This window comes from Sphingomonas sp. ERG5 (genome assembly GCF_000803065.1).
GTDB lineage: Bacteria > Pseudomonadota > Alphaproteobacteria > Sphingomonadales > Sphingomonadaceae > Sphingomonas.
In genome coordinates, this window is the sequence record NZ_JSXI01000029.1 from 226,852 (window position 1) to 338,313 (window position 111,462).

At 64.7% G+C, this 111,462-nt stretch carries 118 protein-coding genes (1 of these 118 only partly in view); 65 read left to right on the forward strand and 53 right to left on the reverse strand.

The features are described 5' to 3' along the window. Positions 1-1,865: the 5' portion of a beta-glucosidase gene (locus OO12_RS12780; protein ID WP_034159186.1), read on the reverse strand. 406 nt of this gene lie to the left of the window's left edge; 1,865 of the gene's 2,271 nt are visible here — the first part of the coding sequence; the start codon lies at positions 1,863-1,865; its stop codon lies off the left edge, out of view. A 136-nt stretch (positions 1,866-2,001) separates the two neighbouring features. Continuing rightward, entirely contained in the window at positions 2,002-4,461 is a 2,460-nt protein-coding gene (locus OO12_RS12785; protein ID WP_034159045.1) for a TonB-dependent receptor, read from the reverse strand. Between the two features lie 170 nt (positions 4,462-4,631). Between OO12_RS12785 and OO12_RS12790 the strand changes: the two genes are divergently transcribed. The 4 genes from OO12_RS12790 to OO12_RS12805 all read left to right on the forward strand — a co-directional run bounded on the left by OO12_RS12790 (position 4,632) and on the right by OO12_RS12805 (position 9,656). Then, positions 4,632-5,882 carry an MFS transporter gene (locus OO12_RS12790; RefSeq protein WP_034159187.1) on the forward strand — a complete coding sequence of 417 codons (1,251 nt, stop codon included), beginning with the start codon at positions 4,632-4,634 and terminating at the stop codon, positions 5,880-5,882. Beyond that, a complete protein-coding gene (locus OO12_RS12795; protein ID WP_034159046.1) occupies positions 5,879-6,907 on the forward strand; it encodes a LacI family DNA-binding transcriptional regulator in 1,029 nt (342 codons plus the stop codon). Before OO12_RS12790 ends, OO12_RS12795 begins: the two co-directional genes overlap by 4 nt. Before the next feature lie 170 nt (positions 6,908-7,077). After that, complete coding sequence (locus OO12_RS12800) at positions 7,078-8,121, forward strand: CDP-alcohol phosphatidyltransferase family protein (RefSeq protein WP_152616403.1); 1,044 nt, start codon at positions 7,078-7,080, stop codon at positions 8,119-8,121. Positions 8,122-8,123: 2 nt separating this feature from the next. Next, entirely contained in the window at positions 8,124-9,656 is a 1,533-nt protein-coding gene (locus OO12_RS12805) for an oligosaccharide flippase family protein (RefSeq protein WP_152616404.1), read from the forward strand. Positions 9,657-9,682: 26 nt separating this feature from the next. Here OO12_RS12805 and OO12_RS12810 read toward each other — a convergent pair whose 3' ends face one another. Then, positions 9,683-10,501 (reverse strand): hypothetical protein, encoded by an 819-nt coding sequence (locus tag OO12_RS12810; protein WP_152616405.1) that lies wholly within the window; start codon positions 10,499-10,501, stop codon positions 9,683-9,685. Continuing rightward, complete coding sequence (locus OO12_RS12815) at positions 10,498-10,944, reverse strand: abscisic acid-deficient protein Aba4 family protein (protein WP_034159049.1); 447 nt, start codon at positions 10,942-10,944, stop codon at positions 10,498-10,500. Before OO12_RS12815 ends, OO12_RS12810 begins: the two co-directional genes overlap by 4 nt. A 109-nt stretch (positions 10,945-11,053) precedes the next feature. Between OO12_RS12815 and OO12_RS12820 the strand changes: the two genes are divergently transcribed. Next, positions 11,054-11,653, forward strand: coding sequence for a TetR/AcrR family transcriptional regulator (locus OO12_RS12820; RefSeq protein ID WP_052215826.1), 600 nt, complete (start codon positions 11,054-11,056; stop codon positions 11,651-11,653). A 90-nt stretch (positions 11,654-11,743) separates the two neighbouring features. On the opposite strand, the gene OO12_RS12825 is transcribed toward OO12_RS12820, so the two are convergent. Continuing rightward, positions 11,744-12,487 carry a helix-turn-helix domain-containing protein gene (locus tag OO12_RS12825; protein ID WP_200887455.1) on the reverse strand — a complete coding sequence of 248 codons (744 nt, stop codon included), beginning with the start codon at positions 12,485-12,487 and terminating at the stop codon, positions 11,744-11,746. A 218-nt stretch (positions 12,488-12,705) separates the two neighbouring features. On the opposite strand from OO12_RS12825, the gene OO12_RS12830 reads away from it, so the two are divergent. Both OO12_RS12830 and OO12_RS12835 read left to right on the forward strand, forming a co-directional pair. After that, positions 12,706-13,401, forward strand: coding sequence for an O-methyltransferase (locus OO12_RS12830; protein ID WP_034159051.1), 696 nt, complete (start codon positions 12,706-12,708; stop codon positions 13,399-13,401). Further along, entirely contained in the window at positions 13,401-14,144 is a 744-nt protein-coding gene (locus OO12_RS12835) for a siderophore-interacting protein (RefSeq protein WP_200887456.1), read from the forward strand. The genes OO12_RS12830 and OO12_RS12835 overlap by 1 nt, the downstream gene beginning before the upstream one ends. A 37-nt stretch (positions 14,145-14,181) precedes the next feature. On the opposite strand, the gene OO12_RS12840 is transcribed toward OO12_RS12835, so the two are convergent. Further along, entirely contained in the window at positions 14,182-15,309 is a 1,128-nt protein-coding gene (locus tag OO12_RS12840) for an FAD-dependent oxidoreductase (protein WP_034159052.1), read from the reverse strand. Between the two features lie 85 nt (positions 15,310-15,394). Here OO12_RS12840 and OO12_RS12845 point away from each other — a divergent pair, with 85 nt between their 5' ends. Together OO12_RS12845 and OO12_RS12850 are read left to right on the forward strand one after the other, a co-directional pair. Continuing rightward, positions 15,395-15,817 carry a MarR family winged helix-turn-helix transcriptional regulator gene (locus OO12_RS12845; RefSeq protein WP_034159191.1) on the forward strand — a complete coding sequence of 141 codons (423 nt, stop codon included), beginning with the start codon at positions 15,395-15,397 and terminating at the stop codon, positions 15,815-15,817. Further along, positions 15,814-16,266, forward strand: a complete 453-nt coding sequence (locus OO12_RS12850) for a GNAT family N-acetyltransferase (RefSeq protein ID WP_052215828.1) — start codon at positions 15,814-15,816, stop codon at positions 16,264-16,266. Before OO12_RS12845 ends, OO12_RS12850 begins: the two co-directional genes overlap by 4 nt. Before the next feature lie 5 nt (positions 16,267-16,271). On the opposite strand, the gene OO12_RS12855 is transcribed toward OO12_RS12850, so the two are convergent. After that, entirely contained in the window at positions 16,272-17,177 is a 906-nt protein-coding gene (locus OO12_RS12855; RefSeq protein WP_034159053.1) for a LysR family transcriptional regulator, read from the reverse strand. Positions 17,178-17,293: 116 nt separating this feature from the next. Here OO12_RS12855 and OO12_RS12860 point away from each other — a divergent pair, with 116 nt between their 5' ends. Next, the gene (locus OO12_RS12860) at positions 17,294-18,559 is read left to right on the forward strand and encodes an SGNH/GDSL hydrolase family protein (protein WP_052215829.1); all 1,266 of its coding nucleotides are present in this window, start codon (positions 17,294-17,296) and stop codon (positions 18,557-18,559) included. 4 nt (positions 18,560-18,563) lie between these two features. Here OO12_RS12860 and OO12_RS12865 read toward each other — a convergent pair whose 3' ends face one another. Continuing rightward, the gene (locus OO12_RS12865; RefSeq protein WP_034159054.1) at positions 18,564-18,962 is read right to left on the reverse strand and encodes a MerR family transcriptional regulator; all 399 of its coding nucleotides are present in this window, start codon (positions 18,960-18,962) and stop codon (positions 18,564-18,566) included. Positions 18,963-19,033: 71 nt separating this feature from the next. Here OO12_RS12865 and OO12_RS12870 point away from each other — a divergent pair, with 71 nt between their 5' ends. The 7 genes from OO12_RS12870 to OO12_RS12900 all read left to right on the forward strand — a co-directional run bounded on the left by OO12_RS12870 (position 19,034) and on the right by OO12_RS12900 (position 27,088). Further along, positions 19,034-19,696: a cation transporter gene (locus OO12_RS12870; protein ID WP_034159055.1), complete on the forward strand. Its 663-nt coding sequence runs from the start codon at positions 19,034-19,036 to the stop codon at positions 19,694-19,696. 4 nt (positions 19,697-19,700) lie between these two features. Further along, positions 19,701-20,036: a hypothetical protein gene (locus OO12_RS26905; RefSeq protein WP_052215830.1), complete on the forward strand. Its 336-nt coding sequence runs from the start codon at positions 19,701-19,703 to the stop codon at positions 20,034-20,036. Positions 20,037-20,106: 70 nt separating this feature from the next. Next, complete coding sequence (locus OO12_RS12880; protein ID WP_034159056.1) at positions 20,107-21,396, forward strand: TolC family protein; 1,290 nt, start codon at positions 20,107-20,109, stop codon at positions 21,394-21,396. Next, positions 21,393-22,556 (forward strand): efflux RND transporter periplasmic adaptor subunit, encoded by a 1,164-nt coding sequence (locus tag OO12_RS12885; RefSeq protein ID WP_034159057.1) that lies wholly within the window; start codon positions 21,393-21,395, stop codon positions 22,554-22,556. Before OO12_RS12880 ends, OO12_RS12885 begins: the two co-directional genes overlap by 4 nt. A gap of 3 nt (positions 22,557-22,559) precedes the next feature. Next, positions 22,560-25,799 (forward strand): efflux RND transporter permease subunit, encoded by a 3,240-nt coding sequence (locus OO12_RS12890; protein ID WP_152616406.1) that lies wholly within the window; start codon positions 22,560-22,562, stop codon positions 25,797-25,799. Between the two features lie 14 nt (positions 25,800-25,813). Continuing rightward, on the forward strand, positions 25,814-26,158 hold the full coding sequence (locus tag OO12_RS12895) for a DUF190 domain-containing protein (protein ID WP_034159196.1): 345 nt from the start codon (positions 25,814-25,816) through the stop codon (positions 26,156-26,158). Between the two features lie 15 nt (positions 26,159-26,173). Next, positions 26,174-27,088 carry a cation diffusion facilitator family transporter gene (locus OO12_RS12900; RefSeq protein WP_034159058.1) on the forward strand — a complete coding sequence of 305 codons (915 nt, stop codon included), beginning with the start codon at positions 26,174-26,176 and terminating at the stop codon, positions 27,086-27,088. 280 nt (positions 27,089-27,368) lie between these two features. Here the strand turns inward: OO12_RS12900 and OO12_RS28575 are convergent, their stop codons facing one another. Then, positions 27,369-27,557 (reverse strand): hypothetical protein, encoded by a 189-nt coding sequence (locus OO12_RS28575; protein WP_160296800.1) that lies wholly within the window; start codon positions 27,555-27,557, stop codon positions 27,369-27,371. Between the two features lie 318 nt (positions 27,558-27,875). Between OO12_RS28575 and OO12_RS12905 the strand changes: the two genes are divergently transcribed. Then, positions 27,876-28,967, forward strand: coding sequence for a sensor histidine kinase (locus tag OO12_RS12905; protein WP_034159059.1), 1,092 nt, complete (start codon positions 27,876-27,878; stop codon positions 28,965-28,967). Between the two features lie 110 nt (positions 28,968-29,077). Here OO12_RS12905 and OO12_RS12910 read toward each other — a convergent pair whose 3' ends face one another. Together OO12_RS12910 and OO12_RS12915 are read right to left on the reverse strand one after the other, a co-directional pair. Then, positions 29,078-30,076: an inorganic phosphate transporter gene (locus OO12_RS12910; RefSeq protein ID WP_034159060.1), complete on the reverse strand. Its 999-nt coding sequence runs from the start codon at positions 30,074-30,076 to the stop codon at positions 29,078-29,080. A gap of 144 nt (positions 30,077-30,220) precedes the next feature. Beyond that, entirely contained in the window at positions 30,221-31,339 is a 1,119-nt protein-coding gene (locus OO12_RS12915) for a DUF47 family protein (protein WP_034159197.1), read from the reverse strand. A gap of 171 nt (positions 31,340-31,510) precedes the next feature. On the opposite strand from OO12_RS12915, the gene OO12_RS12920 reads away from it, so the two are divergent. Next, positions 31,511-32,908, forward strand: a complete 1,398-nt coding sequence (locus OO12_RS12920) for an L-serine ammonia-lyase (protein WP_034159061.1) — start codon at positions 31,511-31,513, stop codon at positions 32,906-32,908. A gap of 170 nt (positions 32,909-33,078) precedes the next feature. Here OO12_RS12920 and OO12_RS12925 read toward each other — a convergent pair whose 3' ends face one another. Then, a complete protein-coding gene (locus tag OO12_RS12925; RefSeq protein WP_034159062.1) occupies positions 33,079-33,543 on the reverse strand; it encodes an SRPBCC family protein in 465 nt (154 codons plus the stop codon). A 122-nt stretch (positions 33,544-33,665) separates the two neighbouring features. Further along, the gene (locus OO12_RS12930) at positions 33,666-34,475 is read right to left on the reverse strand and encodes a class I SAM-dependent methyltransferase (protein ID WP_034159063.1); all 810 of its coding nucleotides are present in this window, start codon (positions 34,473-34,475) and stop codon (positions 33,666-33,668) included. Positions 34,476-34,578: 103 nt separating this feature from the next. On the opposite strand from OO12_RS12930, the gene OO12_RS12935 reads away from it, so the two are divergent. After that, complete coding sequence (locus OO12_RS12935) at positions 34,579-35,025, forward strand: Rrf2 family transcriptional regulator (RefSeq protein WP_082006511.1); 447 nt, start codon at positions 34,579-34,581, stop codon at positions 35,023-35,025. A 202-nt stretch (positions 35,026-35,227) separates the two neighbouring features. Here the strand turns inward: OO12_RS12935 and OO12_RS12940 are convergent, their stop codons facing one another. Further along, positions 35,228-35,647 carry a MerR family DNA-binding protein gene (locus tag OO12_RS12940; RefSeq protein ID WP_034159065.1) on the reverse strand — a complete coding sequence of 140 codons (420 nt, stop codon included), beginning with the start codon at positions 35,645-35,647 and terminating at the stop codon, positions 35,228-35,230. A 68-nt stretch (positions 35,648-35,715) separates the two neighbouring features. Between OO12_RS12940 and OO12_RS12945 the strand changes: the two genes are divergently transcribed. Beyond that, complete coding sequence (locus tag OO12_RS12945; RefSeq protein ID WP_034159066.1) at positions 35,716-36,492, forward strand: MauE/DoxX family redox-associated membrane protein; 777 nt, start codon at positions 35,716-35,718, stop codon at positions 36,490-36,492. 82 nt (positions 36,493-36,574) lie between these two features. Here the strand turns inward: OO12_RS12945 and OO12_RS12950 are convergent, their stop codons facing one another. Continuing rightward, entirely contained in the window at positions 36,575-37,366 is a 792-nt protein-coding gene (locus OO12_RS12950; protein WP_034159067.1) for an SDR family NAD(P)-dependent oxidoreductase, read from the reverse strand. A 224-nt stretch (positions 37,367-37,590) separates the two neighbouring features. On the opposite strand from OO12_RS12950, the gene bla reads away from it, so the two are divergent. Further along, positions 37,591-38,514 (forward strand): subclass B3 metallo-beta-lactamase, encoded by a 924-nt coding sequence (gene bla / locus OO12_RS12955; protein ID WP_235364776.1) that lies wholly within the window; start codon positions 37,591-37,593, stop codon positions 38,512-38,514. A gap of 75 nt (positions 38,515-38,589) precedes the next feature. Here bla and OO12_RS12960 read toward each other — a convergent pair whose 3' ends face one another. After that, positions 38,590-38,919 carry a DMT family transporter gene (locus OO12_RS12960; RefSeq protein ID WP_034159069.1) on the reverse strand — a complete coding sequence of 110 codons (330 nt, stop codon included), beginning with the start codon at positions 38,917-38,919 and terminating at the stop codon, positions 38,590-38,592. A 4-nt stretch (positions 38,920-38,923) separates the two neighbouring features. After that, on the reverse strand, positions 38,924-39,550 hold the full coding sequence (gstA, locus tag OO12_RS12965) for a glutathione transferase GstA (protein WP_034159070.1): 627 nt from the start codon (positions 39,548-39,550) through the stop codon (positions 38,924-38,926). A 131-nt stretch (positions 39,551-39,681) separates the two neighbouring features. Here gstA and OO12_RS12970 point away from each other — a divergent pair, with 131 nt between their 5' ends. The 5 genes from OO12_RS12970 to OO12_RS12990 all read left to right on the forward strand — a co-directional run bounded on the left by OO12_RS12970 (position 39,682) and on the right by OO12_RS12990 (position 45,492). Then, positions 39,682-40,587: a LysR family transcriptional regulator gene (locus OO12_RS12970; RefSeq protein ID WP_034159071.1), complete on the forward strand. Its 906-nt coding sequence runs from the start codon at positions 39,682-39,684 to the stop codon at positions 40,585-40,587. A gap of 208 nt (positions 40,588-40,795) precedes the next feature. Next, positions 40,796-41,764: a ferritin-like domain-containing protein gene (locus tag OO12_RS12975; RefSeq protein ID WP_034159072.1), complete on the forward strand. Its 969-nt coding sequence runs from the start codon at positions 40,796-40,798 to the stop codon at positions 41,762-41,764. 53 nt (positions 41,765-41,817) lie between these two features. Next, positions 41,818-42,822 carry a ferritin-like domain-containing protein gene (locus tag OO12_RS12980; RefSeq protein ID WP_034159073.1) on the forward strand — a complete coding sequence of 335 codons (1,005 nt, stop codon included), beginning with the start codon at positions 41,818-41,820 and terminating at the stop codon, positions 42,820-42,822. Between the two features lie 490 nt (positions 42,823-43,312). Next, positions 43,313-45,148, forward strand: a complete 1,836-nt coding sequence (locus tag OO12_RS12985; RefSeq protein ID WP_052215832.1) for an ABC transporter ATP-binding protein — start codon at positions 43,313-43,315, stop codon at positions 45,146-45,148. A gap of 56 nt (positions 45,149-45,204) precedes the next feature. Continuing rightward, positions 45,205-45,492 carry a hypothetical protein gene (locus tag OO12_RS12990; protein ID WP_034159074.1) on the forward strand — a complete coding sequence of 96 codons (288 nt, stop codon included), beginning with the start codon at positions 45,205-45,207 and terminating at the stop codon, positions 45,490-45,492. Here OO12_RS12990 and OO12_RS12995 read toward each other — a convergent pair. Next, positions 45,489-46,979, reverse strand: coding sequence for an FAD-dependent oxidoreductase (locus OO12_RS12995; protein WP_034159075.1), 1,491 nt, complete (start codon positions 46,977-46,979; stop codon positions 45,489-45,491). The two genes, OO12_RS12990 and OO12_RS12995, sit on opposite strands and share 4 nt — an antisense overlap. 131 nt (positions 46,980-47,110) lie before the next feature. On the opposite strand from OO12_RS12995, the gene OO12_RS13000 reads away from it, so the two are divergent. Continuing rightward, on the forward strand, positions 47,111-47,521 hold the full coding sequence (locus tag OO12_RS13000) for a MarR family winged helix-turn-helix transcriptional regulator (protein WP_235364777.1): 411 nt from the start codon (positions 47,111-47,113) through the stop codon (positions 47,519-47,521). 33 nt (positions 47,522-47,554) lie between these two features. Here OO12_RS13000 and OO12_RS13005 read toward each other — a convergent pair whose 3' ends face one another. The 3 genes from OO12_RS13005 to OO12_RS13015 form a co-directional block, all read right to left on the reverse strand. Continuing rightward, the gene (locus OO12_RS13005) at positions 47,555-48,103 is read right to left on the reverse strand and encodes a hypothetical protein (protein WP_152616408.1); all 549 of its coding nucleotides are present in this window, start codon (positions 48,101-48,103) and stop codon (positions 47,555-47,557) included. Between the two features lie 147 nt (positions 48,104-48,250). After that, a complete protein-coding gene (locus OO12_RS13010; RefSeq protein WP_034159078.1) occupies positions 48,251-49,471 on the reverse strand; it encodes an NAD(P)/FAD-dependent oxidoreductase in 1,221 nt (406 codons plus the stop codon). 139 nt (positions 49,472-49,610) lie between these two features. Continuing rightward, the gene (locus OO12_RS13015) at positions 49,611-50,168 is read right to left on the reverse strand and encodes a hypothetical protein (RefSeq protein ID WP_034159079.1); all 558 of its coding nucleotides are present in this window, start codon (positions 50,166-50,168) and stop codon (positions 49,611-49,613) included. A gap of 153 nt (positions 50,169-50,321) precedes the next feature. Here OO12_RS13015 and OO12_RS13020 point away from each other — a divergent pair, with 153 nt between their 5' ends. The 4 genes from OO12_RS13020 (at position 50,322) to OO12_RS13035 (ending at position 53,067) form a co-directional block, all read left to right on the forward strand. Continuing rightward, positions 50,322-50,714, forward strand: coding sequence for a hypothetical protein (locus OO12_RS13020; protein WP_160296801.1), 393 nt, complete (start codon positions 50,322-50,324; stop codon positions 50,712-50,714). Next, the gene (locus tag OO12_RS13025; protein WP_052215833.1) at positions 50,711-51,172 is read left to right on the forward strand and encodes a hypothetical protein; all 462 of its coding nucleotides are present in this window, start codon (positions 50,711-50,713) and stop codon (positions 51,170-51,172) included. Before OO12_RS13020 ends, OO12_RS13025 begins: the two co-directional genes overlap by 4 nt. 90 nt (positions 51,173-51,262) lie before the next feature. Next, complete coding sequence (locus tag OO12_RS13030) at positions 51,263-51,541, forward strand: hypothetical protein (RefSeq protein WP_052215834.1); 279 nt, start codon at positions 51,263-51,265, stop codon at positions 51,539-51,541. Beyond that, the gene (locus OO12_RS13035) at positions 51,538-53,067 is read left to right on the forward strand and encodes a terminase (RefSeq protein WP_034159081.1); all 1,530 of its coding nucleotides are present in this window, start codon (positions 51,538-51,540) and stop codon (positions 53,065-53,067) included. Before OO12_RS13030 ends, OO12_RS13035 begins: the two co-directional genes overlap by 4 nt. 57 nt (positions 53,068-53,124) lie before the next feature. On the opposite strand, the gene OO12_RS13040 is transcribed toward OO12_RS13035, so the two are convergent. After that, positions 53,125-53,556 carry a YbaY family lipoprotein gene (locus OO12_RS13040; RefSeq protein WP_034159082.1) on the reverse strand — a complete coding sequence of 144 codons (432 nt, stop codon included), beginning with the start codon at positions 53,554-53,556 and terminating at the stop codon, positions 53,125-53,127. 214 nt (positions 53,557-53,770) lie between these two features. Here OO12_RS13040 and OO12_RS13045 point away from each other — a divergent pair, with 214 nt between their 5' ends. Then, entirely contained in the window at positions 53,771-54,112 is a 342-nt protein-coding gene (locus OO12_RS13045) for a hypothetical protein (RefSeq protein WP_034159083.1), read from the forward strand. Positions 54,113-54,703: 591 nt separating this feature from the next. On the opposite strand, the gene OO12_RS26910 is transcribed toward OO12_RS13045, so the two are convergent. Continuing rightward, a complete protein-coding gene (locus OO12_RS26910; RefSeq protein WP_052215835.1) occupies positions 54,704-56,770 on the reverse strand; it encodes a prolyl oligopeptidase family serine peptidase in 2,067 nt (688 codons plus the stop codon). Positions 56,771-57,194: 424 nt separating this feature from the next. On the opposite strand from OO12_RS26910, the gene OO12_RS13055 reads away from it, so the two are divergent. Both OO12_RS13055 and OO12_RS13060 read left to right on the forward strand, forming a co-directional pair. Next, a complete protein-coding gene (locus OO12_RS13055; protein ID WP_152616410.1) occupies positions 57,195-58,370 on the forward strand; it encodes a hypothetical protein in 1,176 nt (391 codons plus the stop codon). A 116-nt stretch (positions 58,371-58,486) separates the two neighbouring features. After that, positions 58,487-59,347, forward strand: a complete 861-nt coding sequence (locus tag OO12_RS13060) for a hypothetical protein (protein WP_152616411.1) — start codon at positions 58,487-58,489, stop codon at positions 59,345-59,347. Between the two features lie 71 nt (positions 59,348-59,418). Here the strand turns inward: OO12_RS13060 and OO12_RS13065 are convergent, their stop codons facing one another. The 3 genes from OO12_RS13065 to OO12_RS13075 all read right to left on the reverse strand — a co-directional run bounded on the left by OO12_RS13065 (position 59,419) and on the right by OO12_RS13075 (position 62,292). Further along, positions 59,419-60,957: a PH domain-containing protein gene (locus tag OO12_RS13065; protein WP_160296802.1), complete on the reverse strand. Its 1,539-nt coding sequence runs from the start codon at positions 60,955-60,957 to the stop codon at positions 59,419-59,421. Further along, positions 60,954-61,430: a PH domain-containing protein gene (locus OO12_RS13070; protein WP_034159087.1), complete on the reverse strand. Its 477-nt coding sequence runs from the start codon at positions 61,428-61,430 to the stop codon at positions 60,954-60,956. The genes OO12_RS13065 and OO12_RS13070 overlap by 4 nt, the downstream gene beginning before the upstream one ends. 235 nt (positions 61,431-61,665) lie before the next feature. Beyond that, positions 61,666-62,292, reverse strand: coding sequence for a glutathione S-transferase family protein (locus OO12_RS13075; protein WP_034159202.1), 627 nt, complete (start codon positions 62,290-62,292; stop codon positions 61,666-61,668). Between the two features lie 105 nt (positions 62,293-62,397). On the opposite strand from OO12_RS13075, the gene OO12_RS13080 reads away from it, so the two are divergent. The 3 genes from OO12_RS13080 to OO12_RS13090 all read left to right on the forward strand — a co-directional run bounded on the left by OO12_RS13080 (position 62,398) and on the right by OO12_RS13090 (position 64,901). Next, positions 62,398-63,120 carry a helix-turn-helix transcriptional regulator gene (locus tag OO12_RS13080; RefSeq protein WP_034159088.1) on the forward strand — a complete coding sequence of 241 codons (723 nt, stop codon included), beginning with the start codon at positions 62,398-62,400 and terminating at the stop codon, positions 63,118-63,120. A 270-nt stretch (positions 63,121-63,390) separates the two neighbouring features. Next, complete coding sequence (locus tag OO12_RS13085) at positions 63,391-64,164, forward strand: SDR family NAD(P)-dependent oxidoreductase (protein ID WP_034159089.1); 774 nt, start codon at positions 63,391-63,393, stop codon at positions 64,162-64,164. 35 nt (positions 64,165-64,199) lie between these two features. Then, complete coding sequence (locus OO12_RS13090) at positions 64,200-64,901, forward strand: aspartate/glutamate racemase family protein (RefSeq protein ID WP_034159090.1); 702 nt, start codon at positions 64,200-64,202, stop codon at positions 64,899-64,901. 254 nt (positions 64,902-65,155) lie between these two features. On the opposite strand, the gene OO12_RS13095 is transcribed toward OO12_RS13090, so the two are convergent. Then, positions 65,156-66,586 (reverse strand): aminotransferase-like domain-containing protein, encoded by a 1,431-nt coding sequence (locus tag OO12_RS13095; protein ID WP_034159091.1) that lies wholly within the window; start codon positions 66,584-66,586, stop codon positions 65,156-65,158. A gap of 116 nt (positions 66,587-66,702) precedes the next feature. On the opposite strand from OO12_RS13095, the gene OO12_RS13100 reads away from it, so the two are divergent. Together OO12_RS13100 and OO12_RS13105 are read left to right on the forward strand one after the other, a co-directional pair. Continuing rightward, entirely contained in the window at positions 66,703-67,563 is an 861-nt protein-coding gene (locus OO12_RS13100) for a DMT family transporter (RefSeq protein WP_034159092.1), read from the forward strand. A gap of 57 nt (positions 67,564-67,620) precedes the next feature. After that, complete coding sequence (locus OO12_RS13105) at positions 67,621-68,796, forward strand: glycosyltransferase (RefSeq protein ID WP_034159093.1); 1,176 nt, start codon at positions 67,621-67,623, stop codon at positions 68,794-68,796. On the opposite strand, the gene OO12_RS13110 is transcribed toward OO12_RS13105, so the two are convergent. Further along, positions 68,788-69,531, reverse strand: coding sequence for an FMN-dependent NADH-azoreductase (locus OO12_RS13110; protein ID WP_052215837.1), 744 nt, complete (start codon positions 69,529-69,531; stop codon positions 68,788-68,790). The two genes, OO12_RS13105 and OO12_RS13110, sit on opposite strands and share 9 nt — an antisense overlap. An 84-nt stretch (positions 69,532-69,615) precedes the next feature. Here OO12_RS13110 and OO12_RS13115 point away from each other — a divergent pair, with 84 nt between their 5' ends. Further along, complete coding sequence (locus tag OO12_RS13115) at positions 69,616-70,527, forward strand: LysR substrate-binding domain-containing protein (protein WP_052215838.1); 912 nt, start codon at positions 69,616-69,618, stop codon at positions 70,525-70,527. Between the two features lie 22 nt (positions 70,528-70,549). Here the strand turns inward: OO12_RS13115 and OO12_RS26915 are convergent, their stop codons facing one another. Beyond that, positions 70,550-70,924, reverse strand: coding sequence for a hypothetical protein (locus tag OO12_RS26915; RefSeq protein ID WP_052215839.1), 375 nt, complete (start codon positions 70,922-70,924; stop codon positions 70,550-70,552). 74 nt (positions 70,925-70,998) lie between these two features. Beyond that, positions 70,999-71,235: a hypothetical protein gene (locus OO12_RS28580; RefSeq protein WP_160296803.1), complete on the reverse strand. Its 237-nt coding sequence runs from the start codon at positions 71,233-71,235 to the stop codon at positions 70,999-71,001. A gap of 407 nt (positions 71,236-71,642) precedes the next feature. Here OO12_RS28580 and OO12_RS13125 point away from each other — a divergent pair, with 407 nt between their 5' ends. From OO12_RS13125 to OO12_RS13135, 3 genes are all read left to right on the forward strand, one after another. Further along, positions 71,643-72,263, forward strand: coding sequence for a hypothetical protein (locus tag OO12_RS13125; RefSeq protein ID WP_152616412.1), 621 nt, complete (start codon positions 71,643-71,645; stop codon positions 72,261-72,263). Between the two features lie 254 nt (positions 72,264-72,517). Continuing rightward, complete coding sequence (locus tag OO12_RS26920; protein ID WP_052215840.1) at positions 72,518-73,369, forward strand: hypothetical protein; 852 nt, start codon at positions 72,518-72,520, stop codon at positions 73,367-73,369. Positions 73,370-73,371: 2 nt separating this feature from the next. Continuing rightward, positions 73,372-73,842 carry a tetratricopeptide repeat protein gene (locus tag OO12_RS13135; protein ID WP_034159095.1) on the forward strand — a complete coding sequence of 157 codons (471 nt, stop codon included), beginning with the start codon at positions 73,372-73,374 and terminating at the stop codon, positions 73,840-73,842. Between the two features lie 55 nt (positions 73,843-73,897). Here OO12_RS13135 and OO12_RS13140 read toward each other — a convergent pair whose 3' ends face one another. Together OO12_RS13140 and OO12_RS13145 are read right to left on the reverse strand one after the other, a co-directional pair. Further along, the gene (locus OO12_RS13140) at positions 73,898-74,725 is read right to left on the reverse strand and encodes a TorF family putative porin (protein WP_082006514.1); all 828 of its coding nucleotides are present in this window, start codon (positions 74,723-74,725) and stop codon (positions 73,898-73,900) included. A 236-nt stretch (positions 74,726-74,961) separates the two neighbouring features. Continuing rightward, entirely contained in the window at positions 74,962-75,444 is a 483-nt protein-coding gene (locus OO12_RS13145; protein ID WP_200887457.1) for a VOC family protein, read from the reverse strand. A gap of 43 nt (positions 75,445-75,487) precedes the next feature. Here OO12_RS13145 and OO12_RS13150 point away from each other — a divergent pair, with 43 nt between their 5' ends. Together OO12_RS13150 and OO12_RS13155 are read left to right on the forward strand one after the other, a co-directional pair. Next, positions 75,488-75,907, forward strand: coding sequence for a PaaI family thioesterase (locus OO12_RS13150; protein WP_034159096.1), 420 nt, complete (start codon positions 75,488-75,490; stop codon positions 75,905-75,907). A 200-nt stretch (positions 75,908-76,107) separates the two neighbouring features. After that, positions 76,108-76,695 (forward strand): LysE family translocator, encoded by a 588-nt coding sequence (locus OO12_RS13155; protein WP_052215869.1) that lies wholly within the window; start codon positions 76,108-76,110, stop codon positions 76,693-76,695. A gap of 94 nt (positions 76,696-76,789) precedes the next feature. Here OO12_RS13155 and OO12_RS13160 read toward each other — a convergent pair whose 3' ends face one another. From OO12_RS13160 to OO12_RS13175, 4 genes are read right to left on the reverse strand one after another with little or no spacing between them, the layout of a single operon-like run. After that, on the reverse strand, positions 76,790-78,277 hold the full coding sequence (locus OO12_RS13160) for a SulP family inorganic anion transporter (protein ID WP_034159097.1): 1,488 nt from the start codon (positions 78,275-78,277) through the stop codon (positions 76,790-76,792). Between the two features lie 44 nt (positions 78,278-78,321). Then, positions 78,322-79,023 (reverse strand): carbonic anhydrase, encoded by a 702-nt coding sequence (locus OO12_RS13165; RefSeq protein ID WP_034159098.1) that lies wholly within the window; start codon positions 79,021-79,023, stop codon positions 78,322-78,324. Positions 79,024-79,066: 43 nt separating this feature from the next. Next, a complete protein-coding gene (locus tag OO12_RS13170) occupies positions 79,067-80,461 on the reverse strand; it encodes an ATP-binding protein (RefSeq protein ID WP_082006516.1) in 1,395 nt (464 codons plus the stop codon). Next, positions 80,458-81,204 (reverse strand): response regulator transcription factor, encoded by a 747-nt coding sequence (locus OO12_RS13175; protein ID WP_052215842.1) that lies wholly within the window; start codon positions 81,202-81,204, stop codon positions 80,458-80,460. Before OO12_RS13175 ends, OO12_RS13170 begins: the two co-directional genes overlap by 4 nt. Positions 81,205-81,362: 158 nt before the next feature. On the opposite strand from OO12_RS13175, the gene OO12_RS13180 reads away from it, so the two are divergent. Beyond that, positions 81,363-81,614, forward strand: a complete 252-nt coding sequence (locus OO12_RS13180) for a hypothetical protein (RefSeq protein ID WP_034159099.1) — start codon at positions 81,363-81,365, stop codon at positions 81,612-81,614. Between the two features lie 159 nt (positions 81,615-81,773). On the opposite strand, the gene OO12_RS13185 is transcribed toward OO12_RS13180, so the two are convergent. The 3 genes from OO12_RS13185 to OO12_RS13195 all read right to left on the reverse strand — a co-directional run bounded on the left by OO12_RS13185 (position 81,774) and on the right by OO12_RS13195 (position 86,347). After that, positions 81,774-82,649: a hypothetical protein gene (locus tag OO12_RS13185; RefSeq protein ID WP_034159100.1), complete on the reverse strand. Its 876-nt coding sequence runs from the start codon at positions 82,647-82,649 to the stop codon at positions 81,774-81,776. A 32-nt stretch (positions 82,650-82,681) separates the two neighbouring features. Continuing rightward, complete coding sequence (locus OO12_RS13190) at positions 82,682-84,421, reverse strand: lipase family protein (protein ID WP_034159101.1); 1,740 nt, start codon at positions 84,419-84,421, stop codon at positions 82,682-82,684. A gap of 465 nt (positions 84,422-84,886) precedes the next feature. Next, entirely contained in the window at positions 84,887-86,347 is a 1,461-nt protein-coding gene (locus OO12_RS13195) for a serine hydrolase domain-containing protein (RefSeq protein ID WP_052215843.1), read from the reverse strand. 85 nt (positions 86,348-86,432) lie between these two features. On the opposite strand from OO12_RS13195, the gene OO12_RS13200 reads away from it, so the two are divergent. Then, entirely contained in the window at positions 86,433-86,939 is a 507-nt protein-coding gene (locus OO12_RS13200) for a MarR family winged helix-turn-helix transcriptional regulator (protein ID WP_034159213.1), read from the forward strand. Between the two features lie 7 nt (positions 86,940-86,946). Here the strand turns inward: OO12_RS13200 and OO12_RS13205 are convergent, their stop codons facing one another. Then, positions 86,947-87,324 carry a DUF2809 domain-containing protein gene (locus OO12_RS13205; RefSeq protein WP_034159102.1) on the reverse strand — a complete coding sequence of 126 codons (378 nt, stop codon included), beginning with the start codon at positions 87,322-87,324 and terminating at the stop codon, positions 86,947-86,949. Between the two features lie 71 nt (positions 87,325-87,395). Between OO12_RS13205 and OO12_RS13210 the strand changes: the two genes are divergently transcribed. Further along, the gene (locus tag OO12_RS13210) at positions 87,396-87,917 is read left to right on the forward strand and encodes a GNAT family N-acetyltransferase (RefSeq protein ID WP_200887459.1); all 522 of its coding nucleotides are present in this window, start codon (positions 87,396-87,398) and stop codon (positions 87,915-87,917) included. Between the two features lie 8 nt (positions 87,918-87,925). Here the strand turns inward: OO12_RS13210 and OO12_RS13215 are convergent, their stop codons facing one another. The 3 genes from OO12_RS13215 to OO12_RS13225 form a co-directional block, all read right to left on the reverse strand. Beyond that, positions 87,926-88,756, reverse strand: coding sequence for a hypothetical protein (locus OO12_RS13215; RefSeq protein WP_052215844.1), 831 nt, complete (start codon positions 88,754-88,756; stop codon positions 87,926-87,928). A gap of 90 nt (positions 88,757-88,846) precedes the next feature. After that, complete coding sequence (locus tag OO12_RS13220; protein ID WP_034159104.1) at positions 88,847-89,827, reverse strand: hypothetical protein; 981 nt, start codon at positions 89,825-89,827, stop codon at positions 88,847-88,849. A gap of 78 nt (positions 89,828-89,905) precedes the next feature. Continuing rightward, positions 89,906-90,268 carry a hypothetical protein gene (locus OO12_RS13225; RefSeq protein WP_034159105.1) on the reverse strand — a complete coding sequence of 121 codons (363 nt, stop codon included), beginning with the start codon at positions 90,266-90,268 and terminating at the stop codon, positions 89,906-89,908. A 187-nt stretch (positions 90,269-90,455) separates the two neighbouring features. Between OO12_RS13225 and OO12_RS13230 the strand changes: the two genes are divergently transcribed. Next, positions 90,456-91,322, forward strand: coding sequence for an alpha/beta fold hydrolase (locus OO12_RS13230; protein ID WP_235364778.1), 867 nt, complete (start codon positions 90,456-90,458; stop codon positions 91,320-91,322). Positions 91,323-91,377: 55 nt separating this feature from the next. Here the strand turns inward: OO12_RS13230 and OO12_RS13235 are convergent, their stop codons facing one another. Beyond that, the gene (locus tag OO12_RS13235; RefSeq protein ID WP_152616414.1) at positions 91,378-92,079 is read right to left on the reverse strand and encodes an HPP family protein; all 702 of its coding nucleotides are present in this window, start codon (positions 92,077-92,079) and stop codon (positions 91,378-91,380) included. A gap of 171 nt (positions 92,080-92,250) precedes the next feature. Between OO12_RS13235 and OO12_RS13240 the strand changes: the two genes are divergently transcribed. Continuing rightward, positions 92,251-93,219 carry an alpha/beta fold hydrolase gene (locus OO12_RS13240; RefSeq protein WP_052215845.1) on the forward strand — a complete coding sequence of 323 codons (969 nt, stop codon included), beginning with the start codon at positions 92,251-92,253 and terminating at the stop codon, positions 93,217-93,219. Positions 93,220-93,225: 6 nt separating this feature from the next. On the opposite strand, the gene tam is transcribed toward OO12_RS13240, so the two are convergent. The 6 genes from tam to OO12_RS29290 all read right to left on the reverse strand — a co-directional run bounded on the left by tam (position 93,226) and on the right by OO12_RS29290 (position 99,666). Continuing rightward, positions 93,226-94,005 carry a trans-aconitate 2-methyltransferase gene (tam, locus tag OO12_RS13245; RefSeq protein WP_034159106.1) on the reverse strand — a complete coding sequence of 260 codons (780 nt, stop codon included), beginning with the start codon at positions 94,003-94,005 and terminating at the stop codon, positions 93,226-93,228. 33 nt (positions 94,006-94,038) lie between these two features. Next, positions 94,039-95,445, reverse strand: coding sequence for a hypothetical protein (locus OO12_RS26925; protein ID WP_052215846.1), 1,407 nt, complete (start codon positions 95,443-95,445; stop codon positions 94,039-94,041). A 427-nt stretch (positions 95,446-95,872) separates the two neighbouring features. Beyond that, a complete protein-coding gene (locus OO12_RS13255; protein WP_034159107.1) occupies positions 95,873-98,230 on the reverse strand; it encodes a TonB-dependent receptor in 2,358 nt (785 codons plus the stop codon). A 201-nt stretch (positions 98,231-98,431) separates the two neighbouring features. After that, complete coding sequence (locus OO12_RS13260) at positions 98,432-99,145, reverse strand: FadR/GntR family transcriptional regulator (protein ID WP_034159219.1); 714 nt, start codon at positions 99,143-99,145, stop codon at positions 98,432-98,434. Between the two features lie 72 nt (positions 99,146-99,217). Beyond that, complete coding sequence (locus OO12_RS13265; protein WP_034159108.1) at positions 99,218-99,535, reverse strand: AMP-binding enzyme; 318 nt, start codon at positions 99,533-99,535, stop codon at positions 99,218-99,220. Next, entirely contained in the window at positions 99,532-99,666 is a 135-nt protein-coding gene (locus tag OO12_RS29290; protein WP_268747921.1) for a hypothetical protein, read from the reverse strand. The genes OO12_RS13265 and OO12_RS29290 overlap by 4 nt, the downstream gene beginning before the upstream one ends. Positions 99,667-99,757: 91 nt before the next feature. On the opposite strand from OO12_RS29290, the gene OO12_RS13270 reads away from it, so the two are divergent. Next, complete coding sequence (locus tag OO12_RS13270) at positions 99,758-100,162, forward strand: DUF2147 domain-containing protein (protein WP_235364779.1); 405 nt, start codon at positions 99,758-99,760, stop codon at positions 100,160-100,162. 70 nt (positions 100,163-100,232) lie between these two features. Continuing rightward, complete coding sequence (locus OO12_RS13275; RefSeq protein ID WP_160296804.1) at positions 100,233-100,448, forward strand: hypothetical protein; 216 nt, start codon at positions 100,233-100,235, stop codon at positions 100,446-100,448. A gap of 16 nt (positions 100,449-100,464) precedes the next feature. Here OO12_RS13275 and OO12_RS13280 read toward each other — a convergent pair whose 3' ends face one another. After that, the gene (locus tag OO12_RS13280) at positions 100,465-100,842 is read right to left on the reverse strand and encodes a nuclear transport factor 2 family protein (RefSeq protein ID WP_034159110.1); all 378 of its coding nucleotides are present in this window, start codon (positions 100,840-100,842) and stop codon (positions 100,465-100,467) included. Positions 100,843-100,899: 57 nt separating this feature from the next. Next, the gene (locus OO12_RS13285) at positions 100,900-101,508 is read right to left on the reverse strand and encodes a TetR/AcrR family transcriptional regulator (RefSeq protein WP_052215847.1); all 609 of its coding nucleotides are present in this window, start codon (positions 101,506-101,508) and stop codon (positions 100,900-100,902) included. 238 nt (positions 101,509-101,746) lie between these two features. Here OO12_RS13285 and OO12_RS13290 point away from each other — a divergent pair, with 238 nt between their 5' ends. Beyond that, positions 101,747-103,153, forward strand: coding sequence for an amino acid permease (locus OO12_RS13290; RefSeq protein ID WP_034159111.1), 1,407 nt, complete (start codon positions 101,747-101,749; stop codon positions 103,151-103,153). 141 nt (positions 103,154-103,294) lie between these two features. Here the strand turns inward: OO12_RS13290 and OO12_RS13295 are convergent, their stop codons facing one another. After that, complete coding sequence (locus OO12_RS13295; protein ID WP_034159112.1) at positions 103,295-103,561, reverse strand: hypothetical protein; 267 nt, start codon at positions 103,559-103,561, stop codon at positions 103,295-103,297. A gap of 202 nt (positions 103,562-103,763) precedes the next feature. Between OO12_RS13295 and OO12_RS28585 the strand changes: the two genes are divergently transcribed. The 11 genes from OO12_RS28585 (at position 103,764) to OO12_RS13350 (ending at position 111,432) form a co-directional block, all read left to right on the forward strand. Beyond that, a complete protein-coding gene (locus OO12_RS28585; protein ID WP_160296805.1) occupies positions 103,764-103,940 on the forward strand; it encodes a hypothetical protein in 177 nt (58 codons plus the stop codon). A 2-nt stretch (positions 103,941-103,942) separates the two neighbouring features. Beyond that, the gene (locus tag OO12_RS13305) at positions 103,943-104,131 is read left to right on the forward strand and encodes a hypothetical protein (RefSeq protein ID WP_034159114.1); all 189 of its coding nucleotides are present in this window, start codon (positions 103,943-103,945) and stop codon (positions 104,129-104,131) included. Beyond that, positions 104,131-105,792 (forward strand): portal protein, encoded by a 1,662-nt coding sequence (locus OO12_RS13310; RefSeq protein WP_034159115.1) that lies wholly within the window; start codon positions 104,131-104,133, stop codon positions 105,790-105,792. Before OO12_RS13305 ends, OO12_RS13310 begins: the two co-directional genes overlap by 1 nt. A 67-nt stretch (positions 105,793-105,859) precedes the next feature. After that, positions 105,860-106,198, forward strand: a complete 339-nt coding sequence (locus tag OO12_RS13315; RefSeq protein ID WP_034159116.1) for a Bbp19 family protein — start codon at positions 105,860-105,862, stop codon at positions 106,196-106,198. Continuing rightward, a complete protein-coding gene (locus OO12_RS13320; protein ID WP_160296806.1) occupies positions 106,155-106,796 on the forward strand; it encodes a hypothetical protein in 642 nt (213 codons plus the stop codon). Before OO12_RS13315 ends, OO12_RS13320 begins: the two co-directional genes overlap by 44 nt. Before the next feature lie 3 nt (positions 106,797-106,799). Further along, positions 106,800-107,822, forward strand: a complete 1,023-nt coding sequence (locus OO12_RS13325; RefSeq protein ID WP_034159117.1) for a major capsid protein — start codon at positions 106,800-106,802, stop codon at positions 107,820-107,822. A gap of 141 nt (positions 107,823-107,963) precedes the next feature. After that, entirely contained in the window at positions 107,964-108,398 is a 435-nt protein-coding gene (locus OO12_RS13330) for a Bbp16 family capsid cement protein (protein WP_034159118.1), read from the forward strand. Between the two features lie 10 nt (positions 108,399-108,408). Next, entirely contained in the window at positions 108,409-108,585 is a 177-nt protein-coding gene (locus OO12_RS28590) for a hypothetical protein (protein WP_235364780.1), read from the forward strand. A 106-nt stretch (positions 108,586-108,691) separates the two neighbouring features. Beyond that, complete coding sequence (locus tag OO12_RS13340; RefSeq protein ID WP_052215849.1) at positions 108,692-109,552, forward strand: helix-turn-helix transcriptional regulator; 861 nt, start codon at positions 108,692-108,694, stop codon at positions 109,550-109,552. Positions 109,553-109,618: 66 nt separating this feature from the next. Further along, a complete protein-coding gene (locus tag OO12_RS13345) occupies positions 109,619-110,833 on the forward strand; it encodes a DUF4331 family protein (protein WP_034159120.1) in 1,215 nt (404 codons plus the stop codon). 32 nt (positions 110,834-110,865) lie between these two features. After that, positions 110,866-111,432, forward strand: coding sequence for a HupE/UreJ family protein (locus tag OO12_RS13350; RefSeq protein ID WP_034159121.1), 567 nt, complete (start codon positions 110,866-110,868; stop codon positions 111,430-111,432). Positions 111,433-111,462: the final 30 nt, after the last annotated feature.

The window sequence follows — 111,462 nt, forward strand, 5'->3', positions numbered from 1 at the left end:
CAGCGATAACCGACATCGCTGCCCTCCTGATACTCGACTGGGAAGGAGACCGGCGCGGCGCCCTTGCCACCGTCCGAATTGGCCGCGGCAACGCGGTCGGCGGCGGTCTTCAGCGTCGACAGGCCAACCGGTTCAGGACGTGGCGCCTGATCGGCCGAGCGCGGGAAGGTGATCGGCAGGCGACCCGAGGGGTTGACCGCACCGAACAGGATGTTGGCGATCGCTTCGCCGCCGCGCTGGCCGGGATACCAAGCCTGGACCACGCCATCGACGCGGTCGATCCATGGCATCAGCACCGGGCCGCCGGTTTCCAGCACCACGACGGTCTTCGCATTCGCGGCGGCGACCGAGGTGATCAGTGCATCCTGATTGTCGGGCAGTGCCAGCGTCTCGGCATCCTGTGCCTCGGTCTGCCACTGCGTGGCGAAGACAATGGCGAGATCAGCCGATTTGGCGGCGGCTGCGGCGGCAACCGGATCGCTGCCGTCGATGAAGGTCACGTCGGCGCCGGGGGCAAGCTTGCGGATCGCGGCAAGCGGGGAGGAAGCGTGATAGGTGACGCGTGCGAACGATGCGGCCGCACCGCTGGTCAGCGGGATCTCGACCGGCGCACCGCCGACCGAGCGGACCTGCGACGATCCGCCGCCCGACAGCACGCCGACATCGGCATGGCCGCCGATCAGCACGATGCGCTTCGCGGTCGCGGAGAGCGGCAACAGCTTCTTCTCATTCTTGAGCAGTACGATGCCGGCTTCCGCTGCGGCCTGCGAAACATTGGCATGAGTCGCGTAATCGATCGGCTGCGCGGTCTCGGGCATTGGATGGTCGAGCAGGCCATTCTCGATCATGCCGGTCAGGATGCGCGTGACCATCTGGTCGAGCCGTGCCTGCGGCACGCTGCCATCGGCTACGGCGGCGGCGAGCGGGGCGGCGAAATAGGGTTGCTTGTCGAGCTCCTTGCCCGATTGCTGGTCGAGCCCGGCAATCGCGGCCTTGACGGTCGAATGCACGCCGCCCCAGTCGGACATGACCCAGCCCTTATAGCCCCAGTCCTTGCGCAATATGTCGGTCAGCAGGACCGCATTCTCGCACGCCCAGTCGCCGTTGACCTTGTTATAGGCGCACATCACGGAGCCGGGCCGGCCACGCTCGATCGCGATCTGGAAGGCGAGCAGATCGCTTTCACGCAGAGCCGACGGGGTGATCCGCGCGTCGAGCAGCATGCGCCCGGTTTCCTGCGAATTGAGTGCGAAATGCTTCACCGTCGAGACGATGTGGTTGCTCTGCACGCCGCGGATCGCTTCGCCCGCCATCTCGCCGGCGAGCAGCGGGTCTTCGCCGAGATATTCGAAATTGCGTCCGTTCCACGGATCGCGCGTCAGATTGACCCCGCCGGAGAGCAGGATGTTGAAGCGCTTGGCGCGCGCTTCCGACCCGATCATCGCACCGCCCCGATAGGCAAATGCCGGGTCGAAGGTCGCGGCGGTGGCAAGGCCGGCGGGAAGCGCGGTCGCGACATCGCCCTTGCGCTGTTCGACCTGGTTGGCGACGCCGAGGCTCGCATCGCTTTCGCGCTGCGTCGGGATGCCGAGCCGGACGATTGGCGGAGTGTGGCCGGCGGAGGGGATCATGTCGGTCGGGGAGCCCGGCTTGCCGGTTGCGTGCGGCGGGAAGAAGCTGAAGACGAGCTGGAGCTTTTCGGCCTGGGTCATCGCCTTGACCAGCTTCGCTGCGCGGGCCTCGGCATTGGTGCCGATGGTCGCTTTGGTGGCGGGCGCACGCTTTACGGTGCGGGCATTGACCATCGTCGGCATCGCTGCCGAAACCAGCATGACGCCGATCACGGCCCGGGTCCTGAAACTCATCATGTCATGTCGCCTTCCACATGCCGACAGCCGGACGCCTCCGAGGTTTCAGGAGAGGCGCCGGCGGTGGTCTTCACGGAAAAAAAGGGCGGGCAAGACCGACAGGGGGGAGGGGAGGTCTTGCCCGCCGGGTCTATCAGAACGACGCCTTGATGCGGGCACCAATGGTACGCGGCGATTGATAGACCGAGAGGAACACGGGGTCGTAGCGCGTCGGGCCGAAGGTGCTGGCGCCGGTGCGGATCTTGCTGTCCTCGACATTCTGCACGAACGCCTCGACGCTGAAGCTGTCGCCCGGTGCGGTGTAGCGGAGCGACAGGTCGCTGCGCGTATAGGCCTTCTGGCTGTCGAAGCCGTCGCCATAGACCACGACCTGGCCAGTGGTCAGCGTGCGCGGTTTGAAGTCGCCGTTGAAATAGGTGAGGTAGCTCTTGGTTTCGTAATGGATCGTGCCGCGCGGCGTGATCCGGCCGCCGTTCGGCAGCACGAAATCATGTTCGTAGCTGGCCGTCGCCGAGAAACGCGGCGCGTGCGGCAGTTCATTGCCCTTCAGGTCGCGCGCGGCGGCAAGGTTGCCGCCATCGTCGAAGCGGCCGTCGATCGCGATCAGCGTGTCGAGCTTCGTCTTCTGCAGGGTGCCGGCGAATTGCAGCCGGTCATGATCGGTCAGATTGGCGTTGAGTTCGGCCTCGAAGCCATAAGCCTTGGCGCCCTTGGCGTTCTGCGTGCCGACCTGACTGCTGATCGTGTTGCCATTGGCGTCGCGGATCGTGACCACCTGATTGACCTGATAGCCGCGGAAATCGGAATAATAGGCCGCGACGTTGAGCGTGACGCGGCGGTCGAACAAGCGGGTTTTCAGGCCGACTTCATAGTTGGTGATCGTCTCCGGGTCAGTGGTCTTGCCGCCGTCCTGGATGTTGCCCGACTTGAAGCCGCTGCTGACGCTCGCATAGCCGAGCATGCCGGGCGCGAGATCGGCATCGACGCGGGCGAGATAGGTGAGCTTGTTCCAGCTACCCTTCACGTCATTGTTCGAGATCGAGAAATTGCCCTGAGGGAACAGCGCGAGCAATTCGTCGGCGGTGGCGTTGGGATAGGCGCCGAAGAAATTGGCGAGGCAGGACGGCGCGCCAACCGCCGGGCAGCCGAACGCGGTGATGTTGCGTCCGCCAATATCGGCCTTCTTGTCATGGGTGTAGCGCAGGCCGCCGGTCAGGCGGATCGCATCGGTTGCATGCCAGGTGACCTGGCCGAAGCCGGCGAGCGAGTCGATGGTGCGCTTGGCCTGGATGAAGCTGCCGACGAATGCGCGGGTGCTGCCGTCGCGATAGCCGTCGCGCTGGTCGACGTCGAAGCGGATGCTGTTGTTCTCATGTGAATAATAGGCGCCAAGAATATAGTCGAAGCGGTTCTCGCCAGTCGATTTCAGCTGCAGTTCGTGGCTGGTGAAATCATAGCGTGAACGCACCGTGCGGTTCTCGCCGAACGCGCCGAGATAAAGCTGGTGGCCGGTCACCGGGTCGAAGCCGCCGGTCGGCGGCAGCGCGCCGGCGTCGGCGTCGGCCTGAGTGCTGCCGCCAAGGCGCGAGAAACCGGCGATATAGCTGATCTGCGCATGATCGCTGATGTCGAGATTCATCGTGCTGCGGACCGCGACCGAATAGCGGTCGGTATCGGGTGCGGTGTCGCTGAGCGTCGAGAACAGCTTGGTGCCGGCGCGGGGCGTTTGCAGCAGCGAGATGACCGGTGCGCCCTTGTCGAGAAACCCTTCCGCGCTGAGGTTCCAGGAGAAGCGGTCGCTTGGCTGCCACAACAGGCTGAGGCGGCCGGACATCTGGTCCTGCGCGTAATATTTCTTGCCAGTGGTGATGAAGGCCGAACGATCGACATTGGGCACATTGGGTGCGGGCTGGAAATCGGCATAGCCGCTATGGCGTTCGGTGACGAAGGCGAAGCGCGCCGCGAGCGTATCGGTGATCGGCACGTTGATCGCGCCGCGCGTGCCAACGCGATTATAATCGCCGACGATCGCTTCGGCATAGCCGCCGAGCTTGTCGAAGGTCGGCTTGGCCGAGATCAGGCCGACCGCGCCGGCGGTCGCGTTGCGGCCGAACAGCGTGCCCTGCGGCCCGCGCGACACTTCGACGCGCTCCATGTCGTACATCAGCACCGAGGCGCCCTGCGCGCGCGGCGAATAGATGCCGTCGATATAGATCGCGACCTCGGGATCGGCGACTTCAGTGAAGGCGGTGTCGTTGCCGATGCCACGCAAGGTGAGCAACACAGCTGACTGATCGCCCTGCTGGTTGAACTGCAGGCTGGGCACGAACCGCGCCAGATCGGTGATATTGTTGACCTGTTGCCGGTCAAGCGTCGCCTGGCTGAAGGCGGAGACAGCAAGTGGCGTCTTTTGCAGGCTGGTCTCGCGCCGTGTGGCGGTGACCAGAATATCGCCTTCAGCCACGGGTGCGGCGGTTGTCGCCGGATCGGCGGCCTGCTCGGCGGGCACCGGCGCGGTCTGGGCGAACGCAGGTGCTGTCACAAGGAACGAAGTGGCGAGCATGGTGCTCGCGGCGAACAGAGACCGTTTCATGAAATCCTCCCACACGACTCACCCTTTTGATCGGGCTTGGCGGCACCCAGAGGCGCGCTCGACATCGATGTCAACAAAAACCGACATCGATGTCAAAGGAGACCGACATCGATGTCAAATTTGTGCCGGACAGTTGCACGATTGCATCGCTCCGGTCATGACAGGCCGTGGTGACCCCAGCATCAGATTCCCCCTCGGACCCCGGAGCACGGACCGGCAAGACACTGTTCGAACTGTCGATCGGGGTGTTCTTCCTGGGCGGCTTCCTGACCTCGATCGTCGGGTTGCTGGTGCCGCGCCTGACCCTGACTCTCGGGCTCGATTATACCCGCGCGCTGCTGGTGCAGTTCGCCTTTCACCTGAGCTATCTGCTGTTCGCCTTTCCGATCGCTATCGCGATCCTGCGCATTGGATATATGCGGTCGATCGTCGTCGGGCTGAGCGTGATGCTGGCGGGATGCCTGGTGCTGATCGCCTCGGCGGAATGGCGCTCGTTCGTGCTGGTGCTGCTCGCGCTGCTGACGCTGTCCACCGGGATCACCTTCCTGCAGATTGCGGCCAATACCGTCGTCACCGTGGTCGGCCCGTCGCGCCGCGCCGCCGCGCGGCTGACGCTGTTGCAGGGCTTCAATTCGCTTGGCACGGTGCTCGGGCCGCTGATCGGCGCGGTGTTCCTGCTCGGGTCGATCGGGATTGGTCGCGCGGGACCGGCGGGTGACGACGCGGTGCCGTTCATCGCCGGCGCAATCCTGCTCGGGTTGCTGGCGATCGCTTTCTACCGGCAGCGCAATTTGCTCGGCAAGGCGGCGTTGACTCCAGCCGGAGCAGTGCTGGGCGACCTGTCCGTCGTGCTGCGCGACCGGCGGTTGCTTGCCGGGGCGGTGGCGATGTTCGCGTATGTCGGGGCGGAAGTCGCGATCGGCACGCTGATCCCAAACTTCCTGATGCTGCCCGAGATCCTGCATTCGCCGCCGCTCGCCGCCGGGCAACTGGTCAGCCTGTATTGGGGCGGGGCGATGATCGGGCGGTTCGCTGGCGCGCTGCTGCTTCGGCGGATCGATGCCGGGCTGTTGCTGGCGGTCGCGGGTATCGGGGCGATGGTGCTGGCCGTGATCGCCAGCCTGGCCGGAGGGGTGACCGGCGCCGTCGCGCTGATCGCGGTCGGGCTGTGCAATTCGATCATGTACCCGACACTCTATGCGCTGGCGCTGCCCGAGGATGAAGCGCAGGCGCCGCTCGCGTCGATGCTGCTATGCATGGCGGTGGTTGGCGGGGCGATCGTGCCGCTGCTGACCGGCGTGCTGGCCGACCGGATCGGGCTGGCGCTGTCGCTGTTGTTGCCCGCATCCTGCTATTTGGTCATTGCCGGGTTCGCGGCGGGGAACCGGAAATCGGCCAATCCTGTGGCGATGGCGGCATGAAGCCGATCACGATCAAGGAAGTCGCGGCGCGTGCGGGCGTGTCGCCCAAGACCGTGTCGCGCGTGATCAACGATGAGGATCATGTCCGTCCGCCGGTGCGCGAGCAGGTGATGCGCGTGGTGCGCGAAATGGGCTATCGCCCCAACAGCTTCGCGCGCAGCCTGTCGAGTTCCAAATCCTATCTGCTCGGGTTGCTGGTCGACGATCCCGCCTCGGGTTATGCCGCCGACGTCCAGCTTGGCGCGCTGCTGCGCAGCCGCGACCTTGGCTATCATCTGGTGATCGAACCACTCGACACCGCGACACCGGACTGGCTCGGGCAGATCGATACGGGGTTGCGCGCGCTTAATCTCGGCGGTGCGATCCTGACACCGCCCTTGTGCGACCGCGCCGACCTCATTGCCGTGCTCGAACGCCACGGGTTGCCGTTCGTGCGCATCTCGCCGAGCAGCGATGATGAACGGTCGGGATCGGTCAGGATGGATGACCGTGCCGCCGCACGCGACATGACGCGGCATTTGATTGGCCTTGGCCACCGCGACATCGCCTGTATCAAGGGCGATCCGGTCCATAGCGCGTCGGGGCTGCGCTATATCGGCTTTCGCGACGCGATGCGCGAGGCCGGGCTGTCGGTGGCGCCGAACCGGACGCTGGAAGGGGATTTCTCGTTCCGCTCGGGGCTTCGGCTCGGCGAGGAGATATTGGCGAGCGACGACCGGCCCAGCGCGATCTTCGCCAGCAATGACGATATGGCGCTGGGCGTATTGGTGACCGCGATCAAGCATGGCATCGTCGTGCCCGACACGCTATCGGTCGCCGGGTTCGACGATGCGCCGGTCGCGCGCGTGTCCTGGCCACAACTGACCACGGTGCGCCAGCCCAAGGTCGAAATGGCGGCCGCGGCGGTCGATATCCTGACTGATCCGACCTATGCCGCGAACCCGGACAAGGGATCGTTCAGCCGCAATCTGCCTTATGAGCTGATCGTCCGATCAAGCACGGCCCCGCCCGCGCGGCATTCATAGCCGTTCCGAAACGTTACCGTCCGGCACAGCTGACACATAGTCGCCTGTCGCTGCCATTTTCCCGCCTCACATTGCCCGAAGTCGATCAGTGTATTGGCGGTGAGTTGTACGGCGCGAATTAGCACTTACCTGTCTCGCACACACGCATTCCGGCAGCAAAAGGGTTGTGGATGAGTAGCAGGGCTGACGCACCGGTCGGAAGCGATGTGCGACTTGTCTTTCCCGGCGCGGCGGCGGCTGAGCGGCGAGTGGGTGGCGTAGCCCTGGTGGCGCATGCGACCGCGCAACTATACCGTCGTGGCGCGCGCCAGATCTGGATCGATTTGCAGGATGGCGGCCGCTTGTCGCCCGTGGCGGCCGACGATGTGCGGCGCGCGGGGGATGATGCGTCGATCCATTTCGTGCTCGATCATGAAGCACGGCGGCTGAAAGCGGCGGAGATCGCGCCGATCACCATCGCCGACGTGGTCGAGGCGACCGGCAAGCCGAGTGACGGGCTGGCCTCGCGTTGGGTCAACCGGCCGGTATCGCGACGCATCTCAGCCCAGCTGCTGCGCATTTCAGGTCTGCGCCCCTGGCACGCGACGGCCGCGGTTGGCCTGGTTGGCGTGGTAATGATCCTCAGCCTGTTGTTCGGCGGCTATGCCGGGCTGGTCGCGGGCGGCCTGCTGTTCCAGACGGCATCCGTGCTCGACGGGGTCGATGGAGAGGTCGCGCGCGCGACTTATCGCAGCAGCGCACGCGGCGCGTTGCTCGACACGAGTGTCGACATGGCGATCAATGTCGGCTTCTTCGTCGCGGTGACGATCAGCCTGACCCAGCTTTACGGGCAGAGCCAGGCGCTGGCCGGTGGTATTGCGATCATGCTGGTCGTGACCGGGCTGAGCCTGATGGCATGGCTTGCGCGGCGGCTCGGCAAGCCGGGTGATCTCAATTTCCTCAAGCGTTTCTATCGGCAGCGCTTTCCAAGGGGGTTTGCCGCGAGCATCACCAGCGCGCTGGTCGCCGTCACCAGTCGTGATCTTTTCGCGCTGATCTTCGCATTGACCATCCTGGCGGGCGGCGGCCGGTTCATCCTGTTCGCGCTGTGCGGCTTTGCGATGCTGTGGTTGTTCCTGGTGCTGTGCGCGGTGCGGCCGATCCTGCGCGGGTCCGCCGGAGCTGAAACGATCGCGGGCGCGCTGGCGGTCGACGACACGACGCGCCTGGCCTGATCTTGGCCCGCGACGACACTCATCCGATCGGGCAATCAGGCGGAACCGCCGACCGGATGATCCTGCGCGGCGCGTTTTCCACTGCGTTTGGCTTCGTCATCCGGCTCGGTGCGCGCTTCCTGTTCCTGTTCATTGCCGGGCGGCTATTCGGCGCCGGCTTGTTCGGCGCGTACAGCATTGCCGTCGCGGTACTCGAGGCCAGCGTTGGGTTGACCGGCCTGTCGTTGAAGAAGACGCTGTTCCAGCTGCTCGACCGCAATGTCGAAGCACGGCGGCTCGAAACGGAGGGCAAGGGGGCGGGCAGGCCCGATTTCCACATCGTGCTCGACGCCGTGCTGCTCGTGGTGCTGGCGAGCGCCTGTGTTGCGGCACTGATCATGGGGGCCACCATTTTGGTCCCGCGCGACGTGGCCGGGTCGGCCGCGACCGCCTTGTTCTGGATCGCGCCGATGATTGCGGGGCAGGCACTGGCCGACGTGTTGTTCGCGGCGACACGCTGGACGCATGTCGTGAAGCATGAGGTGATCGGGCGCAGCATCGTCGAACCCTATTCGCTGCTCACCGGTACGGTCGTCGCCTATGTGCTCGGGTTCGAACATACGGGGCTGATCATCGGCTATTGGGTCGGCAATGTGATGCTCAACGGCTATGCGCTGTATGCGGTGCGGCGTTGTTTCCCGCATTTCGCGCTGCGCAGCTACCGGCCAGGATGGCGCCTGTTTGCGCTGCTGCGCGAGCTGCTGCCCAATACGGGTACCGACGTGATCAACGGCATCTTCACGCGGCTCGATCTTTATCTGGTCGGCATCTTCCTCGGTAATCACTGGGCCGGCATTTACGGCATGGCGCAGCAACTGCGCACGCCGCTGCGCCACGCGCGGCAGAGCTTCGACAGCATGCTGGTGCCGATGGTCGCGCGCACGTTGTCAGTCAGCGGCCAGGCGCGCACTGTCACTGCGCTCGCCACGGCCGCGCGACTGATCCTGTCGGTGCAGACCGCCTTCCTGGTCGCATTCGTCGCGGTTGGCGGACAATTGCTCGAACTGTTCGGGGCGGGGTTCAGCGCAGGCTATACGGCGCTGATCCTGCTCACTGTGGCGGAAGCGGTGCAGGGCACCTTCGGTCTCGGCGATTTTCTGTTCGTCTACCTCCGGCCCAAGACCGGGCTGCTGATCATGGCGGTGAGCTTCATCGTGTGCGCCGCCGCCGCGATCAGCTTCACCCCGCGCTTCGGCGTCGCCGGGGCGGCCGCCGCAGTGCTGCTGGCGACAATGGTGCAGGCAGCGCTGCGGCGGCTGGTGTTACGCGCACAACTCGGCGTGCGTGCGCCGCTTGCGCCATTATGGCCACCGCTGGTGGCGGGTGCCGCCGGGCTGGCGGTTGCGCTGGGAGTTGGAAGCGGGGTGAATAGCGGCTTCGGCTTAGCGACCCTGACCGCGTTCGTCGCGACGGCGGCGGTCTATGGCGGTGTGCTGTTGGCGTCGCTGCGCCTGTCGGGGCAGAAATTGGCGATCAGCGGGTTTGCGGCCGGGTAAGGGGCGCCACCCGAGATGCTCCCGCTTCAGCCGATCAAAGGCCGACCTGCGACTGCCTGAGCGAAAATGGCGAGGGTCGCGAACGTATAGACCAAGGTTCCGGTGGTCAGCACGGTCCAGCGCAACCGCTCACTCAGGCCGCGCGTCAGCAAAGCGAGGAACGGGATTGCCTGCATCGCATGGATACCGAGAAAATGTCCGGGGCGCAGATCGCCGCCGGTTCGGTTCCAGCCGAACAGCGGCAGCTGCCCCGCCGCCGTGCCGACACTATGGCCGGCCTGCGAACTCAAATAGCCGCCAAGGCCGCCGCCGAGCAGGAAGCAAAGCAGCAGGCCGATGACCACCGCGGCGATCAGGTCTCGGCGGGCGCCAGATGCAGGCCGGCGGGCGATCTCCCAGGCAAGCGGTACCGTCGTGCTGATGAACAGCACCGCGAACACGCCCATCGTCGTGTACATCATGGCGTCGAACGGCGTGGCGACATTGAAGTGCGAGCGCTGGCCGTGCGCGGCCTGCCAACTGATCCAGCCGATCTCATAAGCCGAGGCAATGATCAGCAGCCAGACCGTGCCGATCATCAGCGGCGAGCGGCGGCGTTCCGGGCGGACCAGCGCGAAGCACCAGGCGAAGGTCAATGCGAACATCGCGGTCGAGACAAAGAACTTGGCTGGCTTCACCCAGACATCGACTCCGTCGATCTGGCGCGGGTCGATGCCCTGCAAGGCGAGGCTGAGCGGCAACATGGCGAGCAGGGCGAGGCCGTACCAGACCAGCTCCGGCTGCAGCCGGCGGAATATGGTCAGCATGGTCGAGGACCGGACAGGGAAGGGGAGCGCCGCGATCATTGCACCAGCCCGACACGGCGCGCTGCGGCGAAGCGCAGCACCAGGAACAGCAGCAGGCCGACCGGACCGACCATGAAGGTCAGGATCAGGCACGGGATGATCAACAGACGTGGTACGCCGGCGTCGAGTCCTTCGCGCACGATCCAGCAACCGACGAACAGGTCGAATGCGAGATAATGCAGCCAGCCGGCGGTCAGCGCCGCGTTATTGGCGAACAAGGTGCGGACCTGTTCGATCGAGCCGAAGCCGCCGCCACCCCCCGCGGCCATCGCCTGGCCGAACAGCAGCGCATAGGCGAGCCCGGCGAGCAGTGGGAAAGCGATTGCCGCGAAAGTCCAGGCGACGATCCGGGTCTGCACGACGAACAGGCTGAGCAGCAGCCCGAGCCAGCCGAGCATGGCGATCATATTGCCGAGAGAGAATGCCAGATGGGGGTCGATCATTGGTTGTCGCCTTTATCTTTACACCGTAAAGTAGCGGTATGATGATCAATTTTTACACTGTCAAGATTTGGATCAAGGCCAGAGGCAAGAAGCGCATCGAGGCAAGTCGATGACCGCGCGCGGCTATCATCATGGCGATCTGCGCGCGGCGCTGATTACGGCCGCCGTTGCGGTGATCGAGGAGCGCGGCGTCGACGCCTTCAGCTTGCGTGAGACGGCGCGACGCGCGGGGGTGTCGGCGACTGCACCCGCGCATCATTTCGGCGATGCGCGCGGGTTGCTGACCGAGATTGCGACCGAAGCGTTCATTGCGCTGGGCGATGCGCTGGCGGCGGCGGACGCTGCTGCCGGCCCGACCCGGCGGGCGCGGTTGATGGCGCAGGGTCAGGCCTATGTCAGGTTCGCGCTCGCTCATCCCGGGCGTTACCGCTTGATGTGGCGCAAGGCGTTGCTCGACAAGAGCGCGCCCGGTCATGTCGAAGCAGGCGACCGGGCCTTTACGATACTCGACCACGCGGCGCGCGGCGCGGATGCGGTCGGCGATTCGGGGCCCCGCGATCTCGCGCTGGCGCCGTCGATCGCTTGCTGGTCGCTGGTCCATGGCTTTGCCGCGCTCGCACTCGACGGGGCGTTCGCGCCGCAGGGGCAGGAGGCGGAGGGGCTGGAGCCCCTGCTGGAGCGGGCGCTGGGGTATCTCGAGCTGGACTAGGGTCGATGACGGTCGACGATTTGCGGGCTGTGATCGAATAACGGTCAGATAGCAGTCAGCGGCAATCGGCGCGTTGTTCCGTTCATCGCGCTACCGCCTGTTGCCCGGATGCCGCTCGGCCATATAGCGTCCAGGCGATGTGCCCAGCGCTTTCCTGAACATCGTGACGAAACTGGGCATGCTCTCGTAACCAAGGTCGGCGGCAACCTGCTGGATCGTGGCCCCGCCCGCCATCCACTTCACCGCCAGCATGACGCCGAGTTGCTGGCGCCATCGACCGAAGCTCATTCCCGTCTCCCGACCGATCAGCCTGGCGAAGGTCCGTTCGCTCACGCCCACATGGCTGGCCCAGGATTCCATTGTGCCCCGTTCGGCGGGCAAGGCCATCATGCGCTCGACGAGATTGCGCAGGCGTTTATCGACCGGCATCGGCAGATGGAGATTCTCGACCGGCGCGGCCGCGATCTCGTCGAGCAGGACCGTCACCATGCGCGACGCCGGACCCGTTTGCTCGTAAAGCAGCGGTAAGCTCGCCGACCGGATCAGGAGTGCCCGCAGCAGCGGTCCGACCGACAGCGCGCAGCAGATTTTTGGCAGATCGCCTGCCACGTCATGGGCGATGAAGGCGTTATAGCCTTCAAGGCCGGACCCCTTGATAGCGTGCATCGCACCGCCCGGTATCCAGATCGCGCTGCGCGGCGGCACCATCCAGAGACCGCCGTCCACCTCGCAACTCAGCGCGCCCCGTTGCACCAGAATGATCTGGCCCTTTTTATGGGTGTGCGGCTCAAGTTCGACCTGGCCCATCTCCGCCATCACCGCGCCATAGGTCACGATTGGTCGGTCCACGTCGTCAGGGTCAACCCAATCCTGTTCTGCCGGAAATTTGCTGAGCATGGGCATGACGCGATCTCTTTGCCGCATCGCGCCGTTTTGGCAAGATTCGATAACATTCTGTCCAGACTTCGGAATGACGACAAGTGTCGCCTAGCGTAGCTGGGAAGCCGAAGGGTCGGGTGGCCTGCCCGGTCCGGTTCTGGAAAGGACAGAATGTGGATTCGCTGACAGCCGGTCGCATGGCCGGAATTCTGGATGGACTTCATCAGGAGGCCGAGTCGGCCGACCGCCAGTATCGCGAGGAGGTGATGGCCGAAGTTGCGGCCGCCGGAGACTCGCTGGAGGAATTCATCGCCGAGAAGATCGCCGAGGAAAGGGCGGACTATAAATCGACCTATCATGGCCATGCCGATCGGTTCCTCGCGGTTTCGCCCAGCTATGGCCGCTTCCTCTATATGTGCGTCCGCGCGTCAAGAGCGACGCGGATCGTCGAATTCGGGACGTCGATGGGCATTTCGACACTCTATCTGGCGGCCGGACTGATGGACAATGGCGGCGGACAGCTGATTGGAAGCGAACTCGAACCCGGCAAGGTCGCACGCGCCAGAGCCAATGTCGCGGCTGCGGGGCTTTCGGACCTTGTCGACATTCGCGAAGGTGACGCGCTCGAGACGCTGCGGGACATCAGTGGCGAAGTCGATATGCTGCTGCTCGACGGTGCCTTCTCGCTCTATTTGCCGGTTCTCAAACTTGTCGAGCCGCGCCTCAGGACGGGTGCGTTCGTCCTTGCCGAGAATGCCTTCGATCGCGATTATCTCGCCCATGTCCGTGATCCCGCGAACGGCTATCTGTCGCAACCGGTCGCACTCGATGAGGGACGTGGCAATGAACTGGCCGTGGTGACTCGCTGATGACGACGCCCAATGCCCAGCAATCTTCCGCGCGCAGCGAGCCGGGAATGTTGCACAAGACGTTTCGGCGCATGTTCATGCGGCAGGGCGTCGTCTCGGCCTGCGAGGAACTGGGTGGCCGGTTCCGGCTGATCACGCTTGAGGGCCCACAGCTGCGCGGTGTGGCGTGGGTGCCCGGGCAGAAGGTGCAGATCGCGATTGGCGCGACCTTCGCGACGCGAACCTATACCCCGATCGAATGGGACGATTTCGCCGGCCGTACCCGTATCCTCGGCTATGCACATGGCGATGGACCCGGCAGCGCCTGGGTTCGGGATGCCGCAGTCGGAGACTGGTACGACATATTCGGTCCGCGCAGCTCGCTGGATGCCAGGGTGGCGGCCCCGCTTGCGGTGTTCGGGGATGAAACGTCGATCGGCCTCGCTTACGCACTTCAGTCGGATATTCCTGGTCGAACCGTATCCTGCCGCTTCGAGGCCGAGCATATCGACGATGCTGAATTGGCGATCGACCGTCTCGGCCTCGGCCAGGCGACAATAGCTGCCAGGGCGGAGGGCGATGAGCATCTGGTCGCGATGGAAGCCGAGCTGCCCGCTTTCGCAGCGGCGGGCGCCACCTTCGTTCTAAGTGGCAGGGCCCCGGCCATCCAGCGGCTCCGTCAGTCTCTGCGCAAACTCGCCGTTCCCGGCGCTCGCGTGATGACCAAGGCATATTGGGCTCCCGGCAAGTCGGGTCTGGACTGACGGACCGGACCGCGCTTCGGCGCGCTCCTGAACGAGCTCAAGCTGCCGCGACCATCACCTCCCGGAAATGCGCCAGTGCGGCCGCCGGGCCGGTGGGCGAGATCGAGTGGCGCAGCCCTTGCGCCGCACCATCTGCCGCTGGCGCCGCTCGGGCAGCCATGGCTTCTTCGAAGCGCTCGACCGCCGCGTCGTCGCCCTGGATCAGCGCCGCCGCCAGATCGGCGGCATCGGTCATCGCCAGATTGACGCCTTCGCCGCCGAACGGCGACATCAAATGCGCGGCGTCGCCGATCAGCGTCATGCCGGGGCGGTGCGCCCAGCGATGGCCGACCGGCAAGGCGTAGAGTGGACGCACGCCGATCACCGTATCGGCCGACCACACTGCATTGGTCAGCGCGTCACCCCAACCCGTGAGATACTCCAATATCCTGTGGCGGATCGCGTCCGGCGTGGCGTCCTCCAGCGCGGGGGCCCAGGGTTGTTCGGTGCGGAGCGCGAAATAACCGCGGATATGGGCATGGCCGTTGCGTTGCAGGATCAGCCCGCGATTGTCGCCGAGCGCGAACATCTTGCCGCGCCCGGTCAGCGCAGCGACCGCCGGATGGCGACGATCCACATCGTCGAAGCCGAGTTCGACCATCGTCACGCCTTCATAGACGGGTTTCGCGTCGGACAGCAAAGCGCGGACCTTCGACCAGGCGCCGTCCGCCCCGACCACCAGGTCGAAGGACTCGCGTACACCGCCTGCAATCACGTCATGACGTCCGTCATTCCCGGGCTCGATCCGGTCGACGCGTGTACCCCAGCGGATCATCCCGGCGGGCAGCGACTCGATCAGCATGTGGCGTAGTGCGGTGCGGTCGACTTCGGGCCGGTCGCCGTCGCTCTCATCATCGCCGAACAGCAAGGTGCCGCTGCTGTCGTACAGACGAATGCCCTGATCGTCATAGCGCGCGGCGGCGAGAAACTGGCGCTCGAGTCCGGCAAGGCGCAGCGCGCGCTGGCCGGTATCGGCATGCAGGTCGAGCGTGCCGCCCTGCGGCCGGTCATCGGCATGCGTGTCGCGCTCGAACACCGAGACGGTCAGGCCGCCGAGATGGAGCAGCCGCGCAAGCGTCAGTCCGCCTGGTCCGCCGCCGATGATCGCTATCCGATATTGTGACATCAGATCCTGTCCTCTATGATCTACATAGGTCACTATGTATATTAGATAGGTAGCTATGTAAATGGGCGATGATGCATGGAGTCCAATGGCGACGCCCGGTCACCATATCAGCCGCGCGGCGCGGACCATGGCGCGGCTCGGCGATGCGCGGTTGAAGCCGCTGGGCATGAGCACGGGGCAGTTGCCGGTGCTGGTCGCGCTGAAGGACGGCGCGAAACTGTCGCAGCGCGAGCTGGCGCGCTGGGCCAAGGTCGAGCAGCCGACCATGGCGCAAATGTTGACGCGGATGGAGCGCGACGGGCTGATCCAGCGCGAGCCCGACCCGGAGGATGGCCGCAGCAGCCTGATCTCGCTGACCGAGATGGCGAGAGCGCGGCAAGGCGCGGCGCGTCAGGTGCTGGCGGAGGGCAATGCGGCGGCGGTGCGAGGGTTCAGCCCGGATGAAGTCGAGACCTTGTTGTCGCTGCTGAGGCGCGTGATCGACAATATCGATGCGGAGGAAGCATGAGCGGCATTGATTATCGGCGCCACGGCGGCAGCGCGGACGAGGCGATTGCCCTGCTGTTGCCGTTATGCATGATGCTGTTTCCCGGGTTCGATCCGAACTATCTGGCGCTGCGCCTGCCTGGGGTTGCCGGGGCCGATCTCTGGCTTGCGTATCGGGGGGACGAGCTGGTCGGGTTCAAGCTTGGCTATCGGCGCGGCCCACATCTATTCTACAGCTGGCTTGGCGGGGTGCATCCTTCGGCGCGCAGGCTCGGAATCGCCGACGCACTGATGGTGCGGCAGCACGAGGCGGCGACCGCGAGTGGCCATACCCATGTCGAGACGCGGACTCGCGCAGCCAACAATGCGATGATCATGGTCAATTTGCGTCACGGCTTTCAGGTCGTCGGGCTCGAGATCGACGCGCAGGGGATTCCGGTCGTAACGCAGCGCAAGGAGCTGCGCGGCTGAGCCGGTCAGGCAACCCGGCCATGTTCGGCGAGATGATCGAGAAACACCCGCGCTCGCGCCGGTAGCGATTCCGACCGGCCGAGGAACACGGCGTGGAAAGCCTCGGTGTCGCCGGGATTATATTCCTCGAGCAACGGCACCAGCCGGCCCGAAGCGAGATCGTCACCGATGGTGAAGCGGGCAAGGCGTGCGATGCCGAGGCCGGCGAGCGCGAGCCGCCTGATGCCTTCGCCGTCGCTGGCCCGTACCCGCGCGGCGAGAGGCTGCATGGTCTCGCGGCCCTGGTCGAGCAGCGGCCAGCCATTGGTCGCGCGCGAATAGGCAAAACCGAGCCGGTCGTGCCGTTCAAGCTCCGCCGGGGTCTGCGGCGCGCCATGGCGCGCGATCCAGTCGGGCGCGGCGACGATCATCATGCGTGTCTCACCCAGCTTGCGTGCGATCAGGCGGGAGTCGGGCATCGGCCCGGCGCGGACCGCGACATCGGTGCGTTCGGCGAGCAGGTCGATCACCGTGTCGGTCTGCACCACATCCACATCGATATCGGGCCACGCGTCGAGAAAGGCCGGCAGAATCGGTGCGAGGACATGGGTGACATAGGAAGCGCTGCTGCTGATGCGCAATCGTCCCGCCGGGCGACCGCCAGCGCCGGCGACTCGCTCGGCTTCGTCGAGATCTGCGAGAATGCGCAAGGCGCGGTCGTAATAATCCTGCCCTTCCGGGGTCAGCACGAAATGCCGCGTCGAGCGCTGCGCCAGCCGCGCGCCGAGCCGGGTTTCGAGCCGCGCGACAAGCTTGCTCACCGCCGAAGGGGTGAGGCCCGCGGCCTGAGCGGCGGCGGAGAAGCTGCCTTGTTCGACCACGCGGACGAACATTTCCATCTCGCCGGCGCGGTTGATGTCAGAGCGGGGCATTTGTGCTGTCAATTCTCTAATGATGTTCCTTTGCGCCATCTACTTCATGGATGGCGGCGGGTCCATCTGGAGCGGGACAGGGTGCCGTGTCGCGCCTATCGCCGAAGGGATGCCTGATGAATCGTCTATTTGCCGCCCTTGCCGCTTTGGTCCTGGCCGGACCGGGGAACGCCGCCGCGACCGAATGGGTGCCGGCGTGGAGCGCGAGTCCGCAAGCGGTGTGGGGCGAGAGTTTCGTGTTGTCGGCGGGGGTGCCGTCGCTCGCGGATTGCAGCGTACGGCAAGTCGTGCGTATCGGCATTGGCGGCACAAGGGTGCGGATTCGCCTGTCCAATGCGTTCGGGCGTTCGCCGGTACGGATTGACGGTGCGCATCTGGCGCGGTCGGCGGGCGGCGCGGCGATCGTCGCTGCTACTGATCATGAATTAAGTTTTGGCGGGGAAGGCGGCGTGACGATCGCGCCGGGCGCTTCGGTGCTGAGCGATGTGGTGGCAATGCCGGTCGGGGCAGCGGAGGATCTCGCGATCAGCCTGTATTTTAGCGGCGCGGTGCCGGTCGAATCCTTCCATTGGGATGGGCGGCGCAGCGGCTATCTCCTGCGCGGCGAGCATCTTTCGGCCGTGACGTTCACCACGCCCGAACTGACCCCCGAACTGATCAGCGTCAGACTGTTCCTGTCCGATGTGCTGGTCGAAGCGCCGGCTGCGCGCGGCGCGGTGGTGGTGCTTGGCGATTCGATCACTGATGGCGCGGGCGCGACGATGGAGGAGGAGCGACGCTGGCCGGATTATCTCGCTGCGCGCGCCGCATCGCGGGGAATCGCCGTGATCAATGCGGGCATTTCGGGGGCGCGGCTGCTCAGCGATGGGATGGGCGCGAACGCGCTGGCGCGGATCGACCGTGACGTATTCGCCCAGCCGGGCGTGCGGACGGTGATCGTGCTGCTGGGCATCAACGACATTGCCTGGCCGGGGACGCCATTCGCACCGGACGAACCGGCAATGACACTCGAACGGCTGACTGCCGGTTATCGCCAGCTCGTTGCGCACGCGCATGCCAATGGCGTCCGGGTGATTGGCGCGACGTTGACGCCATTCGCGGGCGCGCTGCCCGGCACGCCATTCGCCACAAGCTATTTCAGCGCGGACAAGGACGCGTTGCGGCGGCGAGTGAATGTCTGGATCCGCACCAGCGGAACCTTCGATGCGGTGGTCGACTTCGATCGGCTGCTCAGCGACCCCACCGACCCGGCTGCGCTGCGGCGAGACTATGACTCGGGCGACCGGTTGCATCCTGGCGATGCGGGCAATGCGGCAATGGCCGACGCAATCGACCTGAAGGCGCTGATCGGACCCGACAAGGCTGAGCCACGCCGCCGGTAAGTCTTTATGCCGGTGCGAGTGCCTCGAGGATGCGGCAATCCGCGACACTGCCGCCGCGGCATGAGACGACCATGTTGGCAAGTTCGCCGCGCAGCGCGGTGAGATCGGCGATCTTGCGGTCGATCTCGGACAGATTCGCGGACGCAATCGCATCGATCGTCGCGCAATCGCGGCTGCGATCGTCGGACAGGTCGAGCATGGTGCGGATCTGGTCGATCGAGAAGCCGAGGTCGCGCGCACGCCGGACGAAGCTCAGCCGCATCAGTTCGGCCCGGCCATAGCTGCGGTAATTCGCCGCCGTGCGGGCTGGGCGGGCAAGCAGGCCGACCTTCTCATACCATCGGACCGTTTCGACGCTGGTGCCGGTAGCGCGCGCCAGGTCGCCGATTTTCAGATCGTTCATAAGGCTTGACCCTATAGTTGCTACAGGGTGCATATAATGCGGATCGTCGAGTCGGTCGAGGAGCCGCGATCATGGCCTGTAACAGTTGCGCAACGCAGAAACCGGCCAATGATCCGCGCTGGCGCCGGGTGCTGTGGATCGCGCTGATCGTCAATGCGGCGATGTTCGGAATCGAGCTGGTGGTCGGCGCGACGGCGGAGTCGCGCGCGCTGCAGGCCGATGCGCTCGACTTCTTCGGGGATTCGGCCAGCTATGCGATCAGCCTGGTGGTGGCCGGCATGGCGCTGCGCTGGCGCGCGCGCGCGGCCTTTGCCAAGGGCGCGACGCTGACTGTGCTGGGCGGCTGGGTGCTGGTGACGGCGGGCTGGGCCGCACTGGTCGGGGCATCACCGCAAGCCGTGCCGATGGGTGTGATCGGGGTGATGGCGCTGATTGCCAATGGCGGCGTTGCCGCATTATTGTACCGCTACCGCCAGGGCGATGCGAATATGCGCTCGGTATGGATCTGTTCGCGCAACGACGCGATTGGCAATGTCGCAGTGGTGCTGGCGGCGGGCGGTGTGTTCGGCACCGGTACGATGTGGCCCGACCTGATCGTCGCGACGATCCTGGCCGTGCTGGGACTAAGCGGCGGCGCGCAGATCATCCGCCAGGCGCGGCAGGAACTGCGCGCCGATCGGGCATCCGGCGGATCGATCGCTTCCCATCATGGCGCGATCGCTGCTAGTGAGTGATGTGATGCGCCGGATGCTCCTTCTCCTGACTTCTCTGATGCTCGCGCTGTCGCTTGGGCTGGGGTCGGTGGCGCATGCCTCGGAGCCGATCGGCTGCACGACCACCGGCACTGAAGTGAGTGCCGGGCATAGCGATGGTGATTCCGACCAGGTGCCGGCCGATGGCGATAGCGGCTTTCCGCATCATCATGGCGGCTGCCATGGCCATCATGTCGCGGCACCGGTCGCCGATGCCGATAGCGTCGGCCATGCCCGGGTCGCGTCGATTACGACGCTGGCCGATTTCCGAGGTGGGGTGACGAGCCCGACCGACCCTGCGCTGAGACCGCCACAAGCCTGACGGCCGCCCCCGGCTGTGACGCGTTTTCGCGTCGCGCTGCCGGAGTCTTGTCCGTCAGGAGTGTTTTCAAATGTATCGTTTCATCGCGGCCATGCTGGCTGCCGCGTTCTGTGCGGGTATCGCACAGGCGCAAACCGTGCCGGTATCCGCCGGCGAAACCCGAATGCCGGCCTCCGCCGGCGATCCGCTGACGCTCGAACAGGCGTTGGCGGAGGCCGGGGCGGCGTCGCCCGTGGTCGAAGTGGGAGATGCCGGGGTGCGCGCCGCCGATGCGGGACGCACTGTGGCTGGGCTGCGGCCCAATCCCTCAGTGCAGGTCCAGGCCGAGAATGTCGTCGGCACGGGCAGCTATCATGGCCTGTCGAGTGCCGAGACCACCGCCAGCCTGCAGTTGCCGCTTGAGCTGGGCGGGAAGCGTTCGGCGCGGATTGCGGTGGCGGAATCGCGCTTGACCCGCGCGCAGGTCGCGGCCGCCATGATGCTGGGCGACCTGCGGTTGCGGGTCACTCAGGCCTATATCGCGGCGGTCGCGGCGGAGCGACGGCTGGCCGTGGCGCAGGCGCAGACCGAGATCGCTGACGAGGGCCTGCGTGTCGCGCGCGACCGGGTGCAGGTTGGAGCGACATCGCCGATCGACGAGCAGCGCGCCGATGTGCTGCGGATCAACGCCGCGACCGCGCTTGATCGCGCGCGGCGCTCGGTCACGGTGGCGCGTGACGCGCTGGCGCGGCTGACTGGCCGGCCGGTGACCGGCGCGCTTGATCTGGGGTGGTTCGACCGGGTCGGCGGCTATGGACCGGAGCTTCAGGCGCGCGCCGAAGGGACGCTGGCCTGGGCGGCGGCGAAGGCCGATCTCGCCACCGCCGATGCGCAGGTACGGCTCGCGCGGTCGCAGCGCGTGCCCGACATCACGCTCAGTGCGGGCGCGCGGCGGCTGGCGGCGACCAATGACATGGCGGCGGTGTTCGGCGTGTCGATTCCGATCCCGCTGTTCAACAATGGCCGCGCCGCGCTCGACCAGTCACGGGCCGAGCGTGCCCAGGCCGATGCGCAACGCCGGCTGACCCTGACCGACGCCGAGCAGGCGATCGCCAGCGCCGGGGCCGAGCGCGACAATGAAGCCGCGACCGCCCGAGCGGCGGGCGGGGCGGCGCTTGCCGCCGCGGTCGAAGCGGCGCGGATTGCACGCATTGGCTATGGCCAGGGCAAGTTCGGCCAGCTCGAACTGCTCGAGGCCGAACGCACGCTGGCCGAGACGCGCGGCGCATCGATCGATGCGCTTGCCGCTTACCATGATGCCGAAGCGCGGCTGAAGCGGCTGACCGCTCCCGCGCCCCTTTATTCCGGAGACAATCGATGATCCTTCAGGACAAACGCCTGACCGGCGGCATTGCGGCCGCCATTCTTGTCGCGGCGGCGAGCGGATTTTCCGTCGCGCGCTGCACCAGCGAGGCCGCGAAGCCGGTCGCCCCAAAGGTCAATGCACAGGCCGGTGGCAAGGCGCCGGCAAACGACGCAGTCGAGATGACCGCCGCCGCGATCCGCGAGGCGGGCATCACGACGCAGACGATCGCGGCCGGCGGGCTGGCGGCGGAGATCGTTGCCCATGCCACCGTCACCGCCGCGCCGAATGGCGAGGCGCTGGTCACTGCCCGGGCGAGCGGCGCGGTGACGCGGGTGTTCAAGCGGCTCGGCGACCCGGTACGGGCAGGCGAGGCGCTGGCGATCGTCGAGAGCCGCGAGGCGGCGCAGATCGCCGCCGACGGCACCACAGCCGCAGCCCGGGCAAGGCTCGCGGTGCGGGGCGTGGCGCGGGAACGCTATCTCTACGATCAGAAAGTGTCGGCGCGTGTCGACCTGGAACGGGCCGAGGCGGAGGCCGCGGCAGCCAATGCCGAGGCGCGCCGTGCGCAAGTCGCGGCGGGGGCGGCGAATGTCACGCGTGACGGGCGCGGCGTGATCGTCGCCAGCCCGATCTCCGGCCGGATCACCGCGCAACAGGTCAGCCTGGGCGCGTTCGTGCAGGCGGAGACGCCGTTGTTCCGGGTCGCCGACCCACGCCTGATCCAGATCGAGGCGGCGCTCGGAGCGATCGATGCGCAGCGGATCGCGGCCGGCGATGGAGCGGCGATCGAACTGCCCGACGGCCGCATCGTCGCGGCGCGGGTCCGCGCGGTGACGCCGACGCTGAGTGGCGAGACGCGGGCGGCGACGGCGGTGATCGACGTCACGGACGGGACACTGCAGCCCGGCCAGTCGGTCCGGGTGCGGCTCAAGCCCGCGAATGTTCAGGCGGGCGGTATCGTCGTGCCGGAGAGCGCGGTCCAGTCGCTTGAGGGGCGCGACGTTGTGTTCGTGCGCAGCGCGGCCGGCTTCCGGGCGCGGCCGGTGACCACCGGCCGGCGCAGCGCCGGGCGGATCGAGATCCTGTCCGGCCTCACTGCCGGCCAGACGATCGCGACTGGTGAGGCATTCCTGCTCAAGGCCGAACTGGCCAAGGGCGCAGGCGAGGAGGACTAAGCCATGATCGCGAACCTTATGGCCTTTTCCGTCCGCGCCCGCTGGGCGGTGGTCCTGCTCTTCCTTGTCGTCGCCGGGTTCGGCGCGTGGCAGCTGACGCGATTGCCGATCGACGCGGTGCCCGACATCACCAACAACCAGGTGCAGATCAACACGGTCGAGCGCGGCCTGTCGCCGGTCGAGATCGAGAAGCGCGTCACCTTTCCGATCGAGACGGCGCTGGCCGGCATCCCCGGCCTGGAAACCACCCGCTCGCTGTCGCGCAATGGCTTCAGCCAAGTGTCGGCGATCTTCAGCGACAAGACCAACCTCTATTTTGCGCGCCAGCAGGTCAGTGAGCGGCTGGCCCAGGCCCGCGACACCATTCCCGACGGCGTACAGCCGCAGATCGGGCCGGTCACCACCGGGCTTGGCGAAGTGCTGATGTATTCGGTCGACTTCGCCAACCCTGGCGGCAAGGGGGCGACGATCCGCAATGGCCGACCGGGCTGGCAATCGGACGGCAGCTTCCTCACGCCCGAGGGCGCGCGGCTCACCGACGAGGTCGGCCGGGCGGCCTATCTGCGCACGGTGCAGGACTGGATCATCCGGCCCCAACTCCGCACCGTTCAGGGCGTCGCCGGGATCGATTCGATCGGCGGCTATGCCAAGCAATATGTCGTCGAGCCCGATGCGGTGAAGCTATCCTCCTACGGCATCTCCTATTCCGAACTGGCCAAGGCGCTTGAGGCGGCAAACCTTGCGGTCGGCGCCAATTATTTCAATCGCGGCGGCGAGGCGTTTCTGGTTCGCGCCGATGCCCGAATCCGCGATGTCGACGAGATTGCCGATGCGATCGTAGCGACGCGCGGCGGGGTGCCGGTCGCGGTCAAGGATGTCGCCGCGGTGAAGATCGGCGGCGAGCTGCGCACCGGGGCGGCAAGCCAGAACGGCCATGAAGCGGTGATCGGCACCGCGCTGATGCTGATCGGCGAGAATAGCCGTGTGGTTGCGCGCAGTGTCGGCGAGCGGCTCGACGGCATCGCCAAATCGTTGCCGCCGGGGATCAAGGTGACGACGGTGCTCGACCGGTCGAAGCTGGTCAATGCGACGGTCGCGACAGTGCAGAAGAACCTGGCCGAAGGCGCGATCCTGGTCGCGATCGCGCTGTTCCTGCTGCTCGGCAATGTCCGGGCGGCGATCATCGCGGTGCTCGTCATCCCCTTTTCGTTCCTGATGATGGCGATGGGCATGAATGCCTTTCGCGTGCCCGGCAATCTGATGAGCCTCGGCGCGCTCGATTTCGGCCTGATCGTCGATGGGGCGGTGATTATCATCGAGAATTGCCTGGCGCGGCTTGCGCTTCGCCAGGAGCATGAAGGCCGGCTGCTCGTGCTGAGCGAGCGGCTCGAGGAGACGATGCGGGCGTCGCAGGAGATGATCAAGCCGACCGTGTTCGGCCAGGCGATCATCCTGCTCGCCTTCGCGCCGCTGCTGATGTTCACCGGCGTCGAGGGCAAGACCTTCTCGCCAATGGCGATCACCATCATGCTCGCGCTGGTCGCGGCCTTCATCCTGGCGCTGACTCTCGTCCCGGCGCTGGTCGCCCTGCTGATCCGCGGCAAGGTCTCCGAGAAGGAGGTGTGGATCATTGCCCGGACCAAGGCGCTCTACGCGCCGCTGCTCGATCGCGCCGTGGCGCGGCCCTGGCCGTTCATTGGCGCCGGGATTGCCTTTTTTGCGGCGTCGGCGCTGGTGTTCGGGTCATTGGGGCAGGAGTTCATCCCGCAGCTCGACGAGAAGAATGTCGCGCTGGCCTCGACCCGCGTGCCCTCGGTCAGCCTCGAAAAGTCGCTCGCCATGCAGCGCGAGGTCGAGCGGGTGGTCACCAGCCTGCCCGAAGTGGCGGTGATGTTCTCCAAGACCGGCACCGCCGAAGTGGCGACCGATCCGATGCCACCGAACGTCTCGGACGGCTTCGTGATCCTGAAGCCGCAGTCGGAATGGCCGGCGGGCGTGACCAGCAAGGCCGATGTGCTGAAGCGGATCGAGGAGAAGTCCGGTGCCAAGATCGGCAATGCGTTCGAGGTTAGCCAGCCGATCCAGCTGCGCTTCAACGAGTTGATCGCCGGGGTGCGCGGCGATGTTGCGATCAAGCTGTACGGCGACGATCTCGACAAGATGGGCGCCACGGCCCAGCATATCGTGCGTGTGCTCCAGACCATTCCCGGCGCCGCGGATGTGAAAGCGGAACAGACCAGCGGGTCACCGACGCTCGACGTGAAGTTCGATCGCGCGGCGATCGCGCGCTATGGCCTGACCGTCGCGGAAGTCGCCGACACCGTGGCGGCGGCGATGGCGGGGCGCGACGCGGGACTGTTGTTCGAAGGCGACCGCCGCTTCGAGGTGACGGTGCGCGTGCCGGCGGCGACGCGCGAGAGCATCGATGCGCTGGCTGCACTACCCGTGCTCCTGCCGCAGGAAGCGGGCGAAAGGCGCGGATCGGTGCCGCTATCGCAAGTGGCGCAGTTCCGTTTCAGTGAAGGGCTGAACCAGATCAGCCGCGAGAATGGCAAAAGGCGCGTGGTGATCCAGGCCAATGTGCGCGGCCGCGATGTGGGATCGTTCGTGCTCGACGCCCGGGCCAAGGTGGACGAGGTGGCGTTGCCGGCCGGGTCGTATCTGGAATGGGGCGGCCAGTTCCAGAGCCTCCAGGCCGCGTCGCAACGCCTCGCGATCGTCGTGCCACTGTGCTTCCTGGCGATCTTCGGCCTGCTCTACATGGCGCTGGGCGGGTTCGCCCGGGCGGCCTCGGTATTCCTTGCCGTGCCATTGGGGCTTGCCGGAGGCGTGTTCACGCTGTGGCTTACGGGTATCTCCTTCTCCGTCTCGGCGGCGGTCGGATTCATCTGCCTTGCCGGTGTGGCGGTGCTCAACGGCCTGGTGGTGATGACCGCGATCCGCGAGAAGCTGGAGGCCGGGATCGCACTCGGGCAGGCGATTACCGAGGGCATGTTCGAAAAGGTCCGACCGGTGATCATGACCGGTTTCGTACCGGCGATCGGCTTCGTGCCGATGGCGCTTGCCACCGGCACCGGCGCCGAAGTGCAGAAGCCGCTCGCCATGGTGGTGATCGGCGGGCTGATCGCGGCGACGATCCTGACGCTGCTGGTGCTGCCGGCCATATCGAAGGTGGTGCTGGGCCTGGACGAGCGGGCCGCGCGCCGGGGGGCCCCACACCATGCCGCGACAGCGGCGGCCTGAGAGAGGAGATGATGATGAGCGACCACACAAAACTGCTGCGCATCTACACCGACGAGGCCGCCTATTTCGGCGATCACAAGGTGTTCGAACTGGTCGTATCCCGGGCGCGGGATGCAACGCTGGCCGGCGTCACGGTCCTGGAAGCACTGCTGGGATTTGGCCGGTCGGCGCATGCCCATCGCCGCCATTTCCTTGAAAACGACCGGGCCGTGGTGATCGAGATCGTTGACCGGGACGCGCGACTGCGTGCCTTTGTCGACGATCTGGCCGATATTCCCGGCATCGGATTGATCACCCTGGAGGCGGTCGAAGTGCTGGACGGCAAGACCAGCACCGTCAACGCCCCAGCCGGCGCCTGAGCAAGGAGGAACGACATGCACGATCACGCAGCGGGCGGACATGCCCATGATCACACCGCCGGCGCCAACGCCACCAAGTTGAAATGGGCGCTGGGGCTGACCGCGACCTATCTCGTCGCCGAGGTCATTGGCGGTTTCTACTTCAACAGCCTGGCGTTGTTGTCCGACGCCGCGCACATGATGACCGATGTCGCGGCGCTGATCATCGCGCTGCTGGCGATCAGCTTCGGCCAGAAGCCGGCGGACAGCCGCCGCACCTTCGGCTATCGCCGCTTCGAGATATTGGCGGCGGCGTTCAACGCGGTGCTGCTGTTCGCGATCGCGATCTACGTGCTGGTCGAGGCGATCAGGCGCTTTTCCAACCCCGAACCGGTCCAGTCGACCGGTATGATGATCGTCGCGACGATCGGCCTCCTTGTGAACATCGTGTCGATGCGGTTGCTCATGTCGGGCAAGGACAAGAGCTTCAACATCAAGGGCGCCTATCTTGAGGTGTGGGCGGACATGATCGGCTCGGTCGGCGTCATCGCCGGGGCGATCGCGATCCGCTTCACCGGATGGACCTGGGTCGATCCGATCGTCGCGGTCGGCATCGGGTTATGGGTGTTGCCGCGCACCTGGATCCTGCTGCGCGATACGACCAATGTCCTGCTCGAAGGTGTGCCGAACGGTATCGACCTGAACGAGGTGCGCGTCGCGATCGCCGGGGTGGCCGGGGTCTCCGATGTCCACGACCTGCATATCTGGTCGATGAGCAATGACGACATATCCTGCACCGCGCATGTCACGCTCGGCCAGGGTGCTGCCCCCGACGAGGTGCGGGGCCGGGTGGTCGCCTTGCTCGATCAGCAATTCGAGATCGGCCATGCCACCGTCCAGACCGAAGGGCCGGGTGAGGAATGCGAGGTCGGCGGGCAGGTGCATCCTTAGGGCTGATCCGCTCCGTCCGTTTGCCCTGAGCCTGTCGAAGGGCAGGGTCGCGCATGGGCTTCGACAGGCTCAGCCCGAACTGAGGGTTGCGATACGAGTTGCGGCCACATCGCACCCCTGTCTTCCGCTGTTATTTCGGAATAAAAACCCCACCCCTGTTAAGTTGGATCTGAAGCGCCGATTTTCGACCTGCTTACAGTGTCTTGAGCCTTTTCACCGCTGTTGTCGATAACAGCGGTGAAAAGCGCAACAACAGCGGTGAGCTGACCGCTGTTGTTGCTCAAGCAGCGGGCGCAACCGCTGGTTCTTTTCCAGTCATGTCATAGAGCGGGGCGGTAGGCTGGCATTCCGTCCGCCGCCACGCTGTCATGGCCCGCCGCAAGGTTGAATCGATGGTGCTGATGGCCGATCCGTTGGCCTCCTCGGCGATCATCAGCAAGATGACATTTGATTGAGCCACCGCCGTCATCCTCGCGAAAGCGAGGATCCCGCTTCTTATTCTGAGTGCGGAGCAAGGCAGCGGGATCCCCGCTTTCGCGGGGATGACGAGGTAGAATCTGCTTGAAGTCTCTGACTCTAAAGAATCAGCCTCGCCGCGAAATACGTCCCCACAACGACTGGGGCCGCATCAGGGCCAAGCGCTTACCGATCGCGTTAGGGTGCAGTGCAATAGCGTGGTAGACGGGACCATCACCGACTCCGCCGAGCAGGCTTTGCGTGACAGAGAGATGATCGTGCTCCCGCCTGCCAGTGAGAGACTCGTCGTGCCCCTTACCTGTCCAATGTCATGACCGTCGCGTTGATCGACCCGATCCGTAGCCTGGAAGATGCGCAGATCCTGGCGCAGGCAATCGTCAACACCATCCCCGAGCCGTTCCTGGTGCTTGACGAGGGGTTCCGCGTGCTTTCGGCGAGCCGGTCCTTCTACGATATCTTCCAGGTCGATCCGGTCGATACGCAGGGACGGTTGCTGTTCGCGCTGGGCGACGGGCAATGGAATATCCCGGCGCTGCGCCATCTGCTCGAGACGATCATCCCCGATCAGGCGGAGATGGACAATTTCGAGGTCGAGCACGACTTCCCGACAATCGGTCCGCGCATCATGCTGCTCAACGCGCGCAAGGTGCTGTACGACGACAGCCCGGCGATCACCATCCTGCTCGCCTTTCGCGACATCACCGCGCGGCGCGCGATCGAACGCAATCAGGCTGCCCTCCTTGCGCAGGCCGAGGAGTTGCTGCGCCAGAAACAGATATTGTTCCAGGAAATGCAGCACCGCGTCGCCAACAGCCTGCAGATCATCGCCAGCATCCTGCTGCTCAAGGCGCGCGCCGTGTCGTCGGAGGAAACCCGCTTTCATCTGAATGACGCGCATCAGCGCGTCATGTCGGTCGCGGCGGTCCAGCAATCCCTCCATGCGGCGGACGGCATCGACCAGATCGAGGTCGCGGTCTATCTTGAGAAACTGTCCGCCGGCCTGTCATCGTCAATGGTCGGGGAAAGCCGCCCGATCGCTATTCGCGCGATGTCCGACAGCGGCATGATCGAATCGTCGGTTGCGGTCAGCCTGGGGCTGATCGTCACCGAGCTGGTGATCAACGCGATCAAATATGCCTTTCCCGAAGACAAGGCGGATGCAGCGATCCGGATCAGTTACGAGATCGATGGCACGGATTGGCGGCTGGCGGTGTCCGACAATGGCGTCGGGCTTCCGGAAACGTTCAGCAGCGTTCCCGGCGACCGGGGACTGGGCACATCGATCATCAACGCCCTGACCAAGCAGCTCAATGCGCGGGTCGAAAGGATCAGTGATGCCGGGGGACTGACCATTTCGATCACGCGCGCGACCTTCACGCCGCGGTTAAAGGCGGTGGCCTGAGGGCGCACTCTTTTCATCCCCGTTCGTTTCGAGCGAAGTCCAGAAACAAGCCATAAATACTGCGCGAAGTTTCTCCACTTCGCTCGAAACGAACGGAGGGGAGGATCGTCCTAAACGAACAGCCCCGCCACAAGATACGTCCCCGCGCCCACCAGGGCGGCGGCCGGAAGGGTAACGGTCCAGGCGACGATGATATTCGTCGCGACGTTCCAGCGCACTGCCGACAGCCGCCGCGCCGCGCCGACGCCGACGATTGCGCCGGTGATGGTGTGAGTCGAGGACACCGGGATGCCCCAGAAATTCGCCGCGAACAGCGTGATCGCGCCGCCGGTCTCCGCACAGAAACCCTGGGCCGGGGTCAGCCGGGTGATCTTCGACCCCATGGTGTGGACGATGCGCCAGCCGCCCGACAAGGTGCCGAGTGCCATTGCCGCCTGGCAGGTCAGCACGACCCAGAACGGGATGTGGAACCCGCCGTGCAGCAGCCCTTGCGAATAGAGCAGCACTGCGATGATCCCCATCGTCTTCTGCGCATCATTGCCGCCATGGCCGAGCGAATAGAGCGCGGCCGAGACGAGTTGCAGCTTGCGGAAGCGTTTGTCGACGCCGAGCGGGGTCAGTCTCAGACTCGTCCAGGCAACCAGCAGCACCAGCACCAAAGCGAGCCCCAGCCCGATCGCGGGCGACAGGAAGATCGCGGCGACGGTCTTGATCACGCCGCTCCATACGATCGCGCCAAAGCCGATCTTGGCGATGCCCGCGCCGAGCAATCCGCCGATCAACGCATGGCTGCTGCTCGATGGGATGCCGAGTACCCAGGTGGTGACGTTCCAGAAGATCGCGCCGACCAGAGCGGCGAAGATTACTTGCGGGTCGATCACCTGTGCCTGGACGATGCCGGTGCCGATGGTCTGCGCGACATGCAGCCCGAACACGGCAAAGGCGATGAAGTTGAAGAATGCCGCCCACAGCACGGCATATTGCGGCTTCAATACGCGCGTCGAGACCACGGTGGCGATCGAGTTCGCCGCATCGTGCAGGCCGTTGAGAAAATCGAACAGCAAGGCAATGCCGATCAACCCGATCAGCAAGGGAAGCGAAAGAGTCACGCGGCGATGGCCCGGTTTATTTGAAAATGCGCGAAAGAGCGCATTTTAGCGGTGCCAGCCCGCTCCCCCACCCGGCCTCCCATCCAGGATACGCTGTGGGAGGCCGGGTGGGGGAGCGGGCTGGCACCGCTTTTAAGCAAAGCCCTACGCATGATCGATCACGAGACCCTGGATCTCATTGGCGACATCTTCAAACCGGTCGACGATCTTCTCCAGGCTGGAATAGATTTCGCGCCCGGCGATGAAGGCCATCGGATCGCCGCCATTCTGCGACGCCTTGAACAGGGCCTGCACCCCGGTGTCGTGGATATCGTCGGCATGCCCTTCGAGCTGGATGAGGCGCGAGGTCAATTCGTGGAGCCGCCCGCCATTGCTGGCGACCGAGCGCAGCAGCGGGATCGCTTCGGCGGTCACCCGCGCGGCCTCGACGATGATGCCGGCCATGTCGCGCATCTGCGGCGTGAAGTCAGTCACTTCATAGAGCTGGATTGCCTTGGCAGTGCCGTTCATCTGGTCGATCGCATCGTCCATCACCCCGATCAGGTCAGTGATCGCGCTGCGGTCGAACGGCGTCACGAACACGCGGCGCACATCCTGCAGCACGTCGCGGGTGATGTCGTCGGCCTCATGCTCGCGGCGGATGATCTCCGCCACCTGGTCGGCGATCGAGCCTTCGCCATGGAGCAGCTTGGCCAGCGCATCGGCGCCGGCGACGAGGGTCGCCGCGTGCGCCTCGAACAATTCGAAGAAGCGGCCCTGTTTCGGCATCAGCGACTGGAACCAGCCCAGCATCGGTACTCTCCTTCTTGCGCCGGTACGGACGACGGGCAGCACGCGTTCGGCAAATGATGCCGGAATCGGGGGCTCGCGAAAAGCGGCGATGATTGCCTTAAGTCCGGGCTCGTCTACCGCGGCGGCGGCCTGGTCGAGCGGAAACCAGCGTGTGTCGCGCTGATTCTGTTCGGGCCAGTCGCCGGCCTGCTCGACAAAGGCAAGCGGGAAGACGGTGACGGTCGTGTCGCGCGATCGACCTGCGCGGCGATGCTTGCGATAGATGAAGTCGCCGACCGGGGTCGGACAGGGATATCCCCTGATCCCGGCCTCCTCATAGGCTTCCTGTGCCGCGGCTTCGTGCGATGCCATCCCCTTGATGGGATTGCCCTTGGGAATGACCCAGCGCCGCGTCTCGCGTGAAGTGATCAGCATGATCTGGGCCGCGCCCGATGCGTCGATTCTATAGGGGAGTGCGCCGATCTGCCGAATGGTCCGGGTCCTTGGAGTTGGCCGGCGCGTGCCGGGGGCGCCTCTATGGCCATGTTGACACGGAACGGCAATCGGTGCGGGTGGACGTTGCGGGCGGCGCGCCGGGCTCGTAGAGGGACGAGCCGACAGCCGACGCATGATCGGCGTCGCCGCGGAAGGATTATCGTGACCATGGAATTGACGGCGCCACCGACCGCAACCGCTACAGCGCGGGGGCCGGATCGGCCGATCAGCGTGGCGGACATGTTTACCGTCGGAATCGGACCGTCCAGCTCGCATACCGTCGGGCCGATGCGCGCCGCGCTCGCGTTTGCGCGCGAGGCGGCGGTGTTCGATGTGCAACGCGTGCTGGTCGAAATCTATGGCTCGCTTGCGCTGACCGGCAAGGGCCATGCGACTGACCATGCCCTGATCCTGGGGCTCGCCGGGCATGATCCAGGCACGATCGATCCCGACGCGGTCACCACTGAGGTGGCGCGGATTCGCGGGACCGGGCGCATGGCGCTGGCGGGGACACGCGACATCGGCTTCGATGAAGCGAATGACCTGTTGTTCAAGATGGGCGAATTTCTCCCGCGCCATCCCAATGCGCTGCGGTTCCGCGCGCGCTGCGCCGATGGCGTGGAATTCACTCAGACCTATTATTCGGTCGGCGGCGGGGTGATCGTGCTCGAGGATGCCGCGCCCGCCTTGCTCAACATCACCATTCCCTATGGTTTTGGTTCGGCCGCCGAATTGCTCGCGATCGGGCGGGAACGCGGCATGTCGATTGCCGAGATCGTCATTGCCAATGAAATCGCGTGGCGTTCACCCGAGGAACTCGACGCGTTTCTCGATCATGTTCGCGGGGCGATGGCGGCGTCGATCGATCGCGGCAGCGTGCAGGAGGGCATCTTGCCCGGCGGGCTCAAGGTGAAGCGCCGCGCCGCCGGGGTGCATCAGCGGCTGGTGGCGCAATTGCCGCGCGTCCACCCGTCGATGGTGTTCGATTGGGTCAGTCTGTGGGCGCTGGCGGTGAATGAGGAAAATGCCGCCGGTGGTCGCGTGGTGACCGCGCCGACCAATGGCGCGGCGGGGGTGATCCCGGCGGTGCTGCGCTATTATCAGCGTTTCACCGATGCGCCGACCCAGGCCGGCGAGCGCATCCTGCTGATTACCGCTGCGGCGATCGGCATGCTGTACAAGAAGCGCGCATCGATCTCGGCGGCCGAGATGGGATGTCAGGGGGAGGTCGGTGTGGCTTGTTCGATGGCAGCGGCGGGACTCGCGGCGGCGCTGGGGGGCACCAATGAACAAGTCGAGAATGCCGCCGAGATCGGCATGGAGCATAATCTCGGCCTGACCTGCGACCCGATCGGCGGTCTGGTGCAGATCCCGTGCATCGAACGCAATGCGATGGGCGCGATCAAGGCGATCAACGCCGCGCATCTCGCGCTGCAGGGCGACGGTACGCATGTCGTCTCGCTCGACGCGGTGATCGAGACGATGCGCCAGACCGGCGAGGACATGCGCACCAAGTATAAGGAGACCAGCCTGGGCGGGCTGGCAGTCAATGTGGTGGAGTGTTGAGGGCGCGTAATTCACCCCTCGCCGTTTACCCTGAGCTTGTCTAAGCCCGTCCTGAACGCTTGCCTTGCAGGCAGTCGAAGGGGGCCGTTCTTCTTTCTCTGGCGCGGGGAAAAGAAAGATGGTGCTTCGACAAGCTCAGCATGAACGGATTTGGGGTGGTTTCGGCCCGCCTAAGTTCGCTCTGGTTTTTGGCTGCCAGCGACAGCATCGAATGTCAGCTTCATTGCGCGCAGTCCCTCGCCGATCATCGCGCCGACCTGGTCGCGCGCCGCATCGGGCAGCAGGTCGGCGATCCACACCACGCGGCTGCCGCCATCGCCATCGGCAAAGACCTGGCACGACGCGTTGTAATGAGTGAGCGGCCCGCCCGTCGCGCCCCACACCAGCCGCCGGGTACGATCGTCACGGTCGATGATCGGCTCGATCACTTCCAGGCCATTGCCGAAGCGTACCGCCCTGCTCACCCCGGCCACCGAGGTTGAGGCATCGGCAATCGGATTGCCGTTGCGCTCTAAACTGGTGGCAACGACGAAGCCGGGGACAAGCCGGCTGTGCAACGCACCGACATCGCGGATCGCGTCCCAGGCCCGCTCCGGCGCCAATGCCGTGCTGATTTCGCCGATCACCGATGCCATGAGTGTCTCCCTGTCCGTCCATGCCCGGAACAGGCACGTCGCGAATCGCCGCAATGCGGCGCTTCCGGCCACAGGGCGAGCGGGGTGCCGCCCAGTGGCTGGAATTTCACGCTGATCGTCCCTCAGCGCCGCGCCATGGCAATCAGCGCGGTGGAAGGGATCGGCAATACCGTCGTCGCGCCCTTTTGCGCGGCCATTGCGCGAATATGGTTAAGGGCTTCGGCGCGGCGCTCTGGCGTGAGGTCCGCCCAGAGCGGCTGCATGGCGAAGAGCCGGTCGGCATCGTCGAGCGCATCAAGCCTTAACTCGAAATCATGCGTGTGCCGTTCGATCACTGGCGCAGTGAAGCCGGCGGCGATCAACTCGGCGGCAAAGGCGTCCGGCGTGCGCAATACGGCCATGCCCGCCGGTGGGGCGGGTGGGGTGATATCGGGAAAGAGCGTGCCGCATATCGTGTCGAGCAACAAGTTGGTCGCCGCGCCCGCCGGCGCTTCCCAGGTGGCGACCACTGTCAGGCCGCCGGGGCGTGTCACGCGGGCCATTTCGCGGAGGCCCTGGCGCCAGTCGGGGAACAACACGACGCCGAAGATCGACAGCGTCACGTCGAAACTCGCGTCGGCCAGGTCGAGCGCTTGTCCATCCATCTGCCGCGCTGAGACATTGGGCAGGGCATGCGCCGCGACCCGGGCGACCATGCCGGCGGAAAAGTCGATCGCGACCACTTGAGCGCCGCGGGCGGCGGCGGCCAGTGCGGCGGCGCCCGTGCCAGTCGCAACATCCAGCACAACGCTGGCGGCGGAGATATTCAGACCGGCCAGCGCATCCTCGGCGAACAGGCCGGTAAAGGGCTGAGCCTGTTGTTCGTACAGATCGATCATCGCGTCCCAGCGGGCGGGGTCGGCAAGCAGGGTCTCGAAGCGGTTATCGGTCATGGCGTATCCTCAGTGGCGGAAGTGCGCGAATATCACGCAACATCATAAGTGTCGAATCCGCCACGACACTTGCATCGATGCGGGGAACAGGGGAGATGGATGTGTGAGACAGGACAGCCGCTTATCCCGCATGCTCCATGTGCTGCTGCACATGGCGCGGCACGACGGACCGATGACGTCGGAGACGATCGCGCAGATGCTCGGCACCAATCCGGTGGTGGTGCGCCGGACCATGGCGGGCCTGCGCGAGGCGGGCTATGTCCATTCGGTCAAGGGACATGGCGGCGGCTGGACGCTGGCGAGCGACCTTAGCGACGTATCGTTGCTCGACATTCACCGCGCGGTCGGGGGGCCGAGAATCTTTGCGATCGGCAATGAGAGCGACAATCCGGAATGTGCCGTCGAGCGGGCGGTCAATCATGCGCTGGACGATGCGCTGCGCGAGGCGGAGTCATTGCTGACCGCACGGCTGGCGGCGGTCACCCTGGCCGAGCTGGCGGCGGATTTCGATGCGCTGTGCCGGTCGCGAGGAGCGGGTGTGGCGGGTTAGGGCGGCTTCGGGCTGGGTCCCGGAGTTCACAGAACCGAGCGGCCGAAACCTCCTCCGGCATATATTTTTCTTCTTCCCCGGCGAAGGCCGGGGCCCAGTTAGGAGGCGCCGGTAACAGACGTCTCGCGTGCCGGAACACGCCCTCAACTGGCCCCGGCCTTCGCCGAGGAAGCAAGGAAAAGATTTCTGGGGAACGGTGCGATCAGTGCCGGTCGAACGCCGTGATGATCGGGCAGGGTGCCGGATTGGCATTGGCGGCCGCAGCACCGCATTGCGTCGCAAGCCGGGCGAGCGCCGCGCGTGCCTCCTGCATCTCGGCGATGCGCGCGTCGAGCGCGGCGATGCGTTCCTCCGCCAGGGCGCGTGCCGCGTCATGGTCATGGCGCGCGTCGAGCGCGAGCAATTGCGCGATCTGGTCGAGCGTGAAGCCGGCGCGCTGCCCCGAACGGATGAAGCGCAGCCGGTCGACATGCCCGGCATCATAGCGCCTGATGCCGCCGCCGAGCCCGCCGCCGCCGCTGCGCTCGGGCAAGGCGATCAGGCCGAGGCGCTGATAATAGCGCACTGTTTCGACCCCCACGCCGCCGCTGCGCGCCAGTCCCGATATGGTCAACGGTTTCATGGCTTGACTCCGGACTATGGTACGGACCCCATTTGGGGCGGGTCCGATCATAAACAAGGAAATGCGTGATGCTTGCGCCCCCGAACCCGACCGCGGCCCGGAAAGCCACACTTTACCGCATGGTCATGCCCGATCATGTCTGTCCTTACGGCTTGAAGGCGCGGCATGTGCTGCGCAGCAAGGGCTATGACGTCGAGGATCACTGGCTGACCACGCGCGACGAAATCGATGCGTTCAAGGCGCAGCAGGGCGTGGCGACCACGCCGCAGACCTTTATCGAGGGCCAGCGGGTCGGCGGGTATGACGATCTGCGCCGCTATTTCGGCCTGTATGTGCGTGATCCCAAGGCATTGACCTATACGCCGGTCGTCGCGGTGTTCGCGATCACTGCGCTGATGGCGCTGGCGACCAGTCAGGCGGTTTTCGGCACGCCGCTCACTATGCTCGCCGGACAATGGTTCATCGCCTTCAGCATGTGTGTGCTGGCGATGCTCAAACTGCGCGATCTCGACAGTTTCTCGTCGATGTTCCTTGGCTATGACCTGCTCGCGCGGCGCTGGGTGCCCTATGCGAAACTCTATCCCTTTGCCGAGGGGCTGGCGGGCGTGCTGATGATCGCCGGCACCTTGCGCTGGCTGTCGATCCCGGTCGCACTGTTCATTGGCACCATCGGTGCGGTCTCGGTGTTCAAGGCGATCTATATCGAACGGCGTACGCTGAAATGCGCTTGTGTCGGTGGCGACAGCAATGTGCCGCTGGGGTTCATTTCCCTGACCGAGAATGTGCTGATGGTCGCGATGGCGCTGTGGATGCTCGCCATGCCGACGATGGGGTCAGTGATGTAAGGAGCCCATGACGTGATATCGCCGGCATGATGATGAAGGTAGTTCATGGGAGGAGGCGCCTGGCGCCTCCTCCTTTCGTGCGTCAGGCGATGGTGTTGACCAGCCCGCCTTCGGCACGCAATGCGGCGCCGTTGGTGGCGGAGGCGCGCGGGCTGGCGACATAAGCGACGAGATCGGCGATCTCCTTTGCCTCGATCATGCGCTGGATGATCGACGAAGCGCGCGCGGTGGCGAAGAATTCCGCTTCGATCTCGGCGATCGGCAAGCTCGGGTCGCTCGCCTGGCTGCGCAGGAAATCCTCGATGCCGGCCGAGCGGGTCGGTCCCGGCAGCACGGAATTGACCGTGACGTTGGTGCCGCGCGTGGTCAGCGCCAGGCCGCGTGCGATCGAGAGCTGCGCGGTCTTGGTGGTGCCGTAATGGATCATGTCGGATGGAATGGAGATGGCGGATTCGCTTGAAATGAAGATGATCCGGCCCCAGTTTCGCTCGAGCATGCCGGGTAGATAGCTGCGCGACAGACGCACGCCGCTCATCACGTTGACGTCGAACATCGTCGTCCAGTCGGCGTCGCTGATCTCGCCGAACGCCTTGCTTTCATAGATGCCGAGATTGTTGACCAGGATATCGATCCGGGGAAGCGCGTGCGCGAGCTGCGTGGCGCCCTCGGCGGTGGCGACATCAGCGGCGATGCCGGTGACCGGCGTACCGCCCGACGCCGCGATGTCGGCGATCGCTTCATCGAGCTTCGCCTGGCTGCGGCCGGTGATGGTGACGCGCGCGCCTTCCAGCGAAAGTGCGCGGGCGATTTCCAGCCCGATACCGCCGGTGCCGCCCGTAACGATCGCAGTCTTGTCGGTGAGTTGCAGGTCCATGATGTGCCTCTTTGCTGAACTGAAGGCGAGAATATGGAGAGTGACGGTCGGCGCCGCTATGCGGCGATAATGCGTAGCAGCTGTGCGCCGCATGCATCAATCATGCTCGCATCGCCTACACTCATATGAATCTATTTCATGGCTCTTCCGAGAGAAGATGCTTTGAGGCTCCCGCGTTTTTCGATCAGTCTGGCGGTGGATGATCAAGAGGATGAGTGATGCGGATGACCGGAAAACGAATGATGATCGGTGCGACTCTGGCGGCATTGATGATGGGACAGGCGGGCAGCGGCGTGGCGAACGCGCCGCCCAAGGATGATCCACTGACCCGGCCGATCGCGCCTGGCTATGCCGATCGTTGGACCAAGCCGCTGACGCCGATACGACTCTACGGCAACAGCTATCTGGTCGGTTTTACCGAATTGAATGTCGGACTGATCCGCACTAGCGCCGGGCTGATCCTGATCGATGCCGGCGTGCCGCAGGGCGTCGCGGCGCTTGAGGCGAATATCCGCCGGCTCGGCTTCGACATCCGTCAGGTGAAGTATATTCTCAGCACCGAACCGCATTACGATCATGGTGGCGGCTTTGCCGCCATGGTGCGTGACAGCGGCGCAACGGTGATTGCGGGCAAGGATGGTGCGACCTCGCTGCGCCTCGGTCGCGCATTGCCCGACGATCCGCAGGCGGCGCATCTCGATACTTTCCCGGCAGTGCCGAAAGTGCGGGCTGTCGCCGATGGGGAGACGATCACGCTCGGCGATGTTGTGGTCACCGCGCGTGCGACGCCGGGCCATACTTCGGGCAGCACGAGCTGGACGTGGAAATCGTGCGAGCAAGGCAAGTGCATCGATATGGTGTTTGCGTCGAGCTTGAACCCAGCATCCGCCGATGGTTACCGTTTCACCGATCCGGCGCATGCCGGGATTGTCGCATCGTATCGCCGAAGCTTCGCGACAATGTCGGCGCTGCCCTGCGATCTGCTGATCACCGCGCACCCCGATCAGTCGGGCGGCGATGTGAAGTTCCAGCAACTCAGCGCGGGTGTGAAGCCCAACCCATTCCTCGATTCCGGCGCCTGCCGTGCCTATGCGGCGAAGTTTTCCGCCTTGCTTGACGCGCGGCTGGCAAAAGAGGGCGCGCAATAGGAATGAATTCACCTCTCCCCGTTCCGACTGAGCTTGTCAGGCGGACGGGGAGAAGGGATTGCCCGGTGCGTGGGGTCACGCTGGCGCGAGCTTGAGCAGCGCAATGCCCGCCAGCACGAGCAGGATGCCGCCGAAGCGCCACAGGCTGATGCTTTCACCGAACAGCCAGATGCCGAGCAGTGCCGTCCCGGCCGCGCCGATGCCGGTCCATACCGCATAGGCAGTGCCGACCGGCAGCACCGCCAGCGCGCGACCGAGCAGATAGACGAACGCTGCGAGCAGCAGGAACGAGACCAGGCTCCAGCCGAGCCGGCTATAGCCCGCGGCATATTTCATCGACACTGCCCAGGCGATGTCGAGCAGCCCGGCGGTCACCAGCATGACCCAAGCGATACCCTGGCTCATCGTCTCACGCCGCCAGCTTCATGCCCTCGGCGTTCATCGCTTCGCGCACATGTGGGCGCGCGCCGACCAGGTCGAGAAAATCGCGCAGCTGTGGGAATGGGGTCAGGTCGACTCTGGCGAAAGCCGACCAGCCGATGATGGTGAAGAGATAGGCGTCGGCGGCCGTGAACGTGTCGCCGAGCAGGAATGGGCCCGACGCGGCGAACTGGCGTTCGACATAAGCAAGCCGCTCGGCGATCTTGTCGCGCGCGACTTCCTGTGCCTGCGCGCCATATTCGGGGTGGAACAGCCAGGGGCTGTACATCTTGTGCAATTCGGTCGCGATGAAGTTGAGCCAGGATTGCAAGCGGTAGCGCTCGGGGGTGCCGGCGGGCGGGGCGAGGTCGGCGTCGGGGTTGAGGTCGGCGAGATATTGCACGATCGCCACGCCTTCGGTGAGCAGCGAGCCGTCATCAAGTTCAAGCGCGGGGACATAGCCATTGGCGTGGCGGGCGGTGAAATCGGCGCCGCTCTCAGTGCGGTGCGGGGTCGTACGGATGTCGACGCGCTCCAGGTCAAGCGCGATGCCGGCCTCCAGCGCGACGATGTGCGGCGAGAGCGAGCAAGTGCCGGTGGCGTAATAGAGCTTCATGATCGAATCCTTTCTGTGGGCGAGGGGTCGCCGTCGAACTCGATCTGGGATTTGTGCATTCGCAATGCACGTTGCGATTATGCCAATCACTCTTGCATGACTGCAAGTTACTCCGATGCTATGTCAGTGGCATGAAGGACTGGAATGACCTGAAACTGGTGCTGGCGGTGCAGCGTGCCGGCGGCCTGACCGCAGCGGCGAAACTGCTCGGTATCGATCATTCGACTGCGTTTCGCCGACTCAATGCGATCGAGGCGCGGATCGGCGCGCGCGTGTTCGAGCGGCTGCCGGGCGGCGCGTATCGCGCGACCGTGGCGGGCGAGCGCATGGCTGCCGCCGCCGAGCGGATGGAGGATGAGGCGCTGGCGCTCGACCGCGATATCGCCGGGCGCGATCATCGGTTGACCGGCCGGTTGCGCGTCACATCGTCGGAGACGCTCGCCTATAGTCGGCTCACCCATCATCTCGCCGCGTTCCGGGCGCAGCATCCCGGGATCATGGTCGAACTGGCGATCGACAATCGCGTGCTCAGCCTGTCGCGGCGCGAGGCTGACATCGCGCTGCGCCCGATCCGCCCGAAAGAGGCCGATCTGTGGGGACGCAAGCTCGCCGGGGTGGCGTGGAGCCTGTATGCCGCTCCCGCCTATCTCGCGGACCATGGGCCGGTTGTGGACGGCGCGTTGGCGGAGCAGGCGTTGATCGGGTGGGAGGAAATGGCGGCGGGAATCCTGGCCGCCGAATGGCTCGCGCGCCAGGTGCCGGTCGAGGCGTTCGCCTATCGCACCAACAGCCTGGTCAATCAGCTGGTGGCGGCCAAGGCCGGGATGGGGGTCGCATTGCTGCCCTGCTACCTTGGCGATCGCGATGCCGGGGTGGTTCGCGCGGCAACGACGCCGATCGCCGAACTGGCGGGCGAGTTATGGATCGTCACTCATGCCGATCTGAAGGCGACTGCGCGGGTGCGGGCGTTTTTCGACCTGGTCGGTGACGCGCTGGTCGGCGACCGCGATCTGTTCGAGGGGCGGCGGGCAGGATGATAAATCGCGCCGTGCATCCGTCCCGCCCGTCCGCCCGTACCTGCCCTCCGACAATCGTTCGCGATGGCAGCGCGTCGGCACGCCTGGTTTCGTGGATGGCGGCGCTTCGTCTGCACAAATCACAAATAAATGAATCTTTTCAATAACTTGCAACTAATTTGAATATGGTTAGTTTGCGCTGGACGTGACCCATCAGGGAGGTTCGGCAATGACAATCGACCAGGAACAATTGATCGACGTCCTCGATCGGCGCGTCGAGCGTCGCAATGAGCGGCGTGATTTCTTCAAGGCGGCATTCGGTGCGGCGGCAGTGGCTGGCGCGGGTGTCACGGCACTGTCCTTTGCCGGCAGTGCCGGGGCGCAGGCGGCTCCGACCGATGCCGATGTGCTGAATTTCGCGCTCAACCTCGAATATCTTGAGGCGCAATTCTATCAGGTGGCGGTGTTCGGCACTGGCCTGCCTGCCGGGCAATTGACCGGTACCGGCACGCAAGGCGCGGTGAGCGGCGGGCGTCAGGTGACCTTCACTGATCCGGTGGTCGCGCAATATGCCAAGGAGATCGCACAGGACGAAGTGGCGCATGTCGCGTTCCTGCGCACGCAGCTCGGCACGGCGGCGGTGGCGCAGCCGGCGATCGATATCGGCGTCACCCCGACCAGCGCGTTCAGCAATGCCGCGCGTGCCGCCGGACTGATCGGCGCGGGCGCTGCGTTCGACGTCTATGCCAATGACGAGAATTTCCTGCTCGGCGCGTTCATCTTCGAAGATGTCGGCGTCACCGCCTATAAGGGCGCGGCGCCGCTGCTGACCAACAAGACCTATCTCGAAGCGGCGGCCGGCATTCTGGCGGTCGAGGCCTATCATGCCGGGCTGGTGCGCACCGTGCTCTACGCCAAGGGACTGGCGACGCCGTCGCTGCGCACCTCGGCCGATGCGATTTCGAATGCGCGTGACAGCCTGGATGGGGCGAGCGACCTCGACCAGGGGATCACCGGTACCGGCACTGGTACCGGCACGACATCGAACATCGTGCCGCTCGATCGTGACGGGATCGCGTTCAGCCGGACCACGGGGCAGGTACTCAACATCGTGTACCTGACCAATACTGCGGCGGGCATGGGCGGATTTTTCCCCGCCGGCGTCAACGGCGCGATCAAGACCAGCGCGGCCAACTGAGCCGCCCCATCCGATCATCAGCCAGATCGTCACCCAGTCAGGGGAGATTTCCGATGCACGATACCGACACGCTTCTCCATGTTCTCGAGATATCCGATCGTCGCCGCGCCGAACGCCGCGACTTCATGCGCACTGCGGCAAAAGTTTCGATCGCGGCCGGCGGCTTGTCGCTGCTCGCTGCATGCGGCGACAATAACGACTTGCCCGCCCCAACGCCGACGCCGTCACCCACGCCAAGCCCGACGCCGACACCGGCCCCGAGCGATGCCGATGTGCTGAATTTCGCGCTCAACCTCGAATATCTCGAAGCGCAATTCTATTCCTTCGCTGCGTTCGGCGCAGGGTTGCCCGCGTCGATGCAGACCGGCACCGGTACGCAAGGGGCGGTGACCGGTGGTCGCGCGGTCAATTTCGTCGATCCGGTGGTGCGCGCCTATGCCCGCGAGATCGCTTTTGACGAACTGGCGCACGTCAACTTCCTGCGCACTCAGCTTGGTGCATCGGCGGTCGCGCAGCCGGTGCTCAACATTTCGGGCGATGCGAGCGGGGCGTTCACCGCCGCGGCACGGGCGGCCGGCGTGGTGCCGATGACCGGCACCTTCGATCCCTATGCCAGCGACGAATTCTTCCTGCTCGGCGCATTCATCTTCGAGGATGTCGGAGTGACGGCGTACAAAGGCGCGTCGATATTGCTGACCAACAAGACCTATCTCGAAGCGGCGGCCGGCATCCTTGCGGCAGAGGCCTATCATGCCGGCCTGGTGCGCACCGTGCTCTACGCCAAGGGCGTGTCGACCACCTCATTGCGCACCGCGGCCGGGCAAATCTCCGACGCGCGCGACAGTCTGGATGGACCAGGCGATCTCGACCAGGGCATTCTTGCGACCGACCTGACCATGTCGAACATCGTGCCCACTGACGGCAACGGCATCGCCTTCAGCCGCACCGCCGGTCAGGTGCTCAACATCGTCTATCTCAACAAGGCGGCGACGGTCGGGGGTGGGTTCTTTCCCAACGGCGTCAACGGCACGATCCGGACCAGCGCTGCCAGCGGCTGAGTTCGGCCGGGGACGCGTATTCTCCTGCGTGTCCCCGGAATGCCGCCGGTGTTTCGGTATCAAGTCGAATCGATCGCTTTCCCGGCACGGGCCGGGAGGGCGATTTTCTGGTTCTGGAACGGCAGGGTCCGGGCCGGAATCACCTGCTCGGTTCATGCCGCTTTCTGGCGCAGCACCGCCTTTCTTCACGGACATCGCAAAGAAAAGAGCGGCACTTCGACAAGCCCAGGAAGAAGGGTAGGAAGTGGACTGATGCACCGCGATGTTGCCGGTCGCGCGTTTTGCTGGTAGAGGCGCTGTCGTTCCGGCTTCGAGAATAGGAGGGCCAGTGATGATGACATCGACCATTGCAAGCCTGCCTTTCGCCGCCATGGGCCTCGGCAAACACCGCCATTAGGTCCTGAGGCCGCCCTGATCGGGCGCCTTCTCCGCGACATCTCTCGACATTGCCATAAGGAGCCGGCGTGCCTTCGCGCCGCGTCACGAATCCATGACTCATGTTCGCAACAAGAGCCGCGCCGGCGTGATCGGCGCCGTGCTCGCCTTCACCTTCGCGCATTGGGCGCGACAGCGCGGTCGCGCGCTGTTCATCGGTCTTGCCATCTCGGCGGCGACGGTGACCGAAATCTTCGTGCCGGTCGCTGCCGGCAAACTGGTCGACGCGCTCACCGCCGGGACTCGCGATACGGCGCTATGGCTGTTCGCGGTGATGGCCGCGCTTGGCCTTGCCATGCTCGTGCTGCGCCATTTCGCCTGGATGAATGTGGTGCCGTTCACGCTCCGGCTGATGGGTGACGTCGCCGAGGACGCGTTCGCGCGTGTGCAGCGTTTCTCGTCCGACTGGCATGCCAATGGCTTTGCCGGCTCCACCGTGCGCAAGATTTCGCGCGGCATGTGGGCGCTCGATACGCTCGACGATGTGCTGTTGCTCGCGTTGCTGCCCTGCTTCGTCGTGCTGACCGGCACCATGCTGCTGCTCGGCTGGCACTGGCCGCTGCTCGGGCTGGTAATGGGCGTCGGCGCGGTGGTCTATGTCGTGCTGACTCTGGCCCTTGCGACGCGCTGGGTCGCGCCCGCCGCGTCGCTCTCCAATGGCTGGGATACGCGCATGGGCGGGCTGTTGTCCGACGCGATCGGCGGCAATGCGGTGGTCAAGTCGTTCGGCGCGGAGGCGCGCGAGGAAGCGCGGCTGGCGCGGGTGGTCGCCAAATGGCAGCGCCGCACGACCCGCACCTGGGTGCGCAGCACCTGGTCGGGCTCGTCGCAGATCGGCCTGTTATGGATCGTGCGCACCACATTGGTCGGTAGCGCCCTGTGGCTCTGGTCGCAGGGGCAAGCGACGCCGGGCGACATCACCTATGTGCTGACCAGCTATTTCATCCTGCACGGGTATCTCGTCGATATCGGCCATTATGTGCATCAGCTGCAGCGCGCGGTGAACGAGCTGGAGGAACTGGTCGAGCTGCATGGCGAGCCGCTCGGGATCGAGGATGCGGCGGGCGCCAAGCCGATGAAGATCACGGCGGGCGAGGTGCGTTTCGACCATGTTACCTTCCGTTATGGCGGGCATGAAACGCCGCTGTACGACGATCTGTCGGTGACGATCCGCGCCGGCGAGCGGGTCGGGCTGGTCGGTCATTCGGGCTCGGGCAAGACCAGCTTCGTCAAGCTGATCCAGCGGCTGCACGATGTGACCGAGGGCCGGGTGCTGATCGACGGGCAGGATGTGCGCGACGTGACCCAGCGGTCGCTGCGCGCGCAGATCGCGATCGTGCAGCAGGAGCCGATCCTGTTCCACCGCAGCCTGGCGGAGAATATCGCCTATGCCCGCCCCGATGCGACATTGGCGGAGATCGAGCATGCGGCACAACTCGCCAACGCCGATGCGTTCATCGCCCGGCTGCCGCGCGGCTATGCGACGCTGGTCGGCGAACGCGGCGTCAAGCTGTCGGGCGGCGAGCGGCAGCGCGTGGCGCTGGCGCGCGCGTTCCTGGCTGACGCGCCGATCCTGATCCTCGACGAGGCGACCTCGAGCCTGGATTCGGAATCGGAAAGCCTGATCCAGCAGGCGATGGACCGGCTGATGACCGGGCGCACCGCGATCGTCATCGCCCACCGCCTGTCGACGGTGCGCACGCTCGACCGCATCCTGGTGTTCGACCAGGGACGGGTCGTCGAGGATGGCGATCACGAAGCGCTGCTCGCCAATCCCGCCGGCATTTATCGCCGGCTGTTCGATCGGCAATCGGGCACCATCATCGACGGGGCGGGCGGTGAAGGGTCGGGCGGCGAAGGAACGGATGAGCCGCTGTTCATCGACGCCTGAAGAAATGATCCTCCCTCCGGCCACCCGGGGGGAGGATCATTGTCGCCATTCATGCTATGATCCGGGTGTCGCTCGACAGTCTTTGGAGTCTGGTCATGCGCGGTGCCGGCATCCTGGCGCTTCTGCTCGCCCTTTGGGGGCTGGGCTATGGCTGGTTTGCGCTCGGCTGGGATGCCGGAACCGGCCGCGCCCTTGGCGACCATGTCCTGATCGGCGCGTCCGTGCTGCTGGGCATCATGTCCTCCTGGATCATCGTGCGGCGGCGATCGGGTAAGGCAGTGCCCGTGCTGGCCGGGGTGCTTGCCGCGCTGGTCCTGTTCGTGCTGTTCTTCGCGCGGCCCTAAAGGCCCATAGCCGGGAAATAGGCCTTCAATGCCCCAATTTCCTGCGATGAGACGATCGCGCCGACATAGCCATCGGGGCGGATCAGCACCCAGTTCCCTGCCGCCAGCGCATAGGCGTCGTGCAGATGGCCGGCATCATCGATGATATCGCCGCGCGGGCCGAGGATATGGATGTGCAGGCCTGCCCGTGGCGTCACCAGCGTGCGATCGACCTCATGGCCGATCAGCGTCCAGTGCGTGCCGCGCAGCAGGTCGAATAGTCGTACCGAATGGCCGGCGGCGCCTCGAAGCCACGCATCCGGCGCGCGGTCGCCGGCGAGCAGGCCGGTGTTGCGTGTCGGTCGCTCCAGCGCGAGCGACGCGCCGGGATACCCCAGGTCGAGCTGCTGCACATCGCGCCCGCGCCTGATGTCGCCCCGCTTCGCGGCATCGAGCAGTCTGGTGGAAAGGCCCAGCATGTCCGCCGCGATCGGCCGGCGTTCCTCCTCATAGCTGTCGAGCAGCGCATCGGGCGCGCCCGCGAAGACTGCCGCCAGCTTCCAGCCGAGATTATAGCTGTCCTGGATGCTGGTGTTGAGGCCCTGGCCGCCGGTCGGCGGATGAACATGCGCGGCGTCGCCGGCCAGGAACACACGGCCGACCCGATAGCGATCGGCGAGCCGCGCATTCATGCCATAAGCCGATGCCCAGGAAACCGAATGGACCCGGATGTCGTCGCGGCCGGTGCGGTCCGCGATCATCGTGGACAGCCCGGCCGCGGAAAGGTCGGGGTCGCCCTCAAGCGGGATCGGCGCCTGAATCTGGAACAGGTCGGTGCCGGCGAGCGGACAAATCGCGATCTGCCGTTCCATCGATCCTTCGCCGAAGCGGTGCCACGCGTCCCGGTCCAGGCCGGTCAGTTCGACATCGGCCGCCACCGCGCGGATGCCCAGCGTCTTCCCCGGAAAACCGATGTCGAGCGCATGGCGCACCACGCTGCGCCCACCATCCGTGCCGACCAGATAGCGAACGCGGACCGTTTCTTCACCATCCGGGCCATTCAGCCGCGCGGTCACGCCGGTCTCGCCCTGGTCGAAGCCGCTGAGTTCGCAGCCGAATTCCGGTCGGTGCCCGAGTTCGGCGAGCCGATCGCGCATCACGCCTTCGGTCAGGACCTGCGGTACCAGCAGCGGGGCTTGCCAGGGTTCGGCGGGCGTCGCGTCCTGCGGTTCGAAGATGTGCGAGTCGGCATGGCTGCCATCGGCGCGATACGTGCGTTGCGGTGGATAAGGGCCGCCCGTCGCGACGATCCGGTCGATGATGCCGAGATCTTCGAAAATCTCCTGGGTGCGCGGCTGGATGCCTTTGCCGCGCGAACCCGGAAATGGGGCATCGATCTTGTCGATCAGGCGAAACGGGATGTTCCGACGGGCGAGCTCGATCGCCAGCGTCAGGCCAGCCGCGCCGGCACCGCAGATCAGGATCCCGGTTGCGAATTTCTCTGTCATCAGTGATTCCTTATGTGTATTATGCACATAATTGGAGAGTCGGCATGGTGTCAATAAAAAGCGTGCAAGATACACATATATCTGGCCAGATCCGGATATTGCACGGGGCGCTGATCGATATCGTCAGCGCCATGAACCGCCCGCAGCGTGATGAGGCGATGGTGCGGGAAGCGGGGATCTCGCTTGATCGGGCGCTGTTCCCGCTACTGGTCGGGATCGAACGGCGCGGCCCGATCGGCGTGGTCGATCTCGCCGACCGGGTGGGGCGCGATTACACCACGGTCAGCCGCCAGGTGGCGAAGCTGGAGAGCCTCGGCCTGGTTGCGCGCCAGGCGAGCGCCGCCGATCGCCGCGTCCGCGAGGCAGTGGTGACGCCAAAGGGCAAGATCATGACCGACGCCGTGGACCTGGCGCGCGACCGGATCGGCCGCGCGATCTTCGCGAGCTGGGACGACCGCGATGTCGGGGAGCTGGTTCGGCTGATGCGCAAATTCGCCGATGCGGTGAAGGACGATGATCCCGCGGAGACGGCGGAATCCTGACCTCTGCACTGAAGGATGTGCGCGGCCCGGATCCTACCGATCGGCCTTGACCAGTTCGAGGTCGAACCCGCCTTCCTCCTTTACCGCGCCGCGCAGCTGGGCAAGCAATGCCGCGCGGTCGGTGAAAATGCACGACGCGCCGGTTTGCGGGTCGCTGCTGACATGGCCGCCGCTCCGTTCCACCGCTTTTTGTGCCGCACCCGCGCAGCGCGGGACGGCGATGCGCCAGGTGCTGGCATTTGTGTCGAGCAGCACGAACCCGGCATTGGCGGAGGGTTGGCCGGCGGGGGCCTGTTGCAACTGCACGACGAAACGGCCGGGTCGCGCCGTATCGACCGGCACGATGATCGCGCGCCACGGAATATCGGGACCGGTGATGCTGAAGCTGTTATCGGCTTGCCGCGCGATGGTCAGGATATCGGCACTTTCGGGCGCGGTGCCCGGTTCGACCAGGCGGTAGCGGCCATCGGGGATTGCCGCCACGCCTTCCGAGGCAGCGAACCAGGCAGGCCCGGACCAGCAGCCCGACAGGAGCAATGCGGCGCATGCCATGGCGAGCAGCGCGCATCTCCGCCCGATCAAGGCTGTACCTCGCCGCGCTGGCTGACGGTAGTCGGCATGCTGCGCCACACTGTCATATCGTCGCTTTCCGCTGGATCCTGACCGGGCATGTTGCGCAGGGCGGCGGGAATATCGACCGGTTTGCGGTGCCGGGCGGGTCCGGCGCGATCAGCCGAAGCGGTAGGGGTCGAAACAGAGGGCGTCGGGATCGGGCGTGCCGGCCAGCGCGGCAGCGATCAGTTCGGTGCCGAGCGCGGCAAAGCTGACGCCATTGCCGCCGAACCCGGCGGCAAGCCACAGCCGGTCATGGCCGGCGACCGGGCCGATCGCGGGCAGGCCGTCGGGTGAGGAACCGAATGCCGCTGCCCAGGCGCATTCGACCGGCAGGTCCGCAATGTCGATCATCGCGGCGAGTTTTGCCGCGATCGTCCCGCGCTTTGCGCCGATCAGCGCGTCGCGTTGGCGCGCATCGGCAAAATCCTCATCTTCGCCGCCGGCGATGACCCGGCCATCGGCGGTCGCGCGCGTATAGAGATAGGGCGAGGACGCCTCCCAGATCATTGCATTGTCGCGCCACAAGGGGGCGGTACCCGGGGCCGTGGCGATGGCGTAGCTTGCGCCGACCGTGAAGGCGGGCGGCAGGAACCAGGTCGCGCGCTCATAGCCCGAAGCGATGATCACGTCGCATGCGCGCAATTCGCGGCCATCGGCCAGATGCAGCGTCCGCGCCTCCGTGCCCGGTTCGATCCGCACCACATCGGCGGGGAAACAGGCACGTGCCCCGGCACGGCGCGCGCGATCGAGCAGGCCAAGTGTCAGGCGCACCGGATCGACTTCGAAACAGCCGTCCGAGAGCAACGCACTGCGCGGGGCGATGCCGAAGCGGGCGGCGACATCGTCGGCATCGAGCCAGGCGGAGGGCAGACCGGCTCGACGGCGCGCCTCGCCCTCCGCGTGCAAGGCGGCCTCGTCGAGCAAAGTGCCGGCGAGATAGAGTTCGGGCCGGTCGATCCGCCCGCACGCGATGCCACTCGCATCGATATGATCGGCGAGCCGCCGGATCGTCGCAAAGACCCGCGTCCAGCGCCGGGCCGCCTCGGCCGCACCGATCCGCGCGGCGAGGTGAGTCAGCGGCACATCCGCGCCCCACATCACCAGCGCGGTTGAGGCGGCGGTGCTGCCATGCGCGGGCGGGCGCCGGTCAAGCAGCAGCACCTGGCGTCCTGCCGCACTGAGCCGGTCGGCGAGCATCGCACCCATCACGCCCGCGCCGATAATCGCGACGTCGGTCTCGCCATCGGGCAGGGGATCGGTGATCAGCGTGTTGGTGTCGTCGCCCGTCCAACAGGATCGCCCGCCGCGCAGGTCCCGATATTCGGTCAGTTCCATCGCTCGCTCCCGACGCGAAGGCCAGACGGGCGCGCGTGCTTTCAAAGCGGGACAACGCGTCGCGGTGCAGTCGTGTCCCGCCAAAATGACCATAGTGCCTGGCGATCCGGATCGCTCCCCGGGCTGACCGGCGCAATGCTCAGATGGTCAGGCTCTGCAGGGACGGTGCGTCCTCAGGTCCGTGGACCGCTTCGCAAAACCCCGCCCAGGCCATCGCCACCGTGCCCGCCTGTTCGGCCAGCGCATCGCGGCGATCATGCTTTTCGTCCGACCAGGTCCAGGGTGCGAACCCCTCGGCGATCAGTTGCGCATCGATCCAGGCATCGCGTTGTTCGGTGAGCAATTCCCATAATGACGCCGCTGCCCCGCCATTGGCGCGGACTGTCCACACGGCGCGCGCAGGGCCGCTATAATCATTCTCGTACAGGCCGGTGACCGCACCGACTTCTCCCCGCACACCGTCCAGTCCGGCGGCGGGGTCGCTATGGCAATGCGCGGCGATGCGGGCGTGAAGCGCGTTCAGGTCGCGCAGCATCGCGAACATCGCGGCGATGCGCGGGGTGGTTGCCCAATGCCGCGCCGCGCCCTGAAGGCCAGGCTGCGGATCGGGGCGGGGGGTGGCTTGCGGAATCGGCGCCGCGACGATCGCGGCGGCCCAGGGCTCCTGTCGTGTGAGTAGCTGCAATCGCGCCTCCATAGGAAATTTCCTATACTGTTCTTGCAATGTAGGAAAGGAAATAAGAGAACAAAAGGGGAATATTGGAGTCGACTCGCGATGAATCACACCTTTCTGCAACCACCGGACCATCCCGCGCCTGACAGGCCCGCTCGCACCCGACCTGTGCGCATTATGCCCCTTTCCGGGATCGGTGAATCGACCCGGGCATTGATCCGCCTGTCGCTTGGCGTGCGCGGAGTCGCGGCGACTGCGGCGCTGTTCGAAAGCGCGCCTGGCGGCGCGGTCGATCGCGCGACAGTCGAGGCGATCGCGCGTGCGCAGGACGAGTCCGGCGTACCGCTGAACGCCGAGGAGGAAGCCGGGGTCGAGCAAGCACTGGCGCGGCACAGCGCCGCCGAACTGGCGTGTCGGCAGCTATACGATGCGAGCGAGCGGCTGTTCGCGCGTACTGCATCCCGGGCCGGCGTCTCGGTCGATGCCGCACGGCTGGTGGCGCACTACAGCCCCGCACAATTGCGCCGCATGGCCGGGCTGGAACACCGGGCGCCGGGAGTCAGGTCATGAACGCCCCCCTCACTTTGTGGGAACAGCGCATCTTCGCGACGATCGTCGATGCGGCCGACGCGCAACGGCTCGCGCCGACCGCCGACGAGCTGCAGGCGGCGTGCGGCTGCAATTCGGTCAGTACCACGGTCCACATCGTGCAGCGGCTCGAACGGCGCGGGCTGATCCATGTCGAACGCTATCAGCGCTCCCGCCGCATGTTCATCACCGCAACCGGAAAGGCGACCGCTCCTGTGTGTAACAAGACTCCGCACTGGCGCACTATCCCGCGCCCCAAATCGGCCCCCACGCTCAGTGTGCAGCAGCTGCGCCAGCGCCAGCCCGATCTCGCCGCCGAAATCATCCGTGCCGCGCATCGCGACGGCATGCGGATCGATGATTTCATCGCCGACCTGGTGTGGCGCGGCTGGCAGCAGCGTGAAGCGGCGCGGCAACAGGGCGATGTCGAGCATGGATGAGGGCGGCAATCCACTCGGCCGTCACCCCGGACTTGTTCCGGGGTTGGCGCGGAAATCCGCATTTTCAATGAGGCGCTCATGACCACCAGAATGACCCGTTCCCGCCGTACCACCGCCGATGGCGAGACCGTCGCCGACCTCGCCATCACCCATAGCCGGGCCGCGATCGCCGCGCTTGTCGGGGTGATGACCAATGAAAAAAGCAGCGACGCTTCCAGGGTCTCCGCCGCCAACGCCATTCTCGACCGCGCCTGGGGCCGGGCCGGGCAGAATCTGGACGTGTCGAAAGATGGGGCGGAAGAGGAGGAGGACTTCGCCGCAATCCTGTCCGCCGCCCGCGCCCGGGTCGCGGCGGGGCGCGAATCATGAGTGGGGATCTCGGCACTCTGGCGCTCGAGATCAGCGCCTATCGCCACGATCCGCTCGGCCATGCGCTCTATGTCTATCCCTGGGGGCGCGGCGCCCTGTCCGGCGTTGTCGGGCCGCGCGGCTGGCAGCGCGAGGTGCTGAATACGATCGGCGCGCATCTCGCCGATCCGGCGACGCGGCACGTGCCGTGCCGCATCGCGCGCGCCAGCGGACATGGCATCGGTAAATCGGCACTGATCGCCATGGTGGTCAAATGGGCGCTCGACACCTGTATCGACACGCGCATCATCCTGACCGCCAATACCGAAAGCCAGTTGCTGACCAAGACCGCGCCGGAACTGGCCAAATGGGCCAATCTGGCGCTGACCGCCGACTGGTTCAGGATCACCGCGACCGCGATCGCTTCGATCGTGAAAGGGCATGAACGCTCGTGGCGCGCCGATCTGGTCACCTGGTCGACGAGCAATACCGAGGCGTTCGCCGGGCTGCACAACCAGGGCAAGCGAATCGTGCTGATCTTCGATGAGGCGAGCGGCATCGATGCGAAAGTATGGGAGGTCGCGCTGGGGGCGCTGACCGACGAACAGACCGAGATCATCTTCCTCGCCTTCGGCAACCCGACTCAGGGCAGCGGCACGTTCCGCAGCCTGTTCGGCAAGCTGCGCGAGCTATGGAACACCGCGCAGATCGACAGCCGCGATGTGGAGGGCACCAACAAATCCTATCTCGACGAACTGGTCGCGACCTATGGCCTGGACAGCGACATCGTCCGGGTGCGCGTGCTCGGGCAATTCCCCAGCGCCTCGTCGATGCAGTTCATCGCGCGCGAGACGGTGGCGGCGGCGCGAACGCGCGATCCGGGCCCGATGCTGGGCACCGATCCGGTGATCTTCGGGGTCGATTGCGCGCGCTTTGGCGACGATCATTCGACGCTGGCGATCCGCTGCGGCCGCGACGCGCGCTCGCGCGGCTGGCGGCGCTGGCACCATATGGACAGCATGACCCTGGCCGGCGACATCGCGCTTGAGGCGGCGCGGTGGAAACCCGATGCGATCTTCGTCGATGCCGGCAATATCGGCGCGGCGGTGATCGACCGGTTGCGGCAGCTATTGCCGGATACGCTGGTCAGCGAAGTGTGGTTCGGGTCGACCCGCGTGCGCGAGGCAAGTTGGGGCGCCGGCGGATCCGCGGGCGCACGCATCCGCGTCGCCAACAAGCGCGCCGAGATGTGGACCAATATGCGCCATTGGCTGGAAAGCGGCTGCATCCCCGATCATCAGGGCCTGGAGGATGATCTGACTGGCCCGGAATATGGCTTCGACGCCGGCCAGGCAGTGATGCTGGAAAAGAAGGACCATATGAAAGCGCGCGGCCTTGCGTCGCCGGATGACGGCGATGCGCTGGCCTGCACCTTCGCGGAGCCGGTGCAGCCCCGGGCGGTACCGGGATGGCTGGATCCTTCACGCTATGGGCGCGGGAGAGGGGGGAGCGAGGAAGGGGATCTGTACGCGGATCTGGCGGGGTGAGAAATCAGTTCCCTCATATGCCATCGATCCAACGGCCAGCGGGATTCGCGCGGTCCGCTATCCAGCGACGCGGACGAGGTTCAATTCCACGCTCTTCCCGGGTGAGGGAAGATCGACATGAGTGTCGGTGATCCAGATCAACCGGCCCGAACCGTCCGTGATCCGCGCCGACACCGCATAACGGTTGCGCGGCACGATGCGCGCGGGATCATAGTTCAGCGTGAAGGCAAGCGGCGGTTGTCCGCCGGCGGTGGGTATCTCGACCTTCGCGATCAGCGGCGCCGGGGCATCCATCAGGCTGACATCGCGGATCTCAACCTCCAGACGCGCATCGGCCTGCAGGGCGATGCGTTCCCGGTAAGAGGCGGTGCCGGACAGCGATACGATTTTGGCCGGCATCGTGCCCTCCGCCGCATTGTCCTTCGGTCGTGTCGTCTCGCACGCGGCAAGGCCGGCGAGCAGCGGTAGCAGCAGGAGGGCGTTTTTCATGGTCGGGCTCCAATCATCGAGCGGGCGCCGGGAATCGTCTGCGGCGCGGTGAGGCGCGATCGGCTCGTCATATCCTAATACGCGCTCGGTATCGAGTGGATCCCGCCAGTCGCTCTTCACTGGTGTCATCAAGGCGCTTCACAGCCTCTTGAGCCCGACCCCCAAGAGCGTAAACTCTCCCACAGTCGAACATCGACGGAAGGGAGAGAATGCGATGATCAGGATCATGGCCGGGGCCGTTTTGGCAATGGTGGTGGGCGCCGGCGTGGCGTTACCTGCACAAGCGAAAGGCACCGGCGCCTTCGCTTATTGCACCCTCAAGGATTACGACAAGGAGCAGATCCATTTCTCGTCAATCTATCAGGGGGCGAGCGACAAGGCAGCCGAGGACGCCTATTTCAAATATCTGACCAAGGCGGTGCCCGGCGTCAGCGGATCGGTGATCTGCTGGGCGAGCGCCAGCGCGGCCGACGCCAAGGCGGCGATGGCCGACAAGAAGGACAGCGAAGCGGGCTGGAAGATGGTCGACAATGACTGGAAGCCGGGCGCACCATAAGCGGGTCTCGCCATGTCCTGTGGTGGGTGACGCCTGAGTTGCCGCCTGCCTGCGGATGTGGATTCAACCTGGCGATCGATCGTGAAAGAGTGGCGACGGACGGGAAACCCTCCGGCTTCCCGCCCCCGCTCTTTCGCATCATGAAGATCGAACCATCGTGCGTCGGCACTGGCCCGCGCGGCACGGCGTGGACGTACGCCTCACCCGTAAAATGCTGGACCTTCCGCCGCCGCTGTTCCGGCAAATCCGGCGCGGTTCGGCCCCCCGTTATGGCTCGGGCATATGGCGGGAAAACAGGACGCGCGTGCCGGATCGCCACGCGACGCCGCGCGCTCCGCCATTTCCCGATATTCGCGCAGCGCTCCCCGCAAAATTCCCGCGCGCTCCATCAAAATTCCCGCAGAAATTCCCGCAGATTCCCGCAGCACGCTCAAAAAAGCATCTTCCCGCAGCACTTCCCGCCGCTGCGGGAAATCAAGGATGACAGGGCAGCTATTTTCGCTGCGGCACCATGGTTGGGGAAAGGACAGCCGGAAGCAGGGCGATGTCCAGGTTTCGGATGCGGATCGAGACCGAGGCCTTATCCCCGCCTCACGGCACATCCTTCCGCGCCGCCGCCAGCGGATCCGGTTCCCCGGCGAACGCCGCGCGCAGGAAGCCGAACATGCGGCGGCGCAGATCGATGCCGTGCCACGGCTCCTGGCTGGCCAGCGCGCGGAAATTGCCGCCGGTCTCGCCATGGCCTTCGCGCGGATAGACCACCAGCGCGACCGGCGCGCCGGTCTGCTTCAGCGCGCGATACATTTCGAGTGACTGGCCAAGCGGGTCGGTGACGTCCTTGTCGCCCTGCAGCAGCAGGAACGGCGTCTTCGCATTGCCGGCGGTGGACAAGGGGCTCTGACGCCACGCATCGGCGAAGTTGAGCCAGGGCTTGCCGTAATACCAGCGGTCGTAGAACGTCCCGTCCTCGGTGCCATATTCGCTGAACTGGTTGATCACCGGCGCGCCCGAGACGATCGCCTTGAACCGATCGGTCTTGCCGACGACGAAGCCGGCCATTTCCCCACCATAGCTGTAACCGATCAGCGCCATGCGGCTGGCATCGATCGGATGCGTCTTCAGCACCGCGTCGACCCCGGCCATCACGTCGCGGTAATCGGCGCCGCCCATATCGTTCTTGTTCGCGGCGGTGAATTTTGCGCCATAGCCGGTACTGCCGCGGATATTGGGTTGCAGCACCGCCCAGCCTTCGGCGACCAGCATCTGGACGAGATTGTCATAGCCGTCCTGGAAACGGCTGGCCGGGCCGCCATGAATGCTGACGACCAGCGGCACCTTGGCGCCCGCCGCGGCCTTGGGCAGGTACAGCAGACCCTCGATCGTCAGTCCTTCATTCTGCCAGGTGACGAGCTGCGACGGCACTTTCGGCCAGCGTGCCGGGACCAGCGCGGGAGCGGCAAGCGCGACCGGTTTTGCCTCGAGGGCCGGCAGCAGCATCGCGGTGATCGGCTGGGTCGGCCCGGCGGTGAGGAATGCCCAGCCCTTGTGCTGCGGGTTGGTGACGAGCGAGAAAGCGACGGGCTGATCGGTGCTGATCCAGCTCACCGCGCCGGTCCGCGTCGACAGCCGCGCCAGGCGCGAGCGCGTATGCGTGCCGATTTCCAGGATCAGGTCGCCGTCGGGCATTACCTCATAGCTTGATGGGATCTCGCCATCGAACCCGCGCGTCAGGTTGCGCACCTGCCCGGTGCCGAGGTCCTTGACGATCAGGTCGTTGCAGCGCGGTGGGGCGTCGTCGGCGCACTGGTCGGTATAGACCAGCCGCGTGCGGCCGGGGAGGAAGGCGACACCCTTTGCTGTGCGCGGCACATCGATCGGCGTGGCGGCCAGCGATGCCGGGTCGATCCGCCGCAAACGGGCATCGGGGCCGGTTTCATCCGAATCCGGGTCGGTGGCGACGATCAGGTCGGCGCCGTCGAACGACCAGTCGGCCGAGCTGAACACGCCGTCGACCGGCACCGCGCGCGCCGCGCCGCTTGCGGCATCGACCAGGTAGAGATGCGTGCGATGATCGGGAATGCCATGGGCATAACCATCATCCTTGCGCTCGCGCCGCGCCTTCACCTCAGCCGTTTCGGGGTCATCGGCCCATAGCGCGATGGTTCGGCCATCGGGCGACAGGGTGTAGCCCGAGACGGCCAGCGCATCCTTCATCACCTCGCCGCCCCAGCGCGCGGTCAGGGCCGTGCCGGCCTTGCCGAGCTTGTACTGCTCGGGCTCGCCGCCGGCGGGGGGCAGGCGATAAAGCGAGCGGGTGCCGCCTTGCGTCGCGAGGAACAGGATCGATCCGTCGGGTGCGAAGCTGCCACTGGTTTCGCCGCGCTCGCCGGTGCGGAAGGTCAATTGGCGCGGTACCGCGCCGGGTGCGAGCAGCCACAGATGCGGCAAGCCGCCATTCGCGGTGGTCTCGGTAATGCCGGCGAGCACGCTCCGCCCATCCGGCGCCAGCGCGATCCCGCGCATCGCCCGCACGCCAGTCCGCACTTCCTCATTCATCGGGAAGGGCGGCGGATCGGCGGCGGCGACCGGCCAGGCGGTGGCGCCCGCCAGGATCAACAGCGCACTTGCCCGTGTTATCGCCCGCATCATGATCGCCATCCCCGCACTCCCCACTTTGCGGCGATATCGGACGAATTGGGGGCGCAAGTAAACCGCCGCCAAAGCCTTAAATCACTGTCCGTCCGATTCAACATTTTCGCCGGACGGCTATCGCCCGCCCATGATAGCCTTGCCACGCCATGGGACGAGCCGATCGGCAACGCCCCGCGTGCGTGTCGCGCGACGGGAGACGCTGGTGCACTTGCCATTCGAACACGATATTTCCGCCGATCCGGCGCTTGATTCCGCGCCGATCGAAGAGGCCGCCGGGCCGGTCGATCCTCCAATATCGGCCGTTCCGGACGAGCAGGTCGGCACCCCCACCGTGCCGGGTGTCGATGTCGCCGCCGCGCAGCGTCGCGTCAGAATGCAACTTTACTCGCGGATGATGACCGATCTGGAAGTGCTGACCGGCGGCAAGCGCATGGCGACCGATGCGGAAATCGACGAGGCGCTGGTTCGCGCGGCGCGGGCGCAGGGGTTAATCGTTCCGCGGCGCCCCGACCAGCGATCGGCGGGCGCGATGCCGGACGAGGTCCGGCAGCCTCCGGTTGCGGCAATCTTGCCTATCGGCAGCGGATTGGATTGGGGGCGCTCGCCGTTCCGGCCGGGGGCTGCAATGCCTGACATGCGGGCAAGCCTTCCTGACGATGCGGATGGCATGATGAAGTCCTTCCGCATGGACGACAGCGCGGTCGTCGCGGACCAGACAGCGCCGCCACCGGCGAGCCTTGGCGAGGCCGGCTCTACGCCGGCAGTCGCGCCCCAAGGCAAGCCGGGCAAACCCAAACCGGCGAAGAAGATCAAGGCGGTCTATCCATCAAGCCTGTCCGTGAACATTCCTCTCGCGGAGTTTCTGCAAACAGGTGCTGCCCGATGGGGCGATCTGGAGGCGCCCGAGCCGAGCAAGAGACCCAAGCCGACCGAAGAACAAAAAGCCGCGACCGAAGCGGAAAAGAGGCAACTGGAAACTACATTTCAGGCGCAGCAAGAAGCCTATCGGCGGGAAAAGCAGAACGCGAGGCGGGAGGGCAGGCCGTTGCCGCCAAAGCCGGTCAAGCCCAGGCCGGCCCCCAGCGGCAAAGATCCGGCTACATTCTCCGACGGTGATCTGGAAGAGGTACGCCGTCGGGAGCAGACGAAGCCGAAATCGGTGGCATATGACGCGCCGGATCCCAGAGTTGCCGCGTTCGTCCTGTCGATTGCCGCCGCGACCGCCAACGCCAAGGTGCATGGCACTCAGGACGTTGAAAAGACGATGGTCGTCGGGCCGGATGCGTCGGGCGTCCTTGTCGTCAAATGGATCGCGCTGGTCGGCAGGGCTGGCGGCAGGATGCCGCCAAGCGGGCCGGGCGATACGATGATCCATGTTCATTACGACAATCGCAAGCAGCCCCCGCACGAATCGGATTCCTCCGCCGCGCGAGCCGGGCGGGTGAGCTATGTCATCGGCCGGGATGGCCGCAATGTCTGGGAAGTTCGGCGCGAGGGCGACGCGGTCAAAGTCGGCCTGATCACGGCGAAGGGTTATGGGCCGTTCGAGGACTTCCAGCCGGAACCGGATGACTACACATATTATAATACTCGTCGGTACCCGTAAGATGAACCGATTCATCGTAGAGGCGTCGGCGTCGGGCGACGGCGACATTGGTTCGAGAAATGGTTGATCTGAACAAATGTAGAACATATGCTCGGTAAAACTGACCCGAGGAAGCCATGATCGGATTCGCGCTGCTCGCTAGCCTAGCCCTGATGTCACAGGCCGCGGCGCCGACCGAGCCCGCGAGTGGCGAGACACCGGTCGCCGCGGAGAAAAGCCACGTCGTGCTGCTCAAGGCGAAGATCGTGGCGCTGAGCGATTCCCCCACTCCAAAACCGGAAGACGCGGACGCCGACGAAAAGCCCGACAGCCCTTTCCTCTTCCACGCCAATGCCACGATCGATGTGCAGAAGGTGTTATGGGGCAGCTTCGAGCCGACGAAAACAACCGTCCGGCTGGAAATGATGTATCGGCCGCGCGGCAGTGCGCGAAATATCTATTTGCTCGCCTGGAAAAACGCGGATGGATCGCTGGATCCCACGGAGTGGCATGAGCAGAAAGAAGGGTTTTGCCTCACCGGGAAAGATGCGGAAGTCTACGCCATACCAAAAGAGCATCTGGCACGCCTGGTTGCCGCGGGTGATGTCGCCTGTTCCAGTGACTATGTTCTGCTCAAGGCGAAGATCCTGCAGTATGGCAAGTCTTATATCGATGACAACAAGGTCCTCGATTCGGGTGAGACCGAGATTGCGTGGTATTCGCACATCGTTACCACGATCAAGGTGCAGCAAGTCCTTTGGGGGCATTTCGGCCCCAAGACCACGAAGATCATACTGACGACACATTCGCGACCGAGCCGGCGGGGACTTTACATCTATGTGCTCGCCTCCAAGGATCTGGATGGTTGGCTGGATGTCTCTGATTGGAGCGCGCAGGATAATAAGCTCTGCCTCGATGAGGAGGATGCGGAAACCTACAAAATGCCCAAAAAGGATTTGGCGCGCCTGATTGCTGCGGGACATATCCGGTGCCGGTAAAGGTGATGGTTGGTTTCCGAGGCCTCCGGCTGGCGGCATGCGATGAGCGGCGCGGTTGCGCTTGACCCGAGCTACCGGACGGCCCGCCGCACCTCCATGCACCGGACCAGATCGGCGACCAGTTTGGCCGCGTCCGGTTCGTTCAGATCATGGATGTCCGGGCCATCGAACAGGCTGGCCCCCGCCGTATCGATCAGCACGCTGGCCAGGCCGAGCTGACGCTGGAGCCAGCCGCGGCTCAGCGTGATCGACTGGATGCGCGCGATCGGCACGACCCAGGTCGTGCGCCCGACAACGCCGCGCTGCACCTGCAGCAGGTCGCCATCCAGCGCGTAACGATGATATTTCCGCCGCAGCAACGTAAGGGCCAGCAGCGGCAAAAGCAGCGGCAAGGCGAACAGCGCCTCCACCCGCCACAATGCCGCCGCGGCGATGACCAGAGCGGGCAGGGCGATGCCGCGCAGCAGCGCGCGCCAGACATGCCGGCGCGATACGGGCGCCATGTCAGCCGGATCGACTCGCCTCAACCGCAACGCCTCGAGCAACCAGTCTATCTCTACTGGCCGGGCGAGGGGGGCTAGATCCTGGCGGCCGTCCGTGCCGTCTCCGCTGAGCAACTGTCCGCGCAATCGCTGCCAGCCGAGCCGGCGCCGGACCGGTCCCGTATCGATCGCGGCGAGTTGAACCCGCGGCAGCGCGATCACCGCTTCGCTGCGGGTCAACAGTCCGCGCACCCGGCGCATGCGCCCGGCATCGGCACCATCGCCGGACAGCACGAAGCCATAGTCGCGCATGGCCGTCCGGACCACGCCCGCCACCACGCCGAGCACCAGCACTATTGCCGCACCCATCGTGATGGTCATCGCCCAGGCGCCGATCGAATCCGGGTGGATCATGCCATCGCCGGTGGTGATCACGCGCCACACCATATCCTCGTCGATGCCGAGCGTCGAACGAAGCAGTGGACGGAGAAATTGTAGCGCACCCAGCCCGACCGCGATCCACACCAGCGAGAAGTTGAACAAGCCCGAGAGCAGCACGCGCCCGGTGGTCATCGCGAACAGCACTGACGCGTCCGGGACCGGGGCAGGATCGATCTGTTGTCCGACCTGAGGCGACGTATTTTCCGGCACAGACGCGCTTGCGCGCTGCCGGCGCAACACGGCGCGCAGCCGCTCCGCCTCGGTTATCGAGACGCTGTCGAGCTTGCCTTCGTCCTGTCCTGCGCCGCCGGTCTCCAGCGTCAGCGTGGCCAGCCCGAACAGCCGCTGCAGCGGGCGCTGTTCGATCCCGACATCCGCCATGCGTTCATAGGGAATGGTGCGACGGTTGCGGCTGAGCACACCGCTCTCGATCACGACGGCGTCATCGGTCAGGGCATAGGTGAAGCGCCGCCACGCGATCCAACGCAGCGCCGCCGCGCCCAGGAAAGCGGCGGCGGCAATCGCGAGTACCACCACCAGCTTCATGCTCGACGTCACGGCCAGTATCGCCGGCAGACCGAGCAGCGTCGATGGTGCTCCCCTGATGATGGCGATCAGCATGGTGGCCGGGTGGAGCCGCTTCGGCGTCCCGTCGATCCCCACCTCGTTCAACCCCGCTTCGTTCACCACTTCTCGGCCTTGATATGTGCGCGAATGGTATCGCGCAGGCGTTCGGCGGTCGCGCGCGTCACGCCCGGCAGCGTGACGGTCGCATGTGCGGTGCCCGCGGTATGGAGGACGAGGCGCGCGACGCCGAGCGCGCGTTCCAGCGGCCCCTGTGCCACGTCGATATGCTGGACCCGGGTGAGCGGCACGACGGTATAGGCCGTGGTCCAGACGCCGTATGCGATGTGCAACTCATCCTCTTCCAGCGCCCAGCCCCAGGCCGCCCAGCGCCGCCGCGGCGCGACCAGGAGTGACCAGGCGGCGATCAGCGCAGGGACGAGCATGAAGGGCCAGGCGGGCCAGTCGAGCTCGCTCCGCGCGGCAAGGCCCGCACCCACGCCGCCGGCCGCAAGCGCCAGCGACGGGACAAGTGCCCCGACATGCATGACGATACGCTGGCCGGTTTCGAGCGGAGAGAGGGAGGCATGATTCATCGCGGATCCGCTCTTATTGCAGCGACACGCGAAGGCCGTCGGCCATCGCGGCAGCTGAATGGACTGGCCTGCTCGTCACGGTGTCCAAGGGAGCCGTCAGGGTCAAGTCCGAAGCGCATGAGGTGCGAGGATTGCAGGTGCATTGCGAACACCGCCCGATCGATCGCGCGGAAGAGGGGGTAGGTCCGTAGTCGAAAGGTCAGCGGGGCGTCGCCGCAACGACGCCCCGCGGCCCTTACGCCGCTTGCACGGCGTCGGCGGGCGCGTCCTTGGCGCATGCTGCGGCATGCGCCGGGCGGTCGGCGATGCGCGCGAGATAGGCGTCGAGCGCTGCATTCTCCGGCAGCACTTCGCGACCCCAGCCGATCGTCGCGCCGATCATCACATCGACTGCGGTGAAACGATCGCCCATCAAATACGGACCGGCCGCCAGAGCCTGGTCGATCCGCCGCATCACCGCGACGAGCGAGTCAGCGGTGCGCGGATTCTCCAGCGCGTTGGGGACGAATTTGAGCATCGCGACCAGCGGTTCGAACTCGCTGGCGTTCCAGGCGAGCCAGGCGAGGAAAGCGCCGCGATCGGCGGTGCCGACCGGTGCGCCGATCCCGGCGGCGGGATGGAGATCGGTGAGATGGATGGCGATTGCGATCCCCTCGGTCACCAGCGCGCCGTTATCGACAATCGCCGGCACCTTGCCGTCGGGATGGGCATTGCCCGCTGCGCGCGAACCGGCGCCGCCATCGCCCGGGCCGCCGCCATAAACAATCGGCACGTAACGCGTCTCATAAGGTACACCGAGTTCCTCGATCAGCCACATGGTGCGGCCCGAACGGCTTTGCGGAGCGTGGTAGAATGTCATCATGATCAAATCCTCCATGGCGCCGGCGGGGTGCCGGTGCGGTGAAACTTGACTAGCGACAGGCTGCTGCCACCATGCTGTCAGCATCCTGCCATTATGCGGATTTTCATGAGACGCGCAGACCGCCTTTTCCAGATCATCCAGGTGTTGCGGCGAACCCGCCACCCGATCACCGCCGACGCTATCGCGCTTGAGCTCGAGACGTCGAAGCGCACAATCTATCGCGATATCGCGACACTGATGGGACAGCGTGTGCCGATCCGCGGCGAGGCGGGGGTCGGCTATGTGCTCGATGGCGGGTTCGACATGCCGCCTCTGATGCTGACATCGGACGAGCTGGAGGCGGCAGTGCTTGGTGCGCAATGGGTGCGCACGCAAGGCGACCGCGCGCTGTCCAAGGCGGCCGACGATCTGATCGCCAAGCTCGCCGCGACAGTGCCGGAGGCGCTGCGCTCGCTGCTGCTCGAACCGGTCGTCGGCACGCCGCCGCGCTGGCGCACCGCGCCGCCCGAGAGCGTCGATGTCGGGCAGTTGCGGCTATGGTGCCGGCGCGGCAACAAGCTGGCTCTGGTCTATGCCGATAACGAGGGCCGCGGTTCGACCCGCACGATCTGGCCGTTTCTGGTCGGCTATCGCGACGCGGTGCGGGTAGTGATGGCATGGTGCGAGCTGCGCGAGGATTTCCGCACCTTCCGGCTCGACCGGGTGCAGGAAGCGGTGTTTCTGGAGGAACGCTATCGCGAACGCCCCGCCGTGCTGCGCGCGCGCTGGATGAAGCTTATGAAGGTGCGTTATCAGGAGGTGATGGCCGCGCGGGGTGAGGTGGCTTAGCGCGGTGTTTGGCGGCAGCGCCGACGAGACGAGGGTTCAGCCAGCGCTTGTGAGAACGGGTCGCCTGTCCAGCCCGGAACGTTTCCCGATGAGGGCCGGGACTGTTTCCGCTTGTTTCTTAACAGGATCCCGGCCTGTGCAGAGGAAGCATCCTTTGCAACACACGCAACCATCATTGTACGAATATTCGAACAGCCTGTGCCGATTCGGCCCAGTTATCGCACGACGTCTCGCTGTCTATATCGCCGCTCAGCACTCAGGAGACAGTAGATGACCGACATCCCGACCAATCCATCACGCATCGCCATTGTCACCGGCGGCAGCCGAGGGCTGGGCCGCAGCACCGTGCTCAACCTTGCGAAGCGCGGCATCCAAGTGGTCTTCACCTATCACACCAATCGCGACGACGCGGACAAGGTCGTCGCGATGGCCGGGGAGACAGGTGGGCGCGCCGTCGCGCTGCAGCTCGATACCGGCAATGCCGGCAGTTTCGACGCCTTCGTCACCGCGCTCCGGCCGATATTAGCAAGCCTTGGCACCGACCGCTTCGACTATCTCGTCAACAATGCCGGTATCGCGCACCATAACAGCTTTGCCGAGACGACCGAGGCCGAGCTCGATCATGTCTTCAATGTCAATTTCAAGGGCGTATTCCTGCTGACGCAGAAGCTGTTGCCGTTGATCAACGATGGCGGGCGGATCGTGAATATCTCGACTGGCCTCACTCGTTTCACCACCCCGAACAGCATTCCCTATGCGTCGCTGAAAGGCGCGCTTGAGGTGTTCACTCGCTACCTCGCCAAGGAGCTTGGGCCGCGCGGGATCACCGTCAACACCGTTGCGCCGGGCGCGATCGCCACTGACTTCAGCGGCGGCGTGGTGCGCGACAATCCGGCGATCAACAAGATGGTCGCCGACGTCACCGCGCTCGGCCGTGTCGGCGAGCCCGATGATATCGGGCCAATGATCGCGTCGTTGCTCTCCGATGACAATCGTTGGGTCACCGGCCAACGCATCGAGGTGTCGGGCGGCATGGTTCTCTGATTGCAATCATGCCCTGAGGCTTTACGCCCCAGGGCATGAAGATGATCGGCCTGATCGGCGGCATGAGCTGGGAAAGCTCGGCGGAATATTATCGCCTGCTCAACCAGGGGGTGCGCGACCGGCTTGGCCCAACCGCATCGGCGCGGTGCCTGTTATGGTCGTTTGATTTTGCCGAGATCGAACGGCTGCAGCATGCCGGCGACTGGCCGGCGCTGACCGAACGGATGATCGATGCCGCGCGCCGGCTTGAAGGTGCGGGGGCGGAGCTATTGCTGATCTGCACCAATACGATGCATCTGATGGCGGACGCGGTGCAACAAGCGGTGGCTGTGCCGCTGCTGCACATCGCCGATCCGGCTGCCGAAGAGGTCAAGCGAGCCGGCCTTCGTCGCGTCGGGCTGCTCGGCACCGCTTTCACCATGGAGCAGGATTTTTACACCGGCCGGCTGGCCGCCCGGCACGGGCTTGAGGTGCTGGTGCCCGACGCGGACGACCGCGCGGTCGTACACCGCATCATCTATGACGAACTGATCGCCGGTCTGGTCACGTCGGCGTCGCGGGACGCGTACCGCGCGGTGATCGCGCGACTGGTCGCGCGCGGAGCCGAGGCGATCGTCCTTGGCTGCACCGAGATCATGCTGCTGGTCCGACCGGAGGACAGCGCAGTGCCGTTGTTCGACACCACCACGCTGCATGCCCGTGCCGCCATCTCGCAGGCGCTTGGTGACGGGAGCTAGCATATCTTGGGGCTTGCGCAGCAGCTCTGGTGAGGTGCGACGCGATCGCGCGTCTGTTGTCGACAATAAGAAAGAGCGCGCCGGTACAAGTCCGGCAAGCGATGACATGCCAGGTCCTGTCGAATGATTGAATCGCCCTCAACGACAGGGCCGACGAGATGAGCGATGGGAGATATGTTACACCGGAATGTACCATATCTCAGGTCGCCGCCTCCTGGTGAGTAATTCAGATAATATCGTTATATATAAGATGCTTAATCAGGAATAGCGACAGTGATTCCGCTGCCCGGACGACGTGCGGACAGCGCATCGCGCAGCACGGCGATTACGCGGTCATCGTCCGTCTGTGCGACATTGAAACGGATGAATCCGGCCGCCGATTGCGACACGCTGAAGACATTGCCCGGTGCGATCACCACGCCGCGTTCCAGGCAATGGCGCGCGACATCGGCGGAATCATGCCCATCGGGCAGGCGGCACCAGAGATAGAAGCCGCCGCGCGGCATGATCCACGGCGTGATGCCGAGCGGGGCGAGACGGTCGGTGACGGCCTGGCGCGCATGAGTCAGCCGGCGGCGTAGTTCCTCGACATGCTTGCGATAGCTGCCGCCGGCCAGGATCGCGGCGATGACCTCGGTCGCGACCGGGCTGGGGCCGCCGAAGCTGGTTGCGACCTGCAGATCGACCAGTCCCTCGATCCAGTCGGTGCGGCCGGCGATATAGCCGCAGCGTACCGAGGCGGACAGCGTCTTGGAAAAGCTGCCGATGCGGATCACGCGGTCGAGCCCATCGAGAATGGCGAGGCGTGGCGCGGGCGACGGCTCGAAATCGGCGAAGATATCATCCTCGATGATGGTCACGTCGTGCGCGGTGGCGAGGCCGAGCAAACGGTGCGCGGTCTGCGGCGAGAGGCTCGCGCCGGTCGGATTGTGCAGCGCCGAATTGGTGATGTAGAGCCGTGGCCGTTCCACCGCCAGCGCGGCCTCGAACGCGGCGAGGTCCGGGCCGCTCGGCATGAAGGGCGCGCTGATGAGGCGCACCTGATGCGCGCGAAGCAGCGCCTGGAAATTGAAATAGCACGGATCGTCGACCAGCACAGTGTCGCCGGGTCGCAGCAGGAACCGGCAGATCAGGTCGATCGCCTGGGTGCCCGATCCTGTCAGCATCAACTGGTCGGGCGCTGCCTCCAGCCCCTCCTCGGCGAAGCGTGCCAGCAGCAACCGGCGCAACGCGATGGACCCGCGCGTGCTGCCATAGTTCGACAACAGGGCGCTGTCGGTCCGGGCGAGCGCGCGGAAGGCGCGGCGCAATGCGGCTTGCGGCATCCAGTCCGACGGCAGCCAGCCACACCCCGGCATCAGTACCGACGGATCGGAGTCGAGCGACTGGCGCGACACCCAGAACGGATCCACCGCCGGCTCGCGCCGCGGCTCCATCCCGGCCAGCGTCATGGGCGCCGCCGTGTTGCCCGAGACGTAGAAGCCCGCGCCGCGCCGGGCATGGATCAGGCCCTGCGCGGCGAGCCGGTCATAGGCCTCGACCACGGTCGAGGGCGACACGCGCATCGTCTCGGCGAAGCGGCGCACCGACGGCAGGCGCTCGCCCGCACCAAGTGCGCGGTTGACGATCCGCGCGGTGATCGCCGCCATCAGTTCTTCAGTGCGCGTTGCCGGCGCTTCAGTCATGCCAGACTCCATATTGTACTGGTCGATGGACCCATACAGTTTTGTCGAACTGTACCATAGTGTTCCTGTCGATGTCGCGTGCCTGCGCCTAGCCGGGGCAGCGAAAGCGAGGGATTATGGAACGGACGACGGCAGGTTGGGGCAGCGGGTTTCTGGGCGTGCTCATCTTCAGCGGATCGCTGCCGGCGACGCGTGTCGCCGTCGCCGATCTCTCGCCCCTGTTCCTGACCTCCGCGCGCGCGGTCATCGCGGCGTTGCTTGGTGCGCTTTTTCTCCGCGTGCTGCGCCAGTCATGGCCGGCGCGGAGCGATCTGGTGCCGCTGGCGATCGTCGCGGTTGGTGTCGTGGTCGGCTTTCCGCTGCTTACCGGGCTTGCGCTCCGGCATATCACTGCGGCGCATTCGATCGTGTTCATCGGGTTGCTGCCGCTGGCGACCGCGATCTTCGGTGTGCTGCGCGGGGGCGAGCGGCCGCGGCCGGCCTTCTGGCTGTTCTCGACGATCGGCGCGGCGACCGTCGCGGGCTTCGCTTTGTACCGCAGCGACGGCGGATCGCTGGCCGGTGACCTGCTGATGATCGCGGCGGTCCTGCTCTGCGGCCTTGGTTATGCCGAAGGGGCGACGCTGTCGCGCCGGCTCGGCGGGTGGCAGGTGATCAGCTGGGCGCTGCTCCTTGCGCTCCCGCTGATGGCGCCGATCGCAGTGCTGACCCCGCCAATGAACTGGGCAGGGGTGGGTGTGCCGGCATGGATCGGCCTGGCTTATGTTTCGGTTTTCTCGATGCTGATCGGCTTCATCTTCTGGTATCGCGGACTGGCGCTTGGCGGCATCGCCGGGGTCGGCCAGTTGCAGTTGCTGCAGCCTTTTTTTGGCTTGCTGCTCGCCGGGCTGCTGCTGCATGAACCGGTCGCCTGGACGATGGTCGCCTCGACCGTCATCGTGGTGCTGTGCGTGGCGGGTGCAAAGCGTTTCACCTGACGCGCAAACCACGCCCGGCGTGGGGGAATCGATGCGGAATTCGCCATTGGAGGTCGCATGATCGTGCTGATGTCATCGGTGGGAACGCGCGGAGACGTGCAGCCGGTGGTGGCGTTGGCGCTGGAGATGCAGGCGCTTGGACACGAGGTGCGGCTCTGCGTCCCGCCGAACTTTGTCGACTGGGTCGCCGGGCTCGGATTTACCGCGACACCGGTCGGGATCGAGATGCGCGCGCCGCGGGCGGGGGAGGCGGCGCCCGCCCTGATCCCCGACCTGATAACTGACCAGTTCGAGACGATCGGATCGGCAGCTCAGGGCTGCGACCTGATCGTCGCGGGCGGCGTTCATCAATATGCCGCCCGGTCTGTCGCTGAACTGCATGGCCTTCGCTACGTCGTGGCCGCCTATGCGCCGGTTTCCCTGCCCTCGCCCGACCTCGCGCCGCCGGGGCAGGCGGTGGAGCCGGACGGGGCGGCGGCGACGTTGCGCTTGTGGGACGAAACGAGGCGTGCCTGGAACCTGCGCTCGCTGGAGCGGGTGAACGCGAACCGGGCGCGGCTGGGTCTCGCACGGGTCGATGACGTGATCGACCATATCCTTGGTGACCGGCCCTGGCTCGCTGCCGATGCGACGCTGGCGCCGGCCCCTGCGACGCCAGGCATGCGGGTCGTGCAGACCGGCGCGTGGATCCTGCCCGACTCGCGCCCGCTCGCGCCGGCACTGGAGGCGTTCCTGGATGGCGGCGAAGCGCCGGTCTATATCGGGTTCGGCAGCATGCCCGCCGCACCGGGCACCAGCCGCGTGCTGATCGACGCGGTGCGCGCGGTTGGCCGGCGTGTGATTGTATCGCGGGGCTGGGCGGATCTCGCCCCGATCGACGACGCGCCGGACTGTATCGCGATTGGCGAGGTCAATCAGCAGGCATTGTTCACGCGGGTCGCCGCCGTCGTGCACCATAGCGGCGCCGGCACGACCACCGCCGCCGCGCGTGCGGGCGTGGCGCAAATCGTGGCGCCGATGTTCAGCGACCAGTTCTACTGGGGCCGGCGCGTCCGCGCGCTCGGCATCGGCACGGCGATCGCGGGGCTGAGCCGCGATACGCTGGCGTCCGCGTTGCGTGAGACGCTCGAACCGGGCGTCGCCACCCGCGCGCGCGCCGTCGCCACGACCGTCAGGTCCAATGGCGCAGCGATTGCCGCGCGGCGGCTGGCGGAACTTGGCGAGCTAGGCTGAAACGCGCCGCGATGCGCGGCTGAATCGGTCAGCCGCGAGATTGGCGGCAGTGCCGGAACCCGTCAATCCATCGACCAGCCGGTCCACGTCCGTCTCGGCGGCGGCAATGGATGCGGCGAGGCGGTCGTCGGCGAACTCGTCATATTCGATCGCGACCGTGTCGGTGTCGTGAAGCCCGAGATAGGCGAGCGGCACGGTCAGGCCCGCTTCGACCAGATTCATCGCCGCGAGCCGCTCGCCCGCGTCATAGCCGTAATCGCCGCGCGCGGTCAGGATCACCAGCCTCTTGCCGGCGGGCAGCATCGGCCAATAGGGCGCGCCGGATCGTGCCCGGTCAAAGCCGAAAGTGAGGCCGACCCGCACCACATTGTCGATCCAGGCCTTGAGCGGCGCGGGCACGCCGAAATTATACATCGGTGCGCCGATGACGACCAGGTCGGCGGCGACGAGTTCGGCGGTCAGGCGATCGCTTTCGGCCAGTGCCGCATGTTGTGCCTCTGTGCGCCGCTCGGGCGGGCTGAAGGCGGCGGCGATCCACTCGCCGCTGACCGGGGCCGGGGGCTGCGATCCGACATCGCGATAGGTGATCGCGTCCTGCGGGCGCAGCGCCGACCAGCGATCGATGAACCGCCGGCTCAGCCGTCGCGTGTGCGAGCCATGCCGGTCGCGGCCGGACAGGCCGGCACGCGCGCTGGCGTCGATGTGAAGAATGCGGCGAGAATCGGAAAGCGTCATGTCAAGTCCAGCTCATCTGTTATACGGTACTGGAGGATAGATGGGTTCCAAGGTCAGGTATGACGAACGCGAATTATTCAGCCGATGAGTGAATATGGCTCATCTATCGCACGCCATCGCCGGCTGCCGCCCCTAGCCGCCTTGCGCGCGTTCGAGGCGGCGGCACGGCATGAGAGTTTTCGCAAGGCGGCCGACGAACTGGCGGTCACGCCGACCGCGATCAGCCATCAGATCCGCTTGCTCGAAGCGGTGCTCGGGCTCGCCCTGTTCGTCCGCCAGACCCGGCGCGTCGCGCTCACCGATGCGGGCTTGCGACTCTATCCGACCTTGCGTGACGGCTTCGATGCCTTTGCCCGCACGATTGCCGATCTGCGGCCACCAACCGGGCGCAGCGCGGTGACGTTGAGCGCGACGACCCTGTTCACCGCCCGTGTCCTGCTTCCGGCCCTGGGCGCGTTCCAGGCACTGTATCCCGGCTATGATCTGCGGCTGCATGCCTCGGACGAGGTGGTCGATCTCGGGACGGGCGTGGCGGACATTGCGGTGCGCTATGGGGCGGGGCCCTTTGCCGGGCTGGTCGCGGAACCGTTGCTGGCCGACCGGTTCGGCATCGTGTGCAGTCCGCGGCTTGGCCTGTCCGCGCCGGCCGACCTGCACCACACCCCCTTGCTGCACACCGAATGGAAGCGCCGCGCCGGAGCGCCCGACTGGCGGCAATGGGCGCGGCTTGCCGGCATGGACGATCTCCGCGTCGCGGAAGGGCCGCGCTTCACCGATGACGGCCATGCGCTGCAGGTCGCGATCGCCGGGCATGGCGCGGCGATCGCCAGCCTGGTGCTCGCCCGGGCGGAGATCGATGCCGGGTTGCTGGTCCATCCGTTCGGCCCAGTGATCGACGGTGCGACCTATCATGTCGTCGCGACGCCGGAGGCGCTGGCTGGCGCTGAGATTCAGGCGGTGCGCGACTGGCTGAAAGCGATCGCCGTAGCGGCGTGATGCCTGGGCGATCAGGTGCGCATCACGCGCAACCGCTCGCCAGTCCCAATAGTCCGGTGACCAGGAACAGGCTGGTCGAGGGAAAGCGCCATGGCCTGATGCCGCCTTTCAGCGCCACGGCGATGCTGAGCGCGCTGCACGCTAGGGCGAACACAGCGAGCGCGCAGGTCAGGCCGGGGCCGACATGGCCGAGCGCCGCCGCCGCGAACAATAGCGCCATCGCCGCGATCATCAGCGTGGCCAGGTGCCAGCAATAATAGGACAGCCATTTCGCCGCCGGCGGCAGCGACGTGTCGGCAAGCAGCGGACGCGCGACATGCACGCCGCCGACAAAAGTGTGCGTCGCCCAGGTGACGGCGGCGACCAGGCTCGCGGCCCAAAGGAGGATCTCATGCATCGACGCTTCGCCCCTTTTTCCAACTCCGCCGCGTCATACCCTCTGCCTTTGGTGATCAGCGCGCGATCGGGCCGTCATAGCCGGAACCAACGCCAGTGAAGAACCCGTTTTGCAACGGGCGGCCGATGGCCTTGCAGGATGCCGCTGCGGGATTTGCTGCGCGAAAAGTGTTTTTTCGGCTGGTCTGCGGGATTCTGCGGGAAAAGCTGCGGGAATTTCGGCGGGGCGGCACGGGAATTTCTGCGATAGTCTGCCGCAAGATCGGGAAAAGCGGCGACCTCGCGGCCTGCTCTATCCCCGCCATTGTTCATCGCATCCAGAATTTGGCTAAGGCACCTGCGCAGCGCGCGTGCCGTGCCGCGCGATACCGGTCAGGGGTGCGCTTTCGCCGGAACAGGGATGTCCCTCGGTTTCATGATGAGAAAGAGCGGTCGGGAGGCGCATGGCGTCCAGGTCGCAGTCACGCTGACATGATCCGTAGCGAGGCTGAATCGGTGTCGGTTCTTTTGGGGGGACGGCGATCGGAGCGCTGGCCATTGTCCTCCGCGAGCCCGTCATGCGCGACCGGCTCGCCGGCCGAGGCTCCCGCTGGCCGATTCAAGCTCTCACCCCGCTCGCTACAGCCTCGCATGGCCATGACGGGTCGAGGCGATCGGACACCGTATCCTGTGCATGGCGTGACGGGAGAGACGGTTTGCGCATGCCATACGAAAACCCCTTGGACGAGCCGCCGCCGGACGGAGAGCCCGCTGCCGATATACCGGTCGAGCCGGCTCGGTCGGGTGGCGTCGCGGCAGGGGCGATCGCACCGCCGATCGATGGTGGCGATGCGCCTGTTGCTCCGGGGGACCTTCAGCGCGCCGCAGTAAAGGCGGCGACGGCGGCGTCGGGGCTGGTCGCGGGTGTCGTGTCCGAAGCAATCGCCGATACGGGTGCCGCGCTGCGCCGGGCGAAGATGCAGCTCTACTCGCGCATGATGACTGACCTGTCGGTGCTGACCCAGAACGAACGCCTGCCGACCGATGCCGAAATCGACGAAGCCTTGCAGCGGGCGGCGCGGGCGCAAGGGCTGCCGTTGCGGGCAGCCGGCTCGCCCGACACCGCGAATGAGGCGCGTGGCATGGCTGGTCCGCGTCGCGTCGATGAGCCGTCCGGTGCTGCCATTCCCGACCAGTTCGTCGTTCCGGCGGATCAGTCCCGCCAGACGATTTCCGGCACGGGCACGGTCGAGGATTTCATTCGTGGGAAAGGTGAGCCGGAAAATGGCAATCCGGCGACCCGGCTCAGCAAGGTCAACGCGTACCGGCGACCCGGCTCAGCAAGGTCAACGCGTATCTGAGAGCCGTTACGGCGGAAAATGCCGCCCACGCGGCGATCGAGCAATCGACGCGCAAGTTCGGGCTGGCCGGTGACGCCGGACATGACCTAACCAGCTCGCTGAACAATTCCTACACCAGCGCGAGGGTTGGGTATGACCTTGCCTCGCTCGCGGCGGCGTCGCGATCCTTTGCCGCAGCCAATCCCGATTCTCCTGAATCGGACAAGATATATCTGCTGGACTTCGCCGATGCTCTGGAAAGGGCGTCGATCGCGATGTCGGGCGGGCGATGGATCGACGCGAATTCGAATCCGGACTTCTTCAGCTATGACCGGATCGATTATCCCGACTTCAACACGGCCTATCAGGCGCGCATCCTCAACCAGTCGCGACAGCCGAGCATGTCCGCGCTGACCGCGGAAATGATCGAGGAGCGGCGGAAGATCGAGCTGGACCGGCAGGTCATGGCCAACCGCAATGACGCGCTGCCGAGCTTTGCCGAGCAGACCTATTTTCAGGCACGGGCACAGGGGGCCAGTCTCGATGAACTCGAGCGGCAAATTGCTCGTGGCCAATTTCTGGACGCAGCGACTGCCGCTGCCGGCGCTGCAGCGGCGGCAGGTGGTTCCGGGAGTGGTGGCCTATCTACAGGCCTGCCTCTTGGCAGCAGGCGATCCACAAGTTTTCATCCTGACTATAAACGCAGCTCGCTTTTAGAAGTTGAACCCGCCGTTCGCGATGCGCGTTCGACCTATGTAGGTGGTACTCCCGATAAATTCTCCTCTACAGGTCGAGATGTTGTAAATCGGATGCGTAGCGAGGGACTTATAGTCGGTGATGGGCCATTGCTCAGGGGCAATCCTAACAATCTTAAACTTAGATTGAATAATGGACAATTGGCTACTATCGATTCGACAATAGACATGGCTCACAAAATCGACGTTGTTACTTGGTGGAATGCGGGGTCGCATTACACTGGATCAAAATCGACGCATGTGAGGAAATTCATGCTCGATCCAGAAAATTATATTCTTCAACCTCGTTCCATCAACCGCTCTGAAGGTGCAAAGATACGGCAGATTTACAGGAGGCCGCTCATGCGTGCGGCGGTCAGGAAAAGGAGGTGACGGTGGCGGAAGACAGGCAGGAACTGAACGCTGCGGCTTATGCGCTGATCGTGCATTTGTGCGCTCGGGGCGATCAGCTTGCCAGGGAGGGAGTGTTCGACGAGGCGGTGGATGAGTATAACAAGGCATTGGCGCTGGTTCCTGAACCGAAGGAACATTGGAACGCGACCACATGGATACTCATAGCGATTGGTGACGCCTGTTTCCGTGCCGGCGATGACGAGGCCGCGCTGGAGGCGCTGGAAGATGCCGTGATCTGCCCCGGCGGGCTGGGGAATCCCTTTCTGCACTTGCGCTACGGACAGGTTCTCCTGAACCTTGGGCATGATGATCACGCCGCCGATGAATTGATGCGGGCCTATATGGGCGGCGGGGAGGAAATCTATGCGTCCGAAGGCCCTCGCTATCGGACCTTTCTGAAGACTCGCGCCATCTTGCCTGACCTTGAGGGGGATCGTGCCGAAAGCGATTGAGTGCCCTCACCGGAAGGGGCGCGACGGCGACGAGCCGCACCCCTTCCGTCCGGCGTCAGAACGACGCCGTAACCGAGAAGACCACCTGGCCGCCGGCGATCGGGCCATTGTCCTTGGTCGAACTGAAATTGGGCAGCAGATAGGCCGATTCCGCCTTGCCGATATCGGTGTCGACATACGCGACGCCAAGTGTGAGCGGGCCGACCACCGCATCGACGCCAAGCAACCAGTCGAAATATTTGCCGGTTGGCGCGACGCTGGTACCGTTGGGGCCGAGGCCGGGATTGCCGTCCGAATAGCCGATATGCGCCTTGGCGGTCAGCGGCGTCTTCGGAATGCCGATGGTGGCGTCGCCCCAGAGGTAGAGATTGTCCTCGGACTGGCCGCGGCTGAACGGCGTGTTGGAAAAGTTGCCCAACGCTTCCTGCTTCGGCGCATAGGCCACGCCGGCGAGCAGGCCGACCGGGCCAATCGTGCCGGACACTTTGGCATAGGGTTCGAAGAAGTCGGTCTTGTCCGCGCCGCCAGGATACATGTACCAGGTCACGCCGACATCGAGCGTGCCGCCGCCGACCGGCCGCTTGTACCCGGCGATCAGGTCGAGTTCGAGATTGGCGCCGCCGAACGTGCCCCAACCGGCCAGGTTCGATCCCCAGGCGCCGATATAGAAGCCGGATTCATGCGCCACGGTCACGCCGCCCTGCAGCGCGATCTCCTCGTCCGATTGCGAGACGCCGCGGAAGCGGTAATCGGATACGAGCGCGACCGAACCCGATACGGTGATCGGCTTGGTCGGCTCGGTATCCTGGGCCAAGGCCGGCTGGGCAAGCAGCGCGGCGGACAGCAGTGCGGCTGGGCCGATAAGCGACAGTCTGGTCTTCAATGGAACCTCCCGAATCTCGGTTTAGGTTCCTCCTGCATCCGGATCGCCGGACCGCTCAATCACGAGGGTACGGAAAGGGGCATCGGTCGGCCCGGACGCGACGGATCCTAGCCGGGCTTCATTGCCATTGTTTCACGGCTTTGTAAGGAAAGATTGCCGGCGGGGCGGCGGGTGGCAGGATTTCGCTGACCGTCACCGCATTGAAAACGCGGCAAGCGTAAGCGCTGGGGACCCCGTCAGCCGCCCACCCCGAGATAGGTGGCAATCTGCCAAAGATTTCCCCAGCGGTCGGCAACCGTGGCGCGTCGATCCCCCCATGGCATGTCGCCCGGCAGTTCGATGGCCACGGCGCCCGCGCTAATTGCCGCCTGGAATGTGGCGTCCGTATCGGGGACGTAAAGGTAGAAAAATCCCGGCATGGAGGGCCTGATTCCGCCGCCATCGCTGACCATGATGATCGAGTCTCCTATCCTGAGCTCGGCCGGGCGTTCAGGCACATAGTCGCCCTGCGCGTCGAACACGGCGCGCATAAAATCGACGAGCTCGGCGACATCGGGCGTGATCAGGCGGGGGGTCACCGAATGTCGACCTTCCGGGGTGTAATCGGTCACGCGCTTCCTCCCGACGTTCGACCCAGTGTCCGCTTTCGGCGGCAGATACTCAAGGCTGCCGTTCCACCCATTGCGAACGTCACGATCATCGTTCAAGCCATCGGCCATGCCCCAAGTCCCGCCAGCGCCGCCCTTCCAGCGATCCGTCCGGATGAGCCTGGAAGAGCTCTCCGCCTTTCTCGACACCGCGTTCCCGGCAGTGGCGCGTCCAGCCCTTGGCCAGGTCGTCGGCGTGGCGCTCGACCATGTCCGGATGGAGCTTGACCCCGGTCCGCAGACGCTGCGCCCGGGAAACATCGTCTCCGGCCCGACCTTGATGGGACTGGCCGATGTTGCTGCCTATGCCGTTGTCCTGGCGCATGTCGGGCCGGTCGCGATGGCGGTGACCAACACTCTCAACATCACCTTCCTGCGCCCGTGCCGGGTCGAGCGGGTGGTGGCCGATGCGCGGCTGTTGAGGCTCGGGCGGCGGCTTGCCACCATCGACATCAGGTTGTGGCAGGGATCCGAAGCTCATCTTGTGGCGCAGGCGACGGTCGGATATGTCCTGCCGGAAATTCAGCAGGCTTAGGCCACGCCGCCGGCAGCCCCGGGCGAACGCATAACTGCGCTGCCGTCACGATTCGCCATTGCAGAAGCCTGATCAGCCAGCCGCGATTCCACCGCGGCCGGGCCCGATATGAGCTGTCCGCACCTGATTGCGGTCAGCAATATAAAGATATAAAGATGTCTTTATATCTTTTTTTCGGGGGCGATATGATTGAGACGGTGATGGTGTTCACACTGGCGGCAACGGCACTGCTTGGATCGCCGGGCCCCGGGATTGCGGCGCTCATCGCGGTGGGGCGCTCGCGCGGGGCGATTGGCGGGCTGCGCTATTTCGGCTCGATGCAGCTTGGCCTGGCGCTCGCCGCGGGTTTGAGCGCCGCCGGACTGGTGGCGGTCATCCGGGCCTTTCCGGTCATTCACGCGGCGCTGATGATCGTTTCGGTGGCTTATCTGTTGTGGCTGGCCTGGGCGATCGCATCGGCGCCGCTCAGCGGCAGCATCGGCGACGACGCGCCGAGCGGCGCCTTCACGCTGCCTGGCGGCTTCATGCTCGGGTTCGCGAACCCGAAGGCCTATCTCGCTTTCGCCTCGTTGTTCGGATCGTTCGCGATCCTGACGCCCGCTTATGGATTTGCCGACGGGCTGCTGAAATGGACGCTGTGCGTGGTCGTCATGGCAGTGGTCGATCTGGCATGGCTGCTCGCCGGTGTTGCGCTGGGCCGGTTGACGCTGACGCCGCGCGCCGAGCGGATCATGAATCTCGCAATGGGGGGTGCCATCCTGCTGGCCTGTATCGCCGCATTGGCGTGAGCCGACCGGTTGCGGTGAGCAGGCAAAAAAACCCCCCTCCCGATGGGGTGACCGGGAGGGGGGAAACGCGCGGGCTTCGCCGGGGACAGGGGCGTCAGGCGAGCGCCGCGATGCGGTTGTTGTTGTTGCCGGTCAGTTCGACCGCCGCACCGCCGGCGCGTCGGCGGCTGAGCCATTCGCGGATCATCTCGGCGGTCGTATGGTCGGCGGCCGAGAGGCGGCTCACGTCGAGGCGGATCGGGGTGCCGTGCGGCGCCCGGTCAAGCGAGTCCGACAGACGCGGCAGCGAGACGAAGGTCGCCGCACCGTCAAGTGCGATGCGATAACCGTCAGTGCCGTCCTGCTCCTCATCGATCTTCAGGCGCAAGCGCTTCAGATGCGGAATGAGTTCAAGCATGGAAAGGCCGATGCCGACCAGCACGCCGCTGAGCAGGTCGACCGCAACCACCGTCACGAGCGTCGCCGCCCAGATGCCGGCGGGCAGCAGGCCATAGTCGCGGAACAGGTGGCGGACATGCTGCAGGCTGACCAGCCGCCAGCCGGTCACGACCAGCACCGCGGCAAGCGCGACCATCGGAATCTCGCGCAGCAGCCAGGGCAGCAGCACGATGAACGCGAGGATCCACACGCCGTGCAGGATCGCCGACAAGCGCGTTGCGGCACCGGCCTGGACGTTGGCCGAGCTGCGCACGATCACACCGGTCATCGGCAGCGCACCGGCCGCGCCGCACAACAGATTGCCGATGCCCTGCGCGCGCAGTTCCTTGTTATAGTCGGTGCGCACGCCGTCATGCATGCGGTCGACTGCCGCCGCGGACAGCAGCGTCTCGGCACTGGCGATGAAAGCGATGGCGAGCGCGGCGGTGAGGATCGTCGGATCGATCAGCCGCGCAAGCAGGCCGCTTTCGGGCGGCACGATCGCGCCGAGGATCGATGCGGGGACTTCGACCCGGACGACGCCCAGGCCAAGGCCCGATGCGACCAGAGTCGCGACCAGCACGCCGATCAGCGCGGCAGGCACGAGACGCATCGATTGCGGGCGGAACTTCTCCCACGCGAGCATCACGCCGATGGTCAGCAGGCCGACCGCAAAAGCGGTTTCCGCGCCGGCCCAGTTCATCGACAGGCCAAGCAGGCGTGCGGGCATGGCGGCAAGGTTATCGAGTCCGCTGGGGAGGGGTTTGGCGTCGAACAGCACATGGAACTGCGCCACGACGATCAGCACGCCGATGCCGGCGAGCATGCCATGCACCACGGCGGGCGAGATCGCGCGGAACCAGCCGCCAAGCTTGAAGATGCCCGCCGCGACCTGGATCAGGCCGGCGATGAGCAGGATCGGCCCAAGCGCCGACAGGCCCTGGTCGCGAACGATTTCGAACACGATGACGGCCAGGCCGGCGGCCGGGCCGCTGACCTGGAATGGGGATCCGGCGAGCGCACCAACGACGATACCGCCGATGATGCCGGTGATCAGCCCGCGCTCCGGCGGCACGCCTGAGGCGATCGCAATGCCCATGCACAGCGGCATCGCGACCAGGAACACCACGATCGATGCCGTCAGGTCGCGCGGTAGTCCCGCCATGCTCGGCCAGGACACGCCTGGCCGGGCAACCTTGGCTATATCGCTCATGCGGCTTCCCCGAGCGGGGCGGAAGCGGACTCGGTCGCGCGGCGATCGGCGGCGCGCAGAGCGACCGGCATCGGGTGATCCTCATGGATCGGCACGAAGCGGCCGGTGTCGCCATCCAGGCCAAGCATCAGGCCGTCATGAATGTCGAAGAACCAGCCGTGCAGCGCGATCTGGCCGCTCGCCACAGCGGCGGCGACCGACGGATGCGTGCGCAGATGGGCAAGCTGGATCACGACATTTTCCATGCTCGCGATGCGCACCGCGTCATGGCTTTCAAGATCGCGATACGAGCTGCTGACCACGCTGTGCGCGGCGCTGCTGTGACGCAGCCAGGCCGCGACATTGGGCATGCCGACAAGCATTTCGGGGTTCATCAACGCTTTCATCGCGCCGCAGTCGGAATGACCGCAGACGATGATGTCGCGCACGCCGAGCGCCGCGACGGCATATTCGACCGTCGACGACACGCCGCCATTGGCGGTCGAGAAGGGCGGAACGATGTTGCCGGCGTTGCGGCACACGAACAGATCGCCCGGCTCCGCCTGCATGATATGTTCGGGCGCCACGCGCGAATCCGCGCAGGAGATCATCAGCGCCTTGGGGCTCTGCCCGTCGGTCGCCAGTCTGGCATAAAGTGCACTCTGGTTCGGAAAGACCTGCTTTTCGAAACTGATCACACGGCCGATCAAGTCGTTCACGGTAATACTCCTGAGTCCACCGTGCCGGGGGGCACGGTTCGGATCAGGATATGGCGTCGCTCCTTTGCTGCGGTGCGGCATTTTCGTGACGAAGTGTTTCCGCGTTCGTGTTTTCGCTTGGTTTAACCGAATGCGGCAGGGCGATCCGTGCGCGAAGCCCGCCGGATTGGCGGTTGGCGAGCGTGAATCGTCCGCCAAGCGCATCGACCGTGCGCGTCACGATCGCCAGGCCGAGCCCGAAACCGACCGTGTTGCGCGTCCGGGCATCGTCAAGCCGCACGAACGGTTCGAGCACCCGGGCGAGCGAGATGTCGGGAATGCCCGGGCCGTCATCCTCGATATCGATCGTCACGCCATTATCCGCCCGCAGCAGCACGAGCTCGACCCGCTCGCCATAGCGCAGTGCATTGTCGACGAGATTGCCGATCGCGCGGCGCAGCGCGAGCGGGCGCGTGACCAGGTCAAGATGGTCGGGGCCGCGATAAGCAATCGCGTGTCCGGCATCGCTGCCGGCGTCCACGATCGTTGCGCACAGCACGGCGAGGTCGATCGGCACCGGCCGTTCGGGCTCATCCTCGCCGCCGAGAAAGGCAAGCAGGGAGGCGACCATCGCTTCCATTTCGGCCACATCGCCGGCGACCGCATTACCGATCTCACGGTCGTCGATCATGTCGGCGCGCAACGACAGGCGGGCGAGCGGGGTGCGCAGATCATGGCCGACCGCGGCGAGCGCCTGGGTCCGGTCAGTGATCAGATGGCGGATGCGCGCCTGCATGCGGTTGAACGCCACGGTCACGCGGCGCACCTCGCTTGGCCCCGCTTCGGGCACGATATGGTCGCCCCCGCCGTCGAACCGGTCGGCTGCTTCGGCCAGCCCGTGCAGCGGTGCGAGCATGCGGCGCAACAGCGCGCTGCCCAGGACCATCAGCACCACCGCCGGGATCAGCGCGAGCAGGATGCGGTCGAATGATGAGCTGAGCCGCGCGACCGGCTGCAGCGTGCGAAAATGCAGCCAGCCGCCATCGGGTAATGTCAGCCCGCCGGAAACCATGGCATGATGGCCCGGGGCGACGAGGCGCAACCGCAAGTCGCTCTTGGCCAAAGCCGGTTCCCAGCCGATCACCTGGCGCCGCATCGTGTCGAGCGCGGGCGCGTTGGGCGGCGGTGGGGGAAGCTGGGCCCGCCAGCGCAACTCATAGCGGTCGGTCGATAATTCCGTCGCCAGGGCAGCGCGCTTGTCCGGCGGGGCGTCGGCGATCAGGCGCTTGCAGATGACGAGATGTTCGGCGAGGCGGTGTGCCTCATCCTCGCGCACCGCGAACTGGCTGGCGCGTTCATAGAGCAATGTGCTCGCGCCGAATTCGATCACCATGGCGAGCAGCAGGATGGCGACCACGCGGCCGGCAACGCCGATCGACGGGCGCACGAAGCGCCTCAATGGCGCGTGACCGTCGCGTTGAACATGTAACCGATGCCGCGCACCGTGACGATCGGCGCGGCTTGCTTGCCATGCGACAATTTGCGCCGCAGCCGGCTGATCAGCACATCGACGCTGCGATCCGAACTGTCGCCAAGCCGGGTGCGTGACAATTCGAGCAGGCGCTCGCGCGCGATGATTCGCCCCGCATGGTCGATCAGGCTCATCAGCAGATCGAATTCCGCACCGGTCAGGTCGACCCCGGCGCCGCTCGGCGATTGCAGTTCACGGCGTGAGACATTGACGGTCCAGCCATCGAATTCGATCAGGCCCTGTTCGGGTTTGCCGTGCCGCCGGTCGAGCCCGCCGCGGCGCAACACCGCGCGGACGCGGGCGAGCAGTTCCGCGGTGCCGAACGGCTTGGCCAGATAATCGTCGGCGCCCATTTCCAGGCCGACGACGCGATCGGTCTCGCTGCCCTTGGCGCTGACGAAAATGATCGGCACGTCGCTTTGCTGGCGCAGCGCGCGGCACAGATCGAGGCCGCTGGTCTGCGGCAACATCACGTCGAGCAGCACGAGATCAGCGGGCCCGGCCTCCAGCGCGCGCCACATTTCGGGCGCCGAGGCAGCCGGACGGACATGATAGCCATTCTGCTGCAGCGCGCGCGTGGTCAGGGTGCGCAGCGCGGGATCGTCCTCGACCAGAACGATCGACGGCGCGGAATTACTGGGCTCGATGGGATCGGTCGTGCGGTTGTTCATGACATCGCGCACCTAGGGAGCGCCCTTCGACGGGTCAATGCGAGTGGCCTTTAACAGGAGGCGCGGGAAACATTTTGTCACAGTGGGGCGAATGGCCAGACATGCGGCCTCCCTAGATGGTGCGGCACAACCTATGCCATATTGTCGGAGTTTGTTCCATGCGTCTCCCCCTGATCCTTGCCGCCGCCGCGATTGCGATCGGCGCAACTGCGCCCGCTGCCGCCACCGAGAATCCACGCGGGCCGCTGACCCCCGCGCAGCGCGAAGCGGGCTGCACGATGCGTTTCGACCACACGCCGGCGGGCAAAACCCCGCGGTTGCCGGCGGTGGTGCACTGCCCCGCCAAGGCCGTCGCCGCGCTCGACCAAGCCAAGCGCGCCGAACTGAAGGACGCGGTTCAGCGCGACTGATCCTGATCGGCATGAAGCAAGGCGCGGTGCGAGCCTTCGGGCTCGTGCCGCGTTTTTTGCGCCGCAGGATCTGGCGCAATCGTCCGCCGATGCCGTTGTGGACGCAGCGATTTCTATCGCTGCAACGGTCGCGTGGCGCCCGTCTTTATTCGGGCGTCGTTACTCCGGGGGCGGCGTCGTCAAAGCTCCTGCCTGCGCCGCGCCGGGCTTTTCCGCCTCGGAGTTGCTATAGGTCATGACCATGCTGGTATCTTCTTTGTCGCGCTTGGTTTTTGAACAATCGATGCCGCGCGCTTTCAGCATGGCCAGCAGAACTTTCTTACTTTTCCTGGTCGCCGCGTCGGGGTCTTGCTGCGAATTTACGACATCGTTGCAAATTCCGTCACCAAAATAGTCTGTAGCGAACGGGGATGCTCCTCTATCTAGAAGATATTTGTGCTTAATGAAAGGGCTGAATTTGTAATAATATCCGCCTATCTGGAGAAGCGGTGTTGATCCGTCGAACGATCTTTGTTCAATATCGCCACCGTGATCGAATACAAAGTCGACTTTGCGCTGATCCCAGTCAGAGATAACTTCCGCGATTATGGAGAAGCTTCCATCCCCTTCAAGTTTATTGTAATTTATATCCACGCCGGCGTTATATAGTGCTTCGAGATACTCGACCGGCTCATAAGTGACGAGAAACTTGGCAGCGGACAGCCCGTCACGCGCGCTGTAAATGAACGGGTCGGCGCCCTGTTTGATGAAAGTCGTGATCCCCTGGGGGGATAGGAGGTCAAGGGTGACGAGCCGGAGCAACGGCGTGATGCCGCGATATCCCTCATAATTGATTTTTGCGCGGTCCAGCTTGCACGTGCGCAAATCCCGATCCTGTGTCGTCTGCACACAATCCATGAACGACTTTACATCAGGATCCGGGAACAGGGCGCTTGCCTGAGCAATGCCGGCCTGTGCCTGTGCGGTCGGCTTGGTTTCGCCGAGGCCAGACGCGGACTGTCCATAGGTCGGCGCGGCCGCGATCAGGCCAGCCATGCACGCCAATGAAATCCGGTATCGCCTTCTCATCATCGTTCCCCGGACAAGATACCCTCCCGAATCGGCGGCAGTTGATGATTAAAGGGAAGGCCGGATTTTCCAACCCACATCTGTCGTCCGATGATCGAGTTGGTAAAGGGTATTGGATCGTGAGTTCGGCTGAGAGGATCCTGCCGATGAGATATGTTCAGGACATTCCCCACATTCCGCTTGATGCCATAAAGTGAGGTAAGGCCTGGTGACGGGCCGGCCGCATCGAATGTGATCGTCGTGACTTTTAGCAACGATCCGGCGGCAGCAGTGATTCCGCCGCCGAGCGAATGACCGGTAAAGAACAGTTTATGGCCGGTTATCTGCTTCAATCTGTTCTGTATGTCTCGGGCAAGTTCGATACCTTCCGTATATTGTTTCGGCACCAATTGCGCTTCGCTGATGCGATTTGTGCGCCAGTCTTCACCGGTAATCTTTGAATCGTTGCTGCCGGTCACGGTGAAGATGAAGATTCGTCCGTTGGTCCACAGGCTGGAATTCAATCCATTTTCGGGCTGATTGAAACGAGCGGGTTGTAGCCCGAGCGCCTTGAGTTCTCGATTGCTCATCCTTCTGAAGGCGCCGTAATGCGTCGCGACCGAATTGACGGTGGCGCCCTCATCATAGCTGAGCTCGGTGATGGTCAGCGCGGTGAGCTGAGTCTTTTCCATCTCGGTCAGCGGCGGCTTGTCCACTGGCCTCGCCAACGTGCCGTTCAACTGCGCGTCTATGATCGGATCCAGGTCGCTTTTCGGCGGTGATCTGCGCGTGAGGGCATCGAAGATTGTCCGGCCGAAAGAGACCCCGCCATTGCCGGGAGCAGCGCGTCCATTGCCGTCAAAGCTGATTCTGCCGCGACCATCGCCTGCCGCGAAATCGGCATTTTGAAGCATGGCGCCGCCGGGATAGCGACTCGCCAACCCCATGAGCGACTCCGGTACGCCGGTCGGGCTGACGTCGGTGTTGTCGTCAACTTGGTCACCGTCGAGATAAGCGCTCAGCCGATCGGCCAGGTTTCGTGTATTGCTATGCATGGCGTCGATGTCGGCAAGGGTGCGGGCGGCATTTCTGACCGCCACGATCTGCTCGAAATTGCCCGATCGCGTGATGCCCGCCACCACCTGGTCAAGATCCTGCGCGCTCAGCCCTTGTTCGAGCCAGGTTGCCATCCGCCGATCATGTTCGACCGGCTTTAGCTCTTCAGTGGCGGAATAGGGTGGTGGACCACCGGCATCGGGCCGGGGTGGGATCAGGGTGATCGGCGTCTCGTCATCTTCGTCCAGCGGCGGCTGCCGTTCCAGCCCAGGCGCGGCGCCGCTCATCGGCATGTCGAAAGGCAGATCCGGTGAGGATGCTCCCGCCACCTGATCGGGATGCGCGTGCCGTGCGGCAATGAATGGGGCGTCGCGCCGATTGCCGGACGGCACGGGGAGGCCAAGAGCTCGTGCCGCACGAGTCAGCGCGTCATCGATTTCAGCGTCGGTCGGCATGCGCTTGCCGTCGGTCAGCACCTCCAGATCGGTCATCATTCGCGTATAGAGCTGCATTCTGGTGCGCCGCTGGCCAGCGGCGGCGTCCGGTGCCGCCGGCGACGCCAGGTCATCGGTAGCGCTCGGACTGACGGCGGCGTCGGCGGGATCGGCCCGTCCGATCGTCGTGAGGGCATCGCCGACCGGTGCGGCCTGATCGGTGCGAAGGGGGGATGGATCGGCAACCCTATCTTCGAATATTCTCGACACCCGTGTATCTCCTGTCCTGCCGGTCGAGGGTCATGCCGGACCCCGCCATGTGCATGGCGATGCGAGATGAGGCACAGGCGGAGCGATTTGAATCGAGGTCAAGGGCCGACCCTGAAACATCATTCCTGGGACTGCATGTTCCTGTGCTCGGGAAGTTGTCAGACAAATATTGACATAGGCGCGGGAACATGCATTGCACCAGCGCGGAGTGGCCTTCGTGTCCAGTCTCTGGGGTGGCCAGTCGGGCGATTATGCACCGCGCCATATCGCGCCAAACTCGCGGGACCGAGGCTACCGCCCGCCGTCATGACAATGGGCGGGGTTTTGCTCCGGCGCGCCTGTGATATCCGCACCACAGCGCCATGATCGGGAAACCCCAACCGGAGTCGGTCAGCAGGTCTTTCTCCCGCGGTGGACTGGACGACAAGCAATCGCACGAAACGCTTCACCCGCTGTCGCAGCCGGTCACCTGATCAATGCCGCAAGCTTCGTCTTGATCTCGGCATCGTCGGGTTCCAGCGCGAGATAGCGGCGCCAGGCCCTGATGGCCTCAGCCTTGTTACCCGCCCGGGCGTTGGCGGTGCCGAGCCCAAGAAAGGCATAGGCATCGTCCGGGCTGGCTGTGATGTAGAGGCGGAACACTCCGATCGCCGCATCGACTTGCGACTGCCACAGCAATTTATAACCCGCTTGTTCGAGCACGCCGCTACGCAGTGCGGGGTGAGCGGGATCGCTGGCCAGACGCTTCGCCGCCGCCTCATAACCGCTCGATCGAGCGGTCTCGACCAGCGCTTTGGTATAAGCGAGACTCTCGGTATCAGCCGATGCTCCGACCAGGTCGCGCTTCACAAGAGCGCGCACGTCCCAGAAATTATCGACATCGCCGTTGGTGAGGATGACCGCAACATAGCCGAGATCAGGGAAGATCATCAGCTCGTCGGCGATGCCGATATGGCCCCCGCCATGGCCGATGACGCGATGGCCATTGGCGATTTCCTCGATAAAGCCGTAGCCATAGCGCCTGTCGCCATAGTCGACCTTGCCGCTGGTCATCAGCTCGGTGGTCATCTTGTTCAGTAGTTTGTGACCGAGCAGCGCGGTGCTGAAGCGAAGTAGATCCCTGGCAGTCGTGAAGCTACCTCCCGCAGGGCCGCCCTTAAAGGCATTGACGAAGATGTTGCTGCTGATCCGCCCGGGCCGTACCGCATCGCGGGTATAGCCGATGGCTAGATTTGGCACTGGCTGGTCGAGTTCATAGGCGTCGGTGTCGGTCATGCCCGCGGGCATATAGATATGCTGCCTGACATAATCGAAATAGCTTTGGCCACTGGCTGCTTCGATGATCAGACCGAGTATGATGTAGCCGTTATTGCTGTAGGCGAAGCGAGCGCCGGGTGCGGACGCAAGCGGCTGATCGGCGATCAGGGGGATATAGTCCGACACGGTGACGAAGCGCTCCTTCGCCTTGTCCGCCAGCACTTCCCAGAAATTGCCCATGCCCGAACGATGGGTCAGCAATTGTTCGATCGTGACCTGTTCGCGTACCGCCTGATTGGGAAAGCCAGGGAGATGTTTGCCGACCTTGTCGTTGAGCGAGACCTTGCCGGACTCGACCAGTTGCATGATCGCGACCGCGGTGATCATTTTGCCCATCGACGCCATGTTGAATTTGGTATCGATCCGGTTGGGAATATGGTCGGCGAGATTGGCAAAGCCATAGGCCTGGTCGAAGATCGGCGTGCCATTTTTCGCGATCAGCACCACCCCGCTCAATCCATCCGTTTTCGCCAGCGTGTCGAGGTCCGCGCGCATGAGATCGACCGGGCCGGGCGCGATGTCGGGGGCGGTGTCGGTGGCGCGCGCCGGAGTTGCCGTCATCATCATCGACAGCAGCACGGCAACGAGCAGATGCGGGATGCGGATCATGAAGGGCTCCGTACAGGTGACGCCACCGATAACCGAGGTATAAGTAGGCGCCTATCTATTTACTTAGGCGCCTATGGAATTGTCAATGAGCGAAGAGTGGGATGTCGATGTCGGTGGGGGATCGCGTGCTTATGGCGCGGCGGCGATCGGTGGCCGGCTGAGGAGGTTATCGGAGCGGATCGACCAGGATTGCGCGCGGCTCTATGCCGATCATGGTGTGCGTTTCGAGCAACGCTGGTTCGGCGTCATGAATGAATTGGCGCAGGGGCCGGCATTATCGGTCAGCAAACTCGCGATTCGGCTCGGCATCAGCCAGGCCTCGGTCAGCCAGACGCGCAAATCGCTCGACGAGGCCGGGCTGGTCATGGTCGAGGTGAACCCGGACGATGCGCGCGGTGGCCGACTGACGCTCTCAGTCGCTGGGCGGCAACTTTATCAAGACCTAGCCCCGGTCTGGGTCGCGCTCGAGGCGGTCTCGGTCGAACTCAACCAGGAAGCCGAACGGGCTCTGGTGGCGCTTGACCTGCTGGACCAGGCGTTGAACCGGACCTCGCTTTACGACCGAGTCCGGCGTCGATTGGGTGGAGAGTGAGGCGGCCCTATCGCGTCGCCTGGTCTGTACGCATGGATTCCACCGTCAGCACGACCAGAGCGCCAGCGACATAGGCGATGAAATCCAGCGGATCGAAGCCTGCGCCGAGCAGGAAGCGGGCGGCGACATTTCCACTTAGTCCAAGCGCGCCGATCAGGCCGAAGAGCTGGCCGAACTCGATCGCGATGGCGATGCCCAGCGCAAGCATGGCAGCGGGCGTGATGCGCAGCGGCGTCACCGCGCGAAGCGCCAGGTAGAGCAACGCCACCGCCAGGCTGTCGCCGATATGTGGCCGGATGATGCGGTCATGCACGAACAGCGCGATGGCGATCTCGACCGCGAAGAGGGCGATTGCCGCGAGGGCATAGGGAAGGCGAAATGTCACGTTCGAGCCTTAGGCGGGCGATGTCGAAAAACCATGCAGGTTTCGAGGGATTTCAATCGGGATCTTGACGGTTGGTATTGACGATCCGGCTCGGCATGAGAGAGGGCATGGTGCGCGATATTTCCATCTCTCCGGCGAATGACGCGGCCGATCTGGTCGCAGTCGCCGGGTTGTTCCGCGATTATGCGGCGTCGCTCGACATCGATCTGGCTTACCAGGATTTCGCGGGCGAACTGAGGGGGTTGCCGGGCAATTACGCACCGCCCCATGGCATGCTGCTGCTGGCGCGACGAGCCGTTGGCGAGCCAATCGGATGTGTCGCGCTGCGGCCGATGGCAATGTCTGGCCAGTGCGAGATGAAGCGGCTCTATGTCGCGCCGGCCGGGCGCGGAACGGGGCTGGGCCGTGCGCTAATGGAGGCGCTGATCGTCGAGGCGCGGCGGATCGGCTATGCCGAGATGTGGCTGGATACGCTGCCGACCATGGTTGCGGCGCAGGGGTTATACCGCGCCGCCGGCTTCGAGTTGGTCGAACCCTATTATGACACGCCGGTCGCGGGCACGGTATTCATGCGGCTGGCGCTCGGCGTCTAGCGACGCGCCTATTCCTCCGGCGGCGTGGCGCCGGCGCGGCCCGGGCCGCCAAATCGTCCACCTCCATGATTATCGCCGTGATCGCCACCGTGGCCGCCTCCCCGATCACCCCGGCCAAAGGCGATGTGGGGCAGTTCGCTCTTTTCGATTTTGCCATCGCCATTCTTGTCCAGCAGGGCGAAACGTTGCCGCGCGGCGGTGTCAAATTCCCGGGCGTCGACGCCACGGTTGAAATTGGTGTCGGCGATCGTGACCGGTTCGGGAAAGTCGAAATAGCTGAACCGCGCCGCGCCCTGCTTGCCATAAGTAACGCGCGTCTCGCCGCCACTGGGGGACGCTTCGCTTTCGCCGCCGCCGCCACCGCCGCGCATCCCGCCACCGCCGCCACGATGGCCGCCACCGCCACCGCCGCCGTGGCGGCCGCCGCCACCACCGCCACCGCCGCGATGAGCACCGCCGCCGCCGCCACCAAAGTCGCGCACGCGGATTTCAGGGGCGATGGCGGTTTCGTAATTCTCGATATCATCGGGGTCGATCTCCCCGTCATGACCGCGATCGAGCAGCGCGAAGAAGCGGCGCTCGTCCTGGGTGAACTCCGCCAGATCGAGCGCGCCGTCATGATTGGTGTCGGCGCCGTCGAACCAGGCATCGGCTGGCTTGTCACCGCGAAACGGCTCGCCCATCGGACTGATGAACAAGCGGCCGTGCGGTCGGTCGCCGGGTGTTCCGGACGGATGCGTGGCTGGTGTGCCGGGTGGCGGCGCGTCCTGCGCGTGTCCGGGCGTGGTGACCAGCGTGGTGGTCAGGACGGTCAAGCAGATCAGCAACGTCTCGCGCATCGATCGAGTCTCCATCGATTCGCCCCCGCGACACCAAGCGCAGCGCTTCGCGGCAATTTGATGTCGTTGCCCGTTCTCGTGCGTAAAAGGTCAACTGCGCCGTCGGAAGCGGCCCTCGTCCTCCACCCCGGCAATCAGGGCCTGGGCCCGTCCGATGGCGGTATTGATGTCGTCCGCGTTCTTCATCGCGCGTGCCTCGCGATACAGGTTCAGCGCCACCCGATAATCGCCGCGCTGTTCCGCACACAGGCCGCGATTGAAGACGATCGACAACTGTCCCGGTTGGTCGCGGTCAATCGATTCCCATCCTTCGCAGGCACCACGACTGTCGCTCTTCGAGACTCGGAGCACATCTTTGAAGCGCATGGCGAGCGGCTTGGACAGCCCAGCGCGATCCTCGCGATAGCGGATCTTGTAAGTGTCGCCGTGCGGCGCAATGTCACCACGTGTTTCGCCCGCAACGCTGTCGATCATGTCCGCGATCACCGCTTCCGCTGCCCGGGGGGTGGAGTCGCGCGGGCACCAGTTAACCGTCTCGCTGCGCGGTTTGCTGGCGGTATAGACAATCGCGCCATCTGCGATGCGTACCAAGCGCAACGAGACGGTCAGGCTGGTCGTGCGTTGCATGCAGGGTACCGGCACATCGGCATATTTGAGGCATTCGCCATCATCATCGTCGCGGCGCTTCTTGCCGTCCTTTGGCGCAGCGCGCTCGACGCAGCGGCGGCGCTGCAGCGTCACGCGGTGTTCTTCCCAGTCCGACGTCGCCGATCCGCTGAGCACCCCATCGGCGCGCGGCTGGCGTCCGCCGGTGTCGCCCAGCAAGGTGAAGTGTGGGCCGCTCGCATTCTCCGCGCGCGACAGGGCGGCGGCGAGGGCGTTGGCCAACGGTTCGCCGTCACGGCCGGCGAAGCGATCGATCGCCAGCCGCTGCAAATAGCTTGCTTCGCGGTTCTGCGCAGGAAAACGCCCGCTGATCGTGATGGTCTCGGCGCTTGCGGCAGTCGCGGTCACGACCGCCGCAACCGTGGCGAAGCGCAGGGCGCTGCGGTGGAGAATTGGGGTAGCCATGGCGATATCCTTCCGGACCGAATCGATCGCGGAACGATATCGCCTATCGGCTCAGCGTGGGCAACGCGTTCACCGCCGTCAGTCGGGCGCGCCTTTCCATTTGCCGTCGCTGCCCTTGGTGAGCTTGACGATGAACGGCTGCGTCGCCTTGGCGGCCGTGCCCGGCATCTGGATGTTCACATCGACGGCACAGACCTGAACCCCGGGTTCGGCCTTGCCATTGCACAGGCCCTTGGGCGTGATCGTCGCATCCGCCAGCGCCTTTTCAAGCGCGGCTTTGGTGGCAGGGTTGGCATTCGGATCCTGAAGCGACGCGGCCATCTGTTCGCGAGCGACGCGCTCAATATCCCCATTGCCGGGGCCGCCGGTCAGCGCGCTGCATCCGGACAGCGCGACGATGCCGGCCAGTGCTGCGATCAGTGTCGTCGATGGTCGTGTCATTTTGCCTCCTGCTGGTTTCAGATCGAACCGGCATAATGATCGACGCGCGTTTCAGTTCATTTTTGATCGAATAATGCGTGAAGTGGCGCTGATCGATGAATTTCGTGATTTGCTTACCTGTGAGGTAATCGACTTCGGATCGCGGTTTGAGCATTTTCTCGCGGCAACACAGGCCAGGAGACACATCATGCACGGATCATTCGCATCCAATTCCATCCAGACCGGGGCGCTCGCCTCACGGATCGACACGGTCGAAACGAGCGATGGCGCGCGCCTCGCGGTGCGAGACTGGGGGAGCGGCGAGCCGATGCTGTTCCTTTCCGGATGGACCCTGCCGTCCGATTTCTGGGGGCCGCAGATGGTCGACTTCGTCGCACGCGGGCATCGCTGCCTGTCGTTCGACCGGCGCGGGCATGGGCGTTCGTCCGATCCGGGCTGCGGTTACGATCATGATACGCTGGCCGACGATATCGCTGCGGTGATCGACACGCTTGGGCTGCGCGGGTTGACCGTGGTCGCGCATTCGATGGCGACGATGGAGATCGCGCGCTATTTCGCGCGCCACGACGGAGTCGGGATCGAGCGCGTCGTGCTGGTCGGTGCAACCACGCCATTCCTGCTGCGCACCGAGGACAATCCGGAGGGCATCGACGGCGGGGTGCTGGCGGCGGGCAGTGACCTGCTGATGACCGACTTTCCGGCCTGGATTGCGGCCAACACCGATCCTTTCTTCGTCGCCGAGACGAGCGATGCGATGAAGGCGTGGGGACAGCGTATGATGCTTGGGACCTCGCTGCTCGCCGCGGTGCAGCTTGCTCAGGCCAATGTCTCGACCGATTTCCGTACCGACCTGACGCGTATCTATGTCCCGACGCTGGTCGTGCATGGCGACCAGGACGTATCGGCGCCGCTAGCCATTACCGGAGCGCGAACCGCGGCGCTGATCCCCGATGCACGGTTGTTGGTCTATGAAGGCGCACCACACGGCCTGCCGCTGACACATGCCGGTCGGCTGGCACGGGACATCACGGCCTTCATGGCCGAGTGCGGCTGATCGCCGGCTGGACCGCCATCCCAGAGAGGAGCAAGCGCGTGTCAGGCGAACGAGATCAAGCCGAGCGTTGGGTTCGCTCGCGCGCATGAAGTTCCACCTGCCGAAACAGCAATTCGAGATCGGCTTTCCCGACGTCGAATGTCTCGCCCAGATCGGCGAGCGCGCGATCGACGTCTTCGGGATGGAAGAACGGCTCGGGTTGAGGCGGGATGACGTGTCCGGCCACCGGTACGGCGCGATGTGGATAGGAATGGCCGGACAGGCGATGAAACACGATGCCGGTCAGCACGAGCAATGCCGAATTGAGCCCGACCGGTGCCAGCGCGAACAGAAACCCGGCCTGGGCAACCATTGGGCCGCCGATCAACGCGGTAAGCGCCACCGCCCCACCGGGCGGATGAAGGCAACGTAGCAGCGACATGGCGAGAATCGCGCCGCCCACGGCAAGCCCGACGGCGAGCACGGGTGGCGCCATGGATTGCGCGACCGCTACGCCGATGATTGCCGAGATCATATTGCCGCCGATAATCGACCAGGGCTGTGCCAGCGGGCTGGCCGGTACCGCGAAGAGCAGCACCGCCGATGCGCCGATCGGCGCGACCAGCATGGCAAAGGCAGCTGGCGGTAGCACAAGCGAGCATAGCAAGGCGGTGAGCGCGATACCGATCAGAGCGCCGAGGCAAGCCCAAAGCCGATCGCGGAAATTGCCACCGGCGAGCATCGGCACGAATAGGCGCACGGCATGGCGGCGAAACATGGGACCTCCCGATAATTGGAGGCGTGCCATCGCGCGGGGACGGGGCACGCCGCAACTTAGTTTCGGCTCGCCGGGGTCAATGACAACTTCGCGAGCGTCTGGTCATCACGTCGCGCTGGCGTCCAGCGACGATCAATGCTTTGATCGCTCGATACCGTAAGGGGCTGCCGCATGACCGTCATCTTCGTGATCCTGATCGTCCTGGCCGCGCTCGTCGCGACCGGGCTGTTTTATACGAAAGCCCGCACACGCTTCGTCGAGCGGCAAGTGCCGGCGCAGGGGAGCTTTATCGAGATTGACGGACAGCGGCTCCACTACGTCGACAAGGGTCCGGTGGGACAAGCGAGCGGCGATGCGATCGTCCTGATCCATGGCCTGGCCGGGAACAGCCATAATTTCACCTATTCACTGACCGAAATCTTGGCGCGGCACCATCGGGTGGTGGTGATCGATCGCCCGGGGTCGGGCTATTCGGCGGCGATGCCGGGCGGTTTCTCACTCGTCGCACAGGCCGATCTGGTCGCCGCGCTGATTGCCAAACTGGGGCTCGATCGGCCGCTGGTTGTAGGGCATTCGCTCGGTGGAGCGGTAACGCTGACTCTGGCGGTGACGCATCCGGCGTCGCTCCGCGGCGTCGCGCTGCTCGCCGCGCTGACCCGGGTAATCGATACGCCGCCGGCAGCGTTCAAGGGCTTGAATATCCGGTCGCGTGGCGTGCGACGTTTTGTTGCCTCGGTCATCGCGGTGCCGATGTCGGTGCTGGCCGGATCGAAATCGGCCGTCCAGGTATTTGCGCCTGAATCGGTGCCGGACGATTTCGGGCTGCGCGGCGGCGGGCTGCTGGTGCAGCGGCCAAGCGCGGTGTTCACCGCCTCGACCGAATTGACTCAGACTCCCGATGCACTGGCGCCGATCGTTGCGCGCTATGGCGAGATCGGCATGCCCGTCGCGATCCTGTATGGCCGTGGCGACGCAATTCTCGATCCAGTGCTGCATGGCGAGCGGCTACCGGAGGTGATCGCGCATGCCGATGTGACTCTGATCGAGGGCGGTCATATGATTCCACTGACGGCGCCGACTGAGGTCGCTGCCTGGATCGAGCGTGCGCTGGAGCGGTCGCGCGAAGTTCAGGCCGCTTGATCGGCCCTAAGTCGCTCGTGTTGCGACGATGAACAGCCGGGGGAAGGGCAACAGCACCACGCCCTCGGCAAGGGTTGGATAGGCGGTCGCGATCCGGGCCCGATACCGATCGAGGAATACCGCCTGCTGCGCATCGTCGAGCCGATCGAGGTAAGGCCGCAGGCCGGTGCCCTTGAGCCAGTCGACCACGGCCTCGGGGCCGCCGGCAAGTTGGTGGAAATAGGTCGTGCGCCAGATATCGATTCCGGCGACACGGCCGCACAGCAAGCGGTAATACCAATCGGCCGGATGGCGATTGGCGTTGGCTGCGCCCGCACCGGTCAGGATGGTGGCGAAAGGCTCCTCGACCGCCACGTCGCGCAAGAGGCGATGCGCGGGTTCGTCGAGATTGTCGGGGATCTGCACCGCGAGACTGCCGCCAGGCGCGAGCTTCGCGATCAGCGCAGGCAGCAATATGGCATGATCCGGCACCCATTGCAGCGCGGCGTTGGCCAGGATCAGATCGAACGGCCCGGGGTCGGGCCAGGTGGCGATATCTTCGATCGAGAAGCGCACCGCGGGTAGCCGAGCACGCGCTGCGGCGATCATGTCGGGAGAACTGTCGATGCCGCTCAATTCGGCATCGGGAAAGCGAGTCTGGAGTCGCTCAGTCGAATTGCCCGGGCCACAGCCGATATCGGCCGCCCGATGCATCGGGGTGGTTGCGGGAATCCGGGCCAGCAGATCATCGATCGGGCGATTCCGCTCCGCCTCGAACTTGACATATTGTGTTGCAGACCAGCTCATTGGAGTTCCTTCACCATCCAAGGCTTCAATTGGTCAGACGGAATAGGCCAGCTCGAAATCGCCCCAGCGTTTCCCGGCAAAGAAGAGCGGCACGAAGATCAGCCGGACGACGATGAACCCGCCACTATGGTCGTCCATACGATAGACGGTCGCGGTGAAGTCGGCGGCATTCTCCTTATACTGGCGCAGTCGGTCGTCATACATGATCCGACCGTTACGGCAGTTGCCGATGTCGTGCGTCGGGTCACCAGTCGCCGGCCGCGAGCGAGCTGAAATATGCGTCGGCAAAAACCCGCTCATGTCGCTGCACACCGCCGACCGAACATGCGGCGCTCGTGTCATGGCTGCGTCGAGAAAAGGCCGCCACTGCGCATCGGCCCAGTCGGTCAGCGAAGTCCGGAACCGTTCCGGCAGGCTGGTGGGGATAAGCTGATAGTCATTGTCGAACAATTGTTCGAGGCTGAGTGCCCCCTGTTCGAGCGCGCTTAGAGTCAGCGCCTGGAGTTCGTCTCGCAGGTCGATCGCCAACGTCACATAGATCTTGTCCTCCTCGCTCAGCCCCAACGCGGCGCCGCGTTCGAACGCGACACGGCTGGCCTGTTCGAGTCGCGTCGCACGCGCCTGGGTCTGGCGGAGCAGCACCCGAGCCTGGCCCAGCGCACGTGCGGCGCCTGCGATGAGCTGGAACAGGTTCGACGACACGGTGTTGGCTTCACCGAAGATTTCGGCAACCATCCGGCCACCTTCGATCCCGGCGGACAGCAGTTCATCGACCTCGCGCAACGTAGCGAGCGGTTCGTGCAGCCCGTCCATCAGTTGTTCGACATCGTCAGCGATCGTCGCGGCGTTCAGCGCCCAGCGGGCATGGCCGGTGTCGGCCCGCTGCCGTTCGAGCGCGAGATCACCGGCGATCGTCATCAGGTCACCACTCAACACATGCAGCGCGGCGGCGACGCCCAATGACTGGCTGTCTCGCGCTTGTTCGGCAGTCGTGTCGAGCGTGCCGGCAAGCGTCTTCGCCGTGGCTGACAGATTATGAAGGCGGGTCATCGCATCGGCGAGCGACCCTTCATGGCGTCCATGCTGATCGAGCCCCAAGTCGAGCAACCCGCGGATCATGGCTCGCTTGGCCGGTGCGTCGCGCGCCATTGCGTTGAGCCGGACGGTTGCGCCGGCCAACCGGGCATTGGCCTGGGTGGTCACAGCGCGCACGCCGTCGAGCGCCGAGGCGATCAGCGCATTGGACTGGTCGAGCGTCCGCGCTGTCTCTCCGAAATCATACAGATCGTCATAATGATGAGCGACCGTTCGATCGAGCTTGGCAAGTTTGCCGACAATCCTTGAGATATCCTCGGCGTGCCGACCGGCCGAACCGATTCCGTTGGGTTCCAGAACGGAACTTCGCCCACCCTGATCATTAACTGAGTTCGATTGCACCATTGGGCATGCCCCTCCCAATTTATACAAATGCGGCTGCGACCCGCGGCGACAGCTTACGCATCATCCGGGCACTTGCAACGCGCCTTTCGTTGCGGGGGCTCGCGGCGAAGGAATTATGACAACAGTGCAATGGTTGTCGATTGCGCGCAGTTGCGAAAATCGAGCATCCGGCCTGATGAGGAAAGTCATGGCCGCCAAACGGTCACATCGTGATCATTGTTCCGAACCGCCTATTTCGGAGTGATGGTCGTCGGACAATTTGTCGATACGTAAGCGCAACGATATGTTTCGGATTGTGGACTCGCGCTGCAAGATAGGTGTGCGCTGGTATTGGGATTTTCGGCGCAAGAGCCCGGCCGCCGGCTGTCTGGATGTTTGTCCTGTCCTCCGCTTCCCATTGGAAAGCGGAGGAAATCCGGAAAGAACGTCAGAAGTTCGCGTCGAGGCGTATTCCGGCATAGCGAAAGGAATCGCGTGCCGGCTGCCAGGTGGTGCCGGCGGCGATCACGCCGGGTGCGCTGAAGCCCGAAGTCGTATTGCCCAAGCCAACCGCATAATGCCTGTTGAAGGCATTGTTGACGAACAGGCTGAGCTTGTACTTGCCGTCACCCGCAGTGGTGCCGACTGACGCGTCGAACACGCCGTACGATTTTTGCACCGTGACCGGATCCTGGTTGAGCGCGAAATTGATCCTGCTTTGCCAACGATAGGAGAAGGTCAGGAAGCCGTTCAGCGAATCACCGAGTGGGAAGTCGTACTGACTGCCCAGATTGAACTTGAACTCGGGTGCATTGTTAAGCCGCTTGCCACTCAGATTCTGCACCTTGCCGGGGTTCACCGTAACGCGCGGGTCGAGGATGCAACCCTGTGCCACCGTCTGGTTGGAGAAGCAGGGACCAAAGGGGAAATCGATGATCTTGGCGTCGGTATAAGCGCCGGACCCATTGATGCTCAGGCCTCGGAACGGTTTGGCGAGTATCTCGACCTCGATACCGCGCGTACGCAGCTTGCCGATCGAATTAAGGAAGGTGAGATAGGTGCCGTCGGGGAGGAACGACTGCACCGAAGTCTGGAACCCCTTATACTCGGTCGAGAACAACGTCGCATTGAGGATCAGGTGACGATTGAACAGGCTGTTCTTGAAGCCGATCTCGTAGTTCTTGGCAGTCTCCGGCGGCACCGGGCCGGCGGCGGCGAAGCGAGCGCTGAACGTGCTGACCAGATCGTAAGCCTGACCCTTGTAACCCGTCGAATAGGTCGCATAGGTCATGATATCGGGCGTGAAATGATATTGTAACCCAGCCTTGCCGGTCACGGCATTGTCGGAATCGGCCCCACGCAAGGTGAACGGTACTGCCGCGGTATAGTTGGAGAAGCGATAATCGATCTTTTGCTTGTTGACGCGCAGGCCGCCGACCGCAGTCAATTTGCCGGTGATGTCGAACGCGAGGTCGGTATAGGCGGAATAATTGCGATTGTTGCTCTGCGCCAAATAGCGGACGAACTGCAGGACGGGGCCGCGATCGAGGAAGCGGTCGAGTGAGTTACGTGCGTACCACAAGCCGACAATATAGCGGAAACGCTTCTCGCCCGGAGAGGTGATGCGCAATTCCTGCGTCGCCGAATTCGCATGGAAATTGCCATGGATGCGCGCGCCGCTGTTGATGCCCGAGGGCGATGCGGCGGGGAAGTTGAGCAGGAAAGGCTGATCCGTACCGTCGATGTCCTGATAATCGAACATGCGATAACGGTCGACCGACAGGATATAGCCGATCGTCGCGCCGCCGAGCAGCGAATCCTCGGGCGTGGTGTAGGTCGCATGGAAGGTCGCACCGTACATGCGGGAATCGCCGCCCGCGCGTTCGTCGTTGCGGATGCGGACGTTGTAGCGGTCATTGATCGGGATGCCGGCGAGCACCGAGCTGGCGGGGAATTGCGGCAGGCCCTGGTAGAACAGGCCGGGAGTCAGCGAGGTGATTGGGCTGACACAACAAGTCGCCTCGGTCTTGTTGTAGCGCGGCTGGAGCGATGCCGTGAAATCATCGCTGGGCGTCCAGACCAGCTTGCCGGTGACGGTCAGGCCCTTGCTGCCATTCTGGCGATTGCCGGTGGTCAGGTTGATGATGTTGCCGTCATAAACATTGCGCGAGGCGGTGACGCGGAATTTCAGCGTATCGCTGATCGGCCCGGCGATGGTGCCACCGACGCGCCATTCATGATCCGTCGTGACCAGACCAGTGATGCGGCCGGTAAAGGTGTCGGTCGGGGCCTGGGTAGTGATATTCAGTACGCCGGCGATCGCGCTTTTGCCGAATAAGGTTGATTGCGGGCCCTTCAGCGCTTCGATCCGCTCGACATCGATCAGGTCCTTGAAGGCCGAAGCCTGCAGACCGATCGGTACATCGTCGATCACCACCGCGACGTCGGATTCCACCGCGATGCCGTTGGAGAAGGTGCCAATACCGCGCATGTTGATGCTGAAATTGCCCGGCTGCGAGCCATAGGTGACGGTCAGGCCGGGAATGAGCTTGGGCAAGTCGGAAATGTCGCGGACATTCTGGCGCTCGATCACATCACTGGTCAGCGCGGTCACCGATACGGGGACGTCCTGCAAGCGCTCAGCACGCTTGGTCGCGGTCACAACGATGTCGGCGATGCCATCATCGCTCGATGTGGCGTTTTGCGGCGCGGAGGCAGGTGGAGCGTCCTGCGCCAGTGCCGGGTTCGCCACGATCAGCGCCAGCGCGGACGTCGCGCAGTTCAGCAGCACAGAGCCTTTCGACATGATTCCATCCCCTCTCGGACAATCTTGTTCGTTATCGCGGCCCGCCCGCCGCCCGGGCGACGATGCGGTAAACGCAATGCGGCCGGCTGATCATGCACGGGCCTATGGGCACGGAACGACACCGGTCGTCCGAGTCTGTACCAGCTCCAAAAATGTATGACAACTATTTGTATGACAACTTTGCGGTGATCGTGTGCGGCTTCATTCGTCGCGCAGAACGATCATCTGGCGGTGCCGTTCAAGACTCTTTTCGAGATGCCGTCGCGCGGCGCGGCGAGCGCGGACCGGATCGCCGGCGGCAATCGCGGTGAAGATCGCTTCATGATCGCGCTGGATCGCGTCGGCATAAGCGCGATCCGCGGTTTCGCTCCGGTCGCGCAGAAAAAGCGCTCGGCGCGGCACCAGGCGGACGCCGAGAAAGCCCATGAAACGGGAATAATATTCATTGTGCGCGGCGGCCGCGATTGCCGAATGAAAGGCGGCATCGGCGTCGACCGCAACCTCACGGTCAGCGCTCATCGCCATGCGGTCGAGACAGTCACGTAGCGCGGCGATGTCGTGGTCAGTGCGGCGCCGCGCGGCGAGGTCGGCCATCTCCGCTTCGATCGCCATGCGCATTTCGAGCAATTTGATGACATCTTCGATCTCTTCCATTTCCTCGGGTGCGACCTGGAAAGCGCGGTAGCGGGCATTTTCCGAAACATAGGCGCCCGAGCCACGTCGCGACACCAGCAACCCGCGGGCGGCGAGCCGGGCATATGCCTCACGCACCACGGTGCGGCTTACGCCGGCGGTGTCGGTAATAGCCTTCTCGGTCGGGAATCGCGCGCCGGGCGGCAATTCGCCTGAATCGATGCTGCGTTCCAACTGATCGACGAGTTGGTCGGCGAGAGAGGCGGCCTTGGTCTTGATCATATCGGCATCGTAACGCCGACGCGGTGTCACACCAGCGTTTTTACATTATTTGTCATACAACATCGCGCCGAGTCAGATCCTGCGGTCGCGATCGGCCCAGAATGGCTCGCGCACCGCACGGCGCCGTGGTTTGCCCACTGCACTTTTGGGGATTTCGTCGATGAAGTGGACCTGTTTGGGCAGCTTGTAGCCGGCGAGCGAGGCCCGGCAATGCTCGATCAATGCCGCGATTTCGGGCGGGGTACCGCGTGCGACGATGAACGCGGCGACTTCCTCGCCCCATTTCTCGCTCTGCACACCGACAACCACGGCCTCAGCGACCTGAGCATGCCCGACCAGTGCGTCCTCCACTTCCTTGGGATAGATGTTGTAGCCGCCGCTGACGATCATGTCGGACGCGCGATCGACCTCGGCAAACTCAGTTCGGCGGTGCCGAAGCGCAGTGCGACCCGTCCGGTGTGGCGTGTGGCATCAAGGCCGATCAGGTCGTTGAACAGCATGGCGTAATGCTCGTCCCGCATTCGGGTGAGTCAAGCTGAGCGCCGTGCGGCGGATATTCCCCGGTGCAGCGGCGTTGGCTATGGTGGATGAGAAACCGGGAGGAGAAACCGGATGCGCGTTTTGGGATATATCATGGCGTTCGTCGCCACATCAGCGGCTGCACCCGCGATCAGTCGGGGGGCGGCGCCCGCGGGAATATGGGCCAACCCGGCCAAGTCGGTGCATGTTCGGTTCAAGCCATGCGGGCCGGGGATTTGCGGTACGGTGATCTGGGCAAGTCCCAAAGCCGTGGCCGATGCACGTCAGAAAGGGACGGACCGGCTCGTCGGTGAGCAGTTGTTTCGCGATTTCGAACCGGAGTCGCCGGGGTTGTGGAGTGGTGAAGTGTTTGTGCCCGATATCGGCAAGACGTTTGCAGGTACGCTTCGTCTGATCGATGCGCGGACGATGGTGGGGGAAGGGTGCCTGTTCGCTGGACTTGGCTGTCGTGCGCAAACCTGGAAGCGGATCAAATAGGTGCGTTACCCGCATTCCCCAGCGGTTCGGGCAACGTGAAGGGCATGAGATTGGCGAGATGAAACTAGTGGTGTTCCTGCTCGTGACACTGATGATGGCAGTGCTGTGGGGCTGGCGCTTGTTCGGGCCGGAACATATTCTGTGGGGATTGCTGGCTTGGCTGTGTACGAGCTTCGTGGCTGTGTTGCTTTATTTCGAACAGAAGGGTCACCCGCGCGCGTTGTTTGTGCCGTTTCTGCTGCTATGCGTCATCCTGACATTGAAGACTGTCGCATTGCGCGCCTGAGGTTGCCAATGCGATCTCAGGCATCGGTACGCGCGGCTAGCTGTCTGGGGTCGTAGAAGAAGCGTTCCTCGATGATCCTGTCGCCCGACCAAAGTTGCCAGGCGATTTCCTCCATCGCACGCGTCGATCCATCCTGTGCAACAAATTCGAATCGCCAGGCAATCGCGACGCGGTCGCCGTCGATCGATGGCGCGGCGAGGCGGTTGGCACGGATTTCCCGGTGTAGCGAGAGCGTGCGCCGTTCAGCCGCGATCAGCGCGTCGCGCCCGGTGCGCGGGGTGTCGCCATTCTCCTGTGCCGACGCGGTTTCGGCATAATATTCCTCCAGGGCGGTGACGTAAGAGCCGGCCTCGACCAGGGCGATGAAACTTTCGACACGTTCGGAACTTGGCATGAAAGTGCTTTCAATAACCGACTAGAAGTCGGTTATTGAAAGCACTGCACGGCGATGTCAAGCATCGGCCGCGTCGCGCCCTTCCATCGATGCGACGCCGGAGAGCATGAGGTGCAAGGCTTCAACGAAAGCAGCGGAGGTGGCCGAGGCCTCGACGGCGCTGCCGCTGGCCAATGCGGCCTCCATGATCGCACCAAGTGTGAGCCTGGTCACTGCATCGACTTCTTTTGTTGTTGCCAGGGACGGCATGATGCCTTGGATTCCGGCGCGCATCGCGGCGGCGAAATAGCGATCGTCAATCTCCCGCCAACGCTGCCAGCCAAGCACGATCGGACCATCGATCAGCAGGATACGCTTGCGGTCCGCCCGCTGTGCGGCTTGAAGATAGGTGCCGACGCTGTTGGCCAGCGACCGCGATGTCGGTGGTCCGCCTGGCAGTTCCGACGCGAGTTGCGTGGCGAGCTCGGCCTGCATCGTATCGACGAGCCGATCGAGCAGGTCGCGCTTCGATGTGAAATGATGATAGACTGCGCCCTTCGCGATTCCGGCATCGCGCGCGATCATGTCGATGCTGACCGCCTCGAAGCCCTGTTCGGAAAAGAGCGCGCGCGCGGTGGCGAGGATGGCCCCGACCGTGGATGCACTGCGCTGCGCCTGTTTTGCCATTTACTGCTCCGCGATTATGGCACGAGAATAGCGGCGACCGCGCATGGGGTAAGTCGATATCTGCCTGATGCTGACATCGCATTGGCCGGCTCCGCCTGACGGCGTGACGGGTTGCCAAGTTTACCGCATTTTGGGGTGTGAACGAAAACCGCGGGTCGGGTAGGGCCGTCCGTCCGTCATTGGCTCATGCTTGCGCGGCGCTGTAATAAGATGGACAGCGCCCCATGGGAGAAGAGAATTGAACAGCTGGACACGCCGCAAGCCGATCGCGCCGGCGGGGGAGCGTCATCCCGACGCTTTGCCGCCGACTCTGTCCTGGCCGCATTTGATGGCGTTGGGGGTTGGAGCGATCGTCGGCACCGGCATCCTGACACTGATCGGGGTCGGTGCGGATCGGGCTGGCCCTGCGGTGCTGCTGTCCTTCGCCATTGCGGGTGTGGTGTGTGCCTGCGCGGCGCTCGCTTATGCCGAACTTGCGGCGATGATGCCGGCGTCGGGCAGCGCGTACAGCTATTCCTATGCGGTGCTGGGCGAGACCATTGCCTGGGTGGTGGGGTGGAGCCTGATCCTGGAATATTCGCTGGTGGTGTCGACGGTGGCGGTTGGCTGGTCGGGTTATGCCTCACCCTTGCTCATCGGCCTCGGTTTCCCGGCGGCGCTGACGCAAGGGCCGGAACTGGGCGGCATCATCAACCTTCCGGCAGTCTTCATTATCGCGGTCGTCACCGGCTTGCTGCTGCTCGGGACGCGTGAAAGCGCGCGCGTGAATACGGTGCTGGTGCTGGTCAAGATCGCCACCCTGTCGCTGTTCGTTGCTTATGCGCTGCCGCATTTCGATGCAGCGAACCTTCATCCGTTCATGCCCTATGGTTTCACTGCCAGCGCCGGCGGGGACGGCGTGCCGCGCGGTGTGATGGCGGCGGCGGCGATCATCTTCTTCGCCTTTTATGGTTTCGACGCCATTTCGACGGCTGCCGAGGAAACCAAGCGGCCCGAGCGCGACCTGGCGATTGGCATCATCGGTTCGATGCTCGCCTGCACGCTGATCTATCTGCTGGTCGCAGCGGCGGCGGTGGGCGCGGTGTCATTTACCCGCTTTGCCGACAGCCCCGAGCCGCTGGCGCTGATCCTGCGGTCATTGAACCAGGGAGGCGTGGCGCGTGTCGTGGCGACGGCGGCGGTCATTGCCTTGCCAACCGTGCTGCTCGCCTTTCTCTATGGTCAAAGCCGCATCTTCCTCGCCATGGCGCGCGACGGCTTTTTGCCTCAGGGGCTGGCGCGCATTTCGGCCCGCGGCACGCCGGTGCGGATCACGCTGATGACGGCGGTGCTCGTGGCGATACTGGCCGGCATTCTGCCGATCGGAAAGATCGCCGCGCTCGCCAATGCCGGCACCCTCATCGCCTTCATCGCGGTCGGGTCATGCCTGCTCATCCTGCGTCGTCGCGCGCCCGACCTTCCCCGTCCCTTCCGTGTTCCCGCCGCCACGCTGGTCGGCGTGGGAGCCGTTGGGGGGTGCCTATATCTGTTCTTCAGCCTGCCCATGCAGACGCTGCTCTGGTGCCTGATCTGGAACGCGATCGGCGTCGTGATCTATGCGCTATATGGCCGACACAGGAGCGTGCTCGGCCAGAGCCAGAGATGACCGGAACAGGTCCCTCATGGCCAGAGGCCTGATTTAAGACATGGGCTGACGAATGGCATCGGGCGCTGCGGTTCCCCCATATCGTCCAAAGGACTGGCCTCCCGGCACTCAATTGCGCGATGTGCCGATCGGACCCCGAGGCTAATCCTTCACCCTGCGGCTGGTGGCATCAGTCACGTCCTGGTCATGGCCGCTTTTGCTGCTGAAAAAGGCTGCGGCAAAGAGGCCGCAGCCGAGCAGGACCGAGAAGAAGACGCCGGCAATGGTTGCGACCACCAGATGGATCGTCAGCGGGCCGTTGAGCGACAGAAAATACAGCGCGCCGACCACCATCACCACCGCGACCGCTGAAATCACGAGCATCATGCGTCGAAACTGGTCGCGCGCTGTATCGTTGGGCCGTGCCATGACGATTGAAACTCCATAGTCGGCCGCATCAGGCCGATAGGGTGAAGATAGGCGTCAGACAGGAGCGGAGCCACCCCTCACGCCCGGAATCCGGTCAGGTAGGACATTATGTCCACCCCAGCGATCCCGGTCGATTCAACTTCAACGCGAGGCGGCTTAATCGGCCTGCATGTGTTCCAGCAATCCGAACGGACGGGAAGTCATGCGCAAGCTCGTCCTTGGCATCGTGGGGCGGAAATCGCCCGATAACAGGGCCGGCTCGCAACCGGTCAGCAATGGCACGCAACGGCGGCCCACAGTGGCTGCGCCGCAGCGCGTCAATCCAAATGCGCTGGGCAGTGCTCCAGGTGCAACCACCACCACCGTGCTGGGAGGCTGATCATGTGTACGCCGAACCCCCCCAAGGCTCAGGTCATTCCCGAACGCCAGGAGCTGAAACTGCCGGATGGCGGCGCGACGGCCCTGCGCGCCGATGATGAGATCCGCCGCCGCCGCGCGCTGATGGCGTCGGCCTATACAGGTGCGCTCGGCATGGGAAGCGCGCCAACCACGACGATATTGGGGGGCTGATGGGACAGACACTGAAAGAGCGCTGCAACCGGCGCCTGTCCGCACTCAAATCCGCGCGTCTGCCCTACGAGGCGGAGTGGCGCGAGATCGCGCAATATGCGCAACCGTCACGGTCGCGCTTCCTCAATGACGAACAGAACCGCAATTTCCGACGCACCAACCGGGCAATCTATAACAGCCACGCGATCCTGAGTTTTCGCACCCTGACCGGAGGCATGACCAGCGGCCTCTCTTCGCCGTCGCGGCCATGGTTTCGGCTAGCGCCCTTCGACGAGAATCTCGCTGCCGACAGCGAGGTGAAGACCTGGCTGGCCGAGGTCGAGCGACGCATGTACGCGTTCCTGGCCGGCACCAATTTCTACGGTGCGATGAAATCGGGCTATGCCGAAATGGGCATGTTCGGCACCGAGGCGTGCGTGATGGTCGATCACTGGCGCGAGGGCGCGGTGTGCCACGCGCTGACCGCAGGTGAATTCTGGACGGCCCTCTCCGACGCTAGCGTGCCCGACACACTCTATCGCCGCGTGCCGATGACGGTACATCAATTGGTGCAATCGTTCGGACTGGATGGGGCGAGCGATTTCGTGCGCACTGCGCACGGCAATGGCCGTTACGACGAGACGGTCAATGTGCTGCATGCGATCGAGCCGAATGACGACCGCGTGCCGGACGTCAAGGATGCACGGGGTAAGCCGTGGCGATCGATCTATTGGGATGAGAATGACGGCAATGCCGAGCGCGTGCTCAGCATCGGCGGTTTCGAGGAACAGCCCTTCTGGGCCCCGCGCTGGGATACTATCGGAGGCGATACCTATGGCACGTCGCCAGGGTTCGACGCGTTGCCCGACATGCGTGAGCTGCAGTTGCAGACCAGGCGCAAGACTCAGGCAACCGAGTTTCTGGTCAGGCCTGAGAAGATCGTACCAGCTTCGATCAAGCTGACGGGGCAGGCAGGCAATGTCGTTTCGGCGTCGGCGGTCGATGCCGCCGGTGTGATCGTGCCTTACCAGATGAACCCGGCAGCGATCGGTGCGATCATGGAGGATGTACAGCGCTGCGCCGATGCGGTCGGACGGCTGACCTATGCCGATCTGTTCATGGCGATCACCAACATGGCCGGCATACAGCCGCGCAATATCGAAGAGATCGCCAGCCGCAACGAGGAAAAGCTGACCCAGCTGGGGCCAGTGATCGAACGGGTCAATAACGAGAAGCTGGAGGTGGCGATCGACCGCACCTTCGGCATCATGGCCCGCAAGAAGCTGTTCCCGCCAGCGCCCGAGCAGTTGCAGGGGGAACCGATCAAGGTCGATTTCGTGTCGATCCTTGCCCAGATGCAGCGGATGATCGGGATCGGTCAGATCGAGCGGACGGTGTCGTTCGTCGGATCGCTCGCGGCGCAGTTCCCTGAGGCCGGAGACCGGCTTGATATTGATGCGGTGGTGGATGATTTCGCCGACCGTGCCGGTGCGCCGCCCAGGATCATTCGCTCGGTCGATGACGCGAAGGAGCTGCGCGATGGACGGGCGCAAGCGGAGCAGGCGAGCAAGCTGGCGGCAATGGCCGGGCCCGCGAAAGACGGCGCACAAGCGGTTCGGATGCTTGGTGAAGCGGCGCAGGGTGGGGGACTGGCGGGCTTGGTTGGGCAAGGCCCACAATGATGATTCGTGAAACTCGCTTCGCCTCACCATCGGTCCGGGGTGACGGTTTGTGTGTTGCGGTCGGTCGATGACTGACCTCACCGACAAGCTCTCTTTGCTCGAAAGTGCGGCCTTTCGCCGCTTTCTGTTCGACCTGATCCAGCGCGCCGGCTTGTTCGACGCGAGTGCCACAGCCGGCGACGGCCGCACGCTGTATCTCGAGGGGCGGCGCTCGCTCGTGATCGAGATTCTGCGCAGTTTCGAGGAAGCGCAGCCCGAGCGGTCCATCTCAGTAATTCCTGTCCTCACCTTGATTCAAACCCTGCGCGAACAGGTCCAATTGCCGCCTACGGAGAAAAGATTTGGCAGACGAAACAGCACTTATGCAGACCTCGGAGCAGAGCTGGGGGGATTCGACGACGATTGAAGCCTTCGACTCTGTGGACCCCACCGCGCTTGGCGCAGGACCGGACCTCGGGTCCGATATCGATAAAGGATTAAGCGGCGAGGATGCCGCGCTCGACATCCCTCACAGCTATCAATTGACCGCTCCGGAGGGCCTCACGCTCGACCCTGTGGCGATCGAAGCTGCGACGCCGGTGTTCCGCGAACTGGGTTTGTCGAATGAGGCAGCCAACAAGCTGATGCCGGTTGCGGCGGATTTCGCCAAGGGCATCACAGACAAGTTCAATCAGCAACTCGTCACCGAGGTGCAGGCCAGCCGCAAGGCATGGCTGGACAGCGCCCGCGCAGATCCCGAGATCGGTGGTGCGCACTGGAACCGGAGCATCGCAACCGCCGCGTCGGCGCTCGACGCGCTGGGTTTCACACGTGGTTCGCCGTTCCGGGTGCTGCTCGATGAGTCGGGCCTGGGCAATCACCCTGAAATGATCCGGGCCTTCCACAAGGTCGGCCAGGCGATCGGCGAGGACAGCAATTTCACCCGCGGACACTCCGCACCATCCACCAGAAAGGGTCCGGCGGAAACGCTCTACCCCGACGACGCACCCAAGGGAGGACATTAAGTCATGGCCACGATCGGTAATTCATTTCTCAACCTTATTGACATGTACAAGGGCGCAGGCGGTAGCGCCGCCCAGACCGGCGAAGTGATCGAAGTGCTGCGTCAGCTCAACCCGCTGATGGAAGACGCAGTGACCGCCGAATGCAACATGGGCACGGTGCATCGCCACACCATTCGCACCGGCCTGCCCACTGTGAGCTGGGGCATGCTCTATCAAGGTATTCCGCAGTCGAAGAGCACCACGCAGCAAGTCGATGATACCACCGGTTTCGTCGAGGGTCTGTCGACGGTCGATACGCGGTTGCTCGATATCTCGCCCAATCCGGCGGCGGTGCGCCTATCCGAAGGACGCGCTTATCTCGAGGCGATGGCGCAAGAGGTGCAGCGTGGCTTCTTTTATCACGACACTGTTGCCACGCCGGAACGCTTCAAGGGGCTGGCCGCGCGTTACAACAAGATCGGCGGCGTAGGTGCGGGCAACCAGATCGTCGACGCCGGCGGTTCGGGATCGGATAACACCAGCATCTGGTTTGTTACGCATGGCGACAATTACACCACGCTGATCCACCCCAAGGGCACCAAGGCCGGCGTGACGCGTGAGGAGAAGGGTGAACAGCGTACCGCCGACGCCAACGGCAATGTCTATTATGTGAAGGAAGAATTGTTCCGGCAGCATGTCGGTGTCGCGGTGCGCGACTGGCGCTTCAACACGCGTATCGCCAATGTCGATTATTCCGACACGCTGACGGGCGCGGTCGATCTCTACAAGTTCATGCGTCAGGCTTATTACAAGCTGCAAGGGCGCCGCGCCGCGAAGATGAGCGGCGACGTGCCGGCACAGGGGCGCACGGTGATCTACATGAACCGGGATGTGCTATCCGCGCTTGATGCGCTCGGCACCAACACTGCCAATGGCGCGCTGATGCTAAAGCCAATGGAACTGCAGGGGCAGGAAGTGCTGTCGTACCGCGGCATTCCTATTCGCGAGACCGATGCGCTGATCAACGCCGAAGCGCGCGTGGTCTGAGCGTGCCAACTCCCGACCTCCGTTCGGGCTGAGCCTGCCAAAGCTCTGTTTTCTTCTCGACCATCGAGGAGAAGAACGGTCCTTCGACGAGCTCAGAACGAACGGGGAGAGGACGGAATCCAGAAATTCAGGAGACAAGATATGATCATGGATGCAACCACGCTTTTTTCCAACGCCCAGGCTGTGACGGCAACGGCGGTCTCGGCCAATATCGTTGATCTTGGCGCGACCGGCACCGTTTACGGAGCTGCTGCGGCGATCGTCCGCGATATTGGCAGGGGCGCTGCAGTGCCGCTCAAGGTGACGGTGGTAGAGAGCTTCAACAACCTTACTTCGCTGACCATCTCGGTTGAGACCGACGACAATATCGGTTTCGCCAGCGCGAAGACGGTGTGGTCCTCGCCCACTTATGCGCTGACCGATCTGGCGACAGGGGCGAAGCTGTTACTGCCGGATTCAATCCCGCTCGGCACCGACGAACGCTATGTGCGGCTGCGCTACACCATTGCCGGCACCGCTCCGACGCTCGGCAAGATCACCGCGGGCGTTACGGCAGGCAATCAGACCAATGGCTGAGGACGACGCTATGGCGAGCAAACTGCTCAGGGCCTACACGGCGCCGCACCCGGTCTATACCGGTGGGACCTACTACGAGCCGGGGCGGGTGTTTGTGACCGGTGCGGCGAAGGGGGAAGCGTGGGAGGCGGTGTCGGCTGACGTGCGGGTCGCGGATTCGCGTCAGGGTCGCCACGTAAAGCGTTGAGCGTCGGGGGCTGGCAACCGGCCCCCGGCCCCCGGCCCTCCCACGGATATCGCGAGCATATTGCATCCGTAAAGCCCGTGGTGCAGCACGGCACCCGATACAGACAATGATCGAATCCCCCGCCCCCGCGCCCGAAGTCGAGGCTATATCGCTGCTCGCGACGCCCGACGTCACGGTGCGTGATATACGTTGCCGGGGTAATTGCCGACATCGCAGCCCGGAAGAATGCGCCACCGCCACCGAGATCGTCTTTCCCTATCGCGGCGTCTATGCGCGGCATCTGGGGCGTGATCAGGCGATTGCCGAGGCGAACCAGGTCGTGTTTTTCAATGCGGGGGAAGGATATAGCATCAGTCATCCGGTGGCCGGGGGTGATGCGTGCCTATCATTGGCGATCAACGAAACCTTGCTGCACGAATTGGCGCCGCGCGCTCTGTTGCACGATCATGATCTCATCGGTTTTCGACATCACCGGCTGCGGATCGATCCGCGTACCCAGGCGCTGGTCGCGTTGCTGCGTCATCGATTGCAGCGGCGATCGACCCAGGCGCTGGAGGCGGAGAGCCTGACGCTGGAGTTGGTGCAGCAGGCGCTCGGGCCGCGCACCACGCATATCGCAGGTGCGAGCATCGGTCGTCAGCGACTCGCTGATCGAGCCAAGCTGGTGCTGGCAAGTGACCTCGCGCGGCGCTGGACACTGGCGGAGATCGCTGCCGAGGTCGGCGGATCGCCCGTCTATCTCACCCAAGTGTTCCAGCAGGTCGAGGGAGTGCCGCTCTATCGCTATCAGATGCGGTTAAGGCTGGCGCGGGCACTCGATCTATTGCCGGAATGCGAAGATCTGACCATGCTTGGACTCGATCTGGGTTTTTCCAGTCATAGCCATTTCAGTGCGGCGTTTCGCGATGCCTATGGCCGATCGCCGTCCGATTTCCGGCGCGCGGCGCTTTCTCACTCAATCCGCTAAAGATTCTGACAGCGACGGACGGTCGGTCGCGGCACAGACGGGCCTTCACAATGAGGGTCGGTCGAGATGCGCAACAAGATTCTGGCGGCTGCCATGATGGCGGCGGGCGCGATGATGGCAGGTGTGGCGCAAGCCTCGGATCACCTCGACACACCGTCGGTGATCGCCGATCCGCGCGCTGACATCAGCGATTTCTACGCCTGGACCGCGCCCGACGGGAAGCGGCTGAATCTGGTGATGACGATCGTTGGGCACAGCTTTTCCGACCGGCTCGATTATGTCTTTCACATCGACAGCGGACCACGTTTCGGCAAGACGGTCGCCACGACGACCATCGTCTGCCGTTTTGCCGCCGCCGATGCCGCAGATTGCCGGATCGGCTCGGTTGACCGAGCACTAGGCGATGCGCGCTCTCCGCAAGGGCTGGAGAGCGGCAAGCGTCGCTTTCGCGTTTTTGCCGGACTGCGCGATGATCCTTTCTTCAACAATGTGAAGGGGACGCGCGCCGCCTATAACAAGGCGGTCGCCGAAATGAAGGCCGGAGCCGTGAAGGACGCGGCGGGGTGCCCGCAGTTCAGTGCCGCGGCGTCGCGGGCGATCCTGACCGAGTGGAATCACACCGCAGGCGAGCCGGGGAGCAATTTTCTCGCAGGGTGGACGCCGGCATCGATCGTGCTCTCGGTTGACCTCGATCTGATCGCCAAGGGCGGCAAGATGCTGGCGATGTGGGCTTCGACCGCTTCAGTTGCACGGCAGATCGATCGCGCTGGACGGCCGCTGACTGGCAATGCGCTGCTTGGCACGATCACGGCGGAAGAGGTGCAGAATGCGCTGAAGGAGGAGTATAACGCCGCTACTCCAGCCGGATCGACCGAGTTCGTGCCCGAGATCGAACAGGCGCTTGGCTTGTATGACGGGTTCGACGGGCGCTGTGGCAATCAATTGCTGGCCGATGCCAAGGCACCGCCCGGGCGGCGCTATCACGCGATGGCGGCGCTCCTCGCCGACGACCGGCTCTGGGTCAATGCCGCCTCGCACATCTGTACTCAGCTCTTTGCCGTCGAGCGCGCGGCGCTGGCGGGAGAGACGGCGCTACGCGACGATTGTGGTGGGCGGGATCCGAATTATGATTCAGTGAACGTCTATCGCTCTCTGTTGGTCAGCGGCACTCCGACCGGTGTCGATGATGGTGTCCATCACGACGAGCGCACGCATTCCGCCACGGTTTTTCCCTTTCTGGCGGCCCCCGATGTGGGGGTGGCGCCGAAGCGGAAATATTGAGCGTGGCGTGCAAGCGATTGCGTGTCGCAGTGATGATCGCAACGGTGATGTGTACCAGCCCTGCCATGGCGCATAACGGGACAGGATTGGCGGGCGGGTTCGTATCGGGTTTTCGCCATCCGTTCACCGGCATGGACCATTTGCTGGCAATGGTCGCAGTTGGGGTGTGGGGTGCGTTTCTTGGCCGGCCGCTTATTTATCTGCTGCCGATAATCTTTCCGTTAATGATGGTGGGCGGCGCGATGCTGGGCATGACCGGAGTGTCGCTGCCACCGGTGGAGATCGGCATCGCTCTGTCGGTGATGGGGCTGGGCGGGTGCATCGCGCTGGCATGGCGTGCGCCGGTATGGATGGCCGTAGCTGTCATTGCGATATTCGCGTTGTTCCATGGCTATGCGCATGGGATGGAACTGCCTTCGGCGGCCGACCCGATCGGCTATAGCTCGGGATTCGTACTGGCGACCGGGCTGCTGCATGTCGCCGGGGTCGGGGTCGGGTTGTTCACGGCGCGACCGGGCGGTCTAATCGCGACGCGCGTGTTGGGTGGCGGAATCGGCCTGACCGGTATCTGGTTTCTGACCATGGCTGTCGGGCGGTGAGGGATGCGGTATTGCCTGCCGCCTTGTTGT

Coding starts and splice junctions, on each gene's coding strand:
- OO12_RS13280 (WP_034159110.1), bottom strand. CDS start 100,842: ATGCCAAGTTCCGAACGTGTCGAAAGTTTCATCGCCCTGGTCGAGGCC.
- OO12_RS13295 (WP_034159112.1), bottom strand. CDS start 103,561: ATGGCACGGCCCAACGATACAGCGCGCGACCAGTTTCGACGCATGATG.
- OO12_RS12795 (WP_034159046.1), top strand. CDS start 5,879: ATGAAGCCGATCACGATCAAGGAAGTCGCGGCGCGTGCGGGCGTGTCG.
- OO12_RS29290 (WP_268747921.1), bottom strand. CDS start 99,666: ATGCGGGACGAGCATTACGCCATGCTGTTCAACGACCTGATCGGCCTT.
- OO12_RS13145 (WP_200887457.1), bottom strand. CDS start 75,444: ATGGCCGATGGCTTGAACGATGATCGTGACGTTCGCAATGGGTGGAAC.
- OO12_RS12885 (WP_034159057.1), top strand. CDS start 21,393: ATGATCCTTCAGGACAAACGCCTGACCGGCGGCATTGCGGCCGCCATT.
- OO12_RS13195 (WP_052215843.1), bottom strand. CDS start 86,347: ATGATCCGCATCCCGCATCTGCTCGTTGCCGTGCTGCTGTCGATGATG.
- OO12_RS13330 (WP_034159118.1), top strand. CDS start 107,964: ATGATCATGGATGCAACCACGCTTTTTTCCAACGCCCAGGCTGTGACG.
- OO12_RS12855 (WP_034159053.1), bottom strand. CDS start 17,177: ATGCCCCGCTCTGACATCAACCGCGCCGGCGAGATGGAAATGTTCGTC.
- OO12_RS26905 (WP_052215830.1), top strand. CDS start 19,701: ATGCGCCGGATGCTCCTTCTCCTGACTTCTCTGATGCTCGCGCTGTCG.
- OO12_RS12860 (WP_052215829.1), top strand. CDS start 17,294: ATGAATCGTCTATTTGCCGCCCTTGCCGCTTTGGTCCTGGCCGGACCG.
- OO12_RS12880 (WP_034159056.1), top strand. CDS start 20,107: ATGTATCGTTTCATCGCGGCCATGCTGGCTGCCGCGTTCTGTGCGGGT.
- OO12_RS13175 (WP_052215842.1), bottom strand. CDS start 81,204: ATGAACAACCGCACGACCGATCCCATCGAGCCCAGTAATTCCGCGCCG.
- OO12_RS28590 (WP_235364780.1), top strand. CDS start 108,409: ATGGCGAGCAAACTGCTCAGGGCCTACACGGCGCCGCACCCGGTCTAT.
- gstA (WP_034159070.1), bottom strand. CDS start 39,550: ATGAAGCTCTATTACGCCACCGGCACTTGCTCGCTCTCGCCGCACATC.
- OO12_RS13090 (WP_034159090.1), top strand. CDS start 64,200: ATGAAGATGATCGGCCTGATCGGCGGCATGAGCTGGGAAAGCTCGGCG.
- OO12_RS12865 (WP_034159054.1), bottom strand. CDS start 18,962: ATGAACGATCTGAAAATCGGCGACCTGGCGCGCGCTACCGGCACCAGC.
- OO12_RS12800 (WP_152616403.1), top strand. CDS start 7,078: ATGAGTAGCAGGGCTGACGCACCGGTCGGAAGCGATGTGCGACTTGTC.
- OO12_RS12990 (WP_034159074.1), top strand. CDS start 45,205: ATGATCCGGGTGTCGCTCGACAGTCTTTGGAGTCTGGTCATGCGCGGT.
- OO12_RS28585 (WP_160296805.1), top strand. CDS start 103,764: ATGCGCAAGCTCGTCCTTGGCATCGTGGGGCGGAAATCGCCCGATAAC.
- OO12_RS12920 (WP_034159061.1), top strand. CDS start 31,511: ATGGAATTGACGGCGCCACCGACCGCAACCGCTACAGCGCGGGGGCCG.
- OO12_RS13345 (WP_034159120.1), top strand. CDS start 109,619: ATGCGCAACAAGATTCTGGCGGCTGCCATGATGGCGGCGGGCGCGATG.
- OO12_RS13340 (WP_052215849.1), top strand. CDS start 108,692: ATGATCGAATCCCCCGCCCCCGCGCCCGAAGTCGAGGCTATATCGCTG.
- OO12_RS13045 (WP_034159083.1), top strand. CDS start 53,771: ATGATCAGGATCATGGCCGGGGCCGTTTTGGCAATGGTGGTGGGCGCC.
- OO12_RS13240 (WP_052215845.1), top strand. CDS start 92,251: ATGACCGTCATCTTCGTGATCCTGATCGTCCTGGCCGCGCTCGTCGCG.
- OO12_RS12930 (WP_034159063.1), bottom strand. CDS start 34,475: ATGACCGATAACCGCTTCGAGACCCTGCTTGCCGACCCCGCCCGCTGG.
- OO12_RS12895 (WP_034159196.1), top strand. CDS start 25,814: ATGAGCGACCACACAAAACTGCTGCGCATCTACACCGACGAGGCCGCC.
- OO12_RS13030 (WP_052215834.1), top strand. CDS start 51,263: ATGACCCGTTCCCGCCGTACCACCGCCGATGGCGAGACCGTCGCCGAC.
- OO12_RS12950 (WP_034159067.1), bottom strand. CDS start 37,366: ATGGACCTGCAACTCACCGACAAGACTGCGATCGTTACGGGCGGCACC.
- OO12_RS13070 (WP_034159087.1), bottom strand. CDS start 61,430: ATGAATCATGCCTCCCTCTCTCCGCTCGAAACCGGCCAGCGTATCGTC.
- OO12_RS13110 (WP_052215837.1), bottom strand. CDS start 69,531: ATGACGCTTTCCGATTCTCGCCGCATTCTTCACATCGACGCCAGCGCG.
- OO12_RS13015 (WP_034159079.1), bottom strand. CDS start 50,168: ATGGAGGCGCGATTGCAGCTACTCACACGACAGGAGCCCTGGGCCGCC.
- OO12_RS13325 (WP_034159117.1), top strand. CDS start 106,800: ATGGCCACGATCGGTAATTCATTTCTCAACCTTATTGACATGTACAAG.
- OO12_RS12975 (WP_034159072.1), top strand. CDS start 40,796: ATGACAATCGACCAGGAACAATTGATCGACGTCCTCGATCGGCGCGTC.
- OO12_RS12995 (WP_034159075.1), bottom strand. CDS start 46,979: ATGACAGAGAAATTCGCAACCGGGATCCTGATCTGCGGTGCCGGCGCG.
- OO12_RS12835 (WP_200887456.1), top strand. CDS start 13,401: ATGACGACGCCCAATGCCCAGCAATCTTCCGCGCGCAGCGAGCCGGGA.
- OO12_RS12945 (WP_034159066.1), top strand. CDS start 35,716: ATGCTTGCGCCCCCGAACCCGACCGCGGCCCGGAAAGCCACACTTTAC.
- OO12_RS12925 (WP_034159062.1), bottom strand. CDS start 33,543: ATGGCATCGGTGATCGGCGAAATCAGCACGGCATTGGCGCCGGAGCGG.
- OO12_RS12840 (WP_034159052.1), bottom strand. CDS start 15,309: ATGTCACAATATCGGATAGCGATCATCGGCGGCGGACCAGGCGGACTG.
- OO12_RS13270 (WP_235364779.1), top strand. CDS start 99,758: ATGCGCGTTTTGGGATATATCATGGCGTTCGTCGCCACATCAGCGGCT.
- OO12_RS13020 (WP_160296801.1), top strand. CDS start 50,322: ATGCCCCTTTCCGGGATCGGTGAATCGACCCGGGCATTGATCCGCCTG.
- OO12_RS13060 (WP_152616411.1), top strand. CDS start 58,487: ATGATCGGATTCGCGCTGCTCGCTAGCCTAGCCCTGATGTCACAGGCC.
- OO12_RS12810 (WP_152616405.1), bottom strand. CDS start 10,501: ATGATCGCGGCGCTCCCCTTCCCTGTCCGGTCCTCGACCATGCTGACC.
- OO12_RS13265 (WP_034159108.1), bottom strand. CDS start 99,535: ATGATCGTCAGCGGCGGCTACAACATCTATCCCAAGGAAGTGGAGGAC.
- OO12_RS13215 (WP_052215844.1), bottom strand. CDS start 88,756: ATGCGCGAGACGTTGCTGATCTGCTTGACCGTCCTGACCACCACGCTG.
- OO12_RS12815 (WP_034159049.1), bottom strand. CDS start 10,944: ATGATCGACCCCCATCTGGCATTCTCTCTCGGCAATATGATCGCCATG.
- OO12_RS12870 (WP_034159055.1), top strand. CDS start 19,034: ATGGCCTGTAACAGTTGCGCAACGCAGAAACCGGCCAATGATCCGCGC.
- OO12_RS13230 (WP_235364778.1), top strand. CDS start 90,456: ATGCACGGATCATTCGCATCCAATTCCATCCAGACCGGGGCGCTCGCC.
- OO12_RS13255 (WP_034159107.1), bottom strand. CDS start 98,230: ATGTCGAAAGGCTCTGTGCTGCTGAACTGCGCGACGTCCGCGCTGGCG.
- OO12_RS13085 (WP_034159089.1), top strand. CDS start 63,391: ATGACCGACATCCCGACCAATCCATCACGCATCGCCATTGTCACCGGC.
- OO12_RS13200 (WP_034159213.1), top strand. CDS start 86,433: ATGAGCGAAGAGTGGGATGTCGATGTCGGTGGGGGATCGCGTGCTTAT.
- OO12_RS13310 (WP_034159115.1), top strand. CDS start 104,131: ATGGGACAGACACTGAAAGAGCGCTGCAACCGGCGCCTGTCCGCACTC.
- OO12_RS12960 (WP_034159069.1), bottom strand. CDS start 38,919: ATGAGCCAGGGTATCGCTTGGGTCATGCTGGTGACCGCCGGGCTGCTC.
- OO12_RS13055 (WP_152616410.1), top strand. CDS start 57,195: ATGGCGACCGATGCGGAAATCGACGAGGCGCTGGTTCGCGCGGCGCGG.
- OO12_RS13180 (WP_034159099.1), top strand. CDS start 81,363: ATGCGTCTCCCCCTGATCCTTGCCGCCGCCGCGATTGCGATCGGCGCA.
- OO12_RS12985 (WP_052215832.1), top strand. CDS start 43,313: ATGACTCATGTTCGCAACAAGAGCCGCGCCGGCGTGATCGGCGCCGTG.
- OO12_RS13285 (WP_052215847.1), bottom strand. CDS start 101,508: ATGGCAAAACAGGCGCAGCGCAGTGCATCCACGGTCGGGGCCATCCTC.
- OO12_RS12970 (WP_034159071.1), top strand. CDS start 39,682: ATGAAGGACTGGAATGACCTGAAACTGGTGCTGGCGGTGCAGCGTGCC.
- OO12_RS12850 (WP_052215828.1), top strand. CDS start 15,814: ATGAGCGGCATTGATTATCGGCGCCACGGCGGCAGCGCGGACGAGGCG.
- OO12_RS12845 (WP_034159191.1), top strand. CDS start 15,395: ATGGCGACGCCCGGTCACCATATCAGCCGCGCGGCGCGGACCATGGCG.
- tam (WP_034159106.1), bottom strand. CDS start 94,005: ATGAGCTGGTCTGCAACACAATATGTCAAGTTCGAGGCGGAGCGGAAT.
- OO12_RS13075 (WP_034159202.1), bottom strand. CDS start 62,292: ATGATGACATTCTACCACGCTCCGCAAAGCCGTTCGGGCCGCACCATG.
- OO12_RS12785 (WP_034159045.1), bottom strand. CDS start 4,461: ATGAAACGGTCTCTGTTCGCCGCGAGCACCATGCTCGCCACTTCGTTC.
- OO12_RS13040 (WP_034159082.1), bottom strand. CDS start 53,556: ATGAAAAACGCCCTCCTGCTGCTACCGCTGCTCGCCGGCCTTGCCGCG.
- OO12_RS13220 (WP_034159104.1), bottom strand. CDS start 89,827: ATGGCTACCCCAATTCTCCACCGCAGCGCCCTGCGCTTCGCCACGGTT.
- OO12_RS13095 (WP_034159091.1), bottom strand. CDS start 66,586: ATGACTGAAGCGCCGGCAACGCGCACTGAAGAACTGATGGCGGCGATC.
- OO12_RS28580 (WP_160296803.1), bottom strand. CDS start 71,235: ATGAACAATGGCGGGGATAGAGCAGGCCGCGAGGTCGCCGCTTTTCCC.
- OO12_RS26915 (WP_052215839.1), bottom strand. CDS start 70,924: ATGCATGAGATCCTCCTTTGGGCCGCGAGCCTGGTCGCCGCCGTCACC.
- OO12_RS12890 (WP_152616406.1), top strand. CDS start 22,560: ATGATCGCGAACCTTATGGCCTTTTCCGTCCGCGCCCGCTGGGCGGTG.
- OO12_RS13115 (WP_052215838.1), top strand. CDS start 69,616: ATGAGTGAATATGGCTCATCTATCGCACGCCATCGCCGGCTGCCGCCC.
- OO12_RS12820 (WP_052215826.1), top strand. CDS start 11,054: ATGACCGCGCGCGGCTATCATCATGGCGATCTGCGCGCGGCGCTGATT.
- bla (WP_235364776.1), top strand. CDS start 37,591: ATGACCGGAAAACGAATGATGATCGGTGCGACTCTGGCGGCATTGATG.
- OO12_RS13000 (WP_235364777.1), top strand. CDS start 47,111: ATGAACCGCCCGCAGCGTGATGAGGCGATGGTGCGGGAAGCGGGGATC.
- OO12_RS26925 (WP_052215846.1), bottom strand. CDS start 95,445: ATGGTGCAATCGAACTCAGTTAATGATCAGGGTGGGCGAAGTTCCGTT.
- OO12_RS13155 (WP_052215869.1), top strand. CDS start 76,108: ATGGTGTTCACACTGGCGGCAACGGCACTGCTTGGATCGCCGGGCCCC.
- OO12_RS12980 (WP_034159073.1), top strand. CDS start 41,818: ATGCACGATACCGACACGCTTCTCCATGTTCTCGAGATATCCGATCGT.
- OO12_RS13025 (WP_052215833.1), top strand. CDS start 50,711: ATGAACGCCCCCCTCACTTTGTGGGAACAGCGCATCTTCGCGACGATC.
- OO12_RS13235 (WP_152616414.1), bottom strand. CDS start 92,079: ATGTTTCGCCGCCATGCCGTGCGCCTATTCGTGCCGATGCTCGCCGGT.
- OO12_RS13320 (WP_160296806.1), top strand. CDS start 106,155: ATGCAGACCTCGGAGCAGAGCTGGGGGGATTCGACGACGATTGAAGCC.
- OO12_RS13100 (WP_034159092.1), top strand. CDS start 66,703: ATGGAACGGACGACGGCAGGTTGGGGCAGCGGGTTTCTGGGCGTGCTC.
- OO12_RS28575 (WP_160296800.1), bottom strand. CDS start 27,557: ATGACGGCGGTGGCTCAATCAAATGTCATCTTGCTGATGATCGCCGAG.
- OO12_RS12905 (WP_034159059.1), top strand. CDS start 27,876: ATGACCGTCGCGTTGATCGACCCGATCCGTAGCCTGGAAGATGCGCAG.
- OO12_RS13305 (WP_034159114.1), top strand. CDS start 103,943: ATGTGTACGCCGAACCCCCCCAAGGCTCAGGTCATTCCCGAACGCCAG.
- OO12_RS12940 (WP_034159065.1), bottom strand. CDS start 35,647: ATGAAACCGTTGACCATATCGGGACTGGCGCGCAGCGGCGGCGTGGGG.
- OO12_RS26910 (WP_052215835.1), bottom strand. CDS start 56,770: ATGGCGATCATGATGCGGGCGATAACACGGGCAAGTGCGCTGTTGATC.
- OO12_RS26920 (WP_052215840.1), top strand. CDS start 72,518: ATGTCGGGCGGGCGATGGATCGACGCGAATTCGAATCCGGACTTCTTC.
- OO12_RS13260 (WP_034159219.1), bottom strand. CDS start 99,145: ATGATCAAGACCAAGGCCGCCTCTCTCGCCGACCAACTCGTCGATCAG.
- OO12_RS13225 (WP_034159105.1), bottom strand. CDS start 90,268: ATGACACGACCATCGACGACACTGATCGCAGCACTGGCCGGCATCGTC.
- OO12_RS12900 (WP_034159058.1), top strand. CDS start 26,174: ATGCACGATCACGCAGCGGGCGGACATGCCCATGATCACACCGCCGGC.
- OO12_RS13035 (WP_034159081.1), top strand. CDS start 51,538: ATGAGTGGGGATCTCGGCACTCTGGCGCTCGAGATCAGCGCCTATCGC.
- OO12_RS13150 (WP_034159096.1), top strand. CDS start 75,488: ATGAGCCTGGAAGAGCTCTCCGCCTTTCTCGACACCGCGTTCCCGGCA.
- OO12_RS13105 (WP_034159093.1), top strand. CDS start 67,621: ATGATCGTGCTGATGTCATCGGTGGGAACGCGCGGAGACGTGCAGCCG.
- OO12_RS13350 (WP_034159121.1), top strand. CDS start 110,866: ATGATCGCAACGGTGATGTGTACCAGCCCTGCCATGGCGCATAACGGG.
- OO12_RS13185 (WP_034159100.1), bottom strand. CDS start 82,649: ATGGCTGGCCTGATCGCGGCCGCGCCGACCTATGGACAGTCCGCGTCT.
- OO12_RS13010 (WP_034159078.1), bottom strand. CDS start 49,471: ATGGAACTGACCGAATATCGGGACCTGCGCGGCGGGCGATCCTGTTGG.
- OO12_RS13315 (WP_034159116.1), top strand. CDS start 105,860: ATGACTGACCTCACCGACAAGCTCTCTTTGCTCGAAAGTGCGGCCTTT.
- OO12_RS13080 (WP_034159088.1), top strand. CDS start 62,398: ATGAGACGCGCAGACCGCCTTTTCCAGATCATCCAGGTGTTGCGGCGA.
- OO12_RS13160 (WP_034159097.1), bottom strand. CDS start 78,277: ATGGCGGGACTACCGCGCGACCTGACGGCATCGATCGTGGTGTTCCTG.